General features: G+C 34.0%; 81 protein-coding genes, 2 tRNA genes and 1 other RNA gene (2 of these 84 cut by a window edge). 33 read left to right on the top strand and 51 right to left on the bottom strand.

What is annotated here, in order from left to right; translation table 11 throughout:
- The 19 genes from IE051_RS13610 to IE051_RS13520 form a co-directional block, all read right to left on the bottom strand.
- Positions 1-517 carry the beginning of a hypothetical protein gene (locus IE051_RS13610; RefSeq protein WP_189361567.1) on the bottom strand. The gene continues 1,544 nt to the left of window position 1, outside the view, so the window shows 517 of its 2,061 coding nt (coding positions 1-517); the start codon lies at positions 515-517; its stop codon lies beyond the left edge, outside the window.
- Between the two features lie 2 nt (positions 518-519).
- Entirely contained in the window at positions 520-2,925 is a 2,406-nt protein-coding gene (locus tag IE051_RS13605) for a T9SS type A sorting domain-containing protein (protein ID WP_189361565.1), read from the bottom strand.
- Positions 2,926-2,940: 15 nt separating this feature from the next.
- The gene (locus IE051_RS13600; protein WP_189361563.1) at positions 2,941-5,397 is read right to left on the bottom strand and encodes a T9SS type A sorting domain-containing protein; all 2,457 of its coding nucleotides are present in this window, start codon (positions 5,395-5,397) and stop codon (positions 2,941-2,943) included.
- Between the two features lie 343 nt (positions 5,398-5,740).
- Positions 5,741-7,189 (bottom strand): sulfatase family protein, encoded by a 1,449-nt coding sequence (locus IE051_RS13595; protein ID WP_229796814.1) that lies wholly within the window; start codon positions 7,187-7,189, stop codon positions 5,741-5,743.
- Positions 7,190-7,199: 10 nt separating this feature from the next.
- Positions 7,200-9,152, bottom strand: a complete 1,953-nt coding sequence (locus tag IE051_RS13590; RefSeq protein WP_189361561.1) for a sialate O-acetylesterase — start codon at positions 9,150-9,152, stop codon at positions 7,200-7,202.
- An 8-nt stretch (positions 9,153-9,160) separates the two neighbouring features.
- On the bottom strand, positions 9,161-11,755 hold the full coding sequence (locus tag IE051_RS13585; protein ID WP_189361559.1) for a GH116 family glycosyl-hydrolase: 2,595 nt from the start codon (positions 11,753-11,755) through the stop codon (positions 9,161-9,163).
- A gap of 62 nt (positions 11,756-11,817) precedes the next feature.
- Complete coding sequence (locus IE051_RS13580; protein WP_189361557.1) at positions 11,818-13,428, bottom strand: right-handed parallel beta-helix repeat-containing protein; 1,611 nt, start codon at positions 13,426-13,428, stop codon at positions 11,818-11,820.
- A gap of 20 nt (positions 13,429-13,448) precedes the next feature.
- Positions 13,449-14,978 (bottom strand): right-handed parallel beta-helix repeat-containing protein, encoded by a 1,530-nt coding sequence (locus IE051_RS13575; RefSeq protein ID WP_189361555.1) that lies wholly within the window; start codon positions 14,976-14,978, stop codon positions 13,449-13,451.
- A gap of 12 nt (positions 14,979-14,990) precedes the next feature.
- A complete protein-coding gene (locus IE051_RS13570; RefSeq protein WP_189361553.1) occupies positions 14,991-17,453 on the bottom strand; it encodes a glycoside hydrolase family 2 TIM barrel-domain containing protein in 2,463 nt (820 codons plus the stop codon).
- A gap of 37 nt (positions 17,454-17,490) precedes the next feature.
- Entirely contained in the window at positions 17,491-18,921 is a 1,431-nt protein-coding gene (locus IE051_RS13565; RefSeq protein WP_189361551.1) for a sulfatase, read from the bottom strand.
- Positions 18,922-18,930: 9 nt separating this feature from the next.
- Entirely contained in the window at positions 18,931-20,397 is a 1,467-nt protein-coding gene (locus tag IE051_RS13560; RefSeq protein ID WP_189361550.1) for an arylsulfatase, read from the bottom strand.
- Between the two features lie 10 nt (positions 20,398-20,407).
- A complete protein-coding gene (gene galB / locus IE051_RS13555; protein ID WP_189361548.1) occupies positions 20,408-22,888 on the bottom strand; it encodes a beta-galactosidase GalB in 2,481 nt (826 codons plus the stop codon).
- Between the two features lie 162 nt (positions 22,889-23,050).
- Positions 23,051-24,742, bottom strand: coding sequence for a RagB/SusD family nutrient uptake outer membrane protein (locus IE051_RS13550; RefSeq protein WP_189361545.1), 1,692 nt, complete (start codon positions 24,740-24,742; stop codon positions 23,051-23,053).
- A gap of 5 nt (positions 24,743-24,747) precedes the next feature.
- Positions 24,748-27,960, bottom strand: coding sequence for a SusC/RagA family TonB-linked outer membrane protein (locus IE051_RS13545; protein ID WP_189361544.1), 3,213 nt, complete (start codon positions 27,958-27,960; stop codon positions 24,748-24,750).
- Positions 27,961-27,967: 7 nt separating this feature from the next.
- Complete coding sequence (locus tag IE051_RS13540) at positions 27,968-29,506, bottom strand: hypothetical protein (RefSeq protein WP_189361543.1); 1,539 nt, start codon at positions 29,504-29,506, stop codon at positions 27,968-27,970.
- Positions 29,507-30,223: 717 nt separating this feature from the next.
- Positions 30,224-34,267 carry a hybrid sensor histidine kinase/response regulator transcription factor gene (locus tag IE051_RS13535; RefSeq protein ID WP_189361542.1) on the bottom strand — a complete coding sequence of 1,348 codons (4,044 nt, stop codon included), beginning with the start codon at positions 34,265-34,267 and terminating at the stop codon, positions 30,224-30,226.
- A gap of 128 nt (positions 34,268-34,395) precedes the next feature.
- A complete protein-coding gene (locus IE051_RS13530) occupies positions 34,396-35,859 on the bottom strand; it encodes a sulfatase-like hydrolase/transferase (RefSeq protein ID WP_189361541.1) in 1,464 nt (487 codons plus the stop codon).
- Positions 35,860-35,867: 8 nt separating this feature from the next.
- Positions 35,868-37,430 carry a sulfatase gene (locus IE051_RS13525; protein ID WP_189361540.1) on the bottom strand — a complete coding sequence of 521 codons (1,563 nt, stop codon included), beginning with the start codon at positions 37,428-37,430 and terminating at the stop codon, positions 35,868-35,870.
- Positions 37,431-37,444: 14 nt separating this feature from the next.
- Entirely contained in the window at positions 37,445-39,202 is a 1,758-nt protein-coding gene (locus IE051_RS13520) for a right-handed parallel beta-helix repeat-containing protein (RefSeq protein ID WP_189361539.1), read from the bottom strand.
- A 298-nt stretch (positions 39,203-39,500) separates the two neighbouring features.
- On the opposite strand from IE051_RS13520, the gene IE051_RS13515 reads away from it, so the two are divergent.
- Positions 39,501-41,066 carry a sulfatase family protein gene (locus IE051_RS13515; protein ID WP_189361536.1) on the top strand — a complete coding sequence of 522 codons (1,566 nt, stop codon included), beginning with the start codon at positions 39,501-39,503 and terminating at the stop codon, positions 41,064-41,066.
- 405 nt (positions 41,067-41,471) lie between these two features.
- Here IE051_RS13515 and IE051_RS13510 read toward each other — a convergent pair whose 3' ends face one another.
- The 3 genes from IE051_RS13510 to IE051_RS13500 are packed head-to-tail and all read right to left on the bottom strand — an operon-like array spanning position 41,472 to position 47,969.
- A complete protein-coding gene (locus IE051_RS13510) occupies positions 41,472-42,389 on the bottom strand; it encodes a glycoside hydrolase family 16 protein (RefSeq protein ID WP_189361534.1) in 918 nt (305 codons plus the stop codon).
- Between the two features lie 52 nt (positions 42,390-42,441).
- Positions 42,442-45,036: a family 78 glycoside hydrolase catalytic domain gene (locus IE051_RS13505; RefSeq protein ID WP_189361532.1), complete on the bottom strand. Its 2,595-nt coding sequence runs from the start codon at positions 45,034-45,036 to the stop codon at positions 42,442-42,444.
- Positions 45,036-47,969 carry a glycoside hydrolase family 2 protein gene (locus tag IE051_RS13500; protein ID WP_189361530.1) on the bottom strand — a complete coding sequence of 978 codons (2,934 nt, stop codon included), beginning with the start codon at positions 47,967-47,969 and terminating at the stop codon, positions 45,036-45,038. Before IE051_RS13500 ends, IE051_RS13505 begins: the two co-directional genes overlap by 1 nt.
- A gap of 503 nt (positions 47,970-48,472) precedes the next feature.
- On the opposite strand from IE051_RS13500, the gene IE051_RS13495 reads away from it, so the two are divergent.
- From IE051_RS13495 to IE051_RS13485, 3 genes are read left to right on the top strand one after another with little or no spacing between them, the layout of a single operon-like run.
- Positions 48,473-49,243: an MlaE family ABC transporter permease gene (locus IE051_RS13495; RefSeq protein ID WP_189361528.1), complete on the top strand. Its 771-nt coding sequence runs from the start codon at positions 48,473-48,475 to the stop codon at positions 49,241-49,243.
- 60 nt (positions 49,244-49,303) lie between these two features.
- Positions 49,304-50,026 carry an ABC transporter ATP-binding protein gene (locus IE051_RS13490; RefSeq protein WP_373294369.1) on the top strand — a complete coding sequence of 241 codons (723 nt, stop codon included), beginning with the start codon at positions 49,304-49,306 and terminating at the stop codon, positions 50,024-50,026.
- Positions 50,027-50,038: 12 nt separating this feature from the next.
- The gene (locus IE051_RS13485; protein WP_189361524.1) at positions 50,039-51,013 is read left to right on the top strand and encodes an MlaD family protein; all 975 of its coding nucleotides are present in this window, start codon (positions 50,039-50,041) and stop codon (positions 51,011-51,013) included.
- Positions 51,014-51,055: 42 nt separating this feature from the next.
- On the opposite strand, the gene IE051_RS13480 is transcribed toward IE051_RS13485, so the two are convergent.
- The 10 genes from IE051_RS13480 to IE051_RS13435 form a co-directional block, all read right to left on the bottom strand.
- The gene (locus IE051_RS13480; RefSeq protein WP_189361522.1) at positions 51,056-51,955 is read right to left on the bottom strand and encodes a universal stress protein; all 900 of its coding nucleotides are present in this window, start codon (positions 51,953-51,955) and stop codon (positions 51,056-51,058) included.
- A 109-nt stretch (positions 51,956-52,064) separates the two neighbouring features.
- Positions 52,065-52,397: a hypothetical protein gene (locus IE051_RS13475; RefSeq protein WP_189361520.1), complete on the bottom strand. Its 333-nt coding sequence runs from the start codon at positions 52,395-52,397 to the stop codon at positions 52,065-52,067.
- Between the two features lie 16 nt (positions 52,398-52,413).
- Positions 52,414-52,863, bottom strand: a complete 450-nt coding sequence (locus tag IE051_RS13470; protein WP_189361518.1) for a pyridoxamine 5'-phosphate oxidase family protein — start codon at positions 52,861-52,863, stop codon at positions 52,414-52,416.
- A 96-nt stretch (positions 52,864-52,959) separates the two neighbouring features.
- The gene (locus IE051_RS13465; protein ID WP_189361516.1) at positions 52,960-53,457 is read right to left on the bottom strand and encodes a nicotinate-nucleotide adenylyltransferase; all 498 of its coding nucleotides are present in this window, start codon (positions 53,455-53,457) and stop codon (positions 52,960-52,962) included.
- A gap of 35 nt (positions 53,458-53,492) precedes the next feature.
- A complete protein-coding gene (locus tag IE051_RS13460; protein ID WP_189361514.1) occupies positions 53,493-54,041 on the bottom strand; it encodes a pyridoxamine 5'-phosphate oxidase family protein in 549 nt (182 codons plus the stop codon).
- A 133-nt stretch (positions 54,042-54,174) separates the two neighbouring features.
- Entirely contained in the window at positions 54,175-54,846 is a 672-nt protein-coding gene (locus tag IE051_RS13455) for an ABC transporter ATP-binding protein (RefSeq protein ID WP_189361512.1), read from the bottom strand.
- Between the two features lies 1 nt (position 54,847).
- Positions 54,848-56,110: an ABC transporter permease gene (locus tag IE051_RS13450; RefSeq protein WP_189361510.1), complete on the bottom strand. Its 1,263-nt coding sequence runs from the start codon at positions 56,108-56,110 to the stop codon at positions 54,848-54,850.
- Positions 56,110-57,189, bottom strand: coding sequence for an efflux RND transporter periplasmic adaptor subunit (locus IE051_RS13445; protein ID WP_189361508.1), 1,080 nt, complete (start codon positions 57,187-57,189; stop codon positions 56,110-56,112). Before IE051_RS13445 ends, IE051_RS13450 begins: the two co-directional genes overlap by 1 nt.
- A gap of 12 nt (positions 57,190-57,201) precedes the next feature.
- Positions 57,202-57,498: a thioredoxin gene (trxA, locus tag IE051_RS13440; RefSeq protein WP_189361506.1), complete on the bottom strand. Its 297-nt coding sequence runs from the start codon at positions 57,496-57,498 to the stop codon at positions 57,202-57,204.
- A gap of 9 nt (positions 57,499-57,507) precedes the next feature.
- Positions 57,508-57,903, bottom strand: coding sequence for a TerB family tellurite resistance protein (locus tag IE051_RS13435; RefSeq protein WP_189361505.1), 396 nt, complete (start codon positions 57,901-57,903; stop codon positions 57,508-57,510).
- Between the two features lie 121 nt (positions 57,904-58,024).
- On the opposite strand from IE051_RS13435, the gene IE051_RS13430 reads away from it, so the two are divergent.
- The 15 genes from IE051_RS13430 (at position 58,025) to IE051_RS13360 (ending at position 71,493) form a co-directional block, all read left to right on the top strand.
- Positions 58,025-59,905: a PAS domain-containing sensor histidine kinase gene (locus IE051_RS13430; protein ID WP_189361504.1), complete on the top strand. Its 1,881-nt coding sequence runs from the start codon at positions 58,025-58,027 to the stop codon at positions 59,903-59,905.
- A complete protein-coding gene (locus IE051_RS13425; protein WP_189361503.1) occupies positions 59,902-60,957 on the top strand; it encodes a response regulator in 1,056 nt (351 codons plus the stop codon). The genes IE051_RS13430 and IE051_RS13425 overlap by 4 nt, the downstream gene beginning before the upstream one ends.
- Before the next feature lie 87 nt (positions 60,958-61,044).
- Entirely contained in the window at positions 61,045-61,893 is an 849-nt protein-coding gene (locus IE051_RS13420; RefSeq protein WP_189361502.1) for a universal stress protein, read from the top strand.
- A gap of 6 nt (positions 61,894-61,899) precedes the next feature.
- Positions 61,900-62,286, top strand: a complete 387-nt coding sequence (locus IE051_RS13415) for a hypothetical protein (protein WP_189361500.1) — start codon at positions 61,900-61,902, stop codon at positions 62,284-62,286.
- Between the two features lie 454 nt (positions 62,287-62,740).
- Positions 62,741-63,589: a universal stress protein gene (locus IE051_RS13410; RefSeq protein ID WP_189361498.1), complete on the top strand. Its 849-nt coding sequence runs from the start codon at positions 62,741-62,743 to the stop codon at positions 63,587-63,589.
- A gap of 23 nt (positions 63,590-63,612) precedes the next feature.
- Positions 63,613-64,455 carry a universal stress protein gene (locus IE051_RS13405; protein WP_189361497.1) on the top strand — a complete coding sequence of 281 codons (843 nt, stop codon included), beginning with the start codon at positions 63,613-63,615 and terminating at the stop codon, positions 64,453-64,455.
- Positions 64,456-64,467: 12 nt separating this feature from the next.
- Complete coding sequence (locus IE051_RS13400) at positions 64,468-65,298, top strand: universal stress protein (RefSeq protein ID WP_189361495.1); 831 nt, start codon at positions 64,468-64,470, stop codon at positions 65,296-65,298.
- 60 nt (positions 65,299-65,358) lie between these two features.
- Positions 65,359-66,219 (top strand): universal stress protein, encoded by an 861-nt coding sequence (locus IE051_RS13395; protein WP_189361493.1) that lies wholly within the window; start codon positions 65,359-65,361, stop codon positions 66,217-66,219.
- A gap of 19 nt (positions 66,220-66,238) precedes the next feature.
- Positions 66,239-66,649 (top strand): hypothetical protein, encoded by a 411-nt coding sequence (locus IE051_RS13390; RefSeq protein ID WP_189361491.1) that lies wholly within the window; start codon positions 66,239-66,241, stop codon positions 66,647-66,649.
- 29 nt (positions 66,650-66,678) lie between these two features.
- The gene (locus IE051_RS13385) at positions 66,679-67,521 is read left to right on the top strand and encodes an ATP cone domain-containing protein (RefSeq protein ID WP_189361489.1); all 843 of its coding nucleotides are present in this window, start codon (positions 66,679-66,681) and stop codon (positions 67,519-67,521) included.
- An 11-nt stretch (positions 67,522-67,532) separates the two neighbouring features.
- Positions 67,533-68,909 carry an MBL fold metallo-hydrolase RNA specificity domain-containing protein gene (locus IE051_RS13380; protein WP_189361487.1) on the top strand — a complete coding sequence of 459 codons (1,377 nt, stop codon included), beginning with the start codon at positions 67,533-67,535 and terminating at the stop codon, positions 68,907-68,909.
- Positions 68,910-69,023: 114 nt separating this feature from the next.
- Complete coding sequence (locus IE051_RS13375; RefSeq protein ID WP_189361484.1) at positions 69,024-69,551, top strand: Hsp20/alpha crystallin family protein; 528 nt, start codon at positions 69,024-69,026, stop codon at positions 69,549-69,551.
- Between the two features lie 167 nt (positions 69,552-69,718).
- Positions 69,719-70,162: a hypothetical protein gene (locus IE051_RS13370; protein ID WP_189361482.1), complete on the top strand. Its 444-nt coding sequence runs from the start codon at positions 69,719-69,721 to the stop codon at positions 70,160-70,162.
- A gap of 10 nt (positions 70,163-70,172) precedes the next feature.
- The gene (locus IE051_RS13365) at positions 70,173-70,841 is read left to right on the top strand and encodes a hypothetical protein (RefSeq protein WP_189361480.1); all 669 of its coding nucleotides are present in this window, start codon (positions 70,173-70,175) and stop codon (positions 70,839-70,841) included.
- Positions 70,834-71,493, top strand: coding sequence for a hypothetical protein (locus tag IE051_RS13360; protein ID WP_189361479.1), 660 nt, complete (start codon positions 70,834-70,836; stop codon positions 71,491-71,493). The genes IE051_RS13365 and IE051_RS13360 overlap by 8 nt, the downstream gene beginning before the upstream one ends.
- 235 nt (positions 71,494-71,728) lie before the next feature.
- Here IE051_RS13360 and IE051_RS13355 read toward each other — a convergent pair whose 3' ends face one another.
- Complete coding sequence (locus tag IE051_RS13355) at positions 71,729-73,552, bottom strand: adenylate/guanylate cyclase domain-containing protein (protein ID WP_189361476.1); 1,824 nt, start codon at positions 73,550-73,552, stop codon at positions 71,729-71,731.
- Between the two features lie 22 nt (positions 73,553-73,574).
- The gene (locus tag IE051_RS13350; protein WP_189361474.1) at positions 73,575-74,138 is read right to left on the bottom strand and encodes a hypothetical protein; all 564 of its coding nucleotides are present in this window, start codon (positions 74,136-74,138) and stop codon (positions 73,575-73,577) included.
- A 327-nt stretch (positions 74,139-74,465) separates the two neighbouring features.
- Between IE051_RS13350 and IE051_RS13345 the strand changes: the two genes are divergently transcribed.
- On the top strand, positions 74,466-75,542 hold the full coding sequence (locus tag IE051_RS13345) for a metallophosphoesterase (protein WP_189361472.1): 1,077 nt from the start codon (positions 74,466-74,468) through the stop codon (positions 75,540-75,542).
- A 65-nt stretch (positions 75,543-75,607) separates the two neighbouring features.
- Here the strand turns inward: IE051_RS13345 and IE051_RS13340 are convergent, their stop codons facing one another.
- The gene (locus IE051_RS13340; protein ID WP_229796813.1) at positions 75,608-76,669 is read right to left on the bottom strand and encodes a hypothetical protein; all 1,062 of its coding nucleotides are present in this window, start codon (positions 76,667-76,669) and stop codon (positions 75,608-75,610) included.
- A 149-nt stretch (positions 76,670-76,818) separates the two neighbouring features.
- Here IE051_RS13340 and IE051_RS13335 point away from each other — a divergent pair, with 149 nt between their 5' ends.
- Positions 76,819-77,454: a hypothetical protein gene (locus IE051_RS13335; protein ID WP_229796812.1), complete on the top strand. Its 636-nt coding sequence runs from the start codon at positions 76,819-76,821 to the stop codon at positions 77,452-77,454.
- 80 nt (positions 77,455-77,534) lie between these two features.
- Here the strand turns inward: IE051_RS13335 and IE051_RS13330 are convergent, their stop codons facing one another.
- The 6 genes from IE051_RS13330 to IE051_RS13305 all read right to left on the bottom strand — a co-directional run bounded on the left by IE051_RS13330 (position 77,535) and on the right by IE051_RS13305 (position 89,584).
- Positions 77,535-83,609, bottom strand: coding sequence for a PKD domain-containing protein (locus tag IE051_RS13330; RefSeq protein WP_189361470.1), 6,075 nt, complete (start codon positions 83,607-83,609; stop codon positions 77,535-77,537).
- Positions 83,610-84,110: 501 nt separating this feature from the next.
- Positions 84,111-84,722, bottom strand: coding sequence for an HD domain-containing protein (locus IE051_RS13325; protein WP_189361468.1), 612 nt, complete (start codon positions 84,720-84,722; stop codon positions 84,111-84,113).
- A 117-nt stretch (positions 84,723-84,839) separates the two neighbouring features.
- Positions 84,840-86,798 carry an adenylate/guanylate cyclase domain-containing protein gene (locus IE051_RS13320; RefSeq protein ID WP_189361466.1) on the bottom strand — a complete coding sequence of 653 codons (1,959 nt, stop codon included), beginning with the start codon at positions 86,796-86,798 and terminating at the stop codon, positions 84,840-84,842.
- A 449-nt stretch (positions 86,799-87,247) separates the two neighbouring features.
- Positions 87,248-87,322, bottom strand: a tRNA-Pro gene (locus tag IE051_RS13315).
- 17 nt (positions 87,323-87,339) lie between these two features.
- Positions 87,340-87,428: transfer RNA gene (locus tag IE051_RS13310), tRNA-Ser, on the bottom strand.
- Between the two features lie 101 nt (positions 87,429-87,529).
- Positions 87,530-89,584: an HD family phosphohydrolase gene (locus IE051_RS13305; RefSeq protein WP_189361465.1), complete on the bottom strand. Its 2,055-nt coding sequence runs from the start codon at positions 89,582-89,584 to the stop codon at positions 87,530-87,532.
- Positions 89,585-89,791: 207 nt separating this feature from the next.
- Between IE051_RS13305 and IE051_RS13300 the strand changes: the two genes are divergently transcribed.
- Together IE051_RS13300 and IE051_RS13295 are read left to right on the top strand one after the other, a co-directional pair.
- A complete protein-coding gene (locus IE051_RS13300) occupies positions 89,792-90,970 on the top strand; it encodes an acetyl-CoA C-acyltransferase (RefSeq protein WP_189361463.1) in 1,179 nt (392 codons plus the stop codon).
- Between the two features lie 9 nt (positions 90,971-90,979).
- Positions 90,980-91,729: a C40 family peptidase gene (locus IE051_RS13295; RefSeq protein WP_189361461.1), complete on the top strand. Its 750-nt coding sequence runs from the start codon at positions 90,980-90,982 to the stop codon at positions 91,727-91,729.
- Between the two features lie 47 nt (positions 91,730-91,776).
- Here IE051_RS13295 and IE051_RS13290 read toward each other — a convergent pair whose 3' ends face one another.
- Together IE051_RS13290 and gyrA are read right to left on the bottom strand one after the other, a co-directional pair.
- A complete protein-coding gene (locus IE051_RS13290; RefSeq protein ID WP_189361458.1) occupies positions 91,777-93,030 on the bottom strand; it encodes a tetratricopeptide repeat protein in 1,254 nt (417 codons plus the stop codon).
- Positions 93,031-93,048: 18 nt separating this feature from the next.
- Positions 93,049-95,610 (bottom strand): DNA gyrase subunit A, encoded by a 2,562-nt coding sequence (gyrA, locus tag IE051_RS13285; protein WP_189361456.1) that lies wholly within the window; start codon positions 95,608-95,610, stop codon positions 93,049-93,051.
- A gap of 259 nt (positions 95,611-95,869) precedes the next feature.
- Here gyrA and IE051_RS13280 point away from each other — a divergent pair, with 259 nt between their 5' ends.
- The 5 genes from IE051_RS13280 to IE051_RS13260 all read left to right on the top strand — a co-directional run bounded on the left by IE051_RS13280 (position 95,870) and on the right by IE051_RS13260 (position 101,576).
- Positions 95,870-98,416, top strand: coding sequence for an ATP-dependent Clp protease ATP-binding subunit (locus IE051_RS13280; RefSeq protein WP_189361454.1), 2,547 nt, complete (start codon positions 95,870-95,872; stop codon positions 98,414-98,416).
- 117 nt (positions 98,417-98,533) lie between these two features.
- The gene (locus IE051_RS13275) at positions 98,534-99,097 is read left to right on the top strand and encodes an RNA polymerase sigma factor (protein ID WP_229796811.1); all 564 of its coding nucleotides are present in this window, start codon (positions 98,534-98,536) and stop codon (positions 99,095-99,097) included.
- Between the two features lie 10 nt (positions 99,098-99,107).
- Complete coding sequence (locus IE051_RS13270) at positions 99,108-99,674, top strand: hypothetical protein (protein ID WP_189361452.1); 567 nt, start codon at positions 99,108-99,110, stop codon at positions 99,672-99,674.
- A 54-nt stretch (positions 99,675-99,728) separates the two neighbouring features.
- Positions 99,729-100,817: a DUF4097 family beta strand repeat-containing protein gene (locus IE051_RS13265; protein WP_189361451.1), complete on the top strand. Its 1,089-nt coding sequence runs from the start codon at positions 99,729-99,731 to the stop codon at positions 100,815-100,817.
- 27 nt (positions 100,818-100,844) lie between these two features.
- Positions 100,845-101,576, top strand: coding sequence for a head GIN domain-containing protein (locus IE051_RS13260; protein ID WP_189361449.1), 732 nt, complete (start codon positions 100,845-100,847; stop codon positions 101,574-101,576).
- Between the two features lie 76 nt (positions 101,577-101,652).
- Here IE051_RS13260 and IE051_RS13255 read toward each other — a convergent pair whose 3' ends face one another.
- Both IE051_RS13255 and IE051_RS13250 read right to left on the bottom strand, forming a co-directional pair.
- Positions 101,653-103,041: an MFS transporter gene (locus IE051_RS13255; protein WP_189361447.1), complete on the bottom strand. Its 1,389-nt coding sequence runs from the start codon at positions 103,039-103,041 to the stop codon at positions 101,653-101,655.
- 68 nt (positions 103,042-103,109) lie between these two features.
- Positions 103,110-103,934 carry a M48 family metallopeptidase gene (locus IE051_RS13250; protein WP_189361444.1) on the bottom strand — a complete coding sequence of 275 codons (825 nt, stop codon included), beginning with the start codon at positions 103,932-103,934 and terminating at the stop codon, positions 103,110-103,112.
- A gap of 143 nt (positions 103,935-104,077) precedes the next feature.
- Here IE051_RS13250 and msrB point away from each other — a divergent pair, with 143 nt between their 5' ends.
- Positions 104,078-104,551, top strand: coding sequence for a peptide-methionine (R)-S-oxide reductase MsrB (gene msrB, locus IE051_RS13245; protein ID WP_189361443.1), 474 nt, complete (start codon positions 104,078-104,080; stop codon positions 104,549-104,551).
- A gap of 298 nt (positions 104,552-104,849) precedes the next feature.
- On the opposite strand, the gene IE051_RS13240 is transcribed toward msrB, so the two are convergent.
- Complete coding sequence (locus tag IE051_RS13240) at positions 104,850-105,776, bottom strand: nuclear transport factor 2 family protein (RefSeq protein ID WP_189361442.1); 927 nt, start codon at positions 105,774-105,776, stop codon at positions 104,850-104,852.
- Between the two features lie 508 nt (positions 105,777-106,284).
- Between IE051_RS13240 and lpdA the strand changes: the two genes are divergently transcribed.
- On the top strand, positions 106,285-107,676 hold the full coding sequence (lpdA, locus tag IE051_RS13235; protein ID WP_189361441.1) for a dihydrolipoyl dehydrogenase: 1,392 nt from the start codon (positions 106,285-106,287) through the stop codon (positions 107,674-107,676).
- Positions 107,677-107,752: 76 nt separating this feature from the next.
- On the opposite strand, the gene aroQ is transcribed toward lpdA, so the two are convergent.
- Positions 107,753-108,169 carry a type II 3-dehydroquinate dehydratase gene (aroQ, locus tag IE051_RS13230; RefSeq protein ID WP_189361440.1) on the bottom strand — a complete coding sequence of 139 codons (417 nt, stop codon included), beginning with the start codon at positions 108,167-108,169 and terminating at the stop codon, positions 107,753-107,755.
- 70 nt (positions 108,170-108,239) lie between these two features.
- On the opposite strand from aroQ, the gene xerD reads away from it, so the two are divergent.
- Positions 108,240-109,136 (top strand): site-specific tyrosine recombinase XerD, encoded by an 897-nt coding sequence (gene xerD, locus IE051_RS13225; protein WP_189361439.1) that lies wholly within the window; start codon positions 108,240-108,242, stop codon positions 109,134-109,136.
- 89 nt (positions 109,137-109,225) lie between these two features.
- On the opposite strand, the gene rny is transcribed toward xerD, so the two are convergent.
- The 4 genes from rny to IE051_RS13205 form a co-directional block, all read right to left on the bottom strand.
- Positions 109,226-110,800: a ribonuclease Y gene (rny, locus tag IE051_RS13220; RefSeq protein WP_189361438.1), complete on the bottom strand. Its 1,575-nt coding sequence runs from the start codon at positions 110,798-110,800 to the stop codon at positions 109,226-109,228.
- Positions 110,801-110,858: 58 nt separating this feature from the next.
- Positions 110,859-110,967, bottom strand: a non-coding RNA gene (ssrS, locus tag IE051_RS13215) — 6S RNA.
- A 55-nt stretch (positions 110,968-111,022) separates the two neighbouring features.
- The gene (locus IE051_RS13210) at positions 111,023-111,316 is read right to left on the bottom strand and encodes a cell division protein ZapA (RefSeq protein WP_189361436.1); all 294 of its coding nucleotides are present in this window, start codon (positions 111,314-111,316) and stop codon (positions 111,023-111,025) included.
- Positions 111,317-111,331: 15 nt separating this feature from the next.
- The gene (locus IE051_RS13205; RefSeq protein ID WP_189361434.1) at positions 111,332-111,622 is read right to left on the bottom strand and encodes a coiled-coil domain-containing protein; all 291 of its coding nucleotides are present in this window, start codon (positions 111,620-111,622) and stop codon (positions 111,332-111,334) included.
- A 176-nt stretch (positions 111,623-111,798) separates the two neighbouring features.
- On the opposite strand from IE051_RS13205, the gene IE051_RS13200 reads away from it, so the two are divergent.
- Both IE051_RS13200 and IE051_RS13195 read left to right on the top strand, forming a co-directional pair.
- Positions 111,799-113,484, top strand: a complete 1,686-nt coding sequence (locus IE051_RS13200; protein ID WP_189361432.1) for a M23 family metallopeptidase — start codon at positions 111,799-111,801, stop codon at positions 113,482-113,484.
- Between the two features lie 11 nt (positions 113,485-113,495).
- Positions 113,496-115,343, top strand: partial view of a TonB-dependent receptor gene (locus tag IE051_RS13195; RefSeq protein ID WP_229796810.1) — the 5' portion only. Its footprint extends 612 nt past the window's final position; the window shows 1,848 of its 2,460 coding nt (coding positions 1-1,848); the start codon lies at positions 113,496-113,498; its stop codon lies beyond the right edge, outside the window.

Below are 115,343 nucleotides of genomic sequence, written 5' to 3'. Positions count from 1 at the left end.
ACCCTTTGATATGCTTAGCATCTATACCGTCAAAATTTAAAATCACACCATTTGGTAAACCCTTCATAACCGGAAAATCAGACTCCTGTGGGTAATCAGAAATATTTATTTTATCTCTAATTAAAACACAATTATAAATCAAGCTTTCTTTAGGTTGAAGAAACCCAATATGCTTGTTCTTTACTTTTTTAGTTTTCTTTCCTCGTTTAGGATTATCGTATAAAATTTCAGGCTCAAACCTTACTTCTTTGGTTGTATGATTCTCTAATTCTAGGCTTAAAAAAACCCACTGGGTTAAATCCCAATATTTGTTTTTAGGCAAAAATGTAATCATGCCATCTTCACCTTCCTCTACATTAATTTCTAAACCGTGTGGATGCTCCTTAACAAATGTGTTATTGCTCAGATAATACTGTTTATCAATTATTCTTAAATCGTAAATACTTTCACTATTTACTCTCTGAGCAAATCCAGAAAATGAAACCGTAATTGATAATATTAAAAGTATATTTCTCATTTCTATCGATACAAAATAAATTGTTGGGATTGTACTTTATTCTTTGCTCTAATTTTTAAGATATAAATACCATTCTTCACATTATTTGGTATTTTAATTCTATCATTATTCCTGAGCGACTCTTTGAGGGTTGAATAAACTTGCTTCCCCATGATATCAAAGACACCTACCTCAGCATTTTGATAATCCTGTGCTATAGTTAAGTTAATATCACCTTTTACTGGGTTAGGATAAATTCTGAATATATTTTGGATGTTATTAAGCTTATCAATTTCTAATGTATTTTCGGCGTTAAAAGCGTTGCTAGCACCAATATTTGGGATAACATGTGTCACATCCACTTTTTCTCCAAAGCTATCTGCGATAGGCTTATCTGAAATATCAGAGAATATACCTGAGCCTGCCAGAGGAAATGAAGGTTCTGGAAAACTTTTTCCTTTATCTATTGCTGGACTTCCAAATTGAAGGATGTAATCTTCTTTTATTTGCCCTCCTTCATTTACAAATACTGGAGATCCTGTAACAGAATTTGTTCCAAAACTTGTAAAATCATCATGAATATCGCCTTCTAATAAGTTATTCTCCATAATAAAAGAACCACTTCCCACATCAATAGAAACACCGGGCTTCCCGCTAGGGTCACTTACCGAATCATACCCAATTGTTGCTCCATTTGAAGCTACAAATATGTTATTGTAGACATAAGTATTTAAAGCATAGATTGAAATACGAGGTGTATAAATACTATTATTTAAGAAAATTGTGTTGTTATAAATATAGTTTTCATCGGATCTGACAGCTGGTTTTCCTGTACCAACATAACCAGAAATCCATAGTGTATAGCCATGAAAATCTCTAAAACCATCATTCATACTAACATTAAATCTATAGACTGAATTGTAATTATTTCCTAAAATTTCACAAAAGCCACCTTCACTATCTTCACTATAATTGTATTGAAATATGATGTTCTTGTTGTTGAAATCCATATGCATACCATAAGAGTCTCCTGGACCGCGTATGCTATATGACCTGTTATATTGTGCTACAACATTACGGCAACTCCAAACCCACATGCCACTACCTCTACCTGCAAGACGTCCTTCTACTCCATCACTATAACCTGTATGATCAAAATCATTATTTTCAACGAGGGCCTTATGCACCTTAGATAGGATAACGCCAGACCCACCTGTTTGAAAAAAGGTGTTGTTTTTAATTACAAAATTTTGATTTCTATTTATAGCATCATCAGCCTCGTCTGTATTCCCTTTATGAATAGCCCAAACACCGGCTTTACCAATATGTGTGAAATAGGAATCTTCAATTAACACATCTGTAATGGCCACATCTAAATCTGGTTCGTTCTCTTCTGATTCAAATCTGATACCCGTAGCTTTTAAAGAGTTAAATTCAGATGGTGGCGGAATGGTTACTCCAAAAACATCTGATACTTTAACATCTCTGAAGATTAAATTACTTGTAACTCCTCCCCATTTATTAGCCACCACTTTAATTCCAAAGCTGGTTTCCTCGCCATAGGTATATCTACTTCCATCTTTTCTATCATTTTTTACCCAAATCTTTGTAATCAATAAATTACTTGAATTGGTTAATGTAATAGCTTCAAAATAATCACCACCTGTAATATCTCCTCCTGAGCCTGAAATAATTGGGTATTCATCATTAACATCGCCATAACTAGAAATTTCAATTAATTCGTCGGTTGTACCTGATCTGTTCACAATTAAATGACCATAAAAAGTATCACCTCTCTTGAATAAAATTTTATTTCCTGGAAGTACCCAACCGCTGCCTGAATTGTTGGCCAAAGCCTGTGAAACTCTATCTAAAGTTTTCCAGGAAGAACTTTCAGATAAACCATCATTGTCATCATTACCGTCATTACTGATGTAATAAATATCTGACAGCAATGGGTTAGGGTTTGGATCAGGAACGTTGATTATTTCTTGGGTAATTTTAAAATAATCTAAGGAAATACTAACGTTTAAATACTCCAACTTAATTGTGTTACTTCCGGCATTTAAATTGACCTCTAAACTAGTCACTTGAGCAGCCCCTTCAAAAGCCCAGTTTGAAGGCTGCAAGGTTACCGTTGAACTTGAACCATTTACTTTCAAAGTAATATCCTGTGCTTTTCCGCCATTAAAATGATATACCTCCAACCTATAAAGTCCTGCTTCAGGAATTCCGTTAGCACTAAATGCTAAGGATGATGTATTCTTTAAGGCTATAAATGTACCTCCGGAAGCATTAGCATTGTTCTTTACCTCATAATTCCCAGTAAAGGTTGTTGTTTCCGCCTCAATATTAGTATCTAATTGAGCCATTGACAAATACGAGGTTAAAAGAAAAATAAGAAGATTAATGTTTTTAATTGAAAACATGCTTTTCATAATTAATTATCTGTATAAAATAAAACGCGTTGTTTGCACTTCCTGACCATCAGAAATTCGAATAAAATAAATGCCATTTTTTATAGAATTAGGTAATTCTATTTTCATATTTTGATTAGGAACTACCTTAGAAATGCCATAAACAAATCGCCCTTGAACATCATAAAATGACACATCTGCCTCAGAAATTGGCTTTAATATTTGAATATTAACATCTTCTTTAACAGGATTAGGGAATAGTTTAAAAACTTTTGGCAGTTCATTAAAATTTTCAATGCCAAGTACATTTGAATTATGAGAATTACTTGCTCCAATATTTGGGTTTTTAGTAGGATTTACTGCATTTCCAAATCCATCATCTGATGCATTTGATGTTATATTAGCAAAAATGCCTTGCCCTGCCATTGGAAATACTGGTGGTGTAAACTGCTTACCAGCATCTTTTAACACACTAGTGTTACTTATATCATATATATCACTTGAACCATTAGCATCTCCTGGTGATTTTCCAGGTGGTGATGAAAATGATGGCCAAGCATTATCTAATTTCGCGTTGTCCTTATTTTTAAAAGATGCATTTATGTTGCCTTGAAACATATTATTTGAAACTTCCAACACACCTCCGTTTTGCATATCCTCCAAAAACCCATTAACACCATCTTCGTTTCTTATTCCCATGGAACTCCCGTTTAAGTACATAAAAACATTATTATAGATGTATGTATCCTCGGCGAATATTGAAATTTGAGGCGTCAATGCTGCATTATTAACATAAACCGTATTATTATAAACATAATTATTTCTCGAAGGCACAGGGGTTTTCCCTGTTCCTACATAACCAGATAACCATATAGTATAATTATGATGCGCTGTTCTGTGTCCATCATTTACACTTACATTATGTCTAAATGTAGTGTTATCACAGTCTCCTAATATTTCAACAAAACCGCCATCAGTGTCTTCACTATAGTTGTATTGAAAAATGACATCTTTACAAAAGAAATCAACATGACCACCAGCACCATAGGTATCACCAAACCCTTTGTTTCTGTATTGTTTATTGTATTGGACAATTATATTCCAAGAATCCCAAATCCAACAGCCTTCTCCTCTTCCAAATAAGCGGTCGGAGGCATTGTTTTTATCACCTAAACCTATATCATGATATTCATTATTTTCAACCAATCCATTATAAACTGAAGCAAAGACTACACCGTCTCCACCCATATCTTCAAAATGATTGTTTCTTATAATATAATTCTGATTTCGTTCTGAAGGTCCGTTAGAATCATAGCCTCCTAAATGCCTTATAGTAATTCCTGAACCTCCTAAATTTTTGAAATAACAGTTCTCAATTAAAACGTCATCTATTCCAACTTCAGTAGCTCCTGGCTCTGTTGATCCATCATGGTTTTCTTGAGAATCAAAAAAGAAGGCTTGCGCTTTATAGTTCTCAGTGTCTACAACGCCTTCCCAGTTAATCATATCAACACCATAAATGTTTACAAATTCAAGGTTTCTAAACGTAAGACCTTTTGATCTACCTCCCCACTTGTTTGCTGTTAAATAGATACCATATGATTTATTTCCAGAACCATTCCATCCAAGACCTACTTTCCTGTCATTAGTAATGTGAAGATCATTCATAAGAATATGACTGGTATTTGTCATTTTTATCACTTCAGCAGCATCACCATCATTATTGTTCCCCATATTAGCACCAACACCTGTTAAAATAGGCTTGTCTCCTGTGCCATAACTACCAATTTCAATGGGGTTTTCTTCGGTTCCTGAACAACCAATAATCAATTGGCCAATAAATGTATCTCCCTTGTTGAATAGTAATTTCCCTCCCGGTTGTAATAGACCTCCTGATTGAGTAACCGAACTTGCTTTAGTTAAGGTTTTCCAAGGTGTACTTTCTGAAATTCCATCATTGGCATCATTTCCATCGTTACTAACATAATACGTATGAACAATGGGTGCCGGAATTTCCGTAGTGACGGTAAAATAATCTAAATGAATATTTTGAGTCATCCGCGTAAACGTAAAAGTATTTGTGCCTACATTTAAATTCACATCCACACTTGTACGTTGAGCTAAACCTTGATATTCCCAATTAGACGGACTTAGAACAAGAGTTTCGCTAACATCGTTTACTTTAAAGTCAACATTTTGACTAGCTGCATTATTAAAATAATAGATATTTAACTTATATGAACCAGCATTAGGAATACTATTTACCGTTATTTTTAAAGAACCATTTGGACCATTTTTCAATAAAACCCATGCTCCGCCAGAGGGGCCTGATGCATTTCCAGTACCCGGTTTTAAAACTGTAGTGCCTGATAATTCTGTGAAATTTGTAGTATCCTCAGCCTCTATTTTAGTATCTAATTGCGCAAAAGATACTGTAGAGATTGTGCAAATTATTAATAAATTACAAAGTATTTTTCTTATCATAAACTTAGGCGTTTTTAAGCACCCTAAGCTACATGAATGGATTGTGGATTGACATTTAACTGTTATCCTATCTCACTTAAATATTATCAAAATATGAGAAGAAGAATTCTTTTCTGATATTACTTTTGGCATCAAAAAGTTCGTGATTCCTTTTATCGCCCTCATTTGCAGTTCTATATCACCATACCATTACCCACAATCTAACTGAAAAAACACCGAAGTATATGGAATTGCTAAATCCGTCTTAATCATAAGAACATTAACCAATTTTGCTGAAGTATCTAATTCTCCTAATATATTTTCAGGCAACATCGCCATCGCATATAGCAATTTTCTAATAGTTCTATTCTTTAATATTATTTTTCCATTTATTAAACTCTTCAATTCGCTTTGTCTTGGTGTCATTATCAAAAAATCGAGCACCTTCTCCAATCACATCATGATCTCCTAATTCTATTCTACCAGCTTCCATCAAGGCCATCAATTCTTTTACTTTTTCAGGATTTTGGTAGGCCAAATTGTGTTGTTCTTCTTTGTCGTTCTTCAAATTAAATAATTGTATTTCTTTAACGGCATCTATTTTTCTGCCTCTCCATTTCATATAACCAGGTTTTTCAACACGAGGTATTACTAATTTCCATTGATCATCTCTTACACCTTGTAGATGAGTATACGCGTAATAATAAAATTTATCGTGTTTACTATTTCCATTATTTTGAATTACATCGTTAAAACTTTTTCCATCAATAGTTAATTCCTGTGAAATTTTTGCCCCGGAAATTTCAGAAAAAGTTGGTAGAAAATCCATTGTAGTAACCAATTCATCATTAACAAGACCTTCTTCAATTTTTCCTTTCCATCGCATAATTGCTGGTACGCGAACACCACCCTCCCACGTTTGTGCTTTACTACCTCTAAGCGGAAATGCACTGCCCGCATGATCTCCTATTTTTTCTTCAATCCATGGGCCATTATCAGACACAAAAATCACTAATGTATTTTCTTCAAGTCCTTCCTCTCTTAATGTTTTTAGAACCTCTCCCATACTCCAATCCAGTTCTTTTATAACGTCTCCATATAAACCTCCTTCAGACTTCCCTCGAAATTGTTCCGAAGCACTAATAGGAACATGCGGCATATTATGAGCTAGGTAAAGGAAGAATGGCGATGTTTTGTTTCGTTTAATAAAATTTATGGCCTCTTTTGTATACTTTTTTGTGAGCTGCCCCATTTCCTCAACAGTATTAACCACCATCAATGTATCATTATTTCTCAATATATGACTTCGATGTGGAGACTGTTCTATTAATTTTGAATTCCCATTGTATTTGGGAGTGCCGTAGTAATAATCAAATCCTTGTTTTAAGGGCATTTGTACTTGGGTTTCTCCGGCATGCCACTTGCCTATACAAGCAGTTCGATAGCCTTTAGTCTTTAATACTTCAGCTATGGTAATTTCTTTGGGATGCAATTTTGGATGAAAACTTTTTGAATTACCCGGTTCTGCAACTCGAATTGGATAACTTCCTGTAAGTAATGCCACTCTGGATGGCCCACAAAGTGGCTGGGCATAAAAACTGGTAAACCGCATGCCCTCTTTAGCCATAAGATCCAAATTTGGTGTTTTTATATTTTTCGCTCCATAGCACCCTACGTCATTATAGCCTTGATCATCTGTTAAGAAAATGATGAAGTTTGTTTTTTGTTCAAATGAGTAATCAGATTCTTGACTCATACCTCTACACGTGAGAAGAAATAATAAAAGAGTAGTTAGAATCATTGATTTTTTCATAAATATTTTTTTAATCGTCAAATGACTTTCCATCTGTAACTCCTTCCCAATCATCAGTTCTAAAAGGAGAGGCCGGTAATCCTTCCTTATTGTATAAATTAAATTCAGCAGGATTCATAGACCAAGCAAATCTTACTGCTACAGGTTTATTAACGTCATCAGACCAAACGATAATTTGATTACCATCTAATTTTGCTTTAGCCCAATAGAATTTTTTATCGTCTCCTGCTATTTCAAATTCATTGATATAACCATGTTTATTCTTGACTAGAAGCCCTGACCCTGCATGATCAAAACTAATAATGACTTTATTGTCTTCTATTTGCATAGATTGATAAATGGGTCCTGAATGAACTATATCCTTACCATAGGCAACTTTGAGTGCAGAAAACATCAGTCTATTCCCAACATCTTGCTTGTTTAAAGGATGAATATTATTGGCGTCACCTATATCAATTGCTACCGCCATTCCTGTATTTATAACACGTAATGTTTTGGTTTGCGATTCACGCAATTCTGCCCAGGCATCCTCTTTTGGAGTGCTTTTAGCTACTTGAAAATTAGCCAATTGAACAAACAGAAACGGAAAATTGCCTTGACCCCAATCTTCTCGCCAGTTGTTAATCATATTTGGGAAGGTTATCTCATATTCCTTTGATCTTGGTGTATTTGATTCACCTTGATACCATATAGCACCTTTAATTCCATATGGAATAAGAGGATGAATCATGGCATTGTAGAGTAAGCTAGGCACATCGTTTGGTAATGGTTTAAAATCTGGTATAACTTTATCTACCTTCATTTTCCAATTTCCACTTAATGGGATCTTCTTTTTTCCCATTTGAAAAAACAGCTTATTAGCTTTACTTGCAAACCCTCCCTTATAATACTTATCTTCAACACGAACCGAAATATTGTTTTTTCCAACCTTTAAAATTTTAGAAGGTACAGCATATACTCGCTCAACATTATTACTCCAGTTCATTCCACCAATTTTTTGGCCGTTAACCCATGTGATGTCTGAATCATGGATTTTACCTAAGTGTAACTGTGCTCCACTGCCTATGTCGGTTTCAGTTAAGTTAAAATCGATACTAAACCACACAAGACCATTCAATCTTTGGTAACCAGCATTTTCCCATAAGGTTGGAAGTTCAATGGTATTCCAAGTACTTCTATCTGTATTTGGTTGCATCCAATTTTCCTCCATACCCAATTCTTTTTCTGGAAATTTGCCTATGGCTTTTTTTAGATTATCCTCAAATTTTTGTGACGCTGTTGTTTCGTCATAATGATCTATTCTTGTTCCAAAATCTCCATATTTTGGAAGTTTTGTTATAGACGCTTTAGAGGTCCAGGTCTCCACACATGTAGCTCCCCATGATGTATGTATCAAACCTATGGGAACATCAATTTCTTTCTGTAGATCTCTACCAAAAAAATAACCTGCTGCTGAGAAATTTTTTATTGTTTCTGGTGTACATACCTTCCATGATGCATTTGCTATATGATCTACAGGGGTATTACTAACTGTTCTGGGCACTTCAAAAAGTCTTAAGTTGGGATAATTTGCCGCCTTTATTTCATTCTCAGCATCGATACATTCTGACACCTTCATTTGCATATTTGACTGACCAGAACAAACCCAAACATCACCAATTAAAATATTCTTAAGTTCTATCACATTATTGCCATGAACTGTCATAATTAATGGCTCTTTTACTGCTTTCATTGGGTCTAAAACTACAGACCATTTTCCAAACGTATTGGCCTTGGATTTTTGTTTTTGTCCATTGAAACTAACCATTACTTTTTCACCAGGTTCTGCATTTCCCCAAATCTTTAAATTGAGATTACGTTGCAATACCATGTTATTAGTAAATATATCTGCAACGATTACATTGGCTAAACACAGTTGAGTTGAGCAGAAAAAAGTTATAAAAATAAAACATATATTTTTCATAGTTGTCTTTAATAGTTTAGTTCTATTTTTTGCCCTTCATCCATAAAATGTTCTCCCTTAAACTTATGCGGTTTATGATTCCCCAACTGAAGGGTTTTTAACTCCAATTTTCCATGAAGAACTTCTAAACCAATTTCATAATCGCTACCGTTTTGCACTATTTCGAACATGCCCCAAGCAGATCCTGTAGACCAAAAATACTTACCTGGCTTATCCGTGAATTTGATAAATTTATCAATTGCTGAATATTGAAATTCACTTTCAGCAATAACACCTGCCCATGAAGCCATTGCTCGTGCATAATGGTGTCCACATTCTGCTTCATCAAAAGGATTTCTTTTTAAGCCATTATAACGATCTCTAATATTTTTGATGTTATCTAATCCTTCTTCCTCCATTCCTTCATATAACATTCCAATCGCTGCAGTATATTCAAATCCGGTCATAACTTCCGACCAATAAGGGAACGGAATAGTTGGACGTCCTCCATTTGGCCAACTTGCCATAAGCAAAGCCTTCTCATCTCCCATGGCATAGGAACGCATATTGTTAAAATGCTCGTACATGCCATCTCTTTTATTGTATTTCAGAATGCTTTGCAAGGCCGTTTTTACATTTTCTTTTTTTACCAAATACCCAAGCCCTAATACATGCGCCATATATTGCCCAACTAATTGATCTACCAAACATCCAGTTTTTAATTGATAATAAGGATCATTTAAATCCAATCCTTTTAATCTGTGTTCTCCGACCAATCCTTTAGCAATTGCTTCTTTGCTTTCTGGAACTTGTGTTTTATGTACGTAATATTCTCCATTAAATAAATTGGCATCTGTCCATTCGGATCCATATTCAAATAAATGCTTGCATTTTTTAGCAAAGGATTTGTCTCCCATAAATTTGGCCATTTCTTCTGCTGCTCTCAGTGCACCTAAATACCAGATTTGCATTTGTGGATTAGGACCATAGTACTCAACATCCATAGTGTTATGTTGTACGCCTTCCATAACACCATCTACATCACCATCCCAACCATTTTCAATCCAAGCATACGCCAAAACCGTTTTTATTTTTGGCCAATGCTTTTTTAAGAACTCGGAATCCCCAGACAATTGCCAATCACGATAAAACTTCATGATGGTTCCCATTTGTCCATCTGCCGCGGCTAAGTCAATTCCTGATGCTTCTTTTTGCAATGGAAGTTCTGTTCTAAAGCCCATATGTCCATGCTCATCTGATGCATATTCAAATTCTACTTCACGCATTGTTTTTGCTAAGTCGTTAAAAAGAAATGGGGTTGCCTGTTCATAATTCCATACATGCGTACATGATCCAAAGCAAGAACCTTCTCTATCCATAACACCTTCCCAACCAAACATTTTTCCATCTTCAGTTCTAAAAACTGTTTGAGAACGTAGAGTACTTAAGTTAAAAAGTGCCGACTCTTTTATTTCTTCTGGATAAGAACTAGCTATTAAGTTGTTAGTAAATTGTAGTGTTTTTTCTGTTAAGGCAGGCAAACGATCTATTTCCTTTTCTATCACATCCCAAGCATCAACATATTGGGTTGAGTAAAAGTTTTTAAGTTTTTTGGTAGACCAGGCATATCTGTTAGGAAAATTCCAAGTTAAATAAAAAGTAAAGGTCTTCGTTTCTCCGGGTTTTAATGATTTTTTTACTGCCAACGAAGCCAATGGATCTATATCGTATTGTTTATCTTTTTCGGTTAATAAACCATCTGCACTAAAATCATCCCAAAAATTTAAAGTACTATTATACCAATCGTTCTTTGTAGAACTCGTTCTATAGGTTATTTGATTGTCACTTTCGTTAGGTGAAGAAATGGCAAAGGTTCCCCATGCAGAATCGTTTATATCGACACCTTCTGAGTACATGTATATTCCTTTAAACTTCTCTGTGGCTCTAAATTCATTCTTATTGTCTTTTGCTCCAATAGGAATAAAATCACCTTTCCAATCAGAAGTGTGTTTGCTACCATCTTTACCAATGAAATTTCTAATATTTCCAGAAATAGAAACTTCCAAATCCTCATTTGTTGTATTTTCAACTTCATATTTTAAAATTGCCATGGGAATTCCTGAGGCATCGGCGTCTGCAGGTATAAACGGATTGTAACCCACAACTTTTACGTTGACTGGCATGGTTTTATCCGATAGACTCACTATTCCGAAAGGATAGCTTGCTTGAAAAGAAGCATTTCTAAATCGTGGAAAACCGTGATGGTCAACAGACCTTCCTTCGTAATGCTGATAATCTGCGGGATTAATAGGACCTAACAAGGCTTTGGTGTTTGGCCTTTCGTTTTTCTTTCTCGTATATATAGCAAAAAAGGGAGCATCGTTACCCGTTGTTACAGTACTATATCCTTTGGCAGGCACATTCATTACTTCCCAATCTTTTAATTGACCAGAACCTCCTAATGAGACAGTTCCTGTTCCAATTCCACCAAGAGGCAATGCTATTCTGTACAGATGATTTTGGTCATACTCTTTTAGGATACTAATTTTCTCGCTGAGTAATTCTGTTTGCCCAAAAACACTCATTGTAAACGTCATAACAAAAGCTGATAAAAAACATCTCATACAATTAACTTTTAAAAATACCATTCAGGCATCTGTACAACACTAATAAATAACAAATACTATTACTTAATTTCTATAGCCCCCATATCTGGCAACCCTGTTATTTCATTTCCTAAAATGTCCTTTTTAACCTTAACACCAATGAACAAACCTTTTTTATCTCCTGGAATTAATGGGATTTCAATGCCTTTATTTTTGATTAATTTTGAATTAGTAGGAGTGTAATCTTTAATATGTTTTCCTCCTGCATTTACAAATTGAGGATTTCCTAGAATCGGTGATTCATCTTTTATAAGAACTCCTGTTGGCCAATTTTCTGCTTTTAGAAATAAATTGTTTTCAAAGACAACATTGCGTAATGTAGCTTCACCGGCTTCTTGTGGTTGGTATTGGTCCCCTAAAACAGCCTTACTTTTTCCTTCTATGTAAAAGATATTGTTTGCTACTAAAACTCCTTCTGCAACTTTGGCTACAGCCATTTTTGCAACAAGATCATTTTTTGTGTAAATGGTATTATTGTAAAAATAGGAATTATAAGGACCATGTCGTTTTCTGTCCTTTCCAACAAATCCACTTAGCCAAAATATTTTTCCTTCTTGAAAAGCAATACCTTTCTTTTTAACGCGATGTCCATCATTTATACTTATATTATAGCGATAGGCACAGTTCCAGTTATTTCCTAATATTTCTGCAAATCCTCCGGCATTGTTTTCACTTACATTATATTGTACAATTACGTTTTTACAATTAAAATCGATATGACAGCCTGCTGAATCGGCAGGGCCATTGGCATTTCTAAAACTGTTATGCTCTATAATCATAGTATCTAGTCCCCAAGTCCACATTCCGCTACCTCGACCCCATTTGCGAGTATCGTCATTAGAACCAGAATAATTTATATCATTTCCTTTTACAAGGCCATTTGTAATTCCACTAAATTGCATTCCTGGGCCACCAGTTTTAAACACTTTGTTGTTTAGAATATTCAGATTGTTAATTCGTCCGTTGATTTTTATTCCGGTATGCGCTACATTCTCAATTCGATTTGATTGAACAAATACATCTTTTAAATTTGATTTGTTTTTAATTAAAAACCGAATTCCCCAGCCATAACTTTGCGTTCCATTAGCACTTTTTACTTCATCTTTTCCTCGTTGAAAACCTGAGTTTTCAAAAAACACATTTTTTATAGTACAATTCTCAATGGAAATATTTGAATAGTTACCTGATTCAATCGAGGTGTAAAGAATCCCACAACGCATTCCTTTTTTAGGCTTTTTGCCTCCGTCTGCCATAATTGTTATTCCTTCTATTTTGATATGACTGCAATCGGTCAGTTTAATTCCGTTTAGAAACCCTTTTGCGTTGATGGTTGGTTTTTCTTTATTATCACTGAGATAACTGGAAATTATAATTGGTTTTAGTTTTTTTCCTTTCAAGTTGTTCCAAACAATAGTCCCTTTGAATTCTTGCCCGCTCGCTAATAAAATATTATCTCCTGGTTTAAAACCAAAACTGCTTACTTTAGAAAGTGTTTTCCATGGTTTTTGAGGACTTATGCCATTGTTTTCATCACTTCCTGATTTGGTATTTACATAGTAATCTGTTGCAAAAACTGAGGTGCTTAGAAAAAGTAATACTGAAATTGTACTTATTTGTTTTAAAATACTCATAACGTTATGATTATTAACAATTAGTCTTTAAACCTATCTTCCGAAAAACGAGGATCAGGGTTAGCCATTCGATATTGAATAAAATCACACAAGATTTCAAATTCCCTACTGTTCTCCATAAAGGGATGATTCTTCATCTCTTCCAATATTTTAATTGGATTTCTTTCGTCATAATTAAAATCCTTATTAATATCATTTTCTATCTGAGTAAAACCTGTGGTTAACTTTTTATTCAGAATAGAAGCCGAATGCTGATTTCTAACAATATTATTCTCAAATTTTGTAATATTAGGATAACTATCTCCCCAATCTTTAAATTCTATAAGTGTGTTTTCTATTTCAGAGATTGGTTTATCTGGTATGATGATAATATTGTGATGAATTTCAGTGTTTTCAACTGGCCCCGTAATGTGAAATATTGGTGAAAAGAACCTTTTATTATGTGCTTTATAGGGTCGTAATCCGTCGTTAACACTTAAGTTATAGCGAATTTTGGTATCTCTAGTTCCTATATTATGGGGCTGACCTAAAGTTTTACCGTTATTACAAACCAACATAAAACCACCCCAATTATCAAAACTATAATTGTATTGAAATATACTGCCAATACAGTTGAAATCAGCATCAAATCCTTGTCCATCCCATTTCGCTCTATGATCACTAACCGCATTAAATTGAATCAATGTATTATCTGAACTCCAGGGCCAGATTCCTGCTGCAGCATCTCCCACGGGCATACTATCTATGCCGTTTCTAATTACGTTATATTCGATTATAGCGCCGTCACAACCTATAGGAACTATACCATCTCCTGGAATATTTTCAATCAAGTTTCCTCTAATTACAACTTCTAGGCTAGGATGCCATTCGGTACGAAAAGCATAGCCTCGAGAGTTCATAGCGTTTCGTTCACAATCATGAATGTAGTTATTGAGGATTTGTAAATCAATAAATCGAGTTTTTATTTTGTGGCCTTTGTTTTCCCAGAGTATAGCTGAACCTCCTCCCTTTTTCTTTTCAATTACCCCATTGACGTGGTGGATTTCTAATCCTTCTAAAACAATATGATGACAGTCTCCAAAATCTTCAGCGCGAATAATAACACCTCTTCTTTTCGCTTTTGCAGTTTTGCCTTGGTTTGTGATTTCTAAATTTCTAACCTCCCAATATTCAACGTTATATAATAGTAAAGCGTATTCCTTATAACCATTTCCATGAATAACGGGGTTTGCTCCTTTACCATATTTGTCAATTTGAATGACCTTTCCTTCTGCTCCAGAACCTTTTGGGCGTAGCACTTCATTATAACTAGTCCCTGCGGCGATAAGAATTTTATCTCCAGGTTTAAACTTTTGTTGGTTTACTTTCCAGAGTGTTTTCCATGCTCTATTTTCGCTTTTACCATTATTTTGATCATTTCCCGTTATGGAATTCACATAATAAATACTGGTATCATTATTTTGTGCATGGCATTGGAACAAACATGTAACCCCAATAATTAGGAAAAAATATCCTAAAAACGCTATCTGGAAAGGTTTACTGTTTTTCATCTATTTCAATTGTTAATTAGCACTTATTTTGACTTCAGAAGATTTCAAATTATTGGATGTTGCCTTAATATGTATAACACCCTTACTACCTGTTGACTGCACAAGCAGCAAACATTTACCATTAAATGCTTTTCTATAGTTCACTTTATGTGGCGATAAATCAAGAATATTTCCATTTTCAACTCCAATAATCTTTCCCGGTCCTGTTACGCTAAACAAAATATCATTATTAGCATCTGGAACCATAATATTATTTGCATCAACCACAGAAACTTCAAGACGTACCACATCTGTCCTATTTGCCTTAATATTTACCTTGTTACTATTAAGTACTAGAGCATGTTTTTTTTCAGCTGTAGTATATGTTTGCTCACAAATATTCTTTCCGCTTTTTTTGGCAATTACCTTTAACTCTCCCTTTTCATAAGGCACATGCCATACCAACTGCCTTTCCGCAGTCATCTCTTTTTCTCCTAAAGAAACCTTATTTAGAAAAAGCTCAGCACTATCACAATTGGTGTAAACAACCACAGGTATTTTCACTCCTTCTTTTCCTTTATGAGTCCAATGGGGCAGCATGTGCACCATAGGTTCATCACTCCAAAGACTTTGATACAAATAATAATGATCCTTTGGAAAACCGGCTAAATCAATAATTCCGAAATTGGCTGTACGAGCGGGCCACCCAAAAGATTCTCCTAAATAATCAAAACCAGTCCATCTAAAGTTACCTATATAATAGTCACTATTTTCAACACGATTCCAGTCATCTCTAACACCAATTCTTACAATTGAATTATCATAAGATGATTGATATTTTCTTGTAATGTCAGGAAAGACTTCATTATTTGATAAGTCTGATATTTTATAGACTTTATGTTCCATTTTTTTGAAATGGGCGGGCTTTTCCCATGGTGCTGGATTGTCTTTTGTCCTATACCACGTTTTGGTCCTATACACACCTCTAGTTTGCAGTGTGTGTGTCATTTCTGTTCCAATAATTAATTTATTAGGGTATTCTTCATGGTACTCTTCTAACGCCCCTTTATTTTCTCCATGTCCATTAAATCCTGCAATATCAATATAAGGCGCTGAATATCCACTTCCTTGGGTAATAGGGCGTGTACTGTCTATATCTTTAATAAAGTCCACTATTATTTTTTGATCTTCAGATTGAAAATTGCGAACTTCATTACCAATACTCCAAATAACTACAGAAGGATGATTACGATCCCGTTTAATAAAATCAGCTAAATCTCGTTGCCACCAATCTTTAAAATAATTTCCATAATCATGTTCCGCCTTAGCCTTAAACCATCCATCAAAAGCTTCATCCATGACCATGATTCCAAGGGTATCACACATGGTATAAAACTCAGGAGAAAAAGGGTTATGCGTTGTACGTAAAGCATTACACCCCATGTTTTTAACCATTTTTAACCGTTGATATAAAACATCATCTGGTACTGCCGAACCAACTGGCCCTGCATCATGATGATTACTTAATCCTTTAAATTTTATAGATTTTCCATTTAAGTAGAAACCTTTGCTTCCTTTTAACTCAATGGATCGAACTCCAAATGGAATATTGTAAGTATCTCTTAATTTACCATTAATAAATAATTTGGTTTCCAAAGTATACATAGCTGGATTTTCAGGAGACCACAACCTTGGATTTTTTAGTTCAATTTCTTGATTAAAACTACCTTCATCATCTATTGAAACATCATTTTTAACTAAAGCAACCTCATTAGACAATGCATCAAGAACTCTACTTACAACTTCTATTTTTTGAGGTTTTCCAGTTTCATTTTTTAGTTCTCCTTTTACTTTGATCGTAGCACTATTTTTAGAAACAATGGTACTTATCACTTCAATTCCCCACCGCGGTACATAAACATTTGATGTCTTGGTTAACCATACATGACGATAAATTCCTGACCCTGTGTACCATCTTCCGCTGGGCGCTTCTGAGTTATCCACACGAACAGCTAAACTATTTTCTCCTTCCTTTAAATAGGGCGTTAAATCATAACTAAAACTAATGTATCCGTAGGGTCTTTTTCCTAATAACTGCCCATTTAAATACACTTCAGAATTCATATATACCCCATCAAATTCAACAAAATATTTATCGTCATCTTGAAGGTTTTTAATCTCAATATTTTTCCTATACCAACCTATACCTACGGGTAAAAATGCACCTGAAATTCCTGCAGGATTATTTGCATCATAGTTTCCTTCAATACTCCAGTCATGCGGTACATCCAACACCCTCCAACTGGTATCATCAAAATTTTCCTCAAATGCTTTCTGATTATCTCCCAATTGAAATTTCCAATTGAAATCTATAGAAACTCTTTCTCTTGTTTTATTTTGAACAGTTTGAGAACATGAAACTAATTGCCCACTTATTAAAAGAATAATTATATAAATTAGAATTCTTATGTTACAATTATTTTTTACTTGAATCATATCTTTAGTTGGTTAATTTGTCTAATACTATTCGGTATTAGTTGCTTCGCTTTTTATGTTGAAGCTTCTTATTAAAGTTCTGATTTTCAGAAGCATATTGTGCATCAACACTAGTTCTCCAAGCTTCTAGCTTATTTTTCATTATCTTAAATTCATCAGCATGACTTTCTAAAACATTATTAGTTTCACCAATATCTTTTTTTAAATCATAAAGCTCATATGTGTTATTTTGAAAATTTTGAATCAATTTAAAATCTTTAAAACGAATAGAAGAATAAGGCACACCGCCCTCTTGATGGTAATGTGGATAATGCCAATACATGGCTTCCCTGTTAATACTACTATTGGTTTCAATAATGGGCATTAAACTTTTTCCATCTACTGTTTGAGCTTTTGTCTTGTTCGTGGTAATTCCTGCTAAATCCATAAGTGTTGGGTAATAATCCATAGAAATTATTGGAACATCCACTTCTTTCCCACCAAGCTTATATTGAGGTGCATATAGAATAGTTGGAATTCTAACACCACCTTCATAGATATCACCTTTTCCTGTTTTTAAAGGCGCATTGTTTGTAACTGTTCTTTTTGACTTACCTATTAAACCGCCGTTATCTGATGAAAATAAAATGATGGTGTTGTCATATAATCCTTTTTCTTTAAGTTTAGCAATAATTTTACCTACCGCATCATCAGTATGTTCTACCATGGCAGCATAAGTGGCGTTTTGATGTCTTGCTGTTGAGTCAATTAAACTTTTGTATTTTTCTATTTTCTCCTGCTTTGCTTGAAGAGGCGTATGCACATTGTACAACCAGAAATTAATAAAGAAGGGCTTTTCATTATTTTTATCAATATAATTTACCACTTCATTACTCAATCTTTCAGTTAAATATTCGTCCTTTGGTCCATCTTCTAACCTCGGATTGCCATATGGAGAGAAATACCCATTACTGCCAATGTCTTTATTCCTATTTGGAGCTCCTTTTTTCCAACCTCCAAAATTTAAATCAAAGCCATGGTTTTCTGGCCAATTTTCTTCTTTTTCCCCTAAATGCCATTTGCCAAAATGAGCTGTAGTATAACCTGCATCTTTGAAAGCTTCAGCTATAGTATATTCCTCATCTTCGAGATACATGGTCCAGTCAGGAACACTAAGTTTTTCCCAGGGGTATTTATGTCCCTCTATCCAATCTGTAACATGAAGACGTGCTGGGTACTTCCCAGTGACTATAGATGCTCTTGTTGGAGAACATACAGTACATGAGCTGTATGAATTTGTAAACATTAAACCTTCACTTGCCAGGGCGTCTATATTCGGACTTTGATATAAATCACTACCAAAACTCCCTAAATCTGTCCACCCCATGTCATCAACCAATATCAATACAACATTTGGTTTACTTTGCTTAGGACTTTGACATGAAACAAAAAAAAGCCCCAAGAAAAACAATTTTAATACTCTGATCATGCTATTCATTTAGTCAACATTTAAATATGTTGGAGCTGCAAATTGGAATATATCAGAAGGCGTTCTAGCTTTCTGCATCAACGTTGTAATTTCTTGTACCAATTCTGGATGATTGCCGGCTATATTATCCTGCTCTTCAGGATCTACCTCTAAATCATATAACTCAATAGGTTTTTCTAGATTTTTAAGTACATTATATTTAACACCTTTCCATTTTCCTTTTCTTATGGCTATTCTTCCGCCTTTTTCATGGAACTCCCAGTATAAATACTTGTGCTTTTTTTGTGCCTTTTCTCCTTTTAATGTTGGCAGAAAAGATATCCCATCTAAATTATTTTCAATTGGTTTATCTGCTATTTCAGCAAAAGTTGGCATCACGTCCCAAAATGCAGAAATATGGTTATTTGAACTTCCTTCTTTAATAGTACCTGGCCACTTCGCAATCATAGGAACATGAATTCCTCCTTCATATAAATCTCTTTTATATCCTTTGTAAATGCCATTACTATTAAAATATTCTGGATCTGCACCGCCTTCTCTATGTGGACCATTATCAGATGTAAAAACTATTAAAGTATTATCGGCTATGCCCAACTCTTCCAGCTTATTTACAATATCCCCAACTTGAGCATCAAGATGATGAATCATTGCAGCAAAGGCTGCATGTGGATATTCCTGTGAACCATAACCTCCATTTTTATAGGTAGGCCCATCATCTATACCAATATGTTTTTTTTCTGGAAGTAATTTTCCTAGATAAGGTTCCATATACTTTTCAGGAAGCAGTAACTCAGCATGTGGTAACGCTGAGGCATAAAACATAAAAAACGGATTATCCTTGTTTTCATCAATAAACGCCATGGCTTTATCATGAATTAAATCTGGAGCGTATACTTCTGTTTTTTTCCCTTCATTGCCTTTCAACATTACCTTTTCTTGATTATGCCATAAATGGTATGGATAATAATTATGTGCTACACGTTGACAATTATACCCAAAAAACTCATCAAAGCCTTGCATATTAGCATCACCTTCAGATCCGGGATAACCCAAGCCCCATTTACCATATACAGATGTTTTATAGCCAGCTTCTTTAAACATTTCAGCCATAGTATATGTACTGGCTGGCATGGGATGTTGCCCTTCAGGTAATACTTCTTTGTTACCTCTAATAGCCGTATGTCCAGTGTGCATTCCTGTTAATAAGGCTGATCGAGATGGCGCACATACCGTTGAACCAGAATAATGCTGCGTAAACACCATACCCTCCGCAGCAAGTTTATCAATATTTGGTGTTTCAAATTTTGATTGCCCATTAAAACTCACATCGCCATAGCCTAAATCATCGGCTAAGATGTAAATAATATTGGGTTTTGCTTTTTTTTCTATAACTTCTTTAGGGGCTCCCTTTACGGGCTTCTTGCAGCTAGCAAAACTTAAAGCGAATAACAGTAGTACTAAATAACTCGTTTTCATACTGTATTTATTATTTTGATAAAACAATTGTACTCACACTATCTAAATTTTCTGAAGATGCTTTGATTTTTATTTCACCAGCCTTACCTTTTTTACTTTTTATAATTAACATGCATAATCCATTAAAGGCCTTTCTGTAATTAGCTTGAAAAGGTTCCGTAGTTGCCGCATTACCGTTACCAACAGCAGCAATTGTACCTGCACCCTTAACTTCAAAATTAATTAGGTTATTAGCTAGTGGGCAAAACTTCCCCGATTCATCAACTACTTTTACCGTAATAAACGACAAATCATTCCCATCGGCATCAATTTCTGTTCTGTCAGGTATTAATTCCAAATGATGCGGTTTACCAGCTGTTACTACTATTTTTTCTGCAACAGCTTTTCCGTCCTGATAAGCAATTATTTTCAGTTCTCCGGGCTCATAATTTACATTCCAATGTAATCTATATGGCGATTCCCACGTTGTCTCTGGTTTTTTCCACCAACTGAATTCTGCAGGAATGGTCGTTTTATCCACTCCCATTACTTTAACTCCTAATGATTTTCCGTTTAAGAATAGTTCGGCCTCATCCATATTGGTATAACAATACACTGGTATTTCTTTATGCTCAGAGTCCTCCCAATTCCAATGTGGCAATATATGAACCATTGGTTTTTCAGTCCATCTGCTTTGGTAATAGTAATATCTATCTTTTGGAAAACCACATAAGTCCACTATTCCAAAATACGAACTGCGTGATGGCCAATCACCACCCCATTTTCCGTGAGTTTCATTGTCTTTACCATTATATGGCGTAGGTTCTCCTAAATAATCAAACCCTGTCCAGACAAACTCTCCTAAGGCATGCGGCATGGTTTCTTGTGCATATGTTTCAAAATCTGGTGGATAGGCCCATGGCGGACTTATAATATCATAACTTGAAACTTGTAAAGATTCATGTTTCTCATAGTTCTCTAGAGGTAAATGATAAACCCCTCTTGAGCTTACTGTTGATGCCGTTTCTGCACCATAGACTATAAAATCAGGGTTGTTTTTTACAACATTGTCATACTGAGTTGGTTTATAATTAAAACCAACCAAATCAATAGCATCTGCCAATCCGTTTTTAATACATTGTGGGTAGTTATTAAACCCAGCTGTAACCGGACGTGTAGGATCCTCATCGTGACAAATATCTACTAAATGTTGCGCAACCTTCCCCCCTTGCTTGCTTCTTTGTTCTCTAATTTCATTCCCAATACTCCACATTACCACTGATGGATGATTACGATCACGTTTAATCATGTCACGCAAATCGGTCTCATGCCATTGATCCCAGAATTTGTTATAACCATTTTCTACTTTAGCTATAGCCCACTCATCAAAGGCTTCTACTTGCACCAAGATTCCCATCTTATCACAAAGTTCTAATTGCTCTGGTGATGGTGGATTATGACTGGTTCTAATAGCATTAACACCAATTGATTTCATGATTTCCAATTGTCGTTCTGTGGCACGATAGTTCACAGCACTTCCAAGCGGGCCGAGATCATGATGTAAACAAACGCCTTTAAATTTCACCTGTTTTCCGTTTAATTCAAAGCCACGCGCTTTAGAATATTTTATTGTTCTAATACCAAAAGTGGTTTCGTAATTATCTATTTGTACACCATTCTTAAATATTCGTGATTTTGCGATATATAAATGTGGATTATCTAAATCCCATAACATAGGATTATTCACTTCCAAATGTTGTTCTATAATTTGGTTTGACTCAAGATTAACATCGCTTTCGGTTGAAGTAACTTCAAGGCCTTTACTGTTAACAATACTTGTTTTTAAGGTATATGACCCGTTATTTTTTTGTTTATTTTCTAGTGACGTTTTAATAACAACTTCAGCTTTAGCCTCTGAAACCTTAGGCGTTGTTATATATGTGCCGTTATAGGCTACATTAACGGAGCTCTTAATATTGAGGTAAACGTTTCTATAGATTCCTGCTCCAGGATACCATCTTGCGGATAATTCTTTTGGATCTACCCGAACCGCTATGATATTGTCTTCTCCAAATTTAATGTAAGGTGTCACATCAACTTCAAAACTGATGTACCCAAATGGACGCTCTCCTGCTTTCCTTCCGTTTACAAAAACTTCAGCATTATTCATTACACCATCAAAAATAAAAGATACTTGGTTTCCTTTTTCTGAAGCCTCAATTGTAAAATTTTTACGGTACCATGCTGTGCCATAAATTGGTAAACCGCCTGTACGTGCGTCATGGGCTTTATCAAAAGGACCTTCAATAGCCCAATCATGTGGAAGGTCGAGTGTTCGCCACGTGGAATCATCCAATCCTACAGTAGCTTCTTTACCAGCTTCGCCTTTGCTAAATTTCCAACCTTGATTGAAAGCTTCATGAACTCTTAGAGATTTACTTGTACTACTTTTACAAGAAAAGCATAATATCGCACACATAAAATGAATAATATAAAATGAATTTTTATCCATGGATTTTTTAATGAAATGAATAATGATTATAAGAATAATAGTATTTTGTTTCCGCTGTTACTATGGGTTTATAAAATAACACCGCTATCTGACAAATAGCGGTGTTATTTTAATTAATGTTAAACGAACAACATGTCATGCGTTAGTTGAAAAAACACTATGCTACTCCCATTCAGGTTTTTGATCTAACAAATTATTTAATAAAACTTCCTGCTGTGGGTAAGGCAAAGACAAGTGTTTTGACGGATCAAAATTTGAATATGCTCGATATCTTAGATATAAAGATGGCGTATATTCAGGGTGTTGGGTAATTGAATTATAAAGGACATTTAGTTTTTCTTCTAGTAAGCCCCATCTAATTAAATCATGCTTTCTGTGCCCTTCGAAACAAAGCTCTCTTAAACGCTCATCAACAATTTCATCAAAAAATGCTGTTTTTCCTGCAATAGCATCAGGCTTTGCAGTGGCTAAATTATCTAACCCTGCTCTATTTCTAACCTTATCAATAGCAGACTGTGCCGCTGCTGTTGGGCCATTTAATTCATTCTCAGCTTCAGCAAACATCAATAATACATCAGAAAACCTTATTAGAGGAATGTTTATTCCCGTTATAGCCTGATGAACCGGTTGCGGTGTTTCTAAGGTAATTATAGGCTGAAGTTGTTCATTAGTTTTATCAAGATCATCTGGGTAAGCTGCATCCCATCGTCTAAATTTACCAGGTGTCCATCCCCAAGCTAAAGAATGTGCTTGTGCATTCACTCTTCCATTAGGATTCCATTGATTTTTAACACCGCCATAACCAGGAATATTCCAGGCCTTTCTAGTATCACCATCTTCATAAATATAATCATGAACAGGCGAAGGACTTACTTCAGGACTTGTTCCAGGTTCCCCAACTTTAGATGTTCTTATATTATAAAATAAACCATTAACAAAACCATTTCTTCCACCTATATTAATTCCTAAATCAACAGCATTTCTATATACAATTTCAAATATGGATTCCTTTAAATCGTACTTGTTTTGAATAAAATTCACAAATACTTCTTTATAACCAGAATTTAAATCATGTCCAAGGTCTTCCATAATAACTCGACAGTGCTCTTTAGCCCCTTGATATGGATTTTTACCATTAATTTCAGTAGCCCTTAAGGGATATCCAGCTGCTTTTAAATACACTTTTGCTAACATAGCATGAGCAGCTCCACTATTAGCATGACCAATATTGTAGCCGGCATCAAAGGAACTTGGTAAGTTTTCAGCAGCAAATGTTAAATCGTCAATAATTTGTTCATAAACATCCTCAACTGGTGAAGGAGCCATATTATTTGAGCTCTGGTCTTTGATTGGTTCTAACCTAAGTGGTATTTCGTTATACCAACATGTAAGATGGTAATACATGAATCCTCTTAGAAATCTACCTTCAGCCAAAAACTTATTAAAATCAGCTTCATTTTCAAAATTATCCGGATTAATATACTTTATCAAATTGTTGGCATTGTTAATCCCTGCATATAAATTTTGCCAAGCATGAATAACGCCTTCTGAGTTGGAGTTATGTGCATTAATTGAAACTGGATTTCTTTCATTCCAATCTTTTAGCTTGTAACTTTCATCAGTCCCAGGGTACATTAACATTATTTGATTCCCAAATGAATTACCAGATGATATTGAAGAATGTATACCAGCAAGAGCTGCATTAATATCATTTTCATTGGCATAAAACTCCTCTGCAGCCCAAGTCGTTTCAGGTTGTAAATCTAATGCTTCATCACAACTTGTAACCATTGCTAATAAGCCCATTACTAGCAGTCCTTTACTATATATTGTTTTTATTTTATTTGAAATCATAATTATTAAAATTTAGCGATTAAGGATAAACTATATGTTCTACTTCTAGGATAAGCAGAATAATCTAAATTAGGATTTAATGTACCTCCCACATTGACTTCTGGATCAAAGCCAGAATAATCTGTCCAAGTAATCAAGTTTTGACCAGATGCCACTAATCGTAAACTAGAAAAACCAGTTTTCTTATCTAATGGTACATTATATCCAAGGTTAACCGTTCTTAACCTTAAATAGCTTCCATCTTCAATAAATCTGGTATCTTCTTTAAAACCAGGTCTTGTCCATCCAGCTCTTCCGTTTGAGACATGAGCTACAACATCTGTATCTGTATTCCAAGGGGTCCAAGCTGTTGCAGCTCCAGCCAACCTACTAAAACTATTATTTACAGGGTATTCCCATAACGCTTTATTGGCATTGAATACATCAAAGTCATAAGACCATTGCAACAACACGGACAAATCCCAATTTTTATATCTAAAATCATTAGTAAACCCTCCAAAATGCTTTGGATATGGATCACCAATCACTACACGATCATCTTGGTTAATAATACCATCACCGGCATCAGGTATACCATCGCCATCAGTATCAACGGTTAGTTGATCAACATACTTAACAGATCCTGGTCCTACTCCTGTGTTATGGTCAGCAAATCCTTCTTTTAGAATATATGGTGAACTAGGATTTGTTCCTGGATCATAAATAAAATCATCTACTTGGTATAATCTATCATAAACCAAACCATACATCATTCCTACTGGCCTGCCTACTTCTGATATATAATAGCTTTCAGAATTCCAATCTAATCCTGGATCCGTCTTAAGAAATTCTTGTCCTTGATTTAAACTAAGTACCTTGTTTTTATTTGTAGAAACATTAATAGTAGAACGCCAATTAAAATTTGGAGAATCAATTATCACTCCCCCAAGAGTTACTTCTAACCCTTTATTAGAAACACTACCAACATTTTGTACTACCTGTCCAAACCCTGAACTTAAAGCCATATCGGCAAATAACAATAAATCATCAGTCTTTTTCTCATAGTAATCAATAGTACCTGAAAATCTGGAATCAAACATAGAAAAATCTAATCCAATATTTGTTTGACCTGTAGTTTCCCATCTTAAATCTGGAACTGCAAAGTTTGATTGCGTAGCGCCTGGTTGATAAGATTCTCCTTCTCCAAATGCATATCCATTCCAAATACCAATTCCAAATTGATTGATTGATTGATAATCACCAATTCTATTATTTCCTGTTAAACCCCATCCCGCTCTTAATTTTAAGCTATTAACAAAATTCACATTATCCATAAAACCTTCCTCTGCCACTTGCCAAGCACCTGAGAATGATGGAAAATATGCCCATCTATTGCTACCTTGAAACTTTGATGAACCATCTGCTCTAAACGTTGCTGTTAGCAAATATTTGTTTCTGTTTAACATAAGATTTGCTCTACCGAAAAACGAGATTAATTTATTTTGAGAAAAATTTGTTAGAGAAATAGTTGGCTGCGTTGCAATATCTAAATTATTGATACCAAATTTATCCGTTGGTAAATTTTTATTCCAAAGCCTGTCAGACCAATTTGTATTATGAACATATTCTTGTCCTATAATAGCATTAATACGATTACGTTTAAATTTTTTATTAAATGTCAATGTATTGGAGGTAGAAAATGTAGATCTTTCATAACCATTAATCTGCCCGTTAATACCATTTGAAGATCTTGATCCTTGTTGTGTATCTAACGAATAAAATAAATTTTCACCACCAGTAGTAGTGTTAAAACCATTTGTAGTCTTAAATGTAAAGTCTTTATTTATATTCCAAGTGATTGTGGTATTAACACGAATATTATGAGCCTTGTCTTCACGTTTTGTTCCCTTCATATCTCTTATAGGATCAAATACATTCTGAAAATCATTATCATTCACACCAGGAATAAAACCTCCTTCACCATCTTCTTCTCCTCCATCTGGATTCAAAGCATCTACAGGTCTAAATAAAACTATGTTTTTCAATAACTGGTTGCCTCTTCCATTTCTTAATCTAGCGCCATATCGATTAGATTTAGAGTAGTTCATAGCTCCCCAAATTTTAAGTTTATCACTAATTTCGTGATTAATTGTTAAATTGGTATTCCATCTTTTAAAGCCCGTTGTTATTAAAACACCTTCTTGATCAACAACTCCAGCTGAAAAAGCGACATTTGTTTTATCCCCACCACCTCGAATAGAGAAGTTAGCACGATACATTGGAGCGACATTAAAAGCTTCTTTTTGGAAATCTCTTCCTTCTATATCTCTATACAATTCCGGATTTAACCATTTATTATAAACACCGTTTAAACTACTACTACCATCAGGATGATTACTACCTTGATCAGGTAACCATTGGTACCCATCTCTTGCAACGGCTTGTGTTTCAAGATATTTCACATATTGATATGGACTTAATACCTCCAGCGTATTTGTAATTTCTTGCAGTGATGTTGAAACATCAAATGTTACAACAGATTTTGAATTTGACTTACCAGACTTTGTTGTAATTACTATAACACCATTGGCTCCACGAGATCCATAAATTGCTGTTGCAGAAGCATCTTTTAGGACTTGAAAGGTTTCTATATCAGAAGCAGATATAGTAGCCGGATCAAAATCTTCAAGAGGCAAACCATTTACCACATATAATGGTGCATTAGAACTCGTAATGGAGTTCCCACCTCTAATCACAATTTGTAATGCTTCTCCCGGAGTACCTTCATTTGAAGACACATTTACACCTGCAATTCTACCCGATAATGCTTCATCAAAATTAGCAACTACGACTGACTCTATAGTCTCCGCTTTTACGGTTGATACGGAACCTGTTAAATCCTTTTTAGCAACCGACCCGTATCCAACAACTACAACCTCATCCAATTCTGCTACGTCTTGCTTAAGCACCACTGTTATGTTGCTTTCATTACCTACCGTAATATTTTTTGAAACCATACCTATCATGGAAAATGATAAAATGCTCTCAGGTGTTGCTTCGAGGGTAAAATTACCATCGAAGTCTGTCATTGTTCCTGAAGTTGTTCCTTTTATGAGTATTGTAACCCCAAGAAGTGGTTGATTTTGTTCATCTGTCACGACCCCTGTTATGGTGTTTTGAGAAAATCCTACAAAGGAAATTAAAAGCGCGACTATTAATATATAATGTTTATTTATCATAATTTGGTTATTTTTCTGTGGCTACAAAATGAAGATCTGATATATATAATTCTCCTCTAAGGTTTTCGGGCAGATCTGAATCATAATTGGTTATTGTTCTAAACGCAATGGTAAAATTATTCATGTTTCCATATTCTGACACAGGCAAATCCATTTCACATTTTACCCACATATTATTAGCTGTGCCTTCTGGTCCTACTTCTCCAATTAAAGGATAAGGTGTACCTACAAACGCATTATCAGCTTCTTCAATTTTACAAGTCAATACGTCATTAATTTGAGTCCAATCTGTATTGTAAACATCTCCACTATAATTATCTGTTATTTTAATTTCAATATTTACAGGGGTTTCAGCTTGACCAGGAAAAACATTATCAAGTATTTCTTGAGGAATATTTTGTTTAACCCAGAAAACCATTTTTGTTTCAAAACAGCCCGAGTATGTAGCTAAATTAACAGGATCAGCAATCAACCATGTCTCGAAAGGATTTTTTAATGGCCCCCAATAATTGAATTGAGACCCAGACATTTCAGTTACACCAGCTTCAGTTCTTGTCTCCAATACTTCGTCAAAGTTTAATTTAGCAGCAGCAACTATTTCTTTATAGAAATGTTTCTTAACCCAGTTAGGTTTATCTACAAAAGCACTTGTTTCGACAGTATAGCCGTCTCCTCCAAAAGCTGGATTATTGCTATCCACAGGTTTTAATGTTGGGTAGAAGAAATAATTGACTTCTTTGTCTAATTCCACAGGGGTAGTCGACAATACAGCCGTAAAGTTCCCTGTAAAATTAAGTGGTACAGATTCATTACTCTCATATACCAATTTAATAATAGGATTAATGACTTCAGTTTCTGTAACAGTATAAGATGGATTCATTGAAATTGCACCAGAAATAGGATCTATGGTTAATTTGTCTGAATCTGAACCCAATTCAAATCTAGTATTAGTTCTTCCTCCCAATACTGTTGCAGGTCCTGAAATAGTATTTTCTCCATTAACAAAATTCACTTGAAATGGACAGTAAGTTACGCCATTAGCCCATCCTACTTGTAAATGTAAAACATCCTCAAAAACAGTTGATTCTCTATAATTTTCAACATCCACAGTAGCCCTTATCGTGAAGTAATAATCACCATCTTCAAATGGGTTACCATCTTCAATGATTATTCTACCGGCCTCAGATAAGTCATTTGTGAATATAGTATGCGTTTCACCTGTATCACCGATCTCCTTTTCTGTTTCAATTACTGAATAATTAAGAATACTAGTGGCATTTAAATAGGTGTCATCAAGCACTACACCATCCTTTTTAATGCTTACAATTTCAAATAATAAAGGATGTCCATTGGAGTTATAGGTTGGTACATCTGTTTGCATATAACCATACTGCTTATATCCAATAATGTCTGCATAAGAAAGATTACTAGGCTTTACTGGCACCTGAACCTCTTTCCCAAAAGAATCATGACTTTCACATCCTTGAAATAAGAAAATTCCAAAAATCATAAGACATGACAATCGTAATAAAGTTAGTTTTTTCATTTTCGTTTTTGTTAGTTTAATTTTGGTTATTGTGTTATTTTTTGATTTCAATATTTTTTTCGAAATTTAGTTTAAGTTTTAAATTGAATACACTCATTAAATATCTACTCTATCCCAACAATTAACAATGGATTTATTTACATGGTTAAAAATTGAAAAAACCATCATAAAAAGTACAATTAAAAGATGCATAACTCTATAAATAAATCCCAATCAATCCATTTTTAAGCAGTACGTAGCTCAATGCTAAAACCCCAATGATAACAGCTTCTAACCAATACTTTTTGAAAGTGAATTTCTTATTCATAATTTGCATATTGCCTTTTGATATTCACAAATATATTTATGCACCCTACTAATAATAGGAACAAAATAATTGCATATTAGCACATATTAAAGATGATTAATATGTGCTATTAAAAGTGAAATTTGTGCTTAAAAAGCAAGGTTAATGTTACTTAATCAGAACTATTAACGAACATTATGCTACCATAAAAGGGTTAAAATATGGAATATGAAGATTGATTTATATGCTTTAACTTCTCAAAGTAAATTACAACTAGAATTCTTCAATCAATTGAACAGCACTTTTAAATCTAATATTTAATAATGGTTGGAATTTAATTGTACTTAATATGTATTATAAAAGGTTAAATAATCATAAGTATATAATTTTTGTAGAAGAAAAGGAATCAATTGAAGTTCTTTTCACCTTGTTTAATCCCTATTATTTTCCTTAGAATACGCTTTTGGAGAAACTCCGAATACATCTTTAAAACATCTAGTAAAATATGATCGATGCGTAAAGCCAACCATATACATAACTTCTGAAACATTTAGATTTCCCTTACCTAAAAGTTGTGCTGCTCTCTTTAAGCGAATACTGCGGATAAACTCGGTTGCAGTTTGGCCCGTTAACACCTTAATTTTGCGATATAAATTTGATGAACTTACTCCCATTAATTCGCTTAAGTGTTTAACACTTAAATCTGTATTATCAATTTCTTTTTCAACTTGAGCTAATAAATCAATTAAAAACTTTTCATCCGTAGAATTAAAAGTAATTTCTGTTGGCTCTAGTTGTAATTGCTGTAAATAAAATTTCCTTAAAGACTTGCGTTGAATTATCAAGTTATCCAATCTAGCCATTAAAAAATCTAGATTAAAAGGCTTTTGGATATAATCATCCGCTCCAATTTCAATACCTATTATTTTATTATCTACACCACTTTTTGCTGTTAATAATACAAACGGAATATGACTTATTCTTAAATCTGCCTTTAGCTTTTTACAAAACGCAATCCCATCTATATTTGGCATCATTAAATCAGAAATAATTATATCAGGCATTAATTTAACTGCTTTGTTATAGCCTTCTTGTCCGTCTTCGGCCTCAAAAATCTCATATTTTTTTGATAATCCAGCAACCAAAAACTCACGCATATCGGGATCATCATCTACAACTAAAGCTTTAAGTTTATCACATTTTGTTTTATCATCAATTACTCCTTCTGCTATTTCCTCTATAATATCAGTATATTCTTCTTCCGAGTCTATTATTTGATCTTCCTCAAGTTGATCAACTTCATCAAAATCATGAAGCATTCTTTTCATTGCAGGCAAAGTGAAAATAAATTTACTACCCACATCAACATGACTTTCAAAATCAATCGCCCCATTATGTAACTTGGCATAATCATATATTAAAGATAATCCTATTCCTGTGCCTTTTTGGTTAGAATAATTTGAAGACGATAAACTTTTAAATCTATCAAAGATGTTTGCCTGATCGGCCTCAATAATACCTTGGCCAGTATCTGAAACAGAAATTAAAACACTATCATCATTATCATACATTTTTCCTAATTCGATACTGACTATAATACTGCCTGTATTAGGCGTAAATTTAAATGCATTAGACAATAAATTGAAAATAATTTTTTCAACTTTCTCCAGATCAAACCAAATGACCTTAGTTTCCAAATTAGTCTTAAACTGCAGAAAAATATTTCTTTTTCTAGCATTACCTTCAAACTGATTAACAATTTGTCTACTAAATTTAACAATATCATATTCCTGTATTCTTAACTTCTCTGCGCCTGCTTCTATTTTTCTAATATCAAGAATCTGGTTTACTAATTTCTTCAGTCTATCGGTGTTTCTTTTTACTAGGTATAAACTCTTTTTTGTAGATTCCTCTAAAGGTTGGGTTAGCAAATCATCAATGGGACTAATGATTAAGGTAAGTGGCGTTTTAAGTTCATGTGTAATATTGGTAAAAAACCTAGTTTTTAATTCAATCAACTCTGCTGATTTTTGATTATTTAGTTTTTCGAGAGCCAATTCATTTTTATCACGTTCTCTATTTATTAAAATTAATCTATAGATTAAAATTAAGCCTATAAATCCAATAAAATAAAGAAGAAGTGCCCACCAAGATAAATGCATTGGTGGTTTTACAGTAATATTTAAAACACGTTCCTCCCCATTAAACACACCTTGATTATTACTTGCTTTCACCTTTAACTTAAAGGCCCCCGGCCTTACTTGTGTATAGGATATATAATTTTGACCATCAGTTGTTGTATTCCATTTTGATTCGTACCCTTCTAAAATATATTTATATTCCGTTTCTTTAATGGCATTATATGCGTAAGAAGTGAATCCCACTTTAAATGAGTTTTCATCATAATTTAAAGTGACACCGTTGGTAGCATCAATATGCTTATCAATAATATAGCGCGAATCAAATTCAGAATATGGCTTAATTTCAACATTATTGATTGAAAAATTAGTCCAATAAACATTTGAAACATCCGTTTTAAATTTAAGATCTTTTGTCTGTAATGTTGAAAAGCCGGTTTTACCAGTCAACAAAATCGTGTTATCTTTTATTAATTTTACTTTTTCTATATGATCTAATCCAATTTCATTATTTGGTATTTTAATAAACTCGTAGTTTTTCAAATTCAGACTATATAATTTCTTATTAGCTGCAAAATATACCATGGAGTCTATTTCTATAACGCCAGTTACATGCTTTGGAAGGTTATTATAATATTTGAATTTTTTTAATTGTGATTGCCATTGATATAAACCACCGTAAGAAGCCACCCATACGTCATTTGACTTGTTTACAAATACTTGTGACACGTTTTCGTTAGGAGATTGTCCAAATTTTGAATCATCCCTAAAACGTTCAATGACCCCATTAAACACATTAAAACAATTTAACCCATTGTCTGTAGCAATCCATACATTATCATTATTATCAAATGCTAAATCATTTATACTGTTGGAGCTCAATGAATTCTCATCCCCTATATCATGCTTAAAATTAATAAACTCTAAATTGTCCTTATTCTTTTTTATAACCTTGTATAATCCCTTGTTTTCGGTCCCTATCCAAATGCTCCCCTTTGAATCTTGGGCTACAGTGGTAATGTAATTTGACTCTAATATATTTACCCCTTCCGTTTTAGCCACATTTGTATTTATGGTCTTTAAATTTGGATCATATACATTTAATCCTCCAGTAGTAGCCATCCAAACTAATCCATCCTTATCATAAAGAATTTGGTTAACCTTATTATGTAATATTTCTGGTGGTAAAAACTGTTTATAGGTGTTTCGAGAAACATCAAATTCAAAAGCCCCAACTTGGGTTGCTATCCAGATCTTATTATTCACTTGTTCTGAAAACCCATTTACTTCTACCCCTTCTCTAAAAAAGGCGCCATTCTTAGAGAATTGATTTAAGAGAATATCATTAGAATTCAAATAGATTTTATCCACACCTGAATCAGTGGCTATCCATAAATTCCTTTGTTTATCAAAAAGTAGATCAGTAATTACATTGTTACTTATTGAATTTGAATTATTGTACTCATGAAAATATTTTGTAAAATTATTATCATTAAAATCTAGCACATTTAAACCTAAATCTGTACCCAACCATACTCGATCATCAACACTACATACCGTTTTTACTACACTGTTACTTATAGACTTAGGGCTTTTATTCTGACTAAATTGGGTGATTTGATAGTTATGAGTATTAAAAAGGCATAACCCTGTCTCTGTACCTACAAGCAAAATACTATCTGAAGCTTTGCTAAAGGGTTCTATACTAAGTATTAAATTATTGCTATGATTTAGAGAGTCTTCTTTTTGTAATCTAAACTGAGAAAACTGTTTTTTCGCTCTATTTAATAAATTTAACTTATCAAAAGTACCTACCCATACATTACCACTTTTATCTTCATAAGAACATCTAACAATATTATGACTTAAACTATTTTTAAATCCTGGATGATTTATATACTGCTCTAAAAAATTACCATCAGTATCATAAATAAACAAACCATTGTCTGTACCAATAAGCATTTCATTTTTTGAAGATTTACTTAAACTTCGGCAAGATTTATTGTTTATTTTGGAATCCTTTAAATAAACTGATGTTTCTTTGATAGGATCATAAATAAAAACTCCCATGGAAGTCCCTAGCCAAATTTTATGGTTTTTGTCCTCTACTAAAGACGTAACTGCGCCAAAGGCATGCTTTGTACCATCTTCATAAACGCAATCAACTTTTATACCTTTATATCCATCATATACAACCAGGCCATTATTAAAACCAAACCAAATTGTTCCTTTAGAATCTTCAAGAATTTTATAGGCTTTTACTTCAGAAAATTCATTTGGTAAATCAATATGTTCAAAACGATATGATGCTTGAGCTTCGGCTTCATTTATTTTCAAAAAAAAACAGACCGCTATTAGGAAAAATATGCTGAACCTATTTCTAATAAAAACACTCATAGATTATAGCAATTGAAAAATTACGATTTTAAGATTTAGGTGGCTTTTCAAATATATTGAATTTACACTCAATTTAATGAACTCTTATTCGTCTTACTTTTTTTGTTTTTGCTTTTTTTCACCCAAGCTGCTGTATGAATTAACCCAAGAAATGTAGGCTCAACTAATTCAGATTCCCATTTTTTTAAAATACCGTGCAAGCGCTTTACTTCTTCAGGAAATTGATTTGCCAAATCATTTTTTTCACTTATATCTTGATCTAAATTGTACAATTCCTTTTTTGAACCTTTCCATTTAACAATTAATTTTAAAGGGCCATCACGAACCGTATGAAGATCTTGATCAAATTTTCTCAAATAAATATTTTGATGTGGTACTCCTTTTTTCGTTACCCGTAAGTAAGGCATCAAGTTAACACCATCTAATTGTTTTTCATTACTTACTTGAACATTTGATAAACTAGATATAGTTCCTAAAATATCTAATGATGATACAGGGTGATCATAAACACCACTTTTTATTGAACCTTTCCACTGCATGGCAAATGGCACTCTAAACCCACCTTCATAAATAGAACTCTTTCCTTCTCTTAATAAACCATTATCTGAACCATTTTTTGTTTCAGGCCCACCATTATCTGATAAAAATACAACTATAGTATTTTCATCAAGTTTTAATTTTTCTAAAGTATCTAAAATCTGTCCAACACCATCATCAACAGCACTGATCATGGCTGCATATGTTTTTCTTTTTTTGTTCTTAATATTTTGAAATCTATTTAAATATTTCTCTGGGGCTTGTAATGGGGAATGTGGTGCGTTGTAGGATAAAAACAAAAAGAACGGTTGGTCCTTATTACGTTCAACAAAGCTTACAGCTTCATCTGAGAATTCATCAGTTAAATATTTTGAAGTTTGAACTGGTTTATGGTTTCTCATAATCCAAGTTCTGTAACTTGCCATTTCAATAGATCCTTTCCATGATTTTCCTCCTTCCTCTTCAGATGGTATTTGAACATAATCCCCAGTCAAATAACTATCTTTTATGACTAAGTTTTCAGGAAAATAATTATGCCCGCCCCCTAAATGACCATAGAATTCGCTGAAACCTCTATTTAAAGGATGATTAGAACTATGAGCCCCCAAATGCCATTTACCAATAACGCCAGAGGTATAACCTACTGTCTTTAAATGTTCAGCTATAGTTTTCTCTTCTTTTGGCAACCCCATATTAGGATCATCTGATTTGTATTGCGGATTTCTCTCAAAACCAAATCGCTGCTGATACCTCCCTGTGATAAACCCGGCCCTACTAGGACCGCAAACAGAGTACGACGTATATCCATTTGTGAATTTTACGCCATTATTAGCTATTCTATCAATATTTGGTGTGGCAATATCTTTACAGCCGTTAAAACCAACGTCATTATAACCTAAATCATCGGTCATAATCACAATCAAATTGGGCTTTTTAGTTTGAGCATTTACCACAATGCTAATAATTAAGCCAAATAATAAAACTAACTTTTTCATATTCTAAATTAACGGTTTTGAATAATTTCATTCATTTCTGAACGTAGTTGTTTCTTAATCTTTTTATATTTTTTTTGATTAGCTACGTTATGCCATTCAAAAGCATCTTTTTTATGATTGTATAATTCTTCTTGACCGTTACTATAAAGTATAAATCTCCAATCTTTTGTTCTATATGAAAAGTTTTGCTTTTCAACAGGAATTGTTTTCCCATAGTTTCCTACCATGGTTAATGCCCCATTTGGTCCATTCCATTTTTCTGAACCATTAAATAAAGGTTTCATACTATAGCCACCTATATTACCGCCTTTATCATTCAATTTATTACCTCCCTTTAAGTTACATAAGTCAACCAACGTGGGAAATACGTCTATTAATGATACAGGCTGTTCCACCTTAACTGCAGCCTTCATAATAGGGGCTCTTACAATTAGCGGTATTCTTGTGCTTTCTTCCCAAGGCGAATTTTTAAAAATATAATCCTTTTCTCCCATTTGCCATCCATGATCACTTGTAAAAACCACAATGGTATTATTCCTAAACCTACTATTATCCAAGGCATCCATAACTTTACCAATCTGCTCATCTACAAAAGCGACGCAGGCTAAATAGGCTTGTAAAAAGTGCTTTAATGCTTTTTCTCTATTACCACCATAAGATTCCAATAACATTCTGTAATACTTGGGACCTTTCTTTTTGGAATCAAAATTTTCAAGCCAATAGGTATCCTCTGTGTCTTCAGGTATCCAAGGATTTAATTCTAATTCGTCTATAGGGAACATATCAAAATACTTATCTGGAGCATGCAATGGCGTGTGTGGCCTCACAAAACCAATTCCCATGAAAAATGGTTGCTCTTGATTTTCTAAGGCTTTTAATTTTTCTTTAGCCCATTTGGCATGTTTTTCATCTTGTAACAAATCACGATCCTTATCATTGGTATACCTAAAAGGTTTTTTATCCCATCCATAAACCCAACCAGGCTTACCTCTTTCTCCTGTGGATTCTCCAGCGGTTGATAACCGTCCATACGAACCATCAACAGGTCCTATTGATCTGTAAGGCTCTGGAACAGCAGGATGGGCAACATTGGTTTCTCCATTATTATATGATGGACCGTAGTTATGTTTATAATTAGCTCCCCATTCATCCCATTCTTGTGGCGGTTTTCCATGTGTTAATTTCCCAGAACCTAAGGTTTTATAACCATTCTCTTTAAAGAGCCTCATCAATGTTTTGTTATTTTTTAATACAGGTTGTTTTAATAATGGTGTCCAGCCAAAATCTTTTGAGGCATGAGCATACACGCCCGTAAACAAACTATTTCTTGAAGGTTGACAAACAGGTACATTTGATTGAGCATTTATAAACTGCACCCCAGATTTAGCCAGCTTATCAATATTTGGTGTTTTAGCTTGAGGATGCCCCCCAAAAACACCTTGGTAATCATTCAAGTCATCGCACATAATAAGAATAACATTGAGTTTTTCATCATTTTGAGCTATCCCTCCTTTACAAATAGCTAGTGACAGACTTAAACAAAGAATAGAGATTAATTTAAATCGTTTCATTATGCGTATCAATATTAATTTGTTTTAGCTTCTCCATGTTTCGCATTACAAGCTCCAATATTTGGTGTTCCAGAAAAAAGGTCTATAGGATTTCCATAAAAATCTTCAGTTGGATATGCGCTAAGATCCTTAAAAACCCCAGTACCTGCACCCTGAATTTGAGGACCTGGCTTAGCTATTCCAGCATTTATTGCAGGACTTCCAGATTTTAATTGGTATCCAAATTTTGTACCCGCATTTTTACCACTAAAAAGAGGATTTCCATTAACAGCATTGGAATCCATATTAATAAATTTCGTGTTTATTGTTCCAAAAAACAAGTTGTTTTGCATTTGCAATGGTGTATCATTATTCTTAACTACAACTTGTTTCCCCCCTATATTTGCACCATTTACGGCATAGAAAATATTATTATAAATGTGTGTGTTTTTCCCATCCATATCTATTGCTGTAGCATAGTTTTTATCCATAAAAATGGTATTGTTGTAAATGTAACTTTGATCTGAAACATGTTTACCACTTGGAACCACTTCATTAATCCAAAGTGTGTGATTGCTATTTTTCCAATTGGGGTTGTTTCTCCAACCATCATTAACACTAACATTAAACCTATAAACAGCGTTCACATTTCCACCTAAAATTTCAACAAAACCACCTTCACAATCTTCCATATAATTATACTGAATGAATGTATTCACATTATTATGATCTATGTGAACACCATGCGAATCTAAATACCCTCTAATATGCAAACATTGATTATTTTGAATAACAGTGTTCACACAGCCCCAGGTCCACACCGCACTTCCTCTATTTGGCATTCTTGGATCTGAATCATCACCGGGCTTATCAAAAATATTGTTTTCAATAAGGCAGTTATATGTCCTAATAGGTAAGATGCATGTTCCACCGGTATTATGAAATTCGTTATTTCTAAACACCATATTAGTATTTCTATTGGTTTCATCTGTACCAATATCTAATTTACCACCACCATGCTTTATATGAACACCTAGTCTTTGCAAATCTGTAAAATAACAATCCTCTACTAATACATTATCAATTCTTTTTTCTTGACCTGAAACTCTATTCTGTGTGCTAAACAGTCTAACTGCTGCAACTTCTAAACCATTAAAAGCAGACTCGCCTTCACTTTTTAAAATTGGCTTAGGTGCATAAACATTTCTAAATGTAAGGTTCCTAAATATGAAATTCTTCATAATCCTAGTACCGGAATTTAAAATATAAATTCCATAGGCATCTAAATCGTCAACCCCTTCTCTTGAAAATATACGTTCATTTTGGACCTCTAAATCTTCAAAAACAAAATTATCGTTGTTTTCTACTAAAATAGCCTCTTGAAAATCGCCACCTTCAGCACTACCTACTTCTCCCGTTATAATGGGCTTTGATCCTTCGCCATACGAGGTGATTACAATAGGATTATTCGCTGTTCCTGAATTACTAAAAACCAAGTGCCCATTAAATCTTTGCCCCTTTTTGAATTTTATTTGATCTCCTGGCTTAAATTTAGAACTACTTACTTTTGAAAGACTTTTCCAAGCCGTATCTTTAGTGTACCCGCTATTTTTATCAGATCCATTTTCACTATCAACAAAATAAATTCCGGTGTACACATCTGTAATAGGCTGGGGCTTTTCATCTATTTCTGTAAAGGTCATATTTTCGCCATTACAGGAATATGCCGTTGTCACTATGGTTAATATAAATGATAGCATTTGACAAATCACACCAACTTTTATAGGCTTCATTTCTTTAGTTTTTCTTCAAAAAATACTTGTTCTTAGAGACTTAAATCAACCAATACTTAACTGACAGGAATTGGTTATTATACATCTACTTCCAAAACCATATCGCATTGAAATTAGTTTTAACAAATATGGTAATTACATAGACTAATTATGGTGTAGTTATTATCCATCATAAAGTAGTTTTTATCATTGATAATTTCTGATTGAAAACTGGTAATTATTCAATCAAAAATGAATTGGACATTTTATATTTTTACCCAGATTTAACCGCTACAATTCAATTTTTAAAATCTAATCGATGCATTTAAATAACCTTAAAAAAATCACCTTAATTCTAACAACAACAATTAGTGTTATATCATGTAAAACAAACACTAAAGATTTAGCCGTAAACCAGGACGAATCTGTCAAACCTAACATCATTGTTATATATACTGATGATTTGGGTTACGGAGATATTGGAGCCAATGGTGCTACTGAAATTAAAACACCAAATATTGACGCCTTAGCCAATGGCGGTGTAAGATTTACAAATGGTTATGCCAGTTCAGCTACATGTACTCCTAGTCGTTATGCTTTGCTTACCGGAGTATACCCATGGAAAAACAAAAACGCAAAAATCCTACCTGGAACTGCCCCATTAATTATAGATACTACTCAAATGACAATCCCTAAAATGCTTAAAGCTAAAGGATACCATACTGGCATTGTTGGTAAATGGCATTTAGGACTAGGTACTGGCCACGTCAATTGGAACGAAAAAGTTTCTCCTGGACCTAATGAAGTTGGATTTGACTACTCCTATATCATGGCTGCCACGCAAGACCGTGTGCCAACGGTTTATATTGAAAACGGGCATGTAGTAGGCTTAGATCCTAATGATCCTATTGAAATCAATTATAAGAAGAATTTTGAAGGCCAACCAACCGGAAAAGACAATCCGGAGTTAACAACCATGAAATGGCATCATGGACACAACAGTAGTATAGTAAATGGTATACCAAGAATAGGCTATATGAAAGGGGGAGACGCGGCAAAATGGAGCGATGTTGATATGGCAGATCACTTTTTAAAAGGCGCTCAAGACTATGTGAAACAGCATAAAAATGAACCTTTCTTTTTATACTATGCCTTACAACAACCTCACGTACCAAGAACACCACACCCACGTTTTGTTGGAGTTTCGGGTATGGGACCAAGAGGCGACGTAATTGTCGAGGCCGATTGGATTGTTGGTGAATTCATTAAAACTTTGGAAGCAGAAGGATTACTAGAAAACACATTGATTGTTTTCTCAAGTGATAATGGCCCCGTACTTAATGATGGGTATTTTGATGATGCCGTTGAAAAAATAGGGAATCACACACCAGCCGGCCCTTTAAGAGGTGGTAAATACAGCTTATTTGAAGCAGGAACTCGTGTGCCTTTTATTACCTATTGGAAAGGGCAAATTCAACCAAATGTTTCTGACGCTATGGTTTGTCAAATAGACTTATTATCATCATTTGCTAAGCTTGTTGACAGCGATACCAGAGTTGATGATAGCAAAGAGTTATTGGATGTTCTTTTAGGTAAAAGTAAAGATGGCAGAGAAGAATTAGTTATTGAAGCTACTTCTAGAACAGCTTTTAGAAAAGGAGATTGGGCTATGATCCCGCCATATAAAGGTTCTGCTATCAATAAACAAGTAAATATTGAAACTGGTAACTCAAAAAAATATCAACTTTATAATCTTAAAGAAGATATTGGTCAACACCATAATCTGGCCAATTCAAACCCAGAAAAACTAAAAGAATTGATTGTTGCCTTTGAGCTTATTTTAGGCAATACTGAAATTAAAACAGAACAGATAGAATTAAAATAAATAACTCATTACAGTAAAAACAAAATTGGGTAGGATTCTTACTAGAATTCTGCCCATTTTCTTTATCTACTATTTTTAAGATTTAAACTATATTTTTTTCTTGGTTTTAGAGTAACAGACAAAAAAATATTCATGCAGATATCTATAGTAAAATACGTGTAATAAATCATTATTAATTAAACGTAACGAATATAAGTCAGCAGACTACATTACGACCGCTTAACTATGCTGTAATTACCAACTACATACTAATATTCATTTAATATGTGAATAATTTCTTCCTACAGGAATTCTAACGAAAAATCTTTTAAACAGATGGCATTAAAGCACTATTATGAGATTATTTACATCTCAATAAATAATTCTGCTTACCATTAAAATCTAAATAATTAAACTTAAAAAACACTATTCTTTGTACTCAAACACCTTTAAATAATCTAAAACCAAGGCATTAGGAAAAACCGTATTACCCTCATTAACAACATTTAGTAAACCGTTATTAATAACTAAACACATGGTTTTATCTGGCCAGTCTTGAGCAAGAACATCAACGCCTTTTGTTTTTGTATGTAGTAATTGCCCATCAATAAACCACTTCATGCTAGTTTTAGTCCATTGGTAGCCATATATATGCCAATCTTCAGATGCCTTATAGTTCTTTTGAAAGTTATTAATGGGTACACTGTGATCATGCTTGTCATTCCATTTGCCATAAATAAACCGCATATACATTTGATCTTTTTTTGTGGTGTTGAAGAATTTACCAAAGTATTCCCAAATGTCAACTTCAGGTGGCCAAGCTCTACTTAAAGAATCATCGATAAGCCAAATAGCAGGCCATACCTTATCTCCTTTAGGGAATTTAGCTTTTACTTCAATATAGACACCTTTTCTACTACCATTGAAATTGATTTTTTGCAGTGAATTTATCCAACCCGTAGAATATTCGAAAGTTCTGTCTGGGTCAGCTCCTTGAATTGTTTCTTTCCTGTTTTCTAAATAAAGGTACCCTTGATTGATGTACACATTATCATCAATAAGATAACCAGCATAATTGTCATTTAATAAATTTCGCCCTCCCTTATTTTTATTCCAAATCATCTTTATTGAAGGATCTTCATCATGTGTTAATCCTTTAGACCAATTTTGACTACTAAACGTATTAAAATCATCGGTTAACACCAAATGGTAATCCTCTGGAACATATTCTATTTGTTCCAATGTTTCTTTAATCTCTGCCACAACCTCTGATTCATTATCCTGACAAGAAGACATAGAATAAAAGCAACACAAAGCGATACTAAATACGAAAGTTCTATTCATAATATAAGCATGAATTTTATGAGGTAAATATGTCACAATAGCTGTTAAAACACTAGAAAGTAAATTTATGTTGCCCACTATTCAATTCTATAGATTTTGTTAATCTAATGCCTTTGCCATTAAGCGTAATTTCATCATCATCTTTCAAATTAAAACTATGCAAATCAAGTTTTACTGTCATACCCTCTGGCACTTGAATACTTAAAGACGACTTATTTCCTATATTCCAATTAACGGATAAGTTCCCTAATGGACTGGGTATATTACCTGAAGCCTGAGATAAATTAAATTTTGGACACTTAATAATTATTTCGTGCATACCAGGTTTTGTTACCTCTATTCCCAATACATACTTTGCAAAAAGCGCTGGAGAAAACGCACTTTCCGTCTGAGCATCACTTCGTGTTCTTTCTTGAAACTTTCCTATACGTCCAGTACCATTACGCCACCATTCTTCCCATAAAGTTCCATTAGTATGAGGCGCTAGCATATGCTTAAAACGGGAATACAACATATTAAGTGAAGCTTCTTCATACCCGTAATCGGCCAATCCCTTATGAAGGAAATATGACATGGCAGGAGTTACCATGGTAATACCATTTTCTCTTTTAATAAAATTATGATTATCATTGGCTAATACTATTTTTGAAATCGCATCTGCTTGTTCTGTAGTGGCAATCCCTTCTGCTAAAGCCATGGCGTTAGCATGTTCACTAAACATTTTGGATTGTTTACCATCAACAAACGCATCCGCAAACAACTGCCTATCACTATTCCAAAACTTTGTCCTAATGGTATTTGCTAAAAGTGCCGCTCTATTACTAAATACATCTGAAGACTCCTCTTCACCCATCCACATAAGTAGTTTACTAAAATCCTTTAAAGCCCCATGGTAGTGCCCATTGAGGCAAAGGTTAGCTCCTGTTCTATCATTCAAAGCATGATCCAACCAATAGGAAAATGGTGGGTTACCTAAAACTCCGTCTTCATTGGTATAGGTATATAGTAAAGTCATCATGTTTTTAGCTGCGGGTAAAAGTGCTCTAACAGTTTCATAATCTCCAGTATAAAGCAAATAATCGTGCAAACTTCTAATCCACAAACAATTGGAATCTAAAATCACCATATAATCACCTGCAGTGAGTGGCGCATATGCAGGCATTAATCCGTCTGCTTGCTGTTCTTGAGCAACCTGTATCAGGTAACGCCTTTGTAAGGCGGTGTCTCCATAGGTAAAATAATTGCCTTTTGCTGCATAAAACCCTGTTTGGGCATACTGTCTTCGCTCCCTATAATTATCAGTAAAAGCATCGGTTGTACAAGTGTTTAACGTTTTTATTGAAGCATCCCATAACGCTTCTATCCAAGGTGCTTCAGGGGTTGAAATTTTTCCTTTTAACTCAAACGGGTATTCTAATTGATGAATAGCCAATTCATGAATTTCTACTGGGCTACCTTTGACTGCAAGCGCCATGTAACGCGTTGGTTTAAAATACATAGCTTGCCACAAATCTATTTTGCCAGATAAAATCAACTTATCTTCAAAATCTGAAGCCACAATATGATGCGTAAACGTATCTCCAATTATAAACGGCGCAGAAAGCACACGTACTTCGGTGTTCTTGTTTCCTTTTATTTGCAATTTCGCCATACCGTTAAGGACCTTTCCAAAATCAAAAAGTAAAAACCAAACGTTATCCGATTCACTTGAGTTAATTGATAAAGGCGATTTACCTTTCAAGTAATTCTTATGACTTTTATCAACTTCTTTTTCAATAGTCTTGGTAAGTATTATCGAGGCTTTTTCTATGGCATTAAAGGGCACCTGCTTAGCTTCAATTAATTTAATTGGAGCTGTTTGTGTTTCATTTAAATATGGAATATCTCTTGGCACTAAACTTGTCCATGGTGTGGTTAACGTTCTTGCTTTTTCATTCATTTTGGGAGCAGGCCAACCAGAATTCCGTAATAGAGGTTTAGCCTTAAACCATTTAGAATCATCAAAATCTATGTTCTCAAAAAATTCTGTTTTGTGATTAAAATCTATATGATCATTAACTACTAATTGGAATCTGCTTATAGCTTTTGAATTATTGTCCCATGACTTGTCCGGAAACACGTTCCAATTGGCATCGCTAATTATTGTTTTTGTATCATGCCCGTTTACTATGTCTAATTGAACCAATAAACCAGCTCTTCCTTCTAAATGATACGACCTTGTTCCTCGTTGATAATGTACCCTAATGGCAATACTGTTTTGTCCTTGTTTCAACACCGAAGAAACATCTAAAACATCATAGGATTGATGATGTGGAGCAGATCTTGCGGGACCTTGACAAATGTAAGTACCATTAATGTACAGTTCATATTTTGAAGAAGCTGAAATACGAAGCTTTGTTGATATTGGCTCGTTCTCAATATTAAAATTTTGTCTAGCCAACATAACGTCATTTTCAACATTTTCTGGCATCCATATCCACTGGGCCTTCCAATCATTTAAAAAATGCGTTTCAAAAGCATCTGCAGACCAAAAACCTTTAACCCCATTTTCTAAATCAGAAACCTCTTGTCCAAAACCACTAAAGTGCAAACAAAATGTACATAACACAATCAGTTTCCACCATAATTCTTTAATTTTCTCAAGCATTACCTATTGATGTGATTAATGATGTTATAAAGTAATTTTTCAGCAACCGGATCCTTATCAAGGAACTCCACAATTCTCATGGTTGACAATAACATTTTACCTTTACCAAAAGGCGTTTCTAAAACATCAGCAGCCCACCAAACATCCCCAGGACCAACATAGTGTCTTCTCATATTATCTTTATCAGGAAAATGATCATACCCTATTGCTCCGGCAATATATGTACCTTGCTGTTTCGCCATGGCAACTACGGGATGTACATTTTCATAAAGACCATACATAATCATTTCTGTAGGCAATCCATCAAATATTGGATGTTTAGTAACAATGTGAGATTTTGCAGCCCAACCTCCCCTAGTGTCCCATTTTTGGAACATCTGTGTACCAAATGGAAGCTTACTACTATCTGTCTCTTTTAATACCAAAGGATCTTCTGGTCCAGCTACCCGTTCTCCTAATACTTCAAAAAACACCACATATCCTCCACCCTGAGCATGCTTGCGTAATTGTTCAACTGATGCTTTATAGTTCTTATCTTTTTTCTTTGCTTTACCAACTAATACTGGAATACTCTTATCTAATTCTGGATGAAATGCCACAAATTCAACGCCCTTGGCATTCAAAAATGAGGTTAAGGTATTATCAAAATCGATAACAGCTATTTTAGCTTTGGGAGCTTCTAATTGTTGTTCTGAAAACACATCAAAGGATTGATAATTACTCGCAACTATTTTTCCAATATCATTTTTCACTTCTACATTAACGGTATAACTTCCTTTAAAACCTTCAGTATTCAATTGGGTTTTATAGATGGCAGATATACCATTATAAAAGGTATTTTTAATGGTTTTTCGAAATACTTCTTTTCCGTTTTCTGAAATAATCTTAATTAAAATATTAGCATCTTCAGAAGCCAACTCACTAACACCGTATACTTCTACTAAAGTGCCTTTATTGGCGTATACATTCCTAGGCATTATACGAATGGGGGTAATTTGTTCTTGGTTAGCCTCTTTAGTCATATCATAAACTAAAGTTTTTGGATTGCGCCATAAGTCCAATAAACCTGCACCAATGACCCAATCTCCACCAACTAGGGCATGTACACAGTACCCCTTTACAATATCATTTAAACGAGTAGCTTCAATCATTCGTTTATTGGCAATACCATGCATTTTTTGCTGTTCCAAATAAAAGCTGGTTATATCTGGGTAAATTGTATTAAAACCTGTTTTTTCTAGAGCCGTTTTATAACCCGTATCGAGGGCCTTATGGTACACGGTTGGCGCCACTATTGGATTACCTTTTTCCGAAAACTCCTTATTATTTGCTGTTAAGTTTGGTGTACTCCCGTATCCTAATTCTGAAATATAGGTCATCATTCCGGGGACTACATTTTTACCATAACCTTTTACACCTTCTAATTTTGATCCCTCTAATTCTTCTTTATTTTGAGCAGTAGCCAAGTAACCATTAAATTCATCTTCATCAACCTGTGACCCGCTATAATGATGGATGTCATTGAATTTTTTAGGAGTACGTTCAAAAGGCAAATAAATATTCGCCCCTTCACCCCAACCTCCAGATTCGTCCAAAATCATTCGAGTAGGATCTAATTCTCTGGCTAAAACAGACATGGAATTAAGCATTTGAGCTAATATTGGGCGGTTAATCTCATTAAACAATTCCCATTGTACAATACAAGTCCGATTTCTATTATTCATAATAGTTTTACGTAATTCGTTTTCCACCACAAATGGTAAGCGAGGAGAAGAAATTGGTCTATGCATGCATTCTACCACCAAACTTCCAACAGTCAAAACCCCCATTTCATCACATAAATCTAACCACATTTTTGGAGCTGGTTTTCGCCAGGGTCTTATCATATTAAAACCTGCCTCCTTAGCAAGCCTTATTTCTTTTATGGCCATCTCCTTACTATCAGGATAGGCTAAACCAACTGGATAAAGTCCTTCGAAAAAAGCAGCTTTTAAATAAATAGGTTCATTATTTAGGTAGAATTGATCATTGACTACAGTAAATTCACGCATCCCAAATTTATGAGTCCATTGGTCTGAAACTTCTCCACTTTTTTTCACAACAACCGATGCCTTGTACAAATAAGGATTAGTTGTTGACCAGTATTTTGCATCTGGAATGTTTAAAACCCATTGTAAATTGTTTTTTCCAGGAAAAGTTTCTACCAATTCTTTTTTGGACACAACAAGTTCCCCCTTTTTCGATAGCACTTTAACAAGTACTTCAGCTTGTGCTATATCTATTTCTGTATTTTCTATTTCAATATTGAACGTAGCGGTATTAGAATCAATTTTAGGCTCTATAAAAACGTCTTGAAGCCCTAATGTGCCTTTAGCTTCAATAGATACAGATTGCCAAATTCCGCCTGCAATGGCACCTCTCCACATTGGGACTTCCTGTCTTCCTAGCCCATCTATATATTTATCTGTTAAAATTATTGGACTTATAACCCGCACCACCAAAGTATTTTCTTTTCCTGCCTCAATCAATTTATCAACCCTAAAATTAAATGGTGTATAACCCCCTTCGTGAAAACCAACAACCTGATCGTTTATCCAAACTTCTGTTTTATAATTTACAGCTTCAAAATTCAACTGTACAATTTTATCATTCCAAGCTTCCGGAATAATAAATTTAGTTCTATAAATCCCTACACCTTCATAGTTTTCCTTAACCGACTCCCAGCAACTTGGAACATCTATTTTCTCAAAATCTTGTTTCTCAAAATTCTCGTTTAAATACCAATCATTAGCAATTCCCAAATTGGCATCATCATAAATAATATCCCAAGAACCATCTAACGACAATGTCATCGCTGAATTTGTTTGTGAAAAACAATTAGCACTAATGATTTCAATTAATACAATTAAAACTGATTTACAGAAAATTTTCATTGATACTGATTTGTTTAATTAAGGATTATTATCGCATAACTTTGGTAAAAGGGTTATTCCAAATTTACAAAACAAATATTGTAATTCTTTGGTTCAGTTATCTTGCAGAAACTACCCGTGATATATCAACATTTATCAGGTTGTAAACAAGTGAACTTATTATTAAACATTTTTTATATAATACTTAGACGTACATTTAATCAAATTCAAAAAAACCAATTTTAAATTTAAATTGAGGACTTCAGTAAATCAGTGTTTAGTCCTATCCTGTTTAGATACTTGCGCCCTCCCGATTTTAAGTGAGTTTATTAGACGTAACCTGCCCATTTAATCTCACACTATGTAGCACAATTAAGAGACAACTCGTTTTTTAGCTGAACAAACGATATAGTATTTACCTAAAACCCAACCCACATAAAATATTATGTTTCAAATAGTTAAAATGACTTTAATCATTTTATATGTATTGTCAATGGCATAACTTTAAAGATGTGCTCAGTATTATGATTAGGACAATCCAAATAAAGTCATTCTTTGTAGAAATTGGTGAACTCACTTATTTCGCACATCGGTTTTTTAAAGAATTATTTTCAAAGCCTTTTGAGTTTAAAGAGCTTCTAAGGCAATGTTATAATATTGGGAATAAATCGCTTTTACTCGTTGGCGTTACAGGATTTATAATTGGTTTGGTAATTACGTTACAAACTAGGCCAACATTGGAAGAATTTGGAGCAGAATCTTGGATGCCGTCAATGGTGAGTATATCTATAATCCGCGAGATTGGCCCTGTTATTATTGCCTTAACCTTTGCAGGACGCATTGCATCAGGTATTGGTGCAGAATTGGGTTCTATGCGCGTTACAGAACAAATTGATGCTATGGAAGTATCTGGCACAAATCCTTTTAAATACTTAGTGGTAACCAGGGTTTTGGCTGCCACTCTGATGCTTCCCATTCTAGTTATTTTGGGTGACACCATTGCGCTATATGGCTCTTACTTAATTGAAAATACTAAAGGCGATGTTTCGTTTCAATTATACTTTAATAAAGTATTTAACGTATTGGCTTTCGGAGATATTATACCCGCAACTATTAAAACCTTTTTCTTTGGATTTGCTATTGGGTTGGTTGGCTGTTTTAAAGGGTATTATTGTAAAAAAGGAACGGTTGGTGTGGGCTTAGCTGCAAACTCGGCTGTAGTTTCTTCATCAATGCTTCTTTTTGTTATTGACTTCATTGCGGTTTTTGTAACGGATATATTCTTTGAAATTTAAAAGATGGATGAAACAAAACATACACGGAAAAAAGCAGAAGCTAATAAGTCAAAAAAGCTCATGCTAGAAATTAAAGATTTACGAAAAAGCTTTGGGGATAATCATGTGTTAAACGGTTTTAATTTAGAACTTTTTGAAGGCGAAAATATTGTTATCATGGGTAAATCGGGTTCTGGAAAATCTGTAATGATAAAATGCTTGGTGGGCTTAATGGCACCAGATTCTGGGACTATAAAAATTATGGATAGAAACCTTTTAGGACTAGATCAAAGAGCCTTAGATGAGTTACGATCGGAAATAGGATTCCTTTTTCAAGGAAGTGCTCTATACGACTCTATGACTGTGAAAGAAAATTTAGAATTCCCTTTGCGTAGACACAAACACAAATTTGGAGATTTAACAGATACCACACCATTAGTACAAGAAGCTCTTGATAGTGTTGGATTAGTTCATGCATTAAACCTAATGCCTTCCGAACTTTCTGGGGGCATGAAGCGTCGAGTAGCCTTAGCCAGAACTCTTATATTAAAGCCAAAAATTATTTTATACGATGAACCCACAAGTGGTTTGGATCCTATAACCTCTAAAGAAATTATTGAACTCATGCGCTCTATTCAGAATAAATATAATACATCATCACTTATAATAACACATGATGTTGACTGTGCTCGGGTGGTATCTGAGCGCATGATTTTATTAATAGATGGGATTAATTATGCTGAAGGCACTTTTGATGAATTAAAAACATCTAACGATAAAAAGGTAAAAGCATTTTTTAAATAAAATCTAGGAATCATGCAGAAAACAGGAAATGAAAAATTGAGATTAGGCATACTTGTCATTACTGGATTAGTCTTGTTTGTAGTAGCTATTTTTTTAATTGGAAATAGACAAAATATGTTTGTAAAAACTTTTACTATAAGTGCAAATTTTAATCACGTCAACGGGCTTTTAAAAGGCAATAATGTAAGGTACTCTGGCATAAATATTGGCACGGTTAAAACAATAACAATGTTAAATGATTCTACCATAAATGTTGTTATGACCATTGAGGAAAAGATGGTACTACACATAAAAAAAGATGCTATTGCCACCATTGGGACTGATGGTCTTGTAGGAAATATGATTGTAAATATCATACCTGGACATGGTCATGGTGAAATAATTTCTCAGGGAGATATTATTCAATCTTACACAAAAATAGGTACAGATGACATGTTAAGCACATTAAACGTAACCAATGAAAATGCCGCCTTATTAACTGCAAAGCTTTTAGATATTACCAATACAATAACTAATGGAAAGGGCACAATAAGCATGCTTATTAACGATTCACTTACTGCCAAGCATGTAAAGCAAACCATTTTTAATTTAAAATTAGCAAGTGTTGAAACGCATCAGGCTATTAGCGAAATTCATGCACTTATTAAATCTATTAATTTAGATGAAAGTGTGGCAGGTGTATTATTCAACGATTCTATCGAAGCACAAAAAGTAAAGCGAATTATAGCTAACCTAGATGAAAGCAGCCAAGACATAAAAAAGGTCGTTACTCATATGGATGACATATTAATAAATATGAAGGAAGGCAAGGGCACTATTAATTACTTAACTAATGATGAAGCGTTTGTAAAACATCTGCAACAATCCATTGAAAACATTAATGAGGGTACTGAAAAATTTAATCAAAACATGGAAGCGTTGAAGCATAGCCCTTTAACCAGGCGCTATTTTAAAAAATTGGAAGCTCAGGAAGCCAAGGAGAATTAACGTTCGGCTTTAATCCTCCTAAATTTCATTAAAATAATGTGCTTATGGCATACTTAGCATTTCATTCTCACTAAAATACTCGTGGCCTTCGTTTTGAAATGTTTTATTATGTTTATTAAATACGAGTAAAGGAATCTTTAAAGACATTTCCATATCTTTTACTAGATCCTTTTGAAAAATATTGGAAAAACTCCAATCGTGCTTACGCTCTAACATAGTTAGCATACTAGCTTTTTCATTATTTAGTACACGCAACAAGCCAGATTTAATGCTGCTAGACGCCATGGTTTTAAAGATTATTTCTGGATAAGCTCTATCTTTTAAAAAGGCTTCCTTAAACCGTTCCATATATTTATTGGCTGGGTAGTCATCCGTTTCATATACATGTACAACTTCTATAAGCGCCGAAAACGGCTTAGCAATTTCTGTGATTTTCTGTAAAGATAAGATATCAACTTCTTCAAAATCTGTGGCGTATACTATGGTAGATATGGTTTCATAAACTAAGCTATTTGGCACAATTAGCAAAGGCACAGTAATAGTATCTAAAAGTGTATTTGCAATATTACCGGCAAAATAACCTCTGTTACTATGGGAGTCTTTCATACCAATGATAACTAAATCTGGAGTGATTACTTTTGAAAGCCGTGAAATACTGGCTGAAACAGAATCACTTTCCACAACGTGGGTCGTTATAGGATTTTGATGAAATTCGTTTTTAAGATGTTTCTTGCAATATTTTTCTAGCAGATGCATGCGTTCTTCATGCATTCTTTTTTTTAGTGATCCAGTTGGATTAATAGTAGAAAAGGCAATTGGTGGTAAATTATAAACATGCAATACATGTAAATTAGCACCCAGAATACTACTAAATCTGTAAGCGTATTTTAATGCATGGGCATCGTTATCTGTGCAATTTGTAGCATATAGAATTGTTTTCATAACGGGACGTTTTAACTAGACGAATTTAAAAAGACCTGCCTTTTTTTGAAATGATATTTATCAGGTTGTTATATTTAAAAGCAACTGGTTATAGGAGGAAAAGGTATTACTACTGATATCCGTTATTTGCCAAAGCAGAAATGCTTACTAACACTATAATACAATTTGCAATAGTATTATATTTAGCTTCTTTCCAAGCTAATATAATAAGAACTTGAGACATTAAAACCGCGATAAAAGCAATGTAAAACCATTTCTTATTGTTGAATAATTGAGTAGCTGATACTATGAACAAAATAAAAGTAATGAGCCACACTGTGCCTATAGGTTTTGAAATACCTAGCGCTTGCATTGGTATTGGACTTGCGTAAATTGCTGTTGCAAACCCCATTAAATGCATTGCTCCATGAATAATTAGTAATATTCCAAAAGCAAGTTTCATAAGGACAAATATTGATTTAGTACGTTCTAACCTTACCAGTAATTTCAGAAATTTTGATGCGATAAATTATTGGTTTCCTAGACAAAGTTTTACTCGAAAAATCACTTATTAAATCTGGGTATTTATCTTCTTTAATAAACATGACTTTTTTTACACCGTTTGCGAACTTATGCAATACCTGCTTAGCATAAGCTCCATTAAGTTCTTCAAACTCGCCATGTGCTAATACACTTTCCCATTTATTTGCAGACTCTATTTCGGCTAGACCCATTGAAACAAAATTATTTGTTCGCATAGCCTCTATCTTATGACCTTCACCCGAATAACTAATTAGACTATATGACTCTTCATCAAAGTAATACGTAATTGGTATTACATAGGGTTTGTTTTTCCATACGTATGATAAATTACCGATATAATTATTTTTTAGAATGTAAATGGCCTCAAATGTTTTTAGATCCTTCATTGCTCTTGTTCTTCAAAATTATTTTAAGAAAAGCACCTCTAGCTATCTTAGAAGTGCTTTTCTTAATGGTGTTTTATTACTATAAATACTAAAGATCTATAGAAAAACACCATTTTCGTTTACTTTAACCTTAATCCGTTTGTCGTTATTCTCAAGTGTGAGTTTATAAAGTTGTTTTGTGAAGCGCGAATCTTTATAATCCACCAGGTAAACGTTTTTTGATATGGACCAATTTGGGAATCTCGTTTCTAACGCTTCTAAAACAGAGGGCGGTAAATCTATGTCTTTATATCGTTCTACAGTGCTTAATAAATTACTGTCCTTATCATAAGAAGCCAATATTTTTCCTTCCGGAATAAAGAAGTACACATCATAGAATTCATGTTCATCTGCATATACATCTAATTCTTCCACACTAAAATCACTTACTTTTAAATGGAGTTCTTCAACAGGAATAGCCGTTTCTGCAGCGTTAACGTCACTCAAATACTTATAGTTATGCACAATGTAAACGGGTTCCATTGTTTCAGTGTTTTGAGCATAAATTTGGGTGGTTAATCCCAATATTAATAAACCAAAAATTAAAGTTTTCATGATTCAAATTTTTATGTTAAAAAAACTATGTTTCGTCAACTGATTTTTAAATAATTCACTACATCAGTTTTTATCTTCCTTAAACCTTTTTCATGTCCCATTGAATACCGCTTTAAAAAGTCATTCTCCTGAGAATTACGTTCCTTCCCCGTTATTTCATGAATGTTTATATGGTAAACTATAGGTGCAACTTCAGAATTTGTTTTACCAGAAAAATCAGGAATAAAATGAAATGTTTTGTTTTCATTTTGTGTAATTAGTTTTTTTACGCCTACAGCAAATTTATGTAGTTCACTCTTTGCGTCTGGCCCATCCAGTATTTCAAAATCACCCTGAATTAAGATAGATTTCCATTTATTTACAGACGAAATCTCTGCAATTTCAAGTGCTATGGCATTGTTCTGTTTCAATGCTTTGGTTTTATGACCTTCACCAGTATACCCAATAATAGTCATGTTTTTTTTATCGAAAAAATACGTAATAGGTATTACAAATGGCAAGTTGTTATAGACGTAAGCTAGATGACCTATATAATTATTATTAAGTATTTTGAGGCATTCCTGTTTATTTAAATTAGTAATCATGATTCACGAAGTATTTAATGACTTCTCTAATCTACTTCGTATTTAGCTTTTGGTCAATGATATAAATCAGTCCAATAAAGTAATTTAAACGTTGAGACAAGGTTATAACCTATAACATAGGCTAAAAATAAAATTATATAATTTTACCATCAGCCATTTGAATAATGCGATCCGTTTTATTGGCAAAATCATCATCATGAGTAACAATTAAAAGGGATAGCCCTTGTTCTATACTAAGCTTTTTGAAGATATTGAATACATTCTCTGCATTGTGGCTGTCTAGGTTTCCGGTAGGTTCATCACCCATAATAATAGAAGGATTATTAATTAAAGCTCGGGCTATGGCGATGCGTTGTTTTTCGCCCCCAGAAACTTGTGAGGCTCGTTTTTTTGCTAAATGCTCAATATTCAACATTTTTAATTTTTCAAATGCATCATACTCTATCTCCTGATATGATTTTTCGGCCAGTTTTTTAGCGGGAAGCATTACGTTTTCTAACACTGAAAATTCAGATAATAAATAATGAAACTGAAACACGAACCCGATATGCTTATTCCTTATGTATGACAAGTGGTCTCGATCTTGATTTGTAACCAATTGATTATTTAAATAAAGTTCACCATCATAATCGGTATCCATAGTAGATAAAATGTAGAGTAAAGTAGATTTTCCACAACCTGATTTCCCCATAATTGAGGCAAATTCTCCTTTTTTAATCTGAAAACTAATATCCTTCAAAACATGGAATAATACCGGTTTTTTAAAGTACTTATTAATATGATTTGCTTCTAATACAATATTCATTTTATTGGCCTCTAATAATTTTTACGGGATCTATTTTTTTTGCTTTTTTTGAAGGTAAATAACCAGCTAAAAAGGTAGATATTATGGCAAATAAAAACCCTATAACAAAAAACATGGGATTCAAATTTATGGGGTAGGTTTCAACCGTGGGTAATGCTTCGGTTTGAAACGGAATGGTACTGATTAGACTAGTTAACCCTAGGCCAATAAGTAAGCCTAAAACACCACCTACAAAACCAATGATCATAGCCTGACTCATAAATATAAGTTGGACATCTTTACCAGAAAACCCTGTAGCTTTTAGTATCGCAATGTCATTCATTTTTTCATAAATAAGCATATTTAAAATGTTGTAAATTCCAAATCCTGCTACAATAAGTAATGTGATTGAAACGGCATAAGTTATCAAGTTTCTAATAGTGGTACCTGTTTCAAATTGTGCATTTGCTGTTTTAATATCAATAGCAGTAAGTTTGAATTGTTGTTCTATTTTTTTTGCTAATGGGACAGCCCGTTCGATATCATACAGTTTAATATTTATGTCTGTGATATAATTATTGGCTTCGCCTAAAATGCGTTGAACAGTTTTGATGTTTGTAAAACTTTGTATCGCATCTAGGTCGGCAATACCACTTTGATAAAACCCTACTATTTTAAGTGGAAAAATACCGCCATTAATTGGACTCACTTGTACACGGTCTCCAACTTTTAATGACATTTTTTTTGCAATGCCAATACCTAACAAAATACTATTATCTGTATGCTCTAAGGCCTCAGCAGAGCCTTCAACAATATAATCGCTCATATTAAATAAGCGTGCTTCACTTACTGGGTTTATACCAGTAAGATTACCACCTAATTCAATGGAACCTGCTATATAAAAAATTTGAGTTTTTACCTGGGGAAGCGCCCCTCGAACATCTTTATTCTCTTCTAAATAGGAAATAATGGGTAAGGCATTATGAATTTTCTTCTGACTTCGTTTAGGCTTTATGGAATGAACTACGTTAAAAGATTCGGCAACGTCGTTATAAAGAGAAATGGGTTGGTTTTTTGAAGGCTCTATCTCATTATAAACATGAATATGCGGTGTTTGATTTAGTATTAAATTATCTAGCATAGCGTTTAAACCAGTCATAAAACACACTAGGGTGATGTAAGAACCAATACCAAAAGTAACCCCAAGAGCGGCAATGGATGTTTGCTTAATTTTGGTTAGCAAATGGGTTTTTGCAATGCCTAATATGACGCTCCAATTTGTCATTATTCTGGCTTATAGAGGTGAGTATCTTTGGTAATTCCTGAGAGTACTTCAACATATTCCATGTTTTGAAGCCCAATGGTTATGGGTATTACACCAGCATCAGTTTTTACCATGCCATCATCTATCAAAAAGGCTTTGGGAATAGTCAAAACCTTATCCTTTCTTGCAATAATAATATTAGCTTCGCCTGAAAGTCCGGGATACAATATAGCAGGAGGATTTTCAAAAACAGCTTCCACTTTAAAGGTTTGATTGCGCTCATCCTTTTTAGGATATATTTTTGAAACGGTTCCTTTAAAAACCTTGTCGCTATAAGCATCCAAATGAACTAATACCTCTTGATTGAGATTAATGCGCACAATATCCACTTCATCTACCAGCATATTGATAATAAAACGCGAAGTATGGCCAATAGATGCTAGTGGTTCCATAGTATTTACAATTTCCCCAGATTCTTTATATAAGGCATATACTTTACCGTTTATTTTACTTTTTACTGTAAAATCTTTAGTCGTAATTAGTGCTGTTTTATAATTGTTTTCTGATTGCTTAACTGCAGTTTCTAATTCCCTTTTTGTTCTATCATATTTACTTTGTAAAAGTTTTAATGTGTTTGAAGTTAATTCAAACTTCAGTTTTTTCGTGTCATAGTCTACCTTAGAGCCTATCTTTTGTTCCCAGAGGTTTTTTTGTCTATTGAAGTTAATGGAATCGTTTTTATACTGAAGTTTGGCGCCAATAATCTCTTCATTTATACTATTTAAAATAGCCGAACTGCCATTATAATTTTCTTTTGCCAATTCTAAACTAAATTTTGCGTTTTGTGCATTTAGTTCTGTTGCACTATTGATAATTTGAATCAAAGGATCATCTTTTAAAACCACATCACCCTCTTCAACCAAATTCTCATCCAAAATACCAGCTACAATGGCATACACTTGGTACAAACTATCTGGTTGAATGGTAACTGAAGAATATACAGATTCTGTTAAAGCACGCTCCGTTGGCAGGATTTTGTAACGCGATTCAGAGCAAGACCCTATTGTAAAAACGAGAATCACCATAACATATAATCTCATAGCACATAATCTTTAAGCATGTTGGTTAATAATGGCAACGATATCGTCTTTCTGTAACACACCAGATTGACGCCAAAGTTGCTTTCCATCTTTAAAAAGTATCATGGTTGGCACCCCTCTAACTTGATATTTGGCGGCCAAAGTTTGATTTTTGTCAACATCAATTTTTAAAATTTTGATCTTGTCGGCAAGTTCATGCTTCACCTCCTTTAAAATAGGAGCTAAGACTTTACACGGCCCACACCAATTTGCATAAAAATCAATGAGTACCAATTGACTTGTGTTTATAATACTATTAAAACTGCTCATTTTATTAATTTATTTTTTTAAGGCCATATCTAATTTGGCCAGGATAATTAGTTCCGATTTATTTACTTTAGAAAAGGATAAAGCTACTAAACTAGCTGTTTTCATAATACGTTTTCTAACGGCTTCTGTAAATAAATCTGGATATTCATTTCTATAGTTTACAAAATCGTTGAAGTACTTTTCGGCATTCAAGGCTTCTTTTTTATGTAACCTTTCAAAAGCATTCACGATTTGATAAACCGTATTTTCTTTTTCATCATTATTTTCTTCCCAGTGCTCTTTTACCAAAACTTTAAATTTGTTAAATTCTTCCTCGCGTACTTGCTTATCTGCCGCAGCAATGGCATAGAGTAACATACCTAGGTTTTGGTAAAATTTAATTTTTAATGTCTTTTTAGTTTCCATTTCAAGAAAAACTGAGACTAAATTTAAGTACTTATTTGTTAAATATATATGATATAAGTCAGTATAAGAAACAGTGCTTTTTTCGTATTTTTAAAGTACCATTCATAAAAGACCTTGTTTTATGTTTAAGCAAGACCAAGAAATATTTAATATTCTACTAGCAACTGTTTCTGAGGCTGTTATCATTGTAGACAGTCATCAAATCATAGTAGAGGTTAATGCGTCTGCTGAACGTATTTTTGGGTACGCCAAAAGTGAACTTATTGATAGAGAATTGAACTTGCTATTACCTTCCAATTACCATTTAGAGCATGCGACATATTTTGAAAAGTTTATTCAAAAAGGAAAGCCACGAAAAATGGGTGAAGCAAGGGACCTTTATGGATTAAAAAAAGACGGTACTATTTTCCATATTGAAGTTGAATTAAATCCATTTAAAATATATAACAAAACCTATGTCATGGCTTTGGTTAAAGATGTTTCAGAAAAAAAAGCCATTGAGAGAAACTTGATGCTTAGAACGCAAGCATTGCAATCGGCAAAAAATGGTGTTATTATTACCGATGCGCAGAGGCATGATAACCCCGTGATTTATTTTAATTCTGCATTTCAGAACCTTACAGGATACTCTGATGCCGAAATACTTAATCATAATTGTAGGTTCTTACAAGGTAAAGATAGAGCCCAACCTCCTCTAAAAAAGTTAAGGGAAGCGATAAAAAACAAAGAGAGCTGCCAAGCTACATTGCGTAATTATAAAAAAGATGGCACCATGTTTTGGAATGATTTATATGTCTTTCCTATTACCAATGAACATGGGAATGTAACAAATTTTATAGGTATACAAAATGATGTTACCCTGAGAATAAAGTCAGAAGAAGAGCGCAATCATCTTGCCACAATTTTTAATGAATCGCTTAATGAAATCTATGTTTTTGATTCGGACACATTAAAATTTATCAATGCTAACTATGGTGCTCAAAAAAATATAGGTTATAGTCTTGATGAATTAAAGACAATGACGCCATTGGATATTAAACCAGATAATAATAAGGATGAATTCAGAAAAAAGATTGATGTATTGCTAAATAAAAAGGTGGAAAAGGTTGAGTTTGAAACAGAACACCAGCGTAAAGATGGCTCAAAATATCCCGTAGAGGTTCATTTGCAATTATCTAATTTGAGTGGAAATAAAGTTTTTGTTGCGATCATATTAGATATTACCGATCGTAAAAATTATACCACTCAACTAGAAAACAAAGTTGAGGAAAGAACGCAACAGCTCAAAATGGCACTGAGCAATGAAAAAGAGCTTAACGAGTTAAAAACAAATTTTTTATCCTTGGTGTCTCATGAATTTAAAACCCCCTTAAGTGGTATTTTAACCTCAAGCCAATTATTGAGTAAATACCAACTTACCGAACATCAAGAGAAAAGAAATAAGCACATAAAAATAATAAATGAAAGGGTTCACTTTTTAAACAACATCCTTAACGACTTCTTGTCTGTTGAAAAACTAGATACCGGAAAAGTAAATTATACATTAAATCATTTTAAACTGAGCAAAGTTGTTAATGAAGTGGTATATAATGCCAATATGCTTTTAAAAGAAGGACAGAAAATAAATTACCCTGAAAATATTGATGAAATCTCACTATATCAAGATGAGAAAATAATTCAATTGATCTTTTCAAACTTGTTACATAACGCGATCAAATATTCGCCTGAAAAAACAGCTATTGATTTACATATTAAGCAAGACAATACCAATACAACGGTCTTAGTAAAAGATAGAGGTATTGGCATTCCTAAAATAGACCAAAAACGTATTTTTGAGCGCTATTTTAGAGCTAAAAACGTGATTAACTCACAGGGTACAGGTATAGGCTTAAATATTGCTAAAAACCATTTAGAAAACTTAGGTGGAACCATTTCCTTTAAAAGTGAGGAACATAAAGGAAGTACATTTATAATTGAATTTCCAAATAAGGCCAAACTATGACAACTATTTTACTTATTGAAGACGATACCGTTTTAAGAGAAAATACTGCTGAGCTCTTAGAGCTTTCTGGCTATAAGGTGATTACAGCTTCAAATGGAAAAATTGGCGTATCCTTAGCTAAAAAGCAACATCCGGATATTATTGTGTGTGATATTATGATGCCTGAACTTGACGGATATGCAGCGCTTAAAACCCTTTCAGAAAGTGAATTAACAAAGTTTATACCCTTTATATTTTTATCTGCTAAGACAGAGCGTACCGATGTTAGAAAAGGTATGAATTTAGGCGCAGATGATTATATAACCAAACCATTTACAGAAGATGAACTTATTAGCGCGATTGAAAGTAGATTGGCTAAAGTTTCTATTTTACAAGAATTGAACAGTCCTCAAGACTTTGAATCAAATCCTTCAGGCGAAAACGACATAAAATCACTTAATGATTTAAAAAATTTCTTTGATGATAATGGGAAAGAATTTACGTTTAAAAATGATACCATAATTTATCGGGAAGAGGACCATTCAAACTACATCTATTTAATTAGTAAAGGCGCCGTAAAATGTCATAGAATAGACCATCAAGGAAAAGAACTGGTTACCGCGTTATATAAAGAAGATGATTTATTTGGTTATACCTCGTTTACTCAAACTATTCCGCATAAAGAAACTGCAACTGCCATTGCTGATGCTAGTCTTCTGGGTATCTCCATTATAGATTTTACGGCCATGCTTAATAAAAACCATAAGGTTGTATTAGCACTTGTTGATCTTTTAACAGAAGACTTATCTGTTGTGAAGGAGCAACTTATACGTATGGCTTATGGTTCAGTAAACCAAAAAACAGCAGCAACCATCTTAAAATTTGCACAAAAAATTAATCGTAAACCAGAGGACCCCATAAAAATCTCAAGAAATGATTTAGCAAGTGTAGCAGGCATTGCCCCAGAAACTTTAATAAGAGCCTTGACAGAATTTAAAAAACAAGGCATTATTGTAGCCGAAGGACGAAATATTAAGGTTATAGATATTCAAAAATTAGAACATATTTCTTAGCCTATTTTTTCAATTTTTCAAGATGATTAATATCATTTTATCCCAAACAACTTAGCTGTACATTAGTAGTTGTAAAGATGCACTTAGATGAAAAATATACTTCTACTTACCGATTTTTCAGAAAATTCTTGGAATGCCATTAAGTATGCTATCAATTATTTTGAATACGAAGCCTGCTATTTTTATTTACTCCATGTAAATAAATTTGATAACTTTATGTTAAATGATGCCCCCTATATAGCTACAGAAGAAACGATAGAAGCTGTTTACACAAAACCAGCAAAAGCAGGACTTCGTAAAATCTTAAAGCAGATAACAGAACAATTTTCACCTAATAAAAAGCATAAATTTTACACCGTTTCGGAATATGGTTTTTTTATCGAATCTATTAGAAAACAAGTAGCAGATAAGCGGATAGATTATCTTGTTATGGGAACCAAAGGGGCTTCTGGTTTAAAGAAAATTATTATTGGGAGCAACACAAGCGATGTTATTACTAAAGTAAAATGCACCACTTTAGTCGTGCCAGAAAGTGCAGAATTTATAAAACTGGAAGAAATTGCATTCCCAACAGATTTTTATTTAACCTACAACTTACAGGTGTTACAACCTATTCTTGACATTTTAGGAACTAGTAAATCTGCTCTGAAGATTCTTCACATTTGTAAAAACAAAGATGCTCTAGACAATGATCAAAATAGAAATAAAGATTTGTTAGATGACTATTTTAGTCATCTTCCCCATAGCTTTCATTTTTTGACTAATAAAAAAGTAGAAGATGCTATCCAGTGTTTTGTAGAAAGTAGAGATATAAATATGATCTGTATGGTTGCAAAAAATTTAAACTATTTTCAGCAAATTCTATTTCATTCAAAGGTTGAAGAAATTAGCTATCATACAGAAATTCCTTTTTTAGTACTTCATGAAAAAAACTAATCTATTATGGATAATTCAATGTTTTTTGCAAAATTTTGGGGCTGGTACCTCATCATATTCTTTGTGATACTAACTTTTAACCCCAAGCGAATCAAGCAAATTTTTAACGATTTAAATGACGAGAAATTTCTAATTATTTCATCCTTTTTAGCCATTATTGTAGGGCTGTTAAATATTATATTTCACAATATTTGGGAATCCAATTGGAAACTGATTATAACCCTTATAGGATGGGGCTCACTAATAATAGGCCTGTTCTTATTTATTTTCCCAAAGCGTACCGTAGCCGTACTAAAATACACGAACATAAAACTGGTTCAAGTCATCTATATACTATTGTTTCTTATAGGTTTGTTTTTACTGAATACTGTTTATGGGATTGTACCGGTATAAACTCCAAACTGATGGATATCATTTTCTATTATGTCACATTGATTTACTTTAGTGTCATTAAAGAAAAGTTCTTTTACAGCATTTTAAAATAATAAGTATTGCGGGGATTAAAGGGCAGTACTGAAACAGGGTATCTAAAGCTATTATTTGACCTAATAAGCCCAATATAGTTTATAAAACACAAACTATAATACTGGGAAATGAAAATTAAATGATGACATTAGATACTTTGGAAAAACAGGAAGTTCTGACTTCCTGTTTTTTATTTATGTTTTGGCTATTAATCAGTTTATATATTAAGTTGAATTTGAAAGGGGAAAGTTTGAGAGTGCTTTCCCTTTTCTTATGTATAATACTTTGAAAGCCCATTTGTACTTCGCACCTTTCCAATTCTGATATATATCATTGTAATCTAGCGGTTTAGTATTTATTTTTAAAACTAATACTTGTAACCATGAGAAAAATATTGATTCCTACCGATTTTTCAGAGAATGCTATGAACGCTCTAATTTATGCTATAAACTTATTTAAGTATGAAGTTAGCGAGTTTTATATCATGCATGCATATCAAGATGATATTTATTCTGATGAGGAATTGCTGGCTACGGAAACACTAGATAGGGTATCCCTAATGACCAGTAAAAAAACTGAAGAGCAGCTACAAAAAATTAAAAGCGATATTCTTAATATTTCTCCCAACCCCCGACATACTTTTCACTCATGTGCTGCCAATAATATGCTTTTAGATGAAACTGATAGACTTGTAGATGCAGAAAATATTGACCTTGTAGTGATGGGAACTAAAGGAAAAACTAATAATACCAAAGTAACCTTTGGGAGCAACACCTTACAAATTATAAAATATGTGCAATGTCCAGTTTTGGCAATACCAGAGCGACATGCATACATAAAACCCAAGCATATTCTTTTTCCAACAAATTTCATGATACCCTATAAGAGAAGGGAGCTAAAATTACTTTGCGAAATCGCCGCTCCATACAGAGCTATAATAGATGTTATCTACATCTCTAAAAGCAATACACTATCGCGCAGACAACAAGAGAACAAGGGGTTTATGAAAGATGAACTGTGTAAAAACAGGGTGAATTTTAAAACAGAAAACAGTAAGCATCTTATTAATTCTGTATACAAATACATAAGAGAACAACATAGCGATATGCTAGTAATGGTTAACACAGAGCATTCTTTTTTAGAGAATATTATTTTTCAATCCCCACTAGATGAATTAAGCTTAAATCTTGATATTCCATTTTTAGCATTACAGAATATTAAACGCAAATGATGTAAAAATTAAAACAAAAAGCCATGAAAAAAATTCTGCTTCCCACCGATTTTTCCAAGAACTCTTGGAACGCGATAATTTATGCATTGCAACTGTTCAAAGACGAGTACTGTACGTTTTTCTTATTAAACACCTACACGCCTGTAATTTATCAGGTAGAGTTTGTTGAAATACATCCGGCCGAATATGACCTGGGAGACCTTGTAAGAGAAAATGCGCTAAAACAGTTAGATGATTTCAAAACGAGAATTAAAAAAGAATTTAACAATCCAAAGCATACCATAGAAACTATGGTGGCTTTTAATACTTTGATTTCAGAAGTGAATGACGTTGTTACCAAGCAATCTATTGACTATATAGTAATGGGAACAACAGGAGCCACAGGCATTAAAGAAGTTTTGTTTGGAACGAATACAGTTCATGTATTTAAAAACACAAAATGTCCAGTACTAGCAATCCCAGAAGATTTTGCTTTTGAGGCACCACATGAAGTCCTTTTTCCAACAGATTATAAGCTTGATTACAAAAATAAACATATAAAACCGCTTATTAATATTCTATCATTACATAATTCTAGAGTCCATGTTTTACACGCGTCATACGGCTATGAGCTATCTAGTAATCAAGAGAATAACAAGAAAAATCTAGAGACACATTTAAATAAAATAACACCATTGTTTACTGATGTATCAGGGCAAACAGTGACAGAAGCCATTAACCATTTTCAATTAAAAGCCAAAGTAAATTTATTAGTGATGATAAATAATAAACATTCGTTTTTTGAAAATCTGTTTTTCAAGAACACGATTAATCAAATAGGATTTCATTTAAACATTCCATTTTTAGTAATTCCAGCAAAAACTTAAAAACCAAAGGCAATGAAACGACATATATTATTTCCAACCGATTTTTCAACCAATTCATGGGACGCCATAGGTTATGGATTGAAACTCTTTAAAGATGAAGAGTGTACATTCTATCTCTTAAATGTAGTCAGGTTAAAAGCATCAACAATGTCCAATCTTTCAAATAAACTACTTAAAACCATGGAAAATAATGCCCTAAAGGAGTTATTAGAAATGAAAGATTTAATTGAACATAACAATACTAACGCAAACCATGACTTTCAAATAATTTTAAGTACTAAAGACCTAAAAAATGCCATTCAAGCAGCTATTGATGAGTTTCAGGTAGATTTACTTATAATGGGTACAAAAGGCGCTACGGGACTAAAAGAATACTTCTTTGGAAGTAATACGGTACACATCATAAAAAGTATTAAAAACTGTCCTGTATTGGTTGTACCGGAAGAATTCAATTTTACGACCCCAAAACAAATTGCATTCCCAACAGATTTTAATCGATTTTATGACAATAAAGAATTAATCCCTTTAAAACAATTAGCAGATTTATACAATTCCAAAATTAGAATAGTACATATCAATGAAGCGGAAGAGCTTAACGATGTGCAAGAGTACAATATCAATATGTTACAAAGCCATTTAAGTGATTATGAACACAGTCTGCACTGGATGCCAAAGTATGATAAAAAAACAGTTGAAATCAATGATTTTATTGAAGAATTAGGGATAGATATTCTTGCTATGGTAAATTATAAACACAGTTTTATTGAAAAAATTATAAACGAACCAGTTATAAAAAAAATAGGATTTGATCCCATTGTCCCTTTTTTGGTTATACCAGAATAGGCGACTATTTCATGAACTTACTAGACGTTGTAAGGCAAAATTTAAAAGCAATAAAATCTCATGAGGCGTAACATATTATTACCAACAGATTTTTCAAAAAATGCTTGGCATGCCTTGCGCTATGCTTTAGAATTATATCAAAAAGATCATTGTAATTTTTACATCCTAAACGCATTTAGTGCTACGCATAATATATTAGAATCGTTCATAAGTATGGAGCCTGGGAGTGAAATGTATGAAACAGAACGATTAGATTCTGAAAACGGACTGGCTAAAGTGCTAGATGTGATTTCTTTAAATGAGTATGAAAACGCAAAACATAGTTTTAAAACGATTTCAACATGTAATAGTGTTGTTCAGGCTATTCAGAATATCGTAGAAGAAAAGGGCATAGAAATGATTGTTATGGGAACCAAAGGTAAGACAGGTTCAAGAAAAAAAATATTCGGTACGGTATCCATAGATGTTATGGAAAAAGTTAGACACTGCTCTGTCATTGTGGTTCCAGAAATAGCCAATATAGCCTTGCCAAAAGAAATCGTTTTTCCAACAGGCTACAAAACGCCATTTAAAAGAAGAGAATTAAACCATTTGATTGATTTAGCAAGAACCTGTAATGCCTCAATTCGGGTATTGCACGTCTTTACTCATAAAAAACTTAATAAGGAACAACACAATAACAAAAAAAAGCTTGAAGCGTATTTTGAAGGGGTCAGGTTTTCATTCCATACCCTAAGTCATATGAATATATTCACAGCAATTAATTGTTTTGTTCAGAGTAGAAACAGCGATATGGTGGCTTTCATTAATAAAAAGCATTTGCTTTTTGGGAGTTTGCTAACGCACCCTTTGGTAAAGGAAATTGGTTACCATACAAAAGTGCCACTTTTGGCAATGCACGACTTAAGAAATAAATATTAAAACTCAAAACCTTAATAAAATGAAAGTAGGAATTTGGTTAGATAAAAAAGAGGCCTTCCTTGTTACCCTTGGAAATAAGGAAATTAGTGAAAAAACAATAATGTCAAATATAGAAAACTACCGGATTCATGGGGGATCTGGCACTCGGTTTAAAGGCGGTCCGCAAGATGTAGTACAAGACAGTAAATACTTGGAACGTGAAAAACATCAATTTAGAAAATATTTTGAAACTATCATTTCAGAAATTAAAGAAGCTCAAGCTATTGTGCTATTTGGTCCGGCAGAAACCTGTTTAAAATTGAATAGATTTATAATTGATAAACATAAAGAACTAAGTGATAAAGTTCAAGATGTTGTAAAAATGGATAGTATGACTAAACCACAAGCTAAAGCTAGGATCAAGGCTTTTTTCAAAGAAAAGAGCTTGTAGTTATTTAAAAACTCAAATGTTATAGCATTATGGAAACGGGTACAATAGATATTATTAAATCCTCAGGAGAAAAAGTAAAGTTTTCATTGGAAAAATTAAAAAATTCTTTGAAACGTACCGGGGCCGATCAGAAAACGGTTAATCAAATAATTGATAAAGTTAGAGATGAATTATATCAAGGTATTTCCACAAAAGAAATTTACAACAGGGCATTTGCACTACTTAAAAAGAAGAAAAGTTATTTAGCTTCAAAATACAAGTTAAAAAAGGCCATATACGAGCTCGGCCCAACAGGTTTTCCTTTTGAACGCTTTATTGGTGCAATACTGAAATATTCAGGATATGACGTTGAGTTCAATAAAATTCTACAAGGACAATGTGTTACTCACGAAATTGATGTCATGGCTCATAAAAATAATGAAACTACGGTTATTGAATGTAAATTCCATAGCGTGCAAGGGCTTAATTGCAATGTTAAAATTCCGCTTTATATACACTCTCGCTACAATGATATAAAAGCGCATTGGCATATTAATGCAAAAAAGACACCTTTAAATAGCAAAGGCTGGGTAGTCACAAATACAAGATTTACAGCAGATGCGCTTAAATACGGCAAATGCATAAACCTCTATTTACTAAGTTGGGATTACCCTGAGAATGATGGATTAAAAGATCGTATAGACCGCTTGGGATTGTATCCAATTACCGTATCCACGTTATTAACCAAAAGAGAAAAACAGTTTTTACTAAGTCGAGATGTGGTGCTATGCAGAATGTTGGTTGGAGACACCTTTTATTTAGACCATTTAGGCATATCGGAAATCAGAAAAGAAAAAATATTGAAAGAAATAAAAATGCTGTGTAACCTTTAAAACAGTCACTGATGAACCATTTTGTAAACATCCATTTTTTAGGAGCCGCAGGTATTGTTACTGGTTCTAAATTTCTTATAGAAACTGCAGATAAAAAAATATTGATAGACTGTGGCATGTTTCAAGGTATAAAGGAACTCAGGGAACTAAATTGGATTGATTTACCAATAGATGTCTCAACCATTGATCTGGTAATACTAACCCATGGGCATTTAGATCATGTAGGGTATTTACCAAGATTATTAAAACAAGGTTTTACAGGTAAAATTATTGGTACAGCTCCTACTCTAGCCATTGCTGAAATTATTTTAAAAGACAGTGCTAAAATTCATGAAGAATTTACTAAAAAAGCAAATGATGAAAAATTCACAAAACATGATCCTGCATTGCCATTTTACACAAAAATTGAAGCAGAAAAAACCATAGCGCAATTTCAAGTAGAAGCACCAGATAAATGGATATGGCTGTCAGAACATATATCATATCGCTTTCAATATAACGGCCACATTATTGGTGCTACTTTCATTGAATTAGATGTATACGGCAAACGCTTTGTGTTTTCTGGAGACATTGGCAGGACTAATGACCATTTATTAGAAGCTCCCAAAAAACCAGAGTGGGCAGATTTTTTGTTTATGGAAAGTACCTACGGCAATAAGTTACATCCAAAGGACAATATTCAAGAGGTGTTATCAAGGCTCATTAACGAAACCATCCATAAAAAAGGAAATTTAATCATTCCAAGTTTTGCTGTGGAGCGTTTACAAATGCTCATGTATCTACTTTGGAAACTATATAAGGAAAATAGAATTCCAAACATTCCTATTTTTATAGATAGCCCTATGGGTAATAATGTTTTAGAGGTGTTTGAGCGATTTCCAAATTGGCATAAATTATCAACAGCAGAGTATCGAGCCATGTGCAACCATATGAATATTATTGAATCTTATAAAGAAACTTGGGAAACCATTGATGATAAGCGTTCTAAAATAATTATTGCTGGTAGTGGTATGGTCACGGGAGGACGTGTACTTACTTATATGCAACAACTTATAGGCCAAGCATCAACTACGGTTTTACTAGTAGGTTATCAAGCAGAAGGCACTCGGGGGCGACAGTTACAAGAAGGGGCTCACGAAATTCGCTTTTTTGGAAAATATTATCCTGTGAAAGCAACCGTTAAAAATATTGAAAGCCTTTCTGCGCATGCAGACCAAAACGATTTATTGCATTGGTTAAGTAACATTAAAAATATTCCAGAAAACGTCTATTTAATCCATGGTGAACCAATGGCTCTAGATGCGTTGCGTGTAAAACTAAAAGACACTTATAACTGGCATGTGACTATTCCTAAACTTAATGATATAGAACAAATTAGTATCAACTAAAAGGTTGGAAACATAATTCTGAATTTGGGTAACGGACTGATGCATATCATTGTACAACCTTGTTATAGTAAATATATTAGTTATGAAAATATGTTTAACCTAAAAATATGTATCATGACAACATTAACAAAACACAAAAGAAAAAGAAATAGATTTTCGCCATTTGAAAGTCAATTGTTAACGCCCTGGAGTCATAGTCTTTTAAGACCTTGGAGTAGTAGATTATTCCCTTCCAATTTTAATAGCATGGGAAGATTTGACGATATTTTTCAAGATGATTTCTTTGAAGATGATAGCTTGATGCCTCCTGTAAATGTTATAGAACATGACGAAGATTTTGAAATTGAATTAGCAGCTCCTGGCTTTAGCAAAAAAGATTTTGAAGTTACCATACAGGATGATGTTCTTTATGTTAACGGTGAAAAAGAACTTAAAAACGAAGAAGAAAAGGATGGCGAATATTCTCGTAAAGAGTTTAGTTATAAATCCTTTAAAAGATCTATGATGCTTCCTACTTCGGTAGATTTAGACCAAGATGTAAAAGCACTTTACAAAAATGGAATTTTAACAGTGAAACTTCTTAAAAAAGAAGAAGCAGAAATGACTCAAGAACCTGAAAAAAAAGTGATTGAAGTTAATTAATTCCCTCAAGCAGAAAGTAGTCTGTAATCTATGGGTTACTTTCTGCGCTTTTAAATTCTAAAATTTGAAAACAAGAAAATGAACTATAATAACGAAACGGTATTCCCCACCAAAATGATTTATGGCGCATTAGATCTGATATATTTTTAATATTAACACTTCAAAAGATGAAAACTAAAATCAAAACCCCAAAATATGTAGCTTGGTTAAGTCCGGAAAGCATGCATAATACATCGAAAAAATGGTTGTCTGAATTAGAGTTTGCTAAGGATGAACAACTTTTTTTTGCTGATTTAGTAAAATCATACACACTTCAACTTATTGATTCAAAACATTTTAATGAAAGTAAAATCATTGTAAACGAATTAAGTAAGTTCAAAAAAGAAACCAATGCGTTCATTGATACGGTGAAAAAGCATGAAAAAGGGCTTAATATTATGGTAGATGGCATAAACCAAATTACATTAGAAAATGCTTATAAAGATGAACACGGCAAACTTATTATTAAAATATCCGATTTTTTAACTCGCTACAGAATATTTAAATCACAATTATTTGCCCTTGTTAAAGGTGTTTTAAAGGAGTATAAACAAAAACGTTTACTACCATAATACCATAAAAATGAAATTAATAACCTCCATATTACTTGGTGTACTAATCTTTAGTTGCTCTACAACAGAGTTAACTGAAAACTGGAAAAACCCAGATATAGATACCTACAGCCCTACTAAAGTTTTATTGGTTGGCATGACTTCAAATATGGAAGCCAGACAGCAATTTGAAAAACAGTTACAAGATGAATATACTTCTAGAGGCATAGAATCTGTTAGGAGTTTAGATCTTTTCGCCCCATCATTTACCACTGAAAAGAAGACTACAAAACAATTAAAAACCTTGGAAAACAAACTTATCAAAGGTGGTTTTGACACGGTATTGTTCACAAAAGTAATAGGTGTAGAAGACCAAATTGCGTACAAAGAAAATTATGATGGTTATGATGCGACTTATAGGCGATTTAGCGACGATTACTTAAAATATCAAGATGCTTTTTATAACCCAGATTATTATAAAGAGTATACAGTTTATCATACCGAAACATCTATGTATTGTATATGCCCAACAAAAGAACGCGAACTTATTTGGAAAGGGTATATAGATGTTATGGATCCAACATCTATTAGTGAGAGTGTAAATGATTTTGTAAGACTTGTTATAGTTGTTTTAGAAGAGCAGCAACTTATAGAATCTATGTATTTGAAAGACCAATTAAAAGAGGAAGCTATTGAATAATTTCCAATCACAAATTAGTACTAGCATAGTCTTGATTTTACTATCAATGGTACTTGGATGTTCTTCATCAAAACTAATTACAAACTGGCAAAACCCTGATTACAAACATTTTAATCCAAAAAAAATATTAGTTGTTGGTGTAACACCCAATTATGAAGCACGCAAAGCTTATGAGTTTCAACTCATAACAGCATTGAATGCAAGAAACATAAAGGCCTTACAAAGTGCCGTAGTATTTGAAGAATCATTTCAAGATTCCTGGCAAACCAAAAAAGAAATTAAAGATCAAGTAGATAAACTATTATCTAATGGATACGATACCGCACTAGTGTCTCTCGTAAAAGGTATTGACGATAATGAATCTTATGCCGCCGATTCCCCAAAAACGGATTACCACTTAAGAAAGTTTATAGGCTACTATTTAGCATATCAAGACGCTTATTTCACTCAAGATGACTACAACAAGTATAAAGTTTATAATATTGAAACCTCTGTTTACGATTTAAAAAAAGATTCTGAAAATACATTGGCGTGGAGAGCTACTTTCGATTTGGTCGATCCAGAAAACAATTCTAAAGCGATTAGTACGTATATCGCAAAACTTCTAAAAGCTCTAGAGAAGAACAATATTATCCCTAAAAAAATAGACTAAGTCCATATCACTGATCAATATTTAGTATTGCAGTAGTTGCGCATGCAACACTTAAAAACAGAATAAACTCTGCTATAAACTATCTGTCTTCATCGGCATTAACTGCGCATTTACTAGGATCTTCATACACATTCAGCTTTGTGTTGGCAACAATAGTCATTATGTCTAGAAGTAAGGTTACCCCAAAAGTTCCGCAATAGCAGTAATGATAGACCTATTGATTCATGAATTTCTACTACCCCTTCTTCAAGTCGGCATTTACAAAGTACATTTTCATTTTACCTCGATTCTTAACGTCAAATTCACCCCTATATTCACATTCAAAATCATCTTTAATTAATTGATACGTTAATTCCCCAATATTAATTCTTCCAATATCTGACATGGACTCCATTCTTGAAGCCACATTAACCGTATCACCCCAAATATCATAAGCTATTTTTTTTGTACCTACTACTCCGGCAACAACAGGCCCAGAGTTTATCCCTACACGAATATCAAAGTTTGCATAATCTTTTGACACGTCTTCCCGCACTTTATTCACAAAATCATTCATTTCCATGGCAGCACGTATAGTCTGTTTGGCATGGTTTTTAGATGGATAAGGTAGGCCGCCTGCGCACATATAAGCATCACCAATGGTCTTTATTTTTTCCAGTCCGTATTTATCTATTATATTATCAAATTCAGAAAAATAAAACCCAAGACTCTTTACCAAAAGTTCGGGTGATAGCTCCTCTGCATAATTTGTGAACCCTTTAAAATCAGTAAACAGCACACTCACCGAATCGAACTTCATAGCCTTTACACTGCCAGAATCTTTTAACTCTTGTGCCGTTTGCTCTGGTAGAATATTTAATAAAAGTTTATCAGACCGATTACGCTCTTTTTCAATGATCTTTTTAGTTTTACTTATAAAAATTGTCCTGCGGTATAAACCAATGGCGAGAATGACTATTAAAAACAAAGCCACACCAATAGCTATGGCTATATTTCCTTTGTTTTGCTCTTTTTCTCTTGCCAAATCCAGTTCTTTTTGTTTCTGAGCCAAATCACTTTCATGCCTAATTTTTGCGATTTCTCTAACGGCTCCAATGTTCTTTACACTATCTCTGTATACGATGTAATTCTTATAATTATCAAATGAGCGTTTAATATTTCCATTGTTTTCATGAAGTTCTGACAATTTCAAATAGGCATCTGCTATCTGGTCTTTCAGACCATATTTCTTGGCAATGTTTAAACTATTTGAAGTATAGGACAGTGCTTGCGTGTTATCTCCTCGCTCCAAGTAAATATCAGACATATACATAAAGAATACACTAATGGCATAATATTCTCCGAGTTCCTCTAATAAATGGATTGCCTTGTTAATATTAACTTCAGCCTCTTCAGTCCTCTTCAGCTGGGCATAAGCCAACCCTTTATTTCCGATGTTAAAAGCTAGCCCTCGTTTATCCTCTAATGCCCGCCATATTTTTCCTGATTCTTCAAAATAATAAAGCGCTGAATCTGGTTGAGCCAAATTTAAATTGTACTCGTCACCTAAATTCTCAATGGCCGCTGCATAATAGCCTTTATCGTCAATATTTTTAAGAACATCTATAGCTTTTTTGTAATAAAGGATGGTATTATTCTTGTTCTCCATAACCGAATACACAGCAGCAATAGATATATACAAACCTCCTAAAAGTTCAGTGTCATTTATTTCCTTACTTAATGCAATACCTTGCATAAACACTTCTATAGCAAGGCTTAAATCCCCCTTAATAGTTAAAGCATATCCTTTTGCCTGCAGAGCTGTAATGATATCTTCCTTAGAATTTTGAGATTTCGCTAAAAGCAACAATTTATCGCTATAAAATATGCTTTTATCTGGGTCTGGATGTTTTACAGCTAGCCCTTCTAAAACAGACATCTGCTCAGAAACACTAAGATTAGGATTAAGATATCTATTTTCTAAACTATCTATTATAGATTTATATTGACTCCATCCTTCTGTGACTAAACCCAAAAAGAGAATAACAAAAATAAATCTGAAAAGTTTGTTTGGTTGCAAAGGCACATTAGATAAGTTTAACTTATTTATCGGATAAAGAATCAGTAAGAATGCCTGGCCTTGGTCTAATACTTATTTTAGGATCTATTTTATAATGGCCATTAGCTCTTTTAGCTCTTTTTATTTTAAAAATAATGTCATACTCATAATCAGAGCCATCTTTAGCACCTCCCATGACTTTAGCATCCACTTTCTTAGACCAGAATGGGGAACCATGATCTTTATGTTTAAATATCCTATCACCTTTATTATACTTTACTTTTTTTATATTCACCGTGTTTTTAAAAAAATAAGAAGGCTTTCCTTTCCATATAATAATATCTCCGGGCCAAGCATTAACATTAAAATCCTCCAATTGTCCAGGAACTGAGGGGTTAACTCTTACACTATCTGACCTTTTGGCTTCAAAATGGCATGACTTCTGCCAATCAGTAGGATCAAAGTTTTTTGTATCGACTACCAACGAAATAGTAATGGTTACGGGGTCGGGATCAGGATCTGGTTTGGGAGTAGGTTGCGAGAAACAAAAAAAAGGAAATAAAAAGTAGAGGGCAACAATTGAAAATGTTTTAACAAGTGAATTCATGAGAGGTGGATCAATTAGTTAATAAACAGTTTACTACATACTCAATAAAATGTATTTATTTCCTACAATATAGTGAAAACCATAGACTTAAAAAAATAATCAAAGGATCTATTAAAAGGTTTTCTAAAGCGCTAGAAAAGAAATAAATTGTCAAAAAAAACAATGACCGTCTTCATATAAATTCTCAGCATCAAAAGCATAAGCAAAAAAAAGATACAAAATGAACTAAAACGTATTTACTTAAAAATGTGACACTTAACACTTAATCTAAATATCTTAACTTTGTTTAAAGCTAACTAGTAACGCCATTAAATAAACAGCATTATAATGATTAAAATTATTAGCCTTCTCTTATTTTGCCTTTTCGCATTCGCTTTAATTTCTTCTGGTAAGACTTATTCTAGAAAGGCTTCAGAAAAAACAGTTTTTAAATCAGCTCGATTTGATACCATACCCGTTACAGATGGTCCATATGTTTTTATTACTGGTGATAGCATTATAGAAAAGAAAATCAATAATGGCGTATTAAAGACGCAATCGTCTGCTTTGAGCTCTATAAAATCTCAATTTGACAACGCATCTTCAACTTATACTAATGCTTCTAAGATTGCTGCACTAAGTGATGTACACGGTCAATTTGATTTAACAAAAACCATTTTAGTCAATAATAGCATTATTGATGCGGATGAAAATTGGGCCTATGGAGATGGCCATTTGGTAATTGTAGGTGATGTTTTTGATCGTGGTCCTAAAGTCACCGAACTGCTGTGGTTAATTTACAAACTGGAAAAACAAGCTGAACAAGCTGGAGGCAAAGTTCATTATCTTTTGGGCAACCACGAATATATGGTAATGCGAAACGATTTGCGATATATTAATAAGAAATATAGAAAGACCGAAAGGATATTAAGAACGCATTATAACGAACTTTATGGGAATGAAACCCTTTTAGGAAGATGGCTCCGCTCTAAAGCCACCATATTACAAATAGACAATTATCTTTTTGTGCATGGCGGTATATCATTAGATTTCATAGATAGCGGGGTTACTATTGAAACAGCGAATCAAAAGATGAGGGCGTCTTTATTAGACGAAGCGACTGGAGCTACATGGGATTCCATTTACTTCGAATATAATAATACAGAGAGCCCTATTTGGTACCGTGGTTATTTTAGTGAAGCCTTTAAAAAAGGGGAACTAAAAAAAATACTTAAATCTTTAAAGGTGGATCACATCATTGTTGGGCATACCTCACAAGAACAAATAGAATCTTTATTTAATAATAAGATTTTGGCAGTGGATACCAGTATAAAAAATGGGGTTTCTGGGGAAATTCTTTTTATAGAAAATGGTCTTTTTTATCGCGGACTAAAAAATGGTAAGAAAGTTGAAATAGTAAAATAAAAAACGCCAACATTCTACACTATATCGAAAGTAGAATAGCCATTGCGAGAAGATGTTCCGGTGTTCTATTTAGTGCGTGCTACCCTAACAATGTTATTTGAAAATTTGGTATCACTATTTAAAATTTCATAAAATTCTGCGATATAACTTTTAGCGTGCTCATATTCGGTATTGCTATCAAAGAAAGGTTTACATGCTTCCATTATATTAAAAATAGCGTCTTTCTGACTTAAGAATTCTTGTCTTACTGTTTGAAAGACATCTTCCGGATGTTTAAAACCGCGATAAAGGCGATGGCGAACATTGTCTATTGGTAATGTTTTATTGCCAATTTGTGATACTACGGCATAATTAGCATTTACCAAACCAGACATGTCAAAATCATAAGGTACCGGTATTGTATTTTTATCTATAAAAAAAAGCTTAACATTATGTCCATATGCCGAGGAATAGTCAGTATTACCAATCATGTACTGAAAAAGAGCATTCCTAACAGAGCATAGGCCTTCCTGCCCTAAAGGATGGACTTTAATGTTCAACACATTACCATTATGTCTTTTAGCAACTACCTTATCATCTTCAATTAAAAACCCCATAAACTCATGTTTTTTTGGCTTTTTACTCTTAACATCTATATAATCTATATCCAACAACCGCGTTTTAAAATGATAGGGTGAAAGTTGCTCATAAAACTTATAAGCCATATACTCTTTAACCACCTTATTACTATTACCAGAACGCACATAACATGGCATCACCATTTTCAATTGCTTGCTCCCCTTAAAAATTGTGCCTTTAGCAGAGTCTTTTTTAATTTTTAATTTTAATGGTGTATAAGTACAATTCTTATATCTGAATTCCCCCCTACCTCGCAAATTCAATTGTAATGTTTTCCATTTCCCTTTAGAAGTCTGATACTCAAAAATAGTGGGAATATAAACACTGTCATTTGTCTCTCTTTTTATGGCTTTACTAGAATAGCTCATTTTAACAGGAACCACGCGTTCACTTCGAAAAAGTTTTGCAACCTCAGGAATTTTAATGCTATCAGAATCAATTTGAGCGAAACCGGGCATGCCGTAGAAAAAATAATAAAAAACCAGTATAGAGATTATTTGTTTTTTCATAAGATTGTAATTAAATTTAGATATTATAAAATATTAATTTTAAGCACATTAACCAATATATTTCCATATTAAATCACAGAACTGTAATTGTTACAATTATTTCAATTGTGGTTACATTTCTGGCGTATTCTTTTAATATTCGTTTTAATGTGGATCTCACATTATTACATATTGCCATAATCTTTCCACTTGTTTTTACCATTCGTGGCTCTTTTAGACGTCGCGAAAAAGCCTTAGAGCATCTTAGCGCCTTCCGTTCTAACTTAAAAACCGTTCAGGCCTTCTTGATGAGCAATAACGGGTTAACAGAACAAGAAAAAACTGAAAGCGTAGATATCTTAATTGAAATTAATGAAACCGTACTGCAGCACTTGGCAAAAACCACATATTCATTAAAAGAATTAGACATCATTACTGATAAGGTATTTCAATTTACATTAGAGAAAGATTCCTCCTTGAAAAGGAGTCTGCGCGATAAAGTATTTCGATTTATGAGGGATGTGCATCGCTCTATCGAGAATTTGCACTCCATACACTCTCACAGAACTCCAATTAGTTTAAAAGCCTACTGTGGGGTCTTTGTTTATGTCTTTCCTTTCATCTATGCACCAACCATTATCTACGCCGTAGACTCAGAATCCTTATACTGGGTTGTTTATATCGTTGTTATTCTTACCGAGTTTATACTTATCTCCTTATATAATATTCAAGACGACCTGGAATACCCTTTTGATAATATAGGTACAGATGATATTAACTTAGATAATTTTAAAATTTCCAGATAATACCCTTCTTTACTTTTTATTTTGTTTTATCCATATTATTAACATTTTAAATTTTAAAACAATTCATTTTATATTATATATTACTTTTTTACGACGATTTGTTTTTGATATCGTTCACCGTCTTTACCTAGAATCAATATAAAGTATGAACCATTAGACAACGTATTGATATTAATCCTATCGGCATTAATTATTTTATTGACAGGTATTCTTTTTATCATTCTTCCAGATAAATCATACAATTCATAAGAATTGATATTAACCGGATTATTAAAACTCAGGTTTACTTCATGTTTTGCAGGGTTTGGGAACAGTGCAAATTCATTAACTATAACCTCAGGCTCAACCGACAATACTCCCGAAATAGTAGCAGATCGTCCAATAATCTCTATGGCTGAAACGGTTGGCTGACCTGCGCTATGTTCTCCAAGCGCATTAAAGTTTATATCTAAGGCCCCACCTGAAACATTGACATTAAACGTTTTGACGACTACGGTCTCAGCCCCAATTTCGGCATAGATATCATAATTTTCCAGTTCTTTTTTTCCTTCTATGGTAACATCAAAAACACGATTACCAGCCCCTCCTATTCCAAAACCTACTACACCCCAATAAATCTCAACAAAATGCAATTTCACAACATAAACCCCATCTTCTAACGGTATGCTATAATCAAATTCTGAGGTATTCGAAATTCGTTGCGTTTGATAAAAGTTAGGTACCGCAGCCATGGAGTTCTTATAAACTTGTCCACCTGAAAAGAATTCATCGGAGTCAAAGGTTTTCCCTTCCATATTCCCTTCGGAGCCCCCAGTATTTAAGCGCAGTGCAAATTCTATTGGTACATCTACTGCAATGCTAATGGTATCGCTTTCACCTTCCTCATCATATACTGTTAAGGTTACCGTGTATACCATACCGGCTACAAATTCATGAATCGGCGATTCTAAATCACTTGTTGAACCATCTCCAAAATCCCATAAATAGGCCGAAATAGCTTTATCATCTTTAGATCCATCCGCATCAAAAGCAACTGCTATTGATTCTGTCCCCACTATAACCTCTGAGTTTATGGCTGCTGTTGGAGCTTCATTTGCTTTAGGTGCTTCTACCAAAATTTTTACTGTATCCTTATCACTTTGTCCTTCCTCATCATAAACAGTTAGCGTTACCAAATATTCTCCGGGTTCTGTAAAAATATATGTAGCTAACTCTGAATCACTTGTTTCTTCATCACAAAACTCCCATAAATACCCCGTAATTCTATTGTCATCTTTTGATTTACTGGCATTAAACATAACCGTTAAAGGTGCAGTTCCACCAGTAACATCTGATTCAGCTACAGCCATTGGCGGTGCGGATGGGATGGATTCATCACATGATTCCGCATTGGAACTCATATCCGATTCGGAAGCATATTCACATCCTGGTGTAAGTATTTCCCATTTTAGTGCTCCACCATTGGTGTAAATTTCAAAGGTGTGCGTTCCTTGTAAAAATTCCTCAGGAGGATTCCCAACAAATTCAGCATCTCCAACAAAACGATTATTAGAACCATTAGGAACGTAAATTGGAACATTTAATTTGTTGGTATATTCAAATCGTAATACGTTGACCATGTTGGGGTTATTGGCCAGCGAAGCTTTACTTTGACATAATCCGGTAATCATGATATGATCATCACATTTTACTTTTGGATTAATAAATAAGACCGTAGGTGACTGTGTGATTTCGTAGTTTTCATAACCCCATACTTTAGATAAATCTGCATAAACATTATAAGTTCCACAATTCAAAGGACCAGATTGAACTACCCCGTTTTGGTCTTTGATAATGAAATCAGTTATAGAAGGACACTGGTCTTCACAGACCAGCCCATTTGCTGACACTTTAAAATTTGGCAAAGGATCTCCATGAGTAATAACAACCGATTCCATTTCAATATGGAGCTTGGTCTTATTAACTATCAAATTTCCTGTTTTATACGTAATAGTGTAATTATTGTTCATTAATTCAGTACTTACCGTAATAGTAGTATCCGAAGTACAGGAGTCCGTCGGTGTGAATTTCAGATCACATAAAATATCAGAAATTTTATCATTATAGGGCAAAACTTCTGGACTTGTACTAACTGTAAAAACAGGTAGTTCAGCTCCGTACGTAATAACGGCGTCATCCGGCGTAATAGTAAGGCAAAATGGTTTAACCTTTAGCAAACCTGTATTTACAAACGTTATATCATAATTAGAAGAACTATTGCTTGCCGCCCCTTTAATAGGATATGGACTTCCTGAAACTGAGTAAGGTCCATTGTCTAAATTGTAATTTATTCCATCGGGAAAAACATCTTCAAAAGTATCATTATATCGCAAGCCCTCTAAAGTTCCACTTGGAGTAATAGGCTCATCACCATAAGTAATGTCTAAATCCTCTGTTGTAAATGTGAGGTCTGCGGGCAAGATTTTAAGTGGGGTTGGTTCATATTTTATTTCAAAATTAGAATCTAAGACACCTCCAGCCATAACATATTGCGTACCCGCCTCTATCCCAGTAAGGACATTTATTGGTCTAATATCTATGGGTACATCACTTAAGGCGTCATCGCCGTTCAATATGACATCTATATTTTGGAAGGCATTAAAAACTGGAGCGCTTTCACTATTCACCAAAGAAATGCCATTTACAAAAGCGGAACCATTCACCAAAGAAATACCATTTACCAATGATATACCATTGACCAATGAAATCCCGTTTACTAATGAAATACCATTGACCAATGAAATACCATTAACCAAGGAAAACCCGTTTACCAACGAAAATCCATTAACCAAGGATATACCATCTGTAATTGATGAAAAATTACCATTGGCATTATCATTAGAAAAGAGATCTGCACCAAATTCCACAACCTTTTCTGTACCGGTACCATTAACAAGTGAAAAACCATTCTGTTCTACTGTTTCTGACTGCTCAATAGTACTTTGTGAGACAAAAAATGTTTTATTAACTAGAGAAATACCGTTGATAGTTGGTTCGTTATTCACTAAGGAAATACCATTTACCAATGAAATACCATTAACCAAGGATATACCATTGACCAAGGACTGTGCGGTTACATGGCTGGCTACAAAGTTATTGGCCACTTCTGCATCTATAACAAGATCTGTTTCATCCGGATTACCAAAAATATAGTCAAAATCTATTTCTGGTAATGGGTCGCCATAAATTATATCATCCATAACTTTGGGTTTGATGGTGACTTGCATGGGTGTTATATTCAGTACGCCGGGTTCAATAATTAAATTATATAATTCCAATAACCCCATATCCACATTGGCCAATTCTAATTCGATGGCATAAATACCAACATTAGCAATAGCATCTGCCGCCGTTGTAAGTGAAACTGATGGTAATAATAGTTCTAACTCTTCCGGAGAAAGTGAAGTATCTGTATCCCCAACCTTGGTGGTGAAAGTAAACTCCGGATTTTCTTCCCCATACCTTCTTGAAGCATTATTAACTTGCACTACCACATCGGTTAATGTAGGCGTGTTAAAAGTTAATTCTTCTGAAGCGCCTCCGTCTAATCCATTGGTAGATGGTGCAGGTTTAGTTAAAACAGAAATTGACGGATTACCATAGAATTCAGGTATAGTAGCCTTCAATGTCTTCTTGTCTACGAATGTTGTTTCCAATGCATCACCTCTAAATTGAACCACAGAAGATTCCATAAAAGAATCGCCTTCCAAAACAAGCTCAAAGGATATTTCACCTGGGGCATATTGAGTCGTATCCAAATTTTCAAGATTAAAAGCATTGAGCTTTGGAGTAGGGTTAGAAAAAGTACCAATGGCCTTATCTGTAGATAAAAATCCATGACCTGTCTTGGTATCAAATCCGGGGATCCCCATATCAGTAGCGCTGCTAGTAAGTAAACTACGAATACTTAAATCTGCATCTGAATTAGTAAGGTCAACACCAAATTTTGCTTTAGCTTCAATAATCAAAGCCACAGCCCCAGCGGCATGTGGTGCTGAAGCAGACGTACCAAAGAAATTAGGTAATGAATTTCCTTCTAAATCTGGAGCACCTAAATTCACTGAGGTATCTCCTCCTGTAGGCGCCATTATATCCGGTTTATTTCTTAGCTGCCCATTAGTTAAAGTACCGCCCAAAGAGGATGATTGCTGCGCCATAAGTGCCCCTCCAAAATTTGGCGTATTGTCATAGCGCACAGCTCCAACGGTTATAGCACTTTCCGCGTTGGCATGACCAACAATGGTTGAGCTATTGGCCTGCGGAACAGCTTCAAAGTTTCCACTTTCACCTGCCCTAAAAACAACATATTTAAACATTGGAGGAGGACCAGAGCCACCCACCCGCTCTATAATAATATTGGTCGTTGTGGGATTAATTACTGTAAATGGCATAATTTCTATTGGATCTGCCCCCGTATTATTCCGGTTAAACCCATACTCAATAGCACCAGTATCACCGGCTAGATAAATATCTAAATCATTCACAGCACCGTTATTGGCACCTAATGAATAAAAGTCGTCGTCCCACTGCAAGGCAATAATATAAGATCCCTCTTCCAATTGGAGCTGTTGCATTGCATTATTACCACCAAAATCATGGCGTACAGGATTTTCGGAAGACGCCATAAAAGTAGACTCATAAGACCTTGAACCAAAATTTCCCGCGGATGTCAAATAGCTCACTCCATTTGCTGTGGCTTCATTGATTGCTTTAGCTACAATACCATCCCTAAAATAAGGCGCCTTAATATAGGTGAGGTCATCTACAATAACATCGCAATTTAAAGCCACCAATTCTGCGATAGCAGCGGCCATATTTCCTTCAGAAATAAATCCAGTTCTAAAGTACAACTCTGCATCTGGAGCCACGTCATGAACAATCTGTAGCATGGCACGTCCTTCATCACTTGCAACGCCAAAAGGATAGTCTCTCACAACGGTGACAGGATTTGAAGCTCCAGGCAGATCTCCATTATTAATATCTGTTTGAACAGTAGTGCTAAATCCACTAATTAATCCAGATTTTCTATCATAGCTATCAGATATCACACCTACTTTAACACCTGACCCACTTACCCCCCATCCTTGTCTGGCCAAATTGGAATTTTGGGCAATATCACCTTGACTTTCAATAAGTCCTTCATTAGTTAATGGGGGAGACACCTCATAAACTTGATTAATAATATCAGATCTTGGATTAAGCGCCGCTAAATTTTCTACAGGAAAAAATACGGTAATAACCCTTTCATCATCTTTAGGATTATAAACATCTTCAATAAAATCAGAAGTGCTGATTCCAAAGGTGCTTAAAAAAGATACCACAGCATCGAATTGACCGTTGAATGTAACAATTTCTATCAAAACCTCATCATTCTCATTGACAAGGTAAATTAACTTATTGGCAGACGCCTCTTCATCATAATTTTCTAAAAGGGATGTCAAAGCGGATCCTATGATATCATCAACCTTAATTTCGGCCGGGTATGCAGGACGAATATCACAATTAACAACGATACACTCACAAACTTGGTCAACGTCGGCCTCTGTACTTGGAGCGCCGGGCAGACCAAGTCCATCTTTACTATAAAAATAAAGAACACTACCCTCCCAAGAACCAGTATTCTTTATATTGCCGTTCTCACTTTTTATACTTCCATTACCTGACACTCTATCCTTACTTATAAAATCGCCATCTGATAGTCTAACACAGGCATCACTCAATATCAATTGGCAATTATTAATAAAACCACCTTTTTTTACAAATAACGCTTTGGTCAATTCAATAATGCCTTTATTGATTAGATCGCCTGGCCCCATTTCAATCTGGGCATGATCCGCTAATAACAAGGCGCCACTATCAATCTCCATGTTGCACATACTAGTGAACTTGGCATTATTTAATACTTTCAGTTTCGCCTTATTGTTTAACTTTATTGGAATATTAGACGTGTAGACGATATTATGATTAATAGTTATTGTGCAATTATCCACCACACTATTTGGATAAGGATTAGCATTACAGTCACCTCCTGAACAATTCCATGCTGCAGGGTCTTCCCAGTTGGTAGATAATCCTGTAGTGGTATAATTCTGCCCATTTAATAACAAGGGACTCATAAAAAAAATGAAACTTGCTAAACTAAGGGAAAGTTTCATTTTGGTTAAAAAAGAGAATTGTGTAATTGTTGAATACATAGCTTTTGATTTAACAGTTATACCATATCCTTTTCTAACAAAGCTTAGAAAAGACATTTTAAGTTAAATCTAGAATGGAGCGTGTTGCTATATATACTACTTAGGAAGAAACAAGATAATGCTTATCAAGCTAAAAAAAAATTATTTGAAGAATAAATTCAGTTAAAAACTAAGCCATAAATACATATCATAAATTTTATTCTATAATTAATCATAATTATATGCAAAAATAGGGTGAACCACCTGTATTCCTAAAACTCATTAAATTCATGAATCCGTAGATAACATTTTATCATTCGTTGCGCACAAACTAATACAACGTTGCAATAAATACTTTGTAATTCATGGAAAGAATATATTATAGTCTGAAGTTCTCTATAATATTTCTATAAGGTAAGGCCTTGGATTTGTTCTAAAAACCTACTACTTATCATTAATTTGTTCGAGCTGTATAGCCTTGAGTTCTTTCAGTTTTATTAACTTTAGTTTCCGTCTGTTCCATTTAGCATAAAGGGTATGGAATTCATGACTTTCTAAAAAGCTAATTTGTAAATCCAACCATTCCCTATCGGACTTAATAAGACCGAAATGCAATAACTCTTGATGCAAATTTTCACTAAGATCATCGTAATGTTCTCTACCCAAGTAATCCAAGTCTGCATCTGCTATAATCTTTTCATAAAAGGTCTTTGGTTTCTGGGGCACCTCTGTGGCCCGTATCATCCCGTTTACAATATCTATTTCTTCAGTTGTAAGTACAGGTTTAAGCATGGGTTCTAGTAACTGGATACTAAGTTCTTCGTGGTCAATTGATGACACCGTATACCCAAAATCATGTCCTACTGCAGCAATTCTGATGAGTTTTGCCATATGGTCATCAACCTTATAAATCTTAATATATTTATCACATACATTCGAAACATCTATAATATGATCATAGCAGTGATAGCTCAAATAGGGCGCTAATTTCTGCTTTAATTCATCTAGAATTTGGAAACAGACGTCTGGATATGCATTTTTGTTTTCAAGGGTCATGTAGTCGCGATTCTTAGTATAGTAATCTATCAATTCTCTAATTTACATTTCTCGATTATCCCAAAAATCGATTAAAATTAATACTCATTTGTAATAGCAATATATTAAAATAATATTTTATGAGATTATATCATCAGCTTTTTCTTCGGCATAATACATTTTAAGCAATTTATCATTCTTTGCCTTAATCACCCCTCTATACTTAAAGCGATGTCTATCTTTTAAAAGTTGATACGTGTACTCTGAAACATTAATTTTACCCGGTTCTGAATTGCTTTCCATACGTGCAGCAATATTAACGGTATTCCCCCAAAGGTCATACTGAAACTTTTTAGTACCAACCACCCCCGCCACTACAGGCCCTGTGTTAATACCTATACGAACCTCAAAAGGATATATACCCTTAGGCGGATTCTTTTTTGTTTCCTTAACAAACTCCAATATTTCTAAGGCAGCAAAAACAGTGTCTTCTGCATGTGTTGAATTCTCGGTAGGAAGTCCTCCAGCACACATATACGCGTCACCAATAGTTTTAATTTTCTCTAAATTGTGTTTTTCCGTAATATCATCAAATTTCTTAAAAAAATAATCTAAATTTTTCACTAAATGTTCTGGTGAAATACCTTCAGCAACCACTGAGAATTCCTTGAAATCTGTAAAAAGCACAGTAACTTCTTTAAAGAATTTTGCCTTAATAGAACCGTGTTCTTTGAGTTCTTCTGCTGTTTCTTTGGGAAGGATGTTTAATAAAATATTTTCACTTTTATTACGTTCTTCCGCAATACGCAAATTAGATTTTTGGATGAATCGATACCGTGAAAAAACCCCTCCTACCATGGCCAAAAGCAGTGCAGCAAGCGCATATAGTAACCTTTTAGACGCTGTTGTACTTTCAATTTGAGTTTGTTTCAATTCGTTATCTGCATTTAGAAGAAGGATTTCTCGTTGCTTATTTTCAAGATCAAACTGTAAACGCATTACCCCTAAAGTTTCTTCGTAAGATTCATCTTTAATAATCTCACTTATTGAAGTAACAAGTTGTTGGTAGTTAAACGCATTTTCATAATCCTCAATACCTGAATACGCTTTAACCAGCGCCTCATACGCATTCTTTTTATCCCTGTTAACACCCGTAATCTCTGTAATTTTAAGCCCCTTCTTTATATAAGCTATGGCCTGTGAGTAAGACTTCTGCGCTATAAAAATTTCACCTAAGCTAATCAAAGCCTTAGTTTTCTCCAATTTAGCATCATTGCGGTCTGCTGCATCTATCGCCTTAATCTGATAACCTTTGGCCATGTCATATTGCTTGAGTTCGAGGTAAGCCTTACCAAAGAGGTTATAAGTATAAGATAAATTACTCCCTGATCTGGTATAGGCTTCTAAGGCTTCATTAAGATGAGGCAAGGCCTCTTCTTGTCTATTACTTTTTAAAAGTAAATCGGCCATATTGATTGCAACAGCACCTACCCCATCATCATAATTCATATTACTAAAGATAATCTTGGATTTTTCAAATGATTCAAATGCATCGTCATAGGTCATTTCTTCATTAGAATAAACCCCACCTATATTTAAATAAACTGTTCCTAGCCTAAGAGAATCTTGTATCTCTTCAGCAATCTTAGCAGACCTTATAAAATAGTCTAAAGCGGTAGGATCATCACCTTTTGTTTGATAAACGGCCCCTAGATTACTTAGTAAATTACTGACCCCGTTTTCATCATTGATTTCTTCAAAAATAGATAATGACGTTTCCCAATGCCTTAAAACATCAAGAAATTCTCCTTTCATATAATAAGCAAGCCCCATATTTTTATGGGCATATGCTAATCCTTTCTGAAATTCAATATCTGTAGCAAGGTCAATTGCCTTTCTGGAATAAACCATGGATGAATCTGGTTCTGATGCATAAAGCTTAGAGGCTATTTCTAAATATAAATTAACTTTTGTACTATCATTGGCTTGTTGGCTAGCAAGATGCTTAAGTTCTAATATACTTTGGTCATTTTGACCATAAGTATTTAGTACACAAAAAAGTAGAATAAAGAAATAAGGAATGAATCGATTAATCAAGGTCACGTATTAATAAGTTCGTCTTCATTGTTAAATTTAGGAAAATATTCCTGACAAACCTACTTATTTATTCTTTTTCACAAGATAATCAGGCAGTTATACAAAACTCACTGCGGTAATTCTTAGGACTATAAATACAATAATTGTCTATTATTAAAGGATTGATAGACGAACTAAGACTTGTAATTTTCTAGCTACACTACTCTAATATTTGTTGTATTTGTTTACAAAAAATCATAAAATAATAGTATTCTTAGCTCAATAACCAAAAGCTTTAAACTAGACACAAATTTTATTTTGATTGACTGCAAATACTCTTATATGAGACATTTAAAAATAGTAAAGACACTTGTCCCATTGAGAACACAGATTTACCCCTTTGTAGGGAACTAAATCCTAATAAAAAGTAGCAAAAAAAAAGTCGAACTTGAAATAAGTTCGACTTTTTGTCGGGGTGGCAGGATTCGAACCTGCGACCTCCGCGTCCCAAACGCGGCGCGATAACCGGGCTACGCTACACCCCGATTGTGGTTATCTGTTGCGGAGAGACAGGGATTCGAACCCTGGGTACCTATTTCTAGGTACGACGATTTAGCAAACCGCTCCTTTCGGCCACTCAGGCACCTCTCCAGTAATATTTTATTAAGAACTTTACATTTATCTTAAATGCGGATGCAAATGTAGCTTTTCATCTTAAAGAACACAAGTATTTTTTTTGATTTTTTTTGATTTTATTCTGGGTATTCAATTCTTAAATGATAAATATTTGCAAGCTTGTGCTTTAGCACTTTTTTTATAGACCGAATTTCCTTAAAAGTAATGTCCGCATTCAGAAACTGCTCTTCCTCAATCTGCTTATTAATGATATTTTCAACAAAAGCTTCAATTTTTGTAGAAGTTGGTTCTTTTAAACTTTTTGAAGCCGCTTCTATACTATCACACATCATCAAAATGGCTGTTTCTTTACTGAATGGTTTTGGCCCAGGATAACAAAAAAGTGCTTTATCAACCTCATCATTAGGAAATGCCTTTTTCTCTTGCATATAGAAATAATAAACAACGCTTGTTCCATGGTGGGTTCTTATAAAATCAATAACCCTATCTGGCAAGTTATTCTTTCTAGCAATCTCAATACCATTTATAACATGATCTGTTATTATTCTCGCGCTTTCCTTGGAAGATAACTCATCATGAGGATTAATACCTGTAGACTGATTCTCTGTATAATATGTTGGGTTTTTCATTTTACCAATATCATGATACAAAGCCCCTACTCTAACTAACATAGCATTAGCGCCAATTTCATTAGCGGAAGCTTCTGCTAGGTTAGCAACATTCAATGAGTGATGAAACGTGCCTGGTGCTTTATTCGCAAGTTCTTTCAGTAATTTAGTGTTTGTATCTGATAATTCTAATAGTGATACATCAGAAACTAACCCAAACAACTTTTCATAGGCATAAATTAAGGGCTGCACAAACAAAGTAGCTAACCCACATAAAATAAACCAGATAAAAGTTTCCCATTTAAGGGTATCAATACTTCCCTCGTGGATAACAAAAAACGCAAAGTAAGCGACTATATATATAAGCGTAATTTGACCTACAGAAATAAACAAATTTGCACGCTTATATAACTCTGACACTGTTAAAATAGTTACAATCCCCGCAATTATTTGCAAGAACATATATTCATAACTATTTGGAACTACAAAACCTAGCAATAGTACCGTTAGAACATGGGCAAAAAGACCCAATCTGGCATCAAAAAATGCTTTAAAAACTAAAGGTAGGACGCAAATAGGAACAACATATATATATTTTGAATTATAATTTACTACCAGAGTTGTAATAAAAATTAGCAAAGAAATATTGAAGAATATAAAAGTAACTTTGGTATTGTTCTCAAAAACCTCTTTTCTGTATTTTCGTAAAAACAGCAATAACATGAGCAAAGCCAAAGCAACTAAAAGCGTATATGCAAAGAGAACCCAGTTGTAATTCGACTCACTCCAAACTTGTGATTCATACTCAGACTGTAATGACTTTAATATTTGAAATTTGTCTCCCTCTACAACTTCTCCTTTAGAAACAATCAAGGTCTCTCGGGCAACACTACCCCGAGAAAAGGCTATTTTTCCTAACTGATCTTGAAGCGCTTTCTCTGTAAACGTTTTATTAAACTCTAAGTTGGGGGTTACAAAATCGAAAAACAATGCCACAAAAGTCGCTTCATATTCAGATAAGTTACTTTCTACTAAAACCTTGCGTATAACAGGCGTTAGTTCATCCTGTAATACCAAATCACTAAAAACACCTTCTTGTTTTTTCTCTCGACCATCTAGTATAATAATACCTCTATCCGCTTCATAGGCATACTTTTCACTTGGCATACCAAACAAATAAACCTCTGAAATAATAGCCTCCCCTGCCTTGAATAATTTCCTATAGGTAGGCCTTGGGAATGAATCTAAAAACTGATTTTCAAAGAGTTTCCCGAAATCACCACTAACTTTAGAATAAACGCTAGCATCAACATCAAAATATAAAACACTATTATCCGTTACCGTCTTTTGCTCTAATGCAATCTCAGACTCACTTTTTTTGATCGCAAAATCAAAAGGGGCATATAAGTTTTCTGATTGCCAAGGTTTTCCCTTTTCAAAATTATATTTAAACTTGCCACTTTTAGGAAATAAATAAACGATCAAGAAAGTCGTAAAAACAAACAATAATGCCTTATACATTAAGGAATGATTTTTGTATAATTTATTTATGAAGTCTTTCATAGTCTTTCGGGCATTCCTTTATAATTGAAAAATATAGTAGCTGTTCATCAATTTGAATATCACAAAATTCTGAGCAATATCTATTTCATCTAAAAATCAAATGTAATAAAATTATCAACCCAAAGCATTATTATATAATGAAGGAATCGTTCATTTTTCTACTAAAAATCGTTATTTTCGCAAGTACTAAACTAAATTACTTAATTAATGATTAAAGAAGTAGTTATCGTGTCTGCAGCAAGAACGCCTATTGGAAGCTTTATGGGTAGTTTATCAACTATTCCTGCACCAAGATTAGGCGCAATAGCTATAAAAGGGGCCTTAGATAAAATTAATCTTGACACCAAGTTGGTTGATGAAGTTTTAATGGGCAATGTTGTTCAAGCAGGAACTGGACAGGCACCGGCAAGACAAGCTGCTATTTATGCTGGTATTGGAGACAATGTACCTTGTACCACCGTAAATAAGGTATGTGCATCGGGGATGAAAGCTGTAATGCAAGCTGCTCAAAGCATAGCTCTTGGTGATGCCGAAATTGTTGTTGCAGGAGGTATGGAAAACATGAGCCTTATTCCTCATTATATGCATGCTCGGGTAGGAACAAAATTTGGTCCTACAACTTTAATCGATGGTATGCAAAAAGACGGTTTAGTAGATGCCTATGACGAACTGGCGATGGGAGTTTGCGCAGATGCTTGTGCCGATAAATATGACTTTTCTAGGGAGGATCAAGACGCCTATGCAATACAGTCCTATAATAGGTCTAAAAAAGCATGGGAAGCTGGGAAGTTTCAGAATGAAGTTGTTCCTGTGGAGGTGCCACAGCGCCGGGGAACACCAATAATGGTAACTACAGATGAAGAATTCTCAAATGTCAAAATAGAAAAAATTCCTCAGCTACGACCGGCTTTCACTAAAAACGGTACGGTAACAGCTGCAAATGCTTCTACAATAAATGATGGTGCAGGAGCTATGGTTTTAATGAGCAAGGAAAAAGCGCAAGAGTTGGGCCTAAAACCACTGGCAAGGATAAGAAGTTATGCCGATGCCGCGCAGGAACCGGAATGGTTTACAACAGCTCCCGCAAAAGCTTTGCCTAAGGCCTTAAAAAAAGCTAATATTTCAATTGAAGATGTAGATTTTTTTGAATTCAATGAAGCTTTTTCTGTTGTAGGTTTAGCAAATATGAAACTACTAGGACTTAACGATAAACATGTAAATGTAAACGGAGGTGCGGTTTCATTAGGACATCCTTTAGGATGCTCCGGAGTTCGAATCATTATAACCTTACTGAACGTTCTGGAACAAAATGGTGGTAAAATTGGCGCTGCAGCAATTTGCAATGGTGGAGGTGGTGCTTCTTCAATTATCATTGAACTAAACTAGGAGCCTTTAATGCAATACGCTATTTGTCATTTAAGTATCGTTCCTCTTAGAGCAGAACCCTCGGATAGAAGTGAATTGGTTTCTCAAATTCTATATGGTGAATCATTCAAAATATTGGAAGAACGAAAAAACTGGAGCAAAATAAGACTTTCGTTTGACGGCTACCAAGGTTGGATAGACAATAAACAATACCATAAAATTTCTGAAAAGGAATACAGTGCTTTAGAAACAGAGACAACACTACTTTCCAAAGATTTAGTAGAATTTATTGAAGATGAGCATGAACAACTATTCCCTATCCCTTTAGGGGCAACATTAAATGGTTTGTCATTACTAAAGCATTCCTATGACGGAAATGCGGTACAAGGTCAGGTGGATAAATCAAATCTTATTCAAACATCAATTTTATACCTTAATTCACCTTATTTATGGGGCGGAAAGACACCTTTTGGTATTGATTGCTCGGGGTTTACCCAAATGGTTTATAAATTAATTGGTTATAAATTACTACGGGATGCCTCGCAACAAGCTACTCAAGGCGAAGCTCTTAGTTTTATTGAAGAGAGTGAACCTGGTGATTTAGCCTTTTTTGACAACAATGAAGGCATTATAACTCACGTCGGTATTATCATGAAAGACAATTATATTATTCATGCTCATGGTAAAGTAAGAATTGACAGGTTAGACCATTCAGGCATTTATAATATCGACAAAAACATGCATACGCACAAACTGCGCGTCATTAAAAAAATCATATAAAAAAAGCCGCTCATAAAGCGGCTTTTTTTTGGGTCTTGACTCCATTTCTACTGAGCAGCTTCAATTTCATCAACTCTAGCCTTCATTTCTTTATACTTATCAGTCTCTCCAAGGATACTATAAATATTCATTAATGTTTTAGCGGCATTAATATTCTTTGGTGCATATTCTAATGCTTTTGTTAAATAAGGAATAGCATCTCTATATAACTGCTGACGTTGCTCCTTTAATTCATCATAACGCTTATTATCAGCAGAAGAATTACCTAAACCATTCATTTCTTCAATTAGAGCTTGCTCACCTCCTAAAATTAAAGCAGACAAGTTAATATATGCATTGATATATTCTGGATCAAGCTCAATAGCTTTTTCATAATGAGCTCTTGCCTCTTCTGGTTTTTTCGCTTCAGCTGCAATTACACCTAAATTGTACCTCAATTCTGCATTATTCGGATCTACTTCGATAGCTTCCTTAAGCAATCTACTAAACTCTTCCATATTCCCCATTTTAAACTGCACATTGGCTTCTGATAAAATGAGATTAACATCATCAGGATTACTCGCTCTAGCCTCTTTCATAGCTTCTATAGCTTTTTCGTTATCCCCATTATTAATGTATATAAGCGCAACATTTTTTACAATCTCACCTCTTTTAGATTCCGTTTTACGCGTAGCTGGTTTAATATGCGTACCTGATTTTACAGATAAATCTCTTAGGTTCTCATTCTGAAAAACCTCTATTTCTCCGTCCTCTTTACCAGTAGCAATATACTCTTCTTGAATTCCTGTATACCCCAAATCTTTTAATTTATTATAAAGCACTAAAGCTCTATCATAATCAGGCACACTCACAGCTGTAGCTGCTGCATAATACAAATAAATAGTATCTTTTGTATTTAAGTCATAAGTCTTTTCGAAATATTTAGAAGCTCCACCAAAGTCTTTTGCCTCATAATTCTTGTTTCCTTTTTGTAAAAAATCATTGGTCATCTGAGTCTTTAATGCTGATTTCTCACTCCCATAAGAACTCTCAATATTATTAAGGTCCTCTAAAGCCATATCTATGTCTTCATCTGAGCCTTTTCCGTCTGCAAATAAGGCTACACTATGCAAATAATAATATTTGTCCTTAAGTTTCGGGTCCAATGACTCCAACATTGGCTTAACTGCATTTAAAGCTGTAATGGCATCTCCAAACGCTTTACCCTTGATTGCTTTTTCTGCAGCTTTTAACTCCTTTTTTTGCGCAAAAGAGAAACTTCCTATTGCAATTGCCAAAGCTATAATAATTTGTTTTTTCATTTTTTAATAATATTTAATTTAACTTTCAGTGTTATCGTTTTTATCTGAATTCTCAATAGTTGTGCCATCAACAGATGCATCGCCATCTTCAATGGTTTCATCAGTGCTTACTTCATCATCGTCATGCATGACTTTAGCTACTGCTGCAATGGAATCATTTCCTTTTAAATTAATCAATTTAACCCCCTGGGTTGCTCTTCCCATAACCCTAAGGTTTTCAATAACCATTCTAATGGCAATACCAGATTTATTGATGATCATTAAGTCATCGTTATCTGTTACACTTTTAATCGCTACAAGGTTACCAGTTTTCTCAGTGATTGAAATTGTTTTCACACCTTTACCACCTCTGTTTGTTATTCTGTAAACAGGCTCACCATCTTCTGGATCATCAATATAAGTTCGCTTACCATATCCGTTTTCAGAAACCACTAGTACAGATTCTTCTTGAGAATTCTCAATAGTAACCATACCAATCACTTCATCATTTTCATGGGCCAAAGTTATACCTCTTACTCCGGAAGCCCCTCTACCCATAGGTCTTGTTTTTGCTTCTTCAAATCGTATGGCCTTTCCTGATTTAAGCGCTAGCATAACTTGACTATTACCCGTCGTTAATTTAGCTTCTAACAACTCATCGTTATCTTTAATGGTAATGGCGTTAATACCATTTGTACGAGGACGAGAATACTGCTCTAATGACGTCTTTTTAACCTGTCCGTTCTTAGTCGCCATAATAACATAATGACTATTGATATAGTCTTCATCTTTTAAATCTTGCGTACAAATGAAGGCCATAACCTTATCATCTTGTTCAATATTTATTAGATTCTGAATAGCTCTTCCCTTTGATGTTTTACTACCTTCAGGGATTTCATAAACACGCATCCAAAAACATTTCCCTTTTTGCGTGAAGAATAACATATACTGGTGATTCGTCCCAATAAATAAATGTTCTAAGAAATCTTCATTTCTTGTCGTAGAGGCCTTTTGTCCAACCCCTCCTCTATTTTGTGTCTTATATTCATTTAAAGATGTACGCTTAATATAACCTGCATGAGAAATAGTTATTACCACCTGCTCATTAGGTATCATATCTTCAATACTTAAATCTCCCCCAGCATATTCTATAACCGAACGGCGTTCATCACCATATTTTTCTCTTACAACTTCTAATTCATTTTTAATGATATCCATACGACGTTCTTTCTTGTCTAGGATATCTTTCAAGTCGGTGATGGTTTTCATGATTTCCTCATACTCAGCCCGCAATTTATCTTGCTCTAAACCTGTTAACTGACGCAGACGCATTTCTACAATCGCCTTGGCCTGAATCTCAGATAATTTAAAACGCTCTATTAAATTAGCACGAGCTTCATCGGCATTAGATGAGGCCCTTATTATTTTGATTACCTCATCAATATTATCAGAAGCAATAATTAATCCTTCCAATATATGCGCCCGTTCTTCAGCTTTACGTAATTCATAAGTAGTACGTCTAACAACAACTTCATGTCTATGCTCAACGAAATAATGAATCAATTCTTTCAAGTTTAATAATTGAGGCCTACCATCTACTAAGGCTATATTATTAACACTAAATGATGATTGTAATCCTGTATACTTAAACAGCTTATTTAATACGATATTTGGGATGGCATCACGTTTTAAAACATAAACAATACGCATACCATTTCTATCAGATTCATCTCTTATCAGAGAAATACCTTCCAGTTTTTTATCATTTATCAAGTCGGCAGTCTTTTTAATCATATCTGCTTTATTGACTTGGTAAGGAATTTCATCAACGATAATACATTCGCGACCATTCACTTCCTCAATATTGGCTTTACCTCGCATTACAATACGACCTCTACCAGTATGAAACGCTTCTTTTACGCCATCATAACCATAAATGGTTCCACCAGTTGGAAAATCAGGTGCCTTAACATGTTGAATAAGTTCGTCAATTTCAATATCGTTGTTTTCAATATAGGCTATAGTACCATTAACAACCTCAGTTAAGTTGTGAGGCGGCATATTAGTTGCCATACCTACAGCAATTCCTGAAGCTCCATTAACTAATAATCCCGGTATTCTTGTAGGCAAAACAGTTGGCTCCTGAAGTGTATCATCAAAATTTAATTTATGATCTACAGTTTCTTTTTCAATATCTGCCAGCATGTCTTCAGATATCTTTTTCATTCGGGCCTCAGTATAACGCATCGCTGCAGGACTATCGCCATCAATAGACCCAAAGTTACCCTGTCCATCTACCAACATATAGCGTAAACTCCATTCTTGAGCCATACGCACCATAGCATCATACACTGAGGTATCACCATGTGGGTGATACTTACCTAAAACCTCTCCAACTATTCTTGCGGATTTCTTATGTGCGGAATTTGCTCTAATACCAAGTTCATGCATACCGTAAAGTACACGTCTATGAACAGGTTTTAACCCATCTCTTACATCGGGTAAAGCACGTGACACAATGACCGACATTGAATAATCAATGTAGGCTGATTTCATCTCATCCTCAATATTAATAGGGATCAACTTCTCTCCTTCTGCCATATATAATTTAATTTAATTTTAAGTATTTTTCAAAACATGCTAATATAACTATTTCAGTAGTCATGGTGAGATAAACAAGCGTAATTTTTCGTGTAATTTATTAACAATTTTTACGACTTTATTGGTTGATAAATATGCACGTTAAAATTTTGATTTTATAAAGATTTTTTCGTCAATTAGCGTTTTACGGACGAATTTAGGTATAGTTTTTGCCGTTAGTAAAATGTTTTATTATTTTTAATGCAGAAAGGACACAATTATGGATGATAATTTTTCACCAAGGGTAAAGGATGTTATTGCTTACAGCAAAGAAGAAGCACTTCGTTTAGGTCATGATTTTATTGGCACTGAACATTTAATGCTTGGCTTGCTGCGTGATGGCAGTGGCAGAGCTATAAGTATATTAAATGCCTTAGATATAGATTTAAATCATCTCAGACGGAAGGTTGAAATTTTAAGTCCAGCAAACCCAACGCTTACAGTAGCTTCTAATCAAAAGAAGAATTTACACTTAACTAGACAGGCGGAACGTGCCCTAAAAACAACTTTTTTAGAGGCCAAATTATTTCAAAGTTCCTCTATCAACACAGCTCATTTGCTCTTGTGTATTTTAAGAAATGAAAATGACCCCACTACAAAACTTTTAAATAAGTTAAAAGTTGACTACGATAATGTTAAAGAACAATTTAAATCTATGATTACAAACGATAATGATTACATAGAACCTAAGGCTGAATTTCAGGATGACGACACAACTTCTGGAGATGATGCTTCCAAGGATAGTATTTTTAATGCACCCGCTGGGAAGTCTAACAAGAAGTCTAAAACACCTGTTTTAGACAATTTTGGACGTGATTTAACGGCTATGGCTGAAGAAGGGAAGCTTGACCCTGTTGTTGGAAGAGAAAAGGAAATTCAACGTGTTTCTCAGGTTTTAAGTAGACGAAAGAAAAATAACCCCTTATTAATTGGTGAACCTGGTGTAGGTAAGTCTGCTATTGCTGAAGGCTTAGCCCTTAGAATAGTTAAAAGAAAAGTATCTCGAATCCTTTTTAACAAAAGAGTGGTTACTTTAGACTTAGCTAGTTTAGTTGCCGGCACAAAATATAGAGGACAGTTTGAAGAGCGCATGAAAGCTGTGATGAATGAATTGGAAAAAAATGACGATGTCATTTTATTCATTGACGAAATCCATACCATCGTTGGCGCTGGAGGAGCAACAGGTAGTTTAGATGCTTCCAATATGTTTAAACCAGCATTAGCACGAGGTGAAATACAATGTATTGGTGCAACAACTTTAGATGAGTACAGGCAGTATATTGAAAAAGATGGTGCTTTAGAACGTCGTTTTCAAAAGGTTATTGTTGAACCAACCTCAGTTGAAGAAACCATTGAGATATTGAATAATATCAAAGGGAAATATGAAGAACATCATAATGTTGATTATACTCCTGAAGCCATTAAAGCTTGTGTGAAATTAACCAATAGATATATGACAGAACGCTTCCTACCAGACAAAGCTATAGATGCGCTAGATGAAGCAGGGTCTCGAGTACATATTACTAATATTGACGTGCCCAAGCAAATAATAGAACTTGAAAAGGAGCTAGAAGCTATAAAGGAAACCAAAAATGCTGTTGTAAGAAAACAAAAGTATGAGGAAGCCGCGAAACTTAGAGATGATGAAAAACGCATTGAAAAAGAATTAGCTACAGCACAAGAAAAATGGGAGGAAGATACTAAGCAGCATAGAGAAATTGTCACTGAAGATAATGTTGCTGATGTTGTTTCTATGATGACAGGAGTTCCTGTTAATAGAATTGCACAAACTGAAATTAATAAACTTGCAGAATTACCTAATCTTATAAAAGGTAAAGTCATTGGCCAAGATAGTGCCGTAGCTAAAGTGGTTAAGGCAATTCAACGTAACAGAGCAGGCCTTAAAGACCCCAATAAACCTATTGGATCGTTTATCTTTTTAGGACAAACGGGTGTTGGTAAAACGCAATTAGCAAAAGTTTTATCAAGAGAACTGTTTGACAGTGAAGATTCTCTAGTAAGAATTGATATGAGCGAATACATGGAGAAATTTGCTATTTCAAGACTTGTTGGAGCACCTCCAGGCTATGTAGGCTATGAAGAAGGTGGACAGTTAACAGAGAAAGTAAGACGTAAGCCTTATGCTGTTATTTTACTTGATGAAATTGAAAAAGCACATCCAGACGTATTCAATATGCTATTGCAAGTGCTTGATGACGGTTATTTGACGGACAGTTTAGGACGAAAAATTGATTTTAGAAATACCATAATTATTATGACATCAAATATTGGTGCTCGTAAACTAAAAGACTTTGGTACTGGAATTGGTTTTGGGACAGCCTCTCAAAAAGCACAGGAAGACGCTAATGCAAGAAGTGTGATTGAAAACGCACTCAAAAAATCTTTCGCACCAGAATTCTTAAATAGAATTGATGATGTTGTTGTTTTTAATGCTTTAGAAAAAGAAGATATCAATAAAATTATTGATATTGAATTAGAAAAACTCTTAGCTAGAATCAAAAACTTAGGCTATAACTTAACGCTTACAGAAGAAGCTAAAGATTATATCGCAGAAAAAGGTTTTGATAAGCAATACGGAGCTAGGCCTCTTAAAAGAGCAATTCAAAAATATGTTGAAGATGCATTGGCCGAAGAGATTGTTGCTTCAAACTTACAAGAAAACGATAGCATCAAGATAGATTTAGACGGTAAAACCGATGAATTAAAAATAACTATTGAAAAGACTGAAAAGCCCACAGAGTCTTAAACAATAATAGTTTTAAATGACTTAAAATCCTACGTTCTTTATGAAAGTAGGATTTTTTTTTTTAAAACTGTAACAAATAAAAAATAAGGTAATCTATATTATAACAATTTGTTTTTTGTGACACTAACCAACTCAAATACAGAACAGCTCATTGAGCTTTGTAAAACCAAAAACCAGTCCGCTCAAATGGAGGTTTACAATAGGTATTATAAAGCGATGTACAATACAGCTTTTCGGATAGTTAAAAACAGTTTTGAAGCAGAGGACATCATGCAAGACTCCTTTTTACAAGCCTTTACTAAGATAGACACATTAAAGGATGTTAGTATTTTCGGGGCATGGCTAAAACGAATTGTAATAAACAATAGTATTCATCATTACAGGAAACAAATAAAAAGAAATGAAACCCCAATTGATGATTTATTGTACAAAATTGAAGATACAGGAGATGGCATACAAAGTGATTATGAGTTCACTAACATGAAAGCAAATCAGATATTAGAGGTAATGAAAACATTAAAAGACAATTATAGAATTGCCTTAACACTGAATCTAATTGAAGGTTATGATTATGAGGAAATTAGTAAAATTATGGAGATCTCTAATCAAAATAGTAGAACCATTATTTCAAGAGCCAAAACCAGTTTAAGACAGAAACTTGAAAAAGTTATAGCATATTAAATCAGAGAAAATGAGTAAAGATAGTTTAGATAATATATTCAAGAGTTTAGAGCATGACTTTGATATTGAAGTGCCTAAATCCGGACATGAAATGCGTTTTCAGGATAAATTAAATAATCAAAATAACAAGCAAACTAAGGTTATTAGACTAAACACTACCATTTGGAAAAGCTTTTTAGGCATTGCCGCTTCGATAGTACTTTTAATCACCTTGTTTATTGGAATTAATCAACAAGAAGAGGTTATAGACTTAGCCAGTGTTTCTCCTGAAATGGCAAAAACTCAGGACTTTTTTACGGCTTCAATTGACGAAGAATTAAAAAAGCTTCAAAAAGAATCGTCACCAGAGGTTCAAATTATAATTCAAGACGCCTTAAAACGCATTAAGCTCTTAGAAAATGATTACGAATCGTTAAAAATAGATTTAAAAAATAGCGGAGAAGATAATCGTGTAATATATGCCATGATTTCAAATTTCCAGAACAGAATTGACATCCTTCAGAATACTCTAGAGCAAATTAATATAGTAAAGCAATTAAACAATTCATCGAATGAGATTCCAGAATCTACAATTTAATCAACACGTAAAATTCGCAGGAATTAGAATTCACAACAATTAAAAAACGAACACATGAAACGAGTAATACAATTAAATATAGCATTAGTATTTTTTATACTACCTCTAATTTTGATGGCTTCAAATCCAAAAGAATTTAGCCATACAAAGTCAAAAACAATCAACAAAGAATTTGCAGTAAATAAGAATGCTTTACTGAAAGTAAACAATAGTTACGGCAATTTGGACATTGTAACTTGGGAAGAAAATAGAATCGTTTTTGAAATCACCATTACAGCATCAGGAAATAATGAAGAAAAAACTCAAGAAAAATTAAACGAAATAAATGTGAACTTTTCAGGCACACGGGATTTAGTTTCGGCAGAAACAACCTTTGGCAATAAGAAATCTGGATCCTGGTGGAATTGGGGAAGTAATAGTAAAATAAAAATGAAAATTAACTATAAAATCAAAATGCCAATAACTAATGCTGTCAACTTGAGTAATGATTACGGCAATATTAATTTAGGAAAGTTAAAAGGAAGGGCTCAAATTAGCTGTGACTATGGCAAGATTACCACTAAAGAATTAATGGGAGATAATAACCAACTTAGTTTTGATTATACTAAAGGTTGCTATTTTGAATATGTAAAAAGCGGAAAAATAAATGCCGATTATAGTGATTACACCTTGTCAAAAACTAAAGATATCACTATAAATGCAGACTATACCAACTCTAAAATTGAATTGGCTGAAGATGTTAGTTTTAATTGTGATTATGGAAATATTACTATTGATGCCGCCAATAACATTAACGGTAAAGGCGATTACTTAACAACCGTTATTGGTGACATATACAATGATGTAACCTTAAACGCAGATTATGGATCAATAAAAATAAAACAATTAACTGAAAATGCTAGAAATGTAACGATCAAGTCAGATTACGTGGGTATAAATATTGGCTACGTCAATGATTATAATTTCAATTTTGATATCAAGTTAGAATACGGATCCTTGAGAGATGATAACGATTTAGTTTTCATTAAAAAAAGAATAGAATCTACCGATAAATACTATAACGGCTACAGAGGCAATCAAACCTCAGGTAATACAATTTCAATAGAATCTGACTACGGCAGTGTTACATTAAAACAAAACTAATTCATCATTAATCATAAAAACGAACTCATGAAAACCTTAATTAAAAAACAATTAACCTTATTACTTTTAAGCTGTTTATTTATCGCTACCACACATGCGCAGTGGAAAAAGGTAAAAGGAAATGGAAATTCCACAACAGTAAAACGAACAACATCGGATTACAATGCTATTAATTGCTCGGGATCTATGGATTTTATTCTTGTTAAAGGAACAGAAGGTCAAATTACGCTACAAGGTGACGAAAACCTTTTAGACTATATAGTTACCGAAGTAAAAAATGGCGCCTTAATAGTAAAAGTAAAAAATGGTGTTAGCTTAAAAACGAGTTTTAATAATACAATAAAAATCACCATTCCTTTTGAAGACATTGAAGGGGTATCACTTTCAGGCTCAGGAGATTTATATAGTAATGATGTTATTGTAGCATCTTCATTAGATGTCGCCCTTTCTGGATCGGGTGATGTTGTACTAGACATAAAAACAGAATCTGTAGAAAGTGCTCTATCAGGATCTGGTGATATTACCCTTAAAGGCTCAACGAATAACTTAGAAACCAAAGTTTCTGGCTCCGGAGATTTCCATGGTTTTGATTTACAAGCCAATAATACTGAGGTCGCAGTTGCAGGATCGGGAGATGCTAAAGTAGTAAGTAATACCATGCTTAAAGCAAGAGTTTCAGGCTCAGGAGATATTAGATATCATGGTAATCCAGAAAGAGAAGACACCAAAGTTGCCGGCTCTGGTAGTATTAGCAACTAAATAAAATCATCAATCAAACATCAATCTATTAAAGTCTCATATAAAAAATGAGACTTTTTTATTTCAACAGTATGGTCTATTTGCTAATTGTGCTGTGTTTAGGCACCCTTAATAACAATACGATACCAATTAGAAAAAAGACAAACAAAAACAATATAGCTTCACGCATCGTACCCATAATCTGGTCAATACTAGCAAAAATAACCATCCCAATAACGATTCCTATTTTTTCTGCAACATCATAAAAACTAAAATAAGAAGTAGTATCATCGGTTTCTGGCAAAAACTTAGAATAGGTTGATCTTGCCAAGGATTGAATTCCCCCCATAACAAATCCAACAACAGCAGCTGCAATATAAAACTGCATAGGCGTATACATGGTATAGGCATAAAAACACAAGGCCATCCAAATGACGTTTAAAAAAATCAATGTTTTTATATTACCAAATTTCTCTGAAGCCTTAGAGGTTAAAAAAGCGCCCAAGACTGCAATAAGTTGAATAATCAAAATACTACCTATCAATCCAACGGTTTTGTCAGAATCACCACCCCAATCAATTTCTTCTTCTCCAAAATATACAGCCACAAGCATAATGGTTTGAACCGCCATACTGAAAACGAAAAAAGCATACAAATAACGCTTTAGCCTTAGATTTTCTTTTAACTGCTCCCACACTGCTTTTAACTCCCTTAAACCATTAAAAAGAACATCTTTAGTTACTTTATGACCAGAAGACACGCCTTTAGGTAAAAAATAAAATGAATATTGACTAAAAAATGCCCACCACACACCTACAGTTACGAATGATATTTTCATAGCTTCAAACGAAGCTGCATCCTTGGCTGATTTTAAAGCCGCACTAATCTCTGCTTCAGTACCTGTTGCTTTCAATGTATCCGAAATACCAATATCAAAACCAAAATACTGAGGCATCATTACCATAGCTAAATTTAAAATCAAGAGTAAAACACTACCTACATAACCTAATGAGAATCCTTTGGCGCTAATACTATCTTGCTGTTCTTCAAAGGCTATATCTGGCAAATAAGAATTATAAAAAACCAAACTCCCCCAATACCCAATAAGGCCCATAAAATAAAACAGTAAACTGAGATGAATACGCTCTAAACTAAACCAATAGAGCCCAATACAACCTACACTTCCTAAATAACAAAAAAACTTCATAAACGTTTTTTTATTACCTACATAATCTGCTATCCCCGAAAGCACTGGTGAGGTAATTGCCACGACCAAAAAAGTAAATGCAGTTACAAATGTTATTAAAGCTGTACTTTTAAACTCAAAGCCAAAGGCATAGACAGTTTTTATTTCTGTAAGAAAGAGAGCAGAATAAAAAATAGGAAATATTGACGATGCAATGGTAAGGGTATAGACTGAATTTGCCCAATCATAAAATGCCCAAGCATTAAGTAGTTTTTTGCTACCTTTTTCAAGTACTGCCATAAAAAAAAGCTGCTCTTTTGTAAGCAGCTCCTAAAGTAATCAAATATTTTTATTTGAACAGTCTGTAACTATTCTCTAAATTTTGAAACTCCAAATTTCTGAGCTTCAGCTGCAGCTGCGGGTGCCAAAGCTGTTAAATTAGCTATTCGTGAATCATTAGAAGGATGCGTACTCAATATTTCTGGTGGTGCTTGTCCACTACCACCGCTAGCCTTCATACGTTTCCAAAGTTGAGCAGCTTCTGCTGGATTATATCCAGCAATAGCCATTAAATATAATCCTATTTTATCAGCCTCTGTTTCATGACTTCTGCTAAAAGGTAGCATCACACCTAACTGAGATCCCACACCATAATATTGATTAAAGGCATCCCTTGCCTGATTGTCTTGAATAGCAATATTACCTGCTACTGCGCCAAATTGCTGTAACATGCCAGCACTCATACGCTGCTGTCCGTGATTAGCTAGTGCATGAGCAACTTCATGCCCCATGATGGCAGCTACACCGGTTTCACTTTGAGCAATTGGTAAAATACCTGTATAAAAAACAATTTTTCCACCGGGCATACACCAGGCGTTTACTGTTTCATCATCTACTAAATTATATTCCCATTTATAATCATTTAGATAACTATGGTGTCCATTAGCACTCAACCATCGCTCAGCAGCCACTGCAATTCGTTGCCCAACGCGGGTTATCATTTGAGCATCTTTGGTCCCTGTAATGACCTTGTTTTCGGTTAAAAACTGATCATATTGCGCAAAGGCTGTTGGAAATAGTTGGTCGTTTGAAACCAATGCAATAGTTTGCTTTCCCGTAAAAGGGTTTGTAGCACATGAAACTGCAATTAGGACGAATCCAAATACTAATACTATTACTTTTAATTTAGTCATTGAAAAATTAAATTATAAAAACCCAACGCCTTACAGGCAAAAATATTACACGTATGACAATTATTATGTCAGGATAAATATAAAACATATTTGTATTTTACTGTCATGTAACGCACTTAATATCGACTATTCTAAAAAAAGTTATGAAAAAAATATTCATATTATCTATCGCTCTTATCATGTCTAGTTGCAATGGCAATTCTCAAAAGGCCTCGCAAAAGGAATATGCCATATCAAAAACAGAAGCAGAATGGAAAACACAATTAACCAATGCTGAATATACTGTTTTACGCCAGGCAGGAACCGAACGTGCTTTTAGTAGTCCGTTAAATAAAAATTACAAACCGGGTATTTACGTATGTAAAGCGTGTGAGACGCCTTTATTTAAAAGTAAGCACAAGTACGATTCGGGAAGTGGATGGCCTAGTTTTGATAGAGAAATTATGGGTAATGTAGCATTTTCTACCGATCATAATTTAGGATATGCCAGAACAGAAGAACATTGCGCAACATGCGGCAGTCACTTGGGACATGTTTTTAATGATGGGCCAAGGGAAACTACTGGTAAAAGACATTGTATAAATGGTGTTGCCCTAAAATTTATTGCAAGTAAATAATTGTATTATTGTGTAACCCTATTGGTTAATAAAACGCAGACAAGTAACAATTTTGCCGTTCTAAAAGTTATTGGCGGAAATCGGTTTCTCAATAAAGATTTATAATAGACTAAACTACTAACTAAGGTTTTTATGTAATATTATTGATATCCTTTTTTAATTCTAAAAGGAAATGTTCTAAAATAGAATAAGGCTTAAGTTTAGAGCATGAAAAACTGAAAAAACATTCTACAAATGGCAAATAATAAAAATGCCTTGAAGTAATTCAAGGCATTTTTATTATTTAAACTTTAAGATACTACTTAGCATCTAAGACCTTTGTGCTAAAATAGCCATTGGTCCTATCTATCTTACCATCCTTATTAAAATCATGAGTATACATCGCTGGAAATATAATTTTCTTTTTATCAGACTTTCTTATCAATCTGAAATTCCACCAAGATTGCACAGTCATACCATCACCTATTTCATAATGTAACAAATCTGGATAACCAACTACATCAATACTTTCAATTTCGAAGTTATCATAAAACCCTTTATGCCTGGCCTTTACTTCTTCTAATGTTTCACTTTCTCCTCTAGACATTTCTAAATGAGAAAAACGTGCTTTTTCATCAAAATAACTATATGCATGCTCCAAATCACTATTTTCGAAAGCTGCCATCATACGCCTTACCTTATTAATGTATTCATGCTGATTATATATTGTCCCATTGGTTCTAGAAGCAAACCCAGCTCTAATATCTTGACCAACAGGATAATTATAATTAATTACCATATCAATTTTATTATCATCGTTAAAACGATATAAATTATGCACAGGCATTTCTATCTTAACACCTGTAACATTATGAACACCTTTCAAATAATTCCAGGTTTGCACCCATATTTTACCATCTTTATATTCAATGGCATCTGGATAGGCCTCACCATGCCTTGTCAATGTTCTATATGACGTCCATTTTTTTGCGTTAACAGTCCAATTCAAAAATGCTGCCTTATCCATTCCTTTGGCATCTTTATTTCTAGTTGTACCATTATAGGATTTAAAATCATCAGCTAAATACGTAGCAACCTTCGCAGAATCACCAGCAATATCAGCCTGTTGCATGGCTTCCACAATATTAATTGCGGGGTGTTCAATAAAAACAGTTCCATTTTTTTTGGTTTGAGAATAGATGATACCAGTTAAAAGTATCATAGACATGAGAGTTAGATTTTTCATTCTTAAAAATTTTGGTTGATTAATAGATTCATAAGATACTAAAATCCACTCAGAAACAGAAACTTACAGAAGTATTAACCCACTTACAGACAAAATATAAGTAGTACCACTTACGCTTTTGTTAGAAACAAGCTACATTATCGATTTTGATTGACAATTAAAACTGAGGAACGTTTAATTCTGATAAAACAAGGCATCAGATTTTACTCAACCTTTCCTATTCAGAATAAATTTTACCGCACACCTACAGACTTTTGATAGGCAATACTCTAGATTCTTGCTGAAAACGAAATGAAGGCCATTAGCAATTACTATTTATGTAATATAATAGTCAAACTGATCTTGCAAAAGCACTACTCCTAACTACAATTTGGGATAAATGAGATTTCAGCTCCACTCATGAATTAAAACCTTAATTAACGTAGTACTAATTAAGGTCTAAATTTAAACGCTTCTAAATTCATTATATTAATTCGATTTTGTAAATTCGTACCCTAAAAATTAACACATGAGTAAATACGACATCATCATTATTGGAAGTGGTCCTGGAGGATATGTAACAGGAATTAGAGCATCGCAACTTGGTTTTAAAGTAGCGATTGTTGAAAAAGAAAGTCTTGGAGGCATCTGTTTAAATTGGGGGTGTATTCCTACGAAAGCACTATTAAAAAGTGCTCAAGTATATGATTATTTAAAACACGTTGATGATTATGGTTTAAAAGCCGAAGCTATTGATAAGGATTTTAACGCTGTAATTAAGCGCAGTCGTGGTGTTGCTGAAGGCATGAGTAAAGGCGTTCAGTTTTTAATGAAAAAGAATAAAATTGATATTCTTAAAGGTTTTGGTAAAATAAAAACAGGAAAGAAAGTTGACGTCACAGCTGAAGATGGAACTGTTACCGAATATAGTGCTTCAAATATAATTATTGCAACAGGGGCGCGTTCACGTGAATTACCAAATTTACCACAAGATGGTAAAAAAGTAATTGGATACCGTCAAGCCATGTCTTTACCAAAGCAACCAAAGAAAATGATTGTTGTTGGTTCGGGAGCTATAGGTGTGGAATTTGCACATTTTTATAACTCCATGGGTACTGAAGTAACAATTGTTGAATTCATGCCAAATGTTGTACCAGTAGAAGATGCCGATATATCAAAAGCATTTGCCAATTCGTTAAAGAAATCAGGTATTAAGGTCATGACAAATTCTTCAGTAGAATCTGTTGACACTTCAGGATCTGGTGTGGTAGCCACCGTGAAAACTAAAAAAGGTGAAGAAACTTTAGAAGCGGATATCGTATTATCGGCTGTAGGCATCAAATCTAACATTGAAAATATAGGTTTAGAAGATGTTGGTATTGTAGTGGACCGAGATAAAATCTTAGTTAATGATTTTTACCAGACCAATATCCCTGGCTATTACGCTATTGGTGATGTGGTTCCTGGTCAAGCATTAGCGCATGTTGCTTCAGCTGAAGGTATCACATGTGTTGAAAAACTAGCAGGTTTACATACTGAAGCTATTGATTATGGCAATGTACCAGGGTGTACTTATGCATCTCCTGAAATTGCATCTGTAGGATTAACAGAGGCTAAGGCTAAAGAAGCTGGATATGATATTAAAGTAGGTAAATTCCCTTTCTCTGCTTCAGGAAAAGCTACTGCTGCTGGAACAAAAGAAGGATTTGTAAAAGTTATTTTCGATGCTAAATATGGCGAATGGTTAGGATGTCATATGATAGGTGCTGGCGTTACAGACATGATTGCTGAGGCCGTTTTAGGTAGAAAACTCGAAACTACAGGGCATGAAGTATTAAAAACAATACACCCGCATCCAACAATGAGTGAAGCCGTTATGGAAGCCGTTGCTGATGCTTATGATGAAGTCATTCATTTATAGAATAGAATACATAATAAACATAAAAAAGCGATTCAAATACTGAATCGCTTTTTTTATGATATATCTTAAACTATGTTTATAAAAAACTTTGAATGGCCAATTCATAACTTTGCAAACCAAAACCAAGAATGACACCCTTAGCGTTTGGTGATATGAAAGATTGATGACGAAACTCCTCTCTACCAAAGGTGTTTGAAATATGAACTTCTATTACCGGAGTTTCAATAGCTTTTATGGCATCTCCTATACCTACCGAAGTATGCGTATAGGCTGCAGCATTTAATACAATCCCGTCATAGGTATATCCAACCTCTTGCAGTTTATCAATTAACTCACCTTCTATGTTAGACTGAAAATACTCAATACTAGCGTCTGGGTATTTCCCCACAATCTCTTCTAAAAACTCAGTAAAGGTAAGACTGCCATAAATATTGGGTTCTCGCTTACCTAATAAATTTAAATTTGGACCGTTAATGATGATTAGCTTTTTCATGAGGTAAAGATATTTAAAATTCTGCTATTTAATTTTAAAAATAGCTTTTTGTCCTTATTTTTACTCAAGCATGAAATGGCAAAGCGCACTTAATGATTATCAACTTTATTTAAAGATAGAACGTGGGCTATCCCAAAACTCTATTGACAGTTATGTTCTTGATATTAACAAGTTAATTAAATACTTAGTGCATAACAACATAAGCCACTCTCCTATTGATATTGATTCCAATAGCATTCAGCAGTTTATTTATGAGGTTGCTAAGACGGTAAATGCACGGTCTCAGTCAAGAATAATTTCGGGTTTAAGAAGTTTTTTTAATTACTTAATATTTGAAGATTACAGAACTACAAACCCTTTAGAACTTATTGAATCTCCAAAAATAGGCAGAAAACTACCTGACACACTTTCTGAAAAGGAAATTGATCTTATTATAAAAGGCATCGACCTTAGTAAACCAGAAGGTGAACGTAATAGAGCCATGCTTGAAACCTTATATGGCTGTGGTTTACGCGTTAGTGAACTGATTCAATTGAAGATATCTGATTTATTTTTTGAAGAAGGCTTTATAAAAGTTACAGGGAAGGGAGATAAAGAACGATTTGTGCCTATAGTGGGCATAACACAGAAGTATATCAACATCTATAGAAATGAAAATAGAATTCACTTAAATATTCAACCCGGATTTGAAGATACGCTGTTCCTTAATAGAAGAGGAAAACAACTTACTCGAGCCATGGTATTTACAATCATTAAACAACTGGTGGTAAAAATAGGGCTTAAAAAAAAGGTGTCACCGCATACCTTTAGACATTCATTTGCGACCCACCTTTTGCAGAACAATGCTGATTTAAGGTCCATCCAAATGATGTTAGGTCATGAGAGTATTACCACCACTGAAATATATGTGCATTTAGATAAAACACACTTAACTAAAGTGGTGGAGCAATTCCACCCTAGAAAATAGTTTTAACTTTTAGACTAATAAAAAAGCCCAACATAAAGTTGGGCTTTTTCTTTTATATTCCTAGTGTATTTATTTCAAATAAATATCGATTATTTAGCTATGTTAACAGCTCTAGTCTCTCTTATCACCGTCACTTTTACTTGTCCCGGATACGTTAAATCCGTTTGAACTTTTTGAGAAATACTAAAAGATAAATCAGCTGCTTTTTGATCATCAACTTTTTCACTTTCAACAATAACCCTTAGTTCTCTTCCCGCTTGAATAGCATAAGCCTTTTTAACGCCTGTAAAACCAAAAGCAATATCCTCTAAATCTTTTAAACGTTGTATATAACTGTCAAGAACTTGACGTCTTGCACCCGGTCTTGCACCAGAAATAGCATCACATACTTGAATGATTGGAGCCAATAACGACTTCATTTCTATTTCGTCATGATGCGCACCAATAGCATTACATACTTCGCCTTTTTCATTAAACTTTTCAGCCCATTGCATACCTAAAATTGCATGTGGTGTTTCCATATCAGCTTCAGCATCTGGCACTTTTCCTATATCATGTAATAAACCAGCACGTTTTGCTAGTTTAGGATTCAGTCCCAGCTCAGCAGCCATGACACCACACAGTTTTGCTACCTCACGAGAGTGCTGTAGTAGGTTTTGACCATATGAAGATCTATACTTCATTCTTCCAACCATCTTAATAAGTTCAGGATGTAAATTATGGATTCCTAAGTCTATAACCGTACGCTTACCCACTTCTATAATCTCTTGTTCTATTTGTTTTTGGGTCTTTTTAACAACCTCCTCAATACGCGCAGGATGAATTCTACCATCAGTAACAAGTTTATGCAACGATAAACGTGCCACCTCTCTCCTTACAGAATCAAAACAAGATAAAATAATAGCTTCAGGCGTATCATCAACAATTATCTCAACACCTGTGGCAGCTTCAATGGCTCTAATATTACGACCCTCTCGACCAATAATACGTCCCTTAACATCATCAGACTCAATATTAAATACTGAAACGCAATTATCAACAGCTTCCTCTGTTCCAATACGTTGTATTGTATTGATAATAATTTTCTTAGCATCTTGTTCAGCCGTTAATTTGGCTTCTTCTAAAGAACTTTGAACAAAGGCCATAGCATCGTTTTTAGCTTCTCCCTTTAAAGATTCAACCAACTGCTCTTTAGCTTCTTCGGCCGATAAACTAGAAATAACCTCTAGTTGCTGCACTTGACTTTTATGCAACCTATCAAGCTCCTCTTGTTTTTTCTCCAGAACCTCTAACCTATGATTGTAGTCCTTAACCTTATTCTCTAGATTATCATTTAGTTTTTTATTCTTGGCAACTTCATTAGACACCTGAGATTCCTTATCGCGAGTACGCTTTTCAGCCTCTGCCATTTTCTTATCACGCCCTAGAATGACCTTTTCATGCTCCGCCTTAAGTTCAATGAACTTCTCCTTGGCCTGAAGAATTTTGTCTTTTTTAAGATTTTCACCGTCACTTTTGGCTTCTTTGAGCACCAAAGCGGCACTTTTCTTAGCTTCGCTAATGAGCTTAGAAGCATTATTCTTTTCAAGTGTTTTAGAAATAATAAAGCCTATGACAAGGCCTAATATCACTCCCCCTACTGCAAATATAATTGAGTTATCCATCGTTAATTTAGTGGTTTATATATATAAAAAAAGCCTACACCAGTATAAAGTTTTGTATAAACTCCTTAAAAACAAGTTTAGGGCTAACAAGCTGATCAAGGATCTGCGACTAAGGCAGCATGCTTTTACAACTTAAACTCACCCTTTTTAAAGAATTAACGTTGAGTTTATCAAAAAAAATAACCAATGCAGGCAGTAACTTTTATTTATTTTAAAGAACGATTAAGAAACCAAATGCAAATGCAATAAATCATTTAAAGCCTTAAGCTTTTCTTCCACATGTTCACTAACATTTGCTTTATCAATAGACTTCTGTTCAACTTGAGAAGCAAATTGCAAAGCACACATAGCTAATACATCTTGTTTATCTCTCACAGAATAACTTTGCTCAAACTGTTTAATCATAACATCAATATTCTTAGCCGCTTTCCGCAATCCTTCCTCTTGATGTGCTTCAATGGTTAAAGGATAAACTCTATTGGCTATTGACAGCTTTATTTTAAGCTTTTCTGACATTGAGTTTCTAATACATTAATCTGAAAGCTGAGCAATACAATGATCAATATCTCTGATTAAAGCGTTTATTTTAAGCTTAGTTTCTCTTTTATTATCGTCACTACCAAGTATCGTATTTGCCATTTTTAGCGCTTCATATTTTTCTTTCCAAGCCAAAACCTCATCATTAAGGCTTGAACAATTTTGCTTTGAAATATCTAATTCTTCATTTAATTTCAAATTTGCAATCTTTAAAAGCTCTAGTCTGTGTAATAATTTACTAATCTTGTTTTCTAATGAATCTACAATATCTTCAATATTACCCATTTACAAATATCAATACTTATATCACAAAGTTAACATACCTTAGATGAAATAACAATTGTTTTTAGATAAATTTTGAAAAGCCATATCCATTGCCTTTTCAAAATCATTGGCTTGATTTTTGAATTATGCTTTGTTAGTTAATATCAAATTAATAATTTAGCCCTTCATATCAATTCATGCGTTTAATACTTTCTTTTTTTTTTATTACCTCTCTATTTGTTCAGGCCCAGAATAACTATCCACAAGATTATTTTAGCACACCTTTAGAGATTCCTTTAATATTGTCGGGTACTTTTGCTGAATTACGATCAAATCATTTTCACGCCGGCTTAGATATTAAAACACAACACAGAACAGGCCTTAAAGTTAAAGCCTCAGCTAGCGGTTATGTTAGTCGTATAAAAATCTCCCATTTTGGTTATGGTAAAGCGCTTTACATTGCTCATCCTAATGGGTACACAACTGTTTATGCCCACCTACAAAAATTTTCACCCGAAATTGAATCCTATATAAAAAAGGAGCAATACAGAAAAGAGTCTTACGAAATTGAATTATTTCCAAAAGCTGAAGATTTAAAAATTATAAAAGACAGTTTAATTGCCTATAGTGGTAATACAGGGGGCTCTGGAGGCCCACACCTCCATTTTGAAATAAGGGATAATGCACAGCGCCCTATGAACCCCATGCTTTTTGGAATTGATATCAAGGATAACACCAACCCAATTATAAAATCATTATTTGTTTATCCGCTAAATAATGAATCCTTTATCAATAAAAACAACGCGAAACAAAAGCTGAGATTAACGCCTAATGCGCAAGGCGATTATTATGCTGAAGACATTGAAGCTATTGGTACCATAGGCTTTGGAATTGAAACTATTGATAGACAAGATTTGGCAGCCAATTCTAATGGTGTATACAACATTCAAACGTTTCTTAATGGCAGCAGAAATTTTGAGTTGGATTTTAAACGATTCTCCTTTACTGAAACCAAGCATATTAATGAACTTATAGATTATGAATATTACATAAAAAACAAGGCGCGTATTCAAAAATTATTTAAAAAAAATAATCCTTTAAGCATTATTAAATCTGCAGAAAAAGATGGACACATTACCATTGCAGATAGTACAAATTCGGTCTACAAAGTACGGGTAGCAGACTATAAAAACAACGAATCTTGGGTTACCGTTCAAATTAAAGGCAGCAATGCCAGTAAAACTACACCCAAACCAACTAAGAAAACGCCCTTTTATATAAACGAAAACCAAGACATCAATTTATCAGAAGGAAGAATATCTGTTGATTTTTATAAAAACACATTTTACGAGGGTTTTTATGTTGACTTTGAAGTAAAAAATGATACCCTAAAATTACACGAGGATACCAAAGCGGCAAAGAAAAGTTTTAGTATTTCATTTGATATCAGCCATTATAACAACCAGGATAAGAACAAACTTTATATTGCCCGCTTAGTAGGTTCTAAAAATTACCCCACATACACCTATACCAAAAGAAAAGGTGATGTATTAATAGCCAACACGAAAAAACTAGGGACTTTTGCCTTAGAGACAGATACTATAAGTCCAACTATAAAGCCTATTAATTTTAAAAAAGGACAATGGCTGAGTAATTACAGATTTTTAAAGGTGAAAATTGATGATACGGGTTCTGGGATTTCAAAATATAGAGCAACGGTGAATGGAAAATGGATATTAATGGAGTATGATTATAAAACAAAAACATTAACTCATGATTTTAATGACAACGTTATCTTAGATACCAAGAATAATTTAAAGATAATTGTAACGGATAATGTTGGAAATAATTCTACATTTGAAACGTTATTTTACAGGAAATAAACTTTTTACTTTTGAAATCAAAACTTTTACTAACCACCTGCCTAATATTTTCTATAATTACCATTGGCATTGCGCAAACCGCGACAATAAAAGGGGTTATTTTAAATGAAAGGAATCAACCCGTTGAGAAGGTAAGTATTAAAACAGATACTGGGGGCACAGAAACCAATGCTAATGGTTTTTACAGCCTAACAATTCCTTCGAATAAAGAGGTAACCATAGAATTCACTCATCTTTCTCTTAAAAAAGTAAGCAGTATTTTTAATCTTAAAAATGGTGAAGAATTTGAATTCAACCCCGTAATGAGTTCTTCTGTAGAGCAGATTGCACCAGTGGTCATAACTAGTAATAGGCGCAAAGAAGTTGAAGGTATAGTGACTTTGAAACCTGAAACTATCCGAAAAATCCCAGGTGCTAATGCTGGGGTAGAAAATTTATTATTAACGCTACCTGGTGTAAGTAACAACAATGAATTAAGCACGCAATACTCGGTTCGTGGTGGTAACTTTGATGAAAATTTAGTCTATGTTAACGGCATTGAAGTATATCGCCCATTTTTAGTACGTTCAGGACAACAAGAAGGCCTAAGTTTTGTGAATACCGATATGGTTCAGAATGTGGACTTTTCCGCGGGAGGGTTTCAAGCAAAATATGGAGATAAATTATCTTCTGTATTAGATATTACATATAAGAACCCCTATCAATTTGAGGTTAACGCTGATTTAAGTTTGTTAGGCGGTAGTCTATCTGTGGAAAACATTAGTAAGGATTCAAAATTTACCGCTATTGTAGGTGGCAGGTATCGTGACAATAGCTTATTGGTTAACGCCAGAGAAACCGAAACCAACTTCAACCCCACTTTTGCCGATATACAAGGCTTTTTTACTTATAGATTTTCCAATAAGTTTCATTTGAGTTTTCTAGGTAATGCTTCAATAAACTCATACAATTATGAACCCTACACGCGGCAAACCAATTTTGGTACACTTGCCGACCCCATCGCCTTATTGATTTTTTATGAAGGCCAAGAAAAAGACCGGTATCAAACCGTATTTGGGGCATTTAAAGGTTCATACTTTGCCAATGATGATCTAAACTTACACCTTGTTGCTTCAACATATCACACCAGAGAGGAAGAATACTATGATATCTTAGCACAATATAGATTGGGAGAGGTGAATGCCAATATTGGCGATGAGGACTTTGGTGAAGTAGAATTTTCTGAAGGGATTGGAAGCCAGCTAACCCATGGTAGAAATGATTTAGATGCACTCATTACAAATATTGAACATAAAGGTGATTTCAAAGTCGATAACAATCGAATTGAATGGTCTATAAAATATACTAATGAAAATATTCGTGATCGACTCGTTGAGTGGGAAGTCATTGATTCTGCAGGGTTCTCCATTAGGCCGCCAAGCAAGCCTGCCAATGAACAGCCTTATATACCTTATACCGCAGAACTTGAACCTTTTCAGAATGTAAGAGCAAAAAACAACACGCAAATCAATAGAGTTCAGGCCTACGCCCAATGGAGCCAACGTTCTACACTTGGAAATAATGACGTCTGGTATAATTTAGGGGTAAGAATGCATAATTGGAGTGTTAAAGGCGACGGTATTGAAACCTCAAATAGCACCGTATTCACCCCAAGAGGACAGTTTAGCATCAAGCCCGAATGGAAAAAAGACATGCTATTTAGAGTTTCTGCAGGCTTTTATTATCAACCGCCTTTTTATAGAGAATTAAGAGATTCTAGTGGTGTAGTGCAACCTAAGGTGAAATCTCAAAAATCTTTTCATGCCGTAATAGGTAATGATTATAGTTTTGAAATGTGGAATAGACCCTTTAAACTAACC

The sequence above is a fragment of the Algibacter mikhailovii genome (genome assembly GCF_014651495.1).
GTDB lineage: Bacteria > Bacteroidota > Bacteroidia > Flavobacteriales > Flavobacteriaceae > Algibacter_E > Algibacter_E mikhailovii.
The sequence above is the reverse complement of the archived record's forward strand: the minus strand, read 5'-3'. Positions and strand labels throughout refer to the sequence as shown.

Excerpts from the sequence above, each read along its gene's own strand:
- IE051_RS13605 (WP_189361565.1), bottom strand. The coding sequence starts at position 2,925 with ATGTTTTCAATTAAAAACATTAATCTTCTTATTTTTCTTTTAACCTCG.
- IE051_RS13600 (WP_189361563.1), bottom strand. The coding sequence starts at position 5,397 with ATGATAAGAAAAATACTTTGTAATTTATTAATAATTTGCACAATCTCT.
- IE051_RS13595 (WP_229796814.1), bottom strand. The coding sequence starts at position 7,189 with ATGAAAAAATCAATGATTCTAACTACTCTTTTATTATTTCTTCTCACG.
- IE051_RS13590 (WP_189361561.1), bottom strand. The coding sequence starts at position 9,152 with ATGAAAAATATATGTTTTATTTTTATAACTTTTTTCTGCTCAACTCAA.
- IE051_RS13585 (WP_189361559.1), bottom strand. The coding sequence starts at position 11,755 with ATGAGATGTTTTTTATCAGCTTTTGTTATGACGTTTACAATGAGTGTT.
- IE051_RS13580 (WP_189361557.1), bottom strand. The coding sequence starts at position 13,428 with ATGAGTATTTTAAAACAAATAAGTACAATTTCAGTATTACTTTTTCTA.
- IE051_RS13575 (WP_189361555.1), bottom strand. The coding sequence starts at position 14,978 with ATGAAAAACAGTAAACCTTTCCAGATAGCGTTTTTAGGATATTTTTTC.
- IE051_RS13570 (WP_189361553.1), bottom strand. The coding sequence starts at position 17,453 with ATGATTCAAGTAAAAAATAATTGTAACATAAGAATTCTAATTTATATA.
- IE051_RS13565 (WP_189361551.1), bottom strand. The coding sequence starts at position 18,921 with ATGATCAGAGTATTAAAATTGTTTTTCTTGGGGCTTTTTTTTGTTTCA.
- IE051_RS13560 (WP_189361550.1), bottom strand. The coding sequence starts at position 20,397 with ATGAAAACGAGTTATTTAGTACTACTGTTATTCGCTTTAAGTTTTGCT.
- galB (WP_189361548.1), bottom strand. The coding sequence starts at position 22,888 with ATGGATAAAAATTCATTTTATATTATTCATTTTATGTGTGCGATATTA.
- IE051_RS13550 (WP_189361545.1), bottom strand. The coding sequence starts at position 24,742 with ATGATTTCAAATAAAATAAAAACAATATATAGTAAAGGACTGCTAGTA.
- IE051_RS13545 (WP_189361544.1), bottom strand. The coding sequence starts at position 27,960 with ATGATAAATAAACATTATATATTAATAGTCGCGCTTTTAATTTCCTTT.
- IE051_RS13540 (WP_189361543.1), bottom strand. The coding sequence starts at position 29,506 with ATGAAAAAACTAACTTTATTACGATTGTCATGTCTTATGATTTTTGGA.
- IE051_RS13530 (WP_189361541.1), bottom strand. The coding sequence starts at position 35,859 with ATGAAAAAGTTAGTTTTATTATTTGGCTTAATTATTAGCATTGTGGTA.
- IE051_RS13525 (WP_189361540.1), bottom strand. The coding sequence starts at position 37,430 with ATGAAACGATTTAAATTAATCTCTATTCTTTGTTTAAGTCTGTCACTA.
- IE051_RS13520 (WP_189361539.1), bottom strand. The coding sequence starts at position 39,202 with ATGAAGCCTATAAAAGTTGGTGTGATTTGTCAAATGCTATCATTTATA.
- IE051_RS13515 (WP_189361536.1), top strand. The coding sequence starts at position 39,501 with ATGCATTTAAATAACCTTAAAAAAATCACCTTAATTCTAACAACAACA.
- IE051_RS13510 (WP_189361534.1), bottom strand. The coding sequence starts at position 42,389 with ATGAATAGAACTTTCGTATTTAGTATCGCTTTGTGTTGCTTTTATTCT.
- IE051_RS13505 (WP_189361532.1), bottom strand. The coding sequence starts at position 45,036 with ATGCTTGAGAAAATTAAAGAATTATGGTGGAAACTGATTGTGTTATGT.
- IE051_RS13500 (WP_189361530.1), bottom strand. The coding sequence starts at position 47,969 with ATGAAAATTTTCTGTAAATCAGTTTTAATTGTATTAATTGAAATCATT.
- IE051_RS13495 (WP_189361528.1), top strand. The coding sequence starts at position 48,473 with ATGATTAGGACAATCCAAATAAAGTCATTCTTTGTAGAAATTGGTGAA.
- IE051_RS13490 (WP_373294369.1), top strand. The coding sequence starts at position 49,304 with ATGCTAGAAATTAAAGATTTACGAAAAAGCTTTGGGGATAATCATGTG.
- IE051_RS13485 (WP_189361524.1), top strand. The coding sequence starts at position 50,039 with ATGCAGAAAACAGGAAATGAAAAATTGAGATTAGGCATACTTGTCATT.
- IE051_RS13480 (WP_189361522.1), bottom strand. The coding sequence starts at position 51,955 with ATGAAAACAATTCTATATGCTACAAATTGCACAGATAACGATGCCCAT.
- IE051_RS13475 (WP_189361520.1), bottom strand. The coding sequence starts at position 52,397 with ATGAAACTTGCTTTTGGAATATTACTAATTATTCATGGAGCAATGCAT.
- IE051_RS13470 (WP_189361518.1), bottom strand. The coding sequence starts at position 52,863 with ATGAAGGATCTAAAAACATTTGAGGCCATTTACATTCTAAAAAATAAT.
- IE051_RS13465 (WP_189361516.1), bottom strand. The coding sequence starts at position 53,457 with ATGAAAACTTTAATTTTTGGTTTATTAATATTGGGATTAACCACCCAA.
- IE051_RS13460 (WP_189361514.1), bottom strand. The coding sequence starts at position 54,041 with ATGATTACTAATTTAAATAAACAGGAATGCCTCAAAATACTTAATAAT.
- IE051_RS13455 (WP_189361512.1), bottom strand. The coding sequence starts at position 54,846 with ATGAATATTGTATTAGAAGCAAATCATATTAATAAGTACTTTAAAAAA.
- IE051_RS13450 (WP_189361510.1), bottom strand. The coding sequence starts at position 56,110 with ATGACAAATTGGAGCGTCATATTAGGCATTGCAAAAACCCATTTGCTA.
- IE051_RS13445 (WP_189361508.1), bottom strand. The coding sequence starts at position 57,189 with ATGAGATTATATGTTATGGTGATTCTCGTTTTTACAATAGGGTCTTGC.
- trxA (WP_189361506.1), bottom strand. The coding sequence starts at position 57,498 with ATGAGCAGTTTTAATAGTATTATAAACACAAGTCAATTGGTACTCATT.
- IE051_RS13435 (WP_189361505.1), bottom strand. The coding sequence starts at position 57,903 with ATGGAAACTAAAAAGACATTAAAAATTAAATTTTACCAAAACCTAGGT.
- IE051_RS13430 (WP_189361504.1), top strand. The coding sequence starts at position 58,025 with ATGTTTAAGCAAGACCAAGAAATATTTAATATTCTACTAGCAACTGTT.
- IE051_RS13425 (WP_189361503.1), top strand. The coding sequence starts at position 59,902 with ATGACAACTATTTTACTTATTGAAGACGATACCGTTTTAAGAGAAAAT.
- IE051_RS13420 (WP_189361502.1), top strand. The coding sequence starts at position 61,045 with ATGAAAAATATACTTCTACTTACCGATTTTTCAGAAAATTCTTGGAAT.
- IE051_RS13415 (WP_189361500.1), top strand. The coding sequence starts at position 61,900 with ATGGATAATTCAATGTTTTTTGCAAAATTTTGGGGCTGGTACCTCATC.
- IE051_RS13410 (WP_189361498.1), top strand. The coding sequence starts at position 62,741 with ATGAGAAAAATATTGATTCCTACCGATTTTTCAGAGAATGCTATGAAC.
- IE051_RS13405 (WP_189361497.1), top strand. The coding sequence starts at position 63,613 with ATGAAAAAAATTCTGCTTCCCACCGATTTTTCCAAGAACTCTTGGAAC.
- IE051_RS13400 (WP_189361495.1), top strand. The coding sequence starts at position 64,468 with ATGAAACGACATATATTATTTCCAACCGATTTTTCAACCAATTCATGG.
- IE051_RS13395 (WP_189361493.1), top strand. The coding sequence starts at position 65,359 with ATGAGGCGTAACATATTATTACCAACAGATTTTTCAAAAAATGCTTGG.
- IE051_RS13390 (WP_189361491.1), top strand. The coding sequence starts at position 66,239 with ATGAAAGTAGGAATTTGGTTAGATAAAAAAGAGGCCTTCCTTGTTACC.
- IE051_RS13385 (WP_189361489.1), top strand. The coding sequence starts at position 66,679 with ATGGAAACGGGTACAATAGATATTATTAAATCCTCAGGAGAAAAAGTA.
- IE051_RS13380 (WP_189361487.1), top strand. The coding sequence starts at position 67,533 with ATGAACCATTTTGTAAACATCCATTTTTTAGGAGCCGCAGGTATTGTT.
- IE051_RS13375 (WP_189361484.1), top strand. The coding sequence starts at position 69,024 with ATGACAACATTAACAAAACACAAAAGAAAAAGAAATAGATTTTCGCCA.
- IE051_RS13370 (WP_189361482.1), top strand. The coding sequence starts at position 69,719 with ATGAAAACTAAAATCAAAACCCCAAAATATGTAGCTTGGTTAAGTCCG.
- IE051_RS13365 (WP_189361480.1), top strand. The coding sequence starts at position 70,173 with ATGAAATTAATAACCTCCATATTACTTGGTGTACTAATCTTTAGTTGC.
- IE051_RS13350 (WP_189361474.1), bottom strand. The coding sequence starts at position 74,138 with ATGAATTCACTTGTTAAAACATTTTCAATTGTTGCCCTCTACTTTTTA.
- IE051_RS13345 (WP_189361472.1), top strand. The coding sequence starts at position 74,466 with ATGATTAAAATTATTAGCCTTCTCTTATTTTGCCTTTTCGCATTCGCT.
- IE051_RS13340 (WP_229796813.1), bottom strand. The coding sequence starts at position 76,669 with ATGAAAAAACAAATAATCTCTATACTGGTTTTTTATTATTTTTTCTAC.
- IE051_RS13330 (WP_189361470.1), bottom strand. The coding sequence starts at position 83,609 with ATGAGTCCCTTGTTATTAAATGGGCAGAATTATACCACTACAGGATTA.
- IE051_RS13325 (WP_189361468.1), bottom strand. The coding sequence starts at position 84,722 with ATGACCCTTGAAAACAAAAATGCATATCCAGACGTCTGTTTCCAAATT.
- IE051_RS13305 (WP_189361465.1), bottom strand. The coding sequence starts at position 89,584 with ATGAAAGACTTCATAAATAAATTATACAAAAATCATTCCTTAATGTAT.
- IE051_RS13300 (WP_189361463.1), top strand. The coding sequence starts at position 89,792 with ATGATTAAAGAAGTAGTTATCGTGTCTGCAGCAAGAACGCCTATTGGA.
- IE051_RS13295 (WP_189361461.1), top strand. The coding sequence starts at position 90,980 with ATGCAATACGCTATTTGTCATTTAAGTATCGTTCCTCTTAGAGCAGAA.
- IE051_RS13290 (WP_189361458.1), bottom strand. The coding sequence starts at position 93,030 with ATGAAAAAACAAATTATTATAGCTTTGGCAATTGCAATAGGAAGTTTC.
- gyrA (WP_189361456.1), bottom strand. The coding sequence starts at position 95,610 with ATGGCAGAAGGAGAGAAGTTGATCCCTATTAATATTGAGGATGAGATG.
- IE051_RS13280 (WP_189361454.1), top strand. The coding sequence starts at position 95,870 with ATGGATGATAATTTTTCACCAAGGGTAAAGGATGTTATTGCTTACAGC.
- IE051_RS13270 (WP_189361452.1), top strand. The coding sequence starts at position 99,108 with ATGAGTAAAGATAGTTTAGATAATATATTCAAGAGTTTAGAGCATGAC.
- IE051_RS13265 (WP_189361451.1), top strand. The coding sequence starts at position 99,729 with ATGAAACGAGTAATACAATTAAATATAGCATTAGTATTTTTTATACTA.
- IE051_RS13260 (WP_189361449.1), top strand. The coding sequence starts at position 100,845 with ATGAAAACCTTAATTAAAAAACAATTAACCTTATTACTTTTAAGCTGT.
- IE051_RS13255 (WP_189361447.1), bottom strand. The coding sequence starts at position 103,041 with ATGGCAGTACTTGAAAAAGGTAGCAAAAAACTACTTAATGCTTGGGCA.
- IE051_RS13250 (WP_189361444.1), bottom strand. The coding sequence starts at position 103,934 with ATGACTAAATTAAAAGTAATAGTATTAGTATTTGGATTCGTCCTAATT.
- msrB (WP_189361443.1), top strand. The coding sequence starts at position 104,078 with ATGAAAAAAATATTCATATTATCTATCGCTCTTATCATGTCTAGTTGC.
- IE051_RS13240 (WP_189361442.1), bottom strand. The coding sequence starts at position 105,776 with ATGAAAAATCTAACTCTCATGTCTATGATACTTTTAACTGGTATCATC.
- lpdA (WP_189361441.1), top strand. The coding sequence starts at position 106,285 with ATGAGTAAATACGACATCATCATTATTGGAAGTGGTCCTGGAGGATAT.
- aroQ (WP_189361440.1), bottom strand. The coding sequence starts at position 108,169 with ATGAAAAAGCTAATCATCATTAACGGTCCAAATTTAAATTTATTAGGT.
- xerD (WP_189361439.1), top strand. The coding sequence starts at position 108,240 with ATGAAATGGCAAAGCGCACTTAATGATTATCAACTTTATTTAAAGATA.
- rny (WP_189361438.1), bottom strand. The coding sequence starts at position 110,800 with ATGGATAACTCAATTATATTTGCAGTAGGGGGAGTGATATTAGGCCTT.
- IE051_RS13210 (WP_189361436.1), bottom strand. The coding sequence starts at position 111,316 with ATGTCAGAAAAGCTTAAAATAAAGCTGTCAATAGCCAATAGAGTTTAT.
- IE051_RS13205 (WP_189361434.1), bottom strand. The coding sequence starts at position 111,622 with ATGGGTAATATTGAAGATATTGTAGATTCATTAGAAAACAAGATTAGT.
- IE051_RS13200 (WP_189361432.1), top strand. The coding sequence starts at position 111,799 with ATGCGTTTAATACTTTCTTTTTTTTTTATTACCTCTCTATTTGTTCAG.